This is a genomic window from Massilia sp. LC238 (assembly GCF_000735635.1).
Classification (GTDB): Bacteria; Pseudomonadota; Gammaproteobacteria; order Burkholderiales; family Burkholderiaceae_D; genus Telluria; species Telluria varians.
Window position 1 is genome coordinate 1 of the sequence record NZ_JNNN01000066.1, and the last position, 115,343, is coordinate 115,343.

Annotated in this window: 94 protein-coding genes, 1 other RNA gene and 3 pseudogenes (1 of these 98 running past the window's edge); 49 read left to right on the forward strand and 49 right to left on the reverse strand. The window is 65.8% G+C overall.

Annotation, left to right across the window (positions count from 1 at the left end):
• Positions 1-143: 143 nt before the first annotated feature.
• From FG94_RS28470 to FG94_RS28480, 3 genes and pseudogenes are all read left to right on the forward strand, one after another.
• A complete protein-coding gene (locus FG94_RS28470; RefSeq protein ID WP_267872340.1) occupies positions 144-272 on the forward strand; it encodes a hypothetical protein in 129 nt (42 codons plus the stop codon).
• Between the two features lie 64 nt (positions 273-336).
• Positions 337-957: pseudogene (locus tag FG94_RS28475) on the forward strand (efflux RND transporter permease subunit).
• Positions 954-1,274, forward strand: a complete 321-nt coding sequence (locus FG94_RS28480; RefSeq protein ID WP_267872341.1) for an efflux RND transporter permease subunit — start codon at positions 954-956, stop codon at positions 1,272-1,274. The pseudogene FG94_RS28475 and the gene FG94_RS28480 overlap by 4 nt, the downstream one beginning before the upstream one ends.
• Positions 1,275-2,028: 754 nt before the next feature.
• Here FG94_RS28480 and FG94_RS28310 read toward each other — a convergent pair.
• Positions 2,029-2,104 (reverse strand): annotated as a pseudogene (locus FG94_RS28310) (single-stranded DNA-binding protein); the annotation flags it as partial.
• Between the two features lie 122 nt (positions 2,105-2,226).
• Positions 2,227-2,853, reverse strand: a complete 627-nt coding sequence (locus tag FG94_RS17830; RefSeq protein ID WP_229445983.1) for a recombinase family protein — start codon at positions 2,851-2,853, stop codon at positions 2,227-2,229.
• 192 nt (positions 2,854-3,045) lie between these two features.
• On the opposite strand from FG94_RS17830, the gene FG94_RS26745 reads away from it, so the two are divergent.
• Positions 3,046-4,497 (forward strand): ATP-dependent endonuclease, encoded by a 1,452-nt coding sequence (locus FG94_RS26745; protein ID WP_081926065.1) that lies wholly within the window; start codon positions 3,046-3,048, stop codon positions 4,495-4,497.
• A gap of 721 nt (positions 4,498-5,218) precedes the next feature.
• Here FG94_RS26745 and FG94_RS17840 read toward each other — a convergent pair.
• From FG94_RS17840 to FG94_RS27385, 7 genes are all read right to left on the reverse strand, one after another.
• The gene (locus tag FG94_RS17840; protein ID WP_036214394.1) at positions 5,219-5,608 is read right to left on the reverse strand and encodes a hypothetical protein; all 390 of its coding nucleotides are present in this window, start codon (positions 5,606-5,608) and stop codon (positions 5,219-5,221) included.
• Between the two features lie 200 nt (positions 5,609-5,808).
• A complete protein-coding gene (locus FG94_RS17845; protein ID WP_036214396.1) occupies positions 5,809-8,574 on the reverse strand; it encodes a hypothetical protein in 2,766 nt (921 codons plus the stop codon).
• A 5-nt stretch (positions 8,575-8,579) separates the two neighbouring features.
• Positions 8,580-9,041 (reverse strand): hypothetical protein, encoded by a 462-nt coding sequence (locus FG94_RS17850; protein WP_036214398.1) that lies wholly within the window; start codon positions 9,039-9,041, stop codon positions 8,580-8,582.
• Complete coding sequence (locus FG94_RS17855; RefSeq protein WP_229445984.1) at positions 9,038-9,307, reverse strand: helix-turn-helix domain-containing protein; 270 nt, start codon at positions 9,305-9,307, stop codon at positions 9,038-9,040. The genes FG94_RS17850 and FG94_RS17855 overlap by 4 nt, the downstream gene beginning before the upstream one ends.
• A gap of 218 nt (positions 9,308-9,525) precedes the next feature.
• Positions 9,526-10,443: a hypothetical protein gene (locus tag FG94_RS26150; protein ID WP_152571029.1), complete on the reverse strand. Its 918-nt coding sequence runs from the start codon at positions 10,441-10,443 to the stop codon at positions 9,526-9,528.
• A gap of 124 nt (positions 10,444-10,567) precedes the next feature.
• Positions 10,568-11,791, reverse strand: coding sequence for an integrase family protein (locus tag FG94_RS17865; protein ID WP_307188125.1), 1,224 nt, complete (start codon positions 11,789-11,791; stop codon positions 10,568-10,570).
• Between the two features lie 164 nt (positions 11,792-11,955).
• Positions 11,956-12,204, reverse strand: a complete 249-nt coding sequence (locus FG94_RS27385; RefSeq protein WP_152571030.1) for a hypothetical protein — start codon at positions 12,202-12,204, stop codon at positions 11,956-11,958.
• A 29-nt stretch (positions 12,205-12,233) separates the two neighbouring features.
• On the opposite strand from FG94_RS27385, the gene FG94_RS17870 reads away from it, so the two are divergent.
• Complete coding sequence (locus tag FG94_RS17870; protein WP_036214403.1) at positions 12,234-13,289, forward strand: acyltransferase; 1,056 nt, start codon at positions 12,234-12,236, stop codon at positions 13,287-13,289.
• 44 nt (positions 13,290-13,333) lie between these two features.
• On the opposite strand, the gene FG94_RS17875 is transcribed toward FG94_RS17870, so the two are convergent.
• Complete coding sequence (locus FG94_RS17875) at positions 13,334-14,398, reverse strand: acyltransferase (protein WP_036214405.1); 1,065 nt, start codon at positions 14,396-14,398, stop codon at positions 13,334-13,336.
• Positions 14,399-14,489: 91 nt separating this feature from the next.
• Positions 14,490-15,656, reverse strand: coding sequence for a DUF2325 domain-containing protein (locus tag FG94_RS17880; protein WP_036214407.1), 1,167 nt, complete (start codon positions 15,654-15,656; stop codon positions 14,490-14,492).
• 422 nt (positions 15,657-16,078) lie between these two features.
• Here FG94_RS17880 and FG94_RS17885 point away from each other — a divergent pair, with 422 nt between their 5' ends.
• Positions 16,079-16,924 carry a YqjD family protein gene (locus tag FG94_RS17885; protein WP_036214409.1) on the forward strand — a complete coding sequence of 282 codons (846 nt, stop codon included), beginning with the start codon at positions 16,079-16,081 and terminating at the stop codon, positions 16,922-16,924.
• A gap of 149 nt (positions 16,925-17,073) precedes the next feature.
• Here the strand turns inward: FG94_RS17885 and FG94_RS17890 are convergent, their stop codons facing one another.
• Positions 17,074-20,196, reverse strand: a complete 3,123-nt coding sequence (locus tag FG94_RS17890) for an efflux RND transporter permease subunit (protein WP_036214411.1) — start codon at positions 20,194-20,196, stop codon at positions 17,074-17,076.
• Positions 20,197-20,209: 13 nt separating this feature from the next.
• A complete protein-coding gene (locus tag FG94_RS17895) occupies positions 20,210-21,394 on the reverse strand; it encodes an efflux RND transporter periplasmic adaptor subunit (protein ID WP_036214715.1) in 1,185 nt (394 codons plus the stop codon).
• A 139-nt stretch (positions 21,395-21,533) separates the two neighbouring features.
• On the opposite strand from FG94_RS17895, the gene FG94_RS17900 reads away from it, so the two are divergent.
• The gene (locus FG94_RS17900; RefSeq protein WP_036214413.1) at positions 21,534-22,496 is read left to right on the forward strand and encodes a DUF1800 family protein; all 963 of its coding nucleotides are present in this window, start codon (positions 21,534-21,536) and stop codon (positions 22,494-22,496) included.
• 209 nt (positions 22,497-22,705) lie between these two features.
• Here FG94_RS17900 and FG94_RS17905 read toward each other — a convergent pair whose 3' ends face one another.
• From FG94_RS17905 to FG94_RS17935, 7 genes are all read right to left on the reverse strand, one after another.
• The gene (locus FG94_RS17905; protein ID WP_036214415.1) at positions 22,706-23,476 is read right to left on the reverse strand and encodes a 2OG-Fe dioxygenase family protein; all 771 of its coding nucleotides are present in this window, start codon (positions 23,474-23,476) and stop codon (positions 22,706-22,708) included.
• A gap of 47 nt (positions 23,477-23,523) precedes the next feature.
• Complete coding sequence (locus FG94_RS17910) at positions 23,524-25,590, reverse strand: TonB-dependent receptor (RefSeq protein ID WP_036214417.1); 2,067 nt, start codon at positions 25,588-25,590, stop codon at positions 23,524-23,526.
• Positions 25,590-26,108: a DUF6702 family protein gene (locus tag FG94_RS17915; RefSeq protein ID WP_229445985.1), complete on the reverse strand. Its 519-nt coding sequence runs from the start codon at positions 26,106-26,108 to the stop codon at positions 25,590-25,592. The genes FG94_RS17910 and FG94_RS17915 overlap by 1 nt, the downstream gene beginning before the upstream one ends.
• On the reverse strand, positions 26,108-28,483 hold the full coding sequence (locus tag FG94_RS17920; protein WP_081926066.1) for a M1 family metallopeptidase: 2,376 nt from the start codon (positions 28,481-28,483) through the stop codon (positions 26,108-26,110). The genes FG94_RS17915 and FG94_RS17920 overlap by 1 nt, the downstream gene beginning before the upstream one ends.
• Before the next feature lie 83 nt (positions 28,484-28,566).
• Positions 28,567-30,936, reverse strand: a complete 2,370-nt coding sequence (locus FG94_RS17925; RefSeq protein WP_036214419.1) for a M1 family metallopeptidase — start codon at positions 30,934-30,936, stop codon at positions 28,567-28,569.
• A 129-nt stretch (positions 30,937-31,065) separates the two neighbouring features.
• A complete protein-coding gene (locus tag FG94_RS17930; protein ID WP_036214420.1) occupies positions 31,066-31,914 on the reverse strand; it encodes a phytanoyl-CoA dioxygenase family protein in 849 nt (282 codons plus the stop codon).
• Positions 31,908-32,357, reverse strand: a complete 450-nt coding sequence (locus FG94_RS17935; protein ID WP_051996899.1) for a hypothetical protein — start codon at positions 32,355-32,357, stop codon at positions 31,908-31,910. The genes FG94_RS17930 and FG94_RS17935 overlap by 7 nt, the downstream gene beginning before the upstream one ends.
• An 83-nt stretch (positions 32,358-32,440) precedes the next feature.
• On the opposite strand from FG94_RS17935, the gene FG94_RS17940 reads away from it, so the two are divergent.
• Positions 32,441-32,830 (forward strand): MerR family transcriptional regulator, encoded by a 390-nt coding sequence (locus tag FG94_RS17940; protein WP_036214421.1) that lies wholly within the window; start codon positions 32,441-32,443, stop codon positions 32,828-32,830.
• Here FG94_RS17940 and FG94_RS17945 read toward each other — a convergent pair.
• From FG94_RS17945 to FG94_RS17955, 3 genes are all read right to left on the reverse strand, one after another.
• The gene (locus tag FG94_RS17945) at positions 32,814-34,244 is read right to left on the reverse strand and encodes a serine hydrolase (RefSeq protein WP_081926067.1); all 1,431 of its coding nucleotides are present in this window, start codon (positions 34,242-34,244) and stop codon (positions 32,814-32,816) included. The genes FG94_RS17940 and FG94_RS17945 overlap by 17 nt on opposite strands.
• A gap of 78 nt (positions 34,245-34,322) precedes the next feature.
• The gene (locus FG94_RS17950) at positions 34,323-35,507 is read right to left on the reverse strand and encodes an ATP-binding protein (RefSeq protein WP_036214422.1); all 1,185 of its coding nucleotides are present in this window, start codon (positions 35,505-35,507) and stop codon (positions 34,323-34,325) included.
• Between the two features lie 60 nt (positions 35,508-35,567).
• Positions 35,568-36,611: a hypothetical protein gene (locus FG94_RS17955; RefSeq protein ID WP_036214727.1), complete on the reverse strand. Its 1,044-nt coding sequence runs from the start codon at positions 36,609-36,611 to the stop codon at positions 35,568-35,570.
• A gap of 221 nt (positions 36,612-36,832) precedes the next feature.
• Between FG94_RS17955 and FG94_RS17960 the strand changes: the two genes are divergently transcribed.
• The 6 genes from FG94_RS17960 to FG94_RS17985 all read left to right on the forward strand — a co-directional run bounded on the left by FG94_RS17960 (position 36,833) and on the right by FG94_RS17985 (position 45,169).
• Positions 36,833-38,311, forward strand: a complete 1,479-nt coding sequence (locus FG94_RS17960) for a hypothetical protein (protein WP_036214423.1) — start codon at positions 36,833-36,835, stop codon at positions 38,309-38,311.
• Positions 38,308-39,798 (forward strand): hypothetical protein, encoded by a 1,491-nt coding sequence (locus FG94_RS17965; protein ID WP_036214424.1) that lies wholly within the window; start codon positions 38,308-38,310, stop codon positions 39,796-39,798. The genes FG94_RS17960 and FG94_RS17965 overlap by 4 nt, the downstream gene beginning before the upstream one ends.
• Before the next feature lie 36 nt (positions 39,799-39,834).
• A complete protein-coding gene (locus tag FG94_RS17970; protein WP_036214426.1) occupies positions 39,835-40,305 on the forward strand; it encodes a hypothetical protein in 471 nt (156 codons plus the stop codon).
• Positions 40,306-40,323: 18 nt separating this feature from the next.
• Complete coding sequence (locus FG94_RS17975) at positions 40,324-43,968, forward strand: tubulin-like doman-containing protein (protein ID WP_036214428.1); 3,645 nt, start codon at positions 40,324-40,326, stop codon at positions 43,966-43,968.
• 8 nt (positions 43,969-43,976) lie between these two features.
• A complete protein-coding gene (locus FG94_RS27695; protein WP_161783979.1) occupies positions 43,977-44,792 on the forward strand; it encodes a zinc ribbon domain-containing protein in 816 nt (271 codons plus the stop codon).
• Between the two features lie 80 nt (positions 44,793-44,872).
• On the forward strand, positions 44,873-45,169 hold the full coding sequence (locus tag FG94_RS17985; RefSeq protein ID WP_229445986.1) for a hypothetical protein: 297 nt from the start codon (positions 44,873-44,875) through the stop codon (positions 45,167-45,169).
• 20 nt (positions 45,170-45,189) lie between these two features.
• Here FG94_RS17985 and FG94_RS28640 read toward each other — a convergent pair whose 3' ends face one another.
• From FG94_RS28640 to FG94_RS17995, 3 genes and pseudogenes are all read right to left on the reverse strand, one after another.
• Positions 45,190-45,957 (reverse strand): ATP-binding protein, encoded by a 768-nt coding sequence (locus tag FG94_RS28640; protein WP_373965387.1) that lies wholly within the window; start codon positions 45,955-45,957, stop codon positions 45,190-45,192.
• A 168-nt stretch (positions 45,958-46,125) separates the two neighbouring features.
• A pseudogene (locus tag FG94_RS28645) lies at positions 46,126-46,758 on the reverse strand (histidine kinase dimerization/phospho-acceptor domain-containing protein); the annotation flags it as partial.
• A gap of 113 nt (positions 46,759-46,871) precedes the next feature.
• Positions 46,872-48,926, reverse strand: a complete 2,055-nt coding sequence (locus FG94_RS17995) for a tetratricopeptide repeat-containing diguanylate cyclase (protein WP_036214431.1) — start codon at positions 48,924-48,926, stop codon at positions 46,872-46,874.
• Between the two features lie 278 nt (positions 48,927-49,204).
• Here FG94_RS17995 and FG94_RS28650 point away from each other — a divergent pair, with 278 nt between their 5' ends.
• The 4 genes from FG94_RS28650 to FG94_RS18015 all read left to right on the forward strand — a co-directional run bounded on the left by FG94_RS28650 (position 49,205) and on the right by FG94_RS18015 (position 52,765).
• On the forward strand, positions 49,205-49,300 hold the full coding sequence (locus tag FG94_RS28650) for an ATP-binding cassette domain-containing protein (protein WP_373965337.1): 96 nt from the start codon (positions 49,205-49,207) through the stop codon (positions 49,298-49,300).
• Positions 49,301-49,342: 42 nt separating this feature from the next.
• Entirely contained in the window at positions 49,343-51,001 is a 1,659-nt protein-coding gene (locus FG94_RS28315) for a hypothetical protein (RefSeq protein WP_051996902.1), read from the forward strand.
• Positions 51,002-51,078: 77 nt separating this feature from the next.
• The gene (locus tag FG94_RS18010; protein ID WP_036214433.1) at positions 51,079-51,828 is read left to right on the forward strand and encodes a DUF2243 domain-containing protein; all 750 of its coding nucleotides are present in this window, start codon (positions 51,079-51,081) and stop codon (positions 51,826-51,828) included.
• A 52-nt stretch (positions 51,829-51,880) separates the two neighbouring features.
• Complete coding sequence (locus FG94_RS18015; protein WP_036214434.1) at positions 51,881-52,765, forward strand: hypothetical protein; 885 nt, start codon at positions 51,881-51,883, stop codon at positions 52,763-52,765.
• On the opposite strand, the gene FG94_RS18020 is transcribed toward FG94_RS18015, so the two are convergent.
• The 3 genes from FG94_RS18020 to FG94_RS18030 all read right to left on the reverse strand — a co-directional run bounded on the left by FG94_RS18020 (position 52,762) and on the right by FG94_RS18030 (position 57,126).
• A complete protein-coding gene (locus FG94_RS18020) occupies positions 52,762-54,546 on the reverse strand; it encodes an ABC transporter ATP-binding protein (RefSeq protein ID WP_036214436.1) in 1,785 nt (594 codons plus the stop codon). The genes FG94_RS18015 and FG94_RS18020 overlap by 4 nt on opposite strands.
• A complete protein-coding gene (locus FG94_RS18025; RefSeq protein WP_036214438.1) occupies positions 54,536-56,287 on the reverse strand; it encodes an ABC transporter ATP-binding protein in 1,752 nt (583 codons plus the stop codon). The genes FG94_RS18020 and FG94_RS18025 overlap by 11 nt, the downstream gene beginning before the upstream one ends.
• Before the next feature lie 119 nt (positions 56,288-56,406).
• The gene (locus FG94_RS18030) at positions 56,407-57,126 is read right to left on the reverse strand and encodes a phasin family protein (protein ID WP_051996903.1); all 720 of its coding nucleotides are present in this window, start codon (positions 57,124-57,126) and stop codon (positions 56,407-56,409) included.
• Positions 57,127-57,323: 197 nt separating this feature from the next.
• On the opposite strand from FG94_RS18030, the gene FG94_RS18035 reads away from it, so the two are divergent.
• The 4 genes from FG94_RS18035 (at position 57,324) to FG94_RS18050 (ending at position 60,827) form a co-directional block, all read left to right on the forward strand.
• A complete protein-coding gene (locus tag FG94_RS18035; RefSeq protein ID WP_036214440.1) occupies positions 57,324-58,610 on the forward strand; it encodes an amidohydrolase family protein in 1,287 nt (428 codons plus the stop codon).
• Positions 58,611-58,701: 91 nt separating this feature from the next.
• On the forward strand, positions 58,702-59,226 hold the full coding sequence (locus tag FG94_RS18040) for a GNAT family N-acetyltransferase (RefSeq protein WP_036214441.1): 525 nt from the start codon (positions 58,702-58,704) through the stop codon (positions 59,224-59,226).
• Complete coding sequence (locus tag FG94_RS18045; protein ID WP_229445987.1) at positions 59,223-59,753, forward strand: GNAT family N-acetyltransferase; 531 nt, start codon at positions 59,223-59,225, stop codon at positions 59,751-59,753. Before FG94_RS18040 ends, FG94_RS18045 begins: the two co-directional genes overlap by 4 nt.
• Positions 59,754-59,837: 84 nt before the next feature.
• On the forward strand, positions 59,838-60,827 hold the full coding sequence (locus FG94_RS18050) for a diacylglycerol kinase family protein (protein WP_036214443.1): 990 nt from the start codon (positions 59,838-59,840) through the stop codon (positions 60,825-60,827).
• On the opposite strand, the gene FG94_RS18055 is transcribed toward FG94_RS18050, so the two are convergent.
• Both FG94_RS18055 and FG94_RS18060 read right to left on the reverse strand, forming a co-directional pair.
• A complete protein-coding gene (locus FG94_RS18055) occupies positions 60,824-63,727 on the reverse strand; it encodes an esterase (protein WP_036214445.1) in 2,904 nt (967 codons plus the stop codon). The two genes, FG94_RS18050 and FG94_RS18055, sit on opposite strands and share 4 nt — an antisense overlap.
• Complete coding sequence (locus FG94_RS18060) at positions 63,724-65,586, reverse strand: glycoside hydrolase family 13 protein (protein WP_036214447.1); 1,863 nt, start codon at positions 65,584-65,586, stop codon at positions 63,724-63,726. Before FG94_RS18060 ends, FG94_RS18055 begins: the two co-directional genes overlap by 4 nt.
• Before the next feature lie 555 nt (positions 65,587-66,141).
• Between FG94_RS18060 and FG94_RS18065 the strand changes: the two genes are divergently transcribed.
• The 3 genes from FG94_RS18065 to FG94_RS18075 all read left to right on the forward strand — a co-directional run bounded on the left by FG94_RS18065 (position 66,142) and on the right by FG94_RS18075 (position 72,689).
• The gene (locus FG94_RS18065) at positions 66,142-69,045 is read left to right on the forward strand and encodes a TonB-dependent receptor (protein WP_036214449.1); all 2,904 of its coding nucleotides are present in this window, start codon (positions 66,142-66,144) and stop codon (positions 69,043-69,045) included.
• Between the two features lie 189 nt (positions 69,046-69,234).
• Complete coding sequence (locus tag FG94_RS18070) at positions 69,235-70,746, forward strand: tryptophan halogenase family protein (RefSeq protein ID WP_036214450.1); 1,512 nt, start codon at positions 69,235-69,237, stop codon at positions 70,744-70,746.
• Between the two features lie 155 nt (positions 70,747-70,901).
• Entirely contained in the window at positions 70,902-72,689 is a 1,788-nt protein-coding gene (locus FG94_RS18075) for a DEAD/DEAH box helicase (RefSeq protein ID WP_036214451.1), read from the forward strand.
• A gap of 42 nt (positions 72,690-72,731) precedes the next feature.
• On the opposite strand, the gene FG94_RS18080 is transcribed toward FG94_RS18075, so the two are convergent.
• A complete protein-coding gene (locus tag FG94_RS18080) occupies positions 72,732-73,598 on the reverse strand; it encodes an alpha/beta hydrolase (protein ID WP_081926068.1) in 867 nt (288 codons plus the stop codon).
• A 212-nt stretch (positions 73,599-73,810) separates the two neighbouring features.
• On the opposite strand from FG94_RS18080, the gene FG94_RS18085 reads away from it, so the two are divergent.
• The 6 genes from FG94_RS18085 to FG94_RS18110 all read left to right on the forward strand — a co-directional run bounded on the left by FG94_RS18085 (position 73,811) and on the right by FG94_RS18110 (position 83,041).
• Positions 73,811-75,148: an MFS transporter gene (locus FG94_RS18085; RefSeq protein WP_036214453.1), complete on the forward strand. Its 1,338-nt coding sequence runs from the start codon at positions 73,811-73,813 to the stop codon at positions 75,146-75,148.
• A 91-nt stretch (positions 75,149-75,239) separates the two neighbouring features.
• Positions 75,240-76,883: an alpha-D-glucose phosphate-specific phosphoglucomutase gene (locus FG94_RS18090; RefSeq protein ID WP_036214455.1), complete on the forward strand. Its 1,644-nt coding sequence runs from the start codon at positions 75,240-75,242 to the stop codon at positions 76,881-76,883.
• Positions 76,884-76,908: 25 nt separating this feature from the next.
• Positions 76,909-78,588, forward strand: a complete 1,680-nt coding sequence (locus tag FG94_RS18095) for an alpha-amylase family glycosyl hydrolase (RefSeq protein ID WP_036214456.1) — start codon at positions 76,909-76,911, stop codon at positions 78,586-78,588.
• A gap of 90 nt (positions 78,589-78,678) precedes the next feature.
• Positions 78,679-79,863, forward strand: a complete 1,185-nt coding sequence (locus FG94_RS18100; RefSeq protein WP_051996904.1) for a PAS domain-containing sensor histidine kinase — start codon at positions 78,679-78,681, stop codon at positions 79,861-79,863.
• A gap of 77 nt (positions 79,864-79,940) precedes the next feature.
• A complete protein-coding gene (locus FG94_RS18105; protein WP_152571034.1) occupies positions 79,941-80,957 on the forward strand; it encodes an alpha/beta fold hydrolase in 1,017 nt (338 codons plus the stop codon).
• 221 nt (positions 80,958-81,178) lie between these two features.
• A complete protein-coding gene (locus FG94_RS18110; protein ID WP_036214458.1) occupies positions 81,179-83,041 on the forward strand; it encodes a glucokinase in 1,863 nt (620 codons plus the stop codon).
• A 324-nt stretch (positions 83,042-83,365) separates the two neighbouring features.
• Here FG94_RS18110 and FG94_RS18115 read toward each other — a convergent pair whose 3' ends face one another.
• Positions 83,366-84,001 (reverse strand): NAD(P)H-dependent oxidoreductase, encoded by a 636-nt coding sequence (locus FG94_RS18115; RefSeq protein ID WP_036214459.1) that lies wholly within the window; start codon positions 83,999-84,001, stop codon positions 83,366-83,368.
• A gap of 120 nt (positions 84,002-84,121) precedes the next feature.
• Positions 84,122-85,222, reverse strand: a complete 1,101-nt coding sequence (locus tag FG94_RS18120) for an NADH:flavin oxidoreductase/NADH oxidase (protein ID WP_036214461.1) — start codon at positions 85,220-85,222, stop codon at positions 84,122-84,124.
• 190 nt (positions 85,223-85,412) lie between these two features.
• Between FG94_RS18120 and FG94_RS18125 the strand changes: the two genes are divergently transcribed.
• The 6 genes from FG94_RS18125 to FG94_RS18150 all read left to right on the forward strand — a co-directional run bounded on the left by FG94_RS18125 (position 85,413) and on the right by FG94_RS18150 (position 89,448).
• A complete protein-coding gene (locus FG94_RS18125; RefSeq protein ID WP_036214463.1) occupies positions 85,413-85,712 on the forward strand; it encodes a putative quinol monooxygenase in 300 nt (99 codons plus the stop codon).
• 214 nt (positions 85,713-85,926) lie between these two features.
• The gene (locus tag FG94_RS18130) at positions 85,927-86,964 is read left to right on the forward strand and encodes an ABC transporter substrate-binding protein (RefSeq protein ID WP_036214464.1); all 1,038 of its coding nucleotides are present in this window, start codon (positions 85,927-85,929) and stop codon (positions 86,962-86,964) included.
• A complete protein-coding gene (locus FG94_RS18135; RefSeq protein ID WP_051996905.1) occupies positions 86,961-87,536 on the forward strand; it encodes an SCO family protein in 576 nt (191 codons plus the stop codon). Before FG94_RS18130 ends, FG94_RS18135 begins: the two co-directional genes overlap by 4 nt.
• Entirely contained in the window at positions 87,537-87,959 is a 423-nt protein-coding gene (locus FG94_RS18140; RefSeq protein WP_036214466.1) for a hypothetical protein, read from the forward strand.
• Between the two features lie 3 nt (positions 87,960-87,962).
• Complete coding sequence (locus FG94_RS18145; protein WP_036214468.1) at positions 87,963-88,721, forward strand: ABC transporter permease; 759 nt, start codon at positions 87,963-87,965, stop codon at positions 88,719-88,721.
• Entirely contained in the window at positions 88,711-89,448 is a 738-nt protein-coding gene (locus FG94_RS18150) for an ABC transporter ATP-binding protein (RefSeq protein WP_036214470.1), read from the forward strand. The genes FG94_RS18145 and FG94_RS18150 overlap by 11 nt, the downstream gene beginning before the upstream one ends.
• A 225-nt stretch (positions 89,449-89,673) precedes the next feature.
• On the opposite strand, the gene FG94_RS18155 is transcribed toward FG94_RS18150, so the two are convergent.
• Positions 89,674-90,372: a hypothetical protein gene (locus FG94_RS18155; protein WP_152571035.1), complete on the reverse strand. Its 699-nt coding sequence runs from the start codon at positions 90,370-90,372 to the stop codon at positions 89,674-89,676.
• A gap of 173 nt (positions 90,373-90,545) precedes the next feature.
• On the opposite strand from FG94_RS18155, the gene FG94_RS18160 reads away from it, so the two are divergent.
• A complete protein-coding gene (locus FG94_RS18160; RefSeq protein WP_036214474.1) occupies positions 90,546-90,860 on the forward strand; it encodes a hypothetical protein in 315 nt (104 codons plus the stop codon).
• Between the two features lie 12 nt (positions 90,861-90,872).
• Here the strand turns inward: FG94_RS18160 and FG94_RS18165 are convergent, their stop codons facing one another.
• Together FG94_RS18165 and FG94_RS18170 are read right to left on the reverse strand one after the other, a co-directional pair.
• On the reverse strand, positions 90,873-93,584 hold the full coding sequence (locus FG94_RS18165) for an alpha-1,6-glucosidase domain-containing protein (RefSeq protein ID WP_036214476.1): 2,712 nt from the start codon (positions 93,582-93,584) through the stop codon (positions 90,873-90,875).
• A gap of 66 nt (positions 93,585-93,650) precedes the next feature.
• Positions 93,651-95,216: an oligopeptide:H+ symporter gene (locus FG94_RS18170; protein WP_036214478.1), complete on the reverse strand. Its 1,566-nt coding sequence runs from the start codon at positions 95,214-95,216 to the stop codon at positions 93,651-93,653.
• A gap of 261 nt (positions 95,217-95,477) precedes the next feature.
• On the opposite strand from FG94_RS18170, the gene FG94_RS18175 reads away from it, so the two are divergent.
• From FG94_RS18175 to FG94_RS18185, 3 genes are read left to right on the forward strand one after another with little or no spacing between them, the layout of a single operon-like run.
• A complete protein-coding gene (locus FG94_RS18175; protein WP_036214480.1) occupies positions 95,478-97,133 on the forward strand; it encodes an alpha-amylase family glycosyl hydrolase in 1,656 nt (551 codons plus the stop codon).
• A complete protein-coding gene (locus FG94_RS18180) occupies positions 97,133-98,995 on the forward strand; it encodes a glucokinase (protein ID WP_036214482.1) in 1,863 nt (620 codons plus the stop codon). The genes FG94_RS18175 and FG94_RS18180 overlap by 1 nt, the downstream gene beginning before the upstream one ends.
• Before the next feature lie 38 nt (positions 98,996-99,033).
• On the forward strand, positions 99,034-99,756 hold the full coding sequence (locus FG94_RS18185) for a 2'-5' RNA ligase family protein (protein ID WP_036214483.1): 723 nt from the start codon (positions 99,034-99,036) through the stop codon (positions 99,754-99,756).
• Here FG94_RS18185 and FG94_RS18190 read toward each other — a convergent pair.
• From FG94_RS18190 to FG94_RS18215, 6 genes are read right to left on the reverse strand one after another with little or no spacing between them, the layout of a single operon-like run.
• Entirely contained in the window at positions 99,740-100,207 is a 468-nt protein-coding gene (locus FG94_RS18190) for a hypothetical protein (RefSeq protein WP_036214485.1), read from the reverse strand. The genes FG94_RS18185 and FG94_RS18190 overlap by 17 nt on opposite strands.
• A 58-nt stretch (positions 100,208-100,265) precedes the next feature.
• A complete protein-coding gene (locus FG94_RS18195; protein WP_036214487.1) occupies positions 100,266-101,786 on the reverse strand; it encodes a S9 family peptidase in 1,521 nt (506 codons plus the stop codon).
• 38 nt (positions 101,787-101,824) lie between these two features.
• Positions 101,825-102,322 carry a hypothetical protein gene (locus FG94_RS27700; RefSeq protein ID WP_161783980.1) on the reverse strand — a complete coding sequence of 166 codons (498 nt, stop codon included), beginning with the start codon at positions 102,320-102,322 and terminating at the stop codon, positions 101,825-101,827.
• A gap of 12 nt (positions 102,323-102,334) precedes the next feature.
• Positions 102,335-104,173 carry a hypothetical protein gene (locus FG94_RS27705; protein ID WP_036214491.1) on the reverse strand — a complete coding sequence of 613 codons (1,839 nt, stop codon included), beginning with the start codon at positions 104,171-104,173 and terminating at the stop codon, positions 102,335-102,337.
• A gap of 10 nt (positions 104,174-104,183) precedes the next feature.
• Positions 104,184-105,101, reverse strand: a complete 918-nt coding sequence (locus FG94_RS18210; protein ID WP_036214493.1) for an ABC transporter ATP-binding protein — start codon at positions 105,099-105,101, stop codon at positions 104,184-104,186.
• Between the two features lie 13 nt (positions 105,102-105,114).
• Positions 105,115-105,525: a GntR family transcriptional regulator gene (locus tag FG94_RS18215; protein ID WP_081926069.1), complete on the reverse strand. Its 411-nt coding sequence runs from the start codon at positions 105,523-105,525 to the stop codon at positions 105,115-105,117.
• Between the two features lie 192 nt (positions 105,526-105,717).
• Here FG94_RS18215 and FG94_RS18220 point away from each other — a divergent pair, with 192 nt between their 5' ends.
• Positions 105,718-106,038: a DUF1330 domain-containing protein gene (locus tag FG94_RS18220; protein ID WP_036214497.1), complete on the forward strand. Its 321-nt coding sequence runs from the start codon at positions 105,718-105,720 to the stop codon at positions 106,036-106,038.
• A gap of 44 nt (positions 106,039-106,082) precedes the next feature.
• Here FG94_RS18220 and FG94_RS18225 read toward each other — a convergent pair whose 3' ends face one another.
• Entirely contained in the window at positions 106,083-106,982 is a 900-nt protein-coding gene (locus tag FG94_RS18225; protein WP_036214499.1) for a LysR family transcriptional regulator, read from the reverse strand.
• 73 nt (positions 106,983-107,055) lie between these two features.
• On the opposite strand from FG94_RS18225, the gene FG94_RS18230 reads away from it, so the two are divergent.
• Together FG94_RS18230 and FG94_RS18235 are read left to right on the forward strand one after the other, a co-directional pair.
• The gene (locus tag FG94_RS18230) at positions 107,056-107,331 is read left to right on the forward strand and encodes a hypothetical protein (RefSeq protein ID WP_036214501.1); all 276 of its coding nucleotides are present in this window, start codon (positions 107,056-107,058) and stop codon (positions 107,329-107,331) included.
• 139 nt (positions 107,332-107,470) lie between these two features.
• Positions 107,471-107,935 carry a hypothetical protein gene (locus tag FG94_RS18235; protein ID WP_036214503.1) on the forward strand — a complete coding sequence of 155 codons (465 nt, stop codon included), beginning with the start codon at positions 107,471-107,473 and terminating at the stop codon, positions 107,933-107,935.
• 26 nt (positions 107,936-107,961) lie between these two features.
• Here FG94_RS18235 and FG94_RS18240 read toward each other — a convergent pair whose 3' ends face one another.
• The 3 genes from FG94_RS18240 to groES all read right to left on the reverse strand — a co-directional run bounded on the left by FG94_RS18240 (position 107,962) and on the right by groES (position 110,496).
• A complete protein-coding gene (locus tag FG94_RS18240) occupies positions 107,962-108,375 on the reverse strand; it encodes a hypothetical protein (RefSeq protein ID WP_036214505.1) in 414 nt (137 codons plus the stop codon).
• Positions 108,376-108,498: 123 nt separating this feature from the next.
• Complete coding sequence (gene groL / locus FG94_RS18245; RefSeq protein WP_036214506.1) at positions 108,499-110,145, reverse strand: chaperonin GroEL; 1,647 nt, start codon at positions 110,143-110,145, stop codon at positions 108,499-108,501.
• A 60-nt stretch (positions 110,146-110,205) separates the two neighbouring features.
• On the reverse strand, positions 110,206-110,496 hold the full coding sequence (gene groES / locus FG94_RS18250) for a co-chaperone GroES (protein WP_027865155.1): 291 nt from the start codon (positions 110,494-110,496) through the stop codon (positions 110,206-110,208).
• A 374-nt stretch (positions 110,497-110,870) separates the two neighbouring features.
• Here groES and FG94_RS18255 point away from each other — a divergent pair, with 374 nt between their 5' ends.
• The 5 genes from FG94_RS18255 to FG94_RS18270 all read left to right on the forward strand — a co-directional run bounded on the left by FG94_RS18255 (position 110,871) and on the right by FG94_RS18270 (position 113,044).
• Entirely contained in the window at positions 110,871-111,131 is a 261-nt protein-coding gene (locus tag FG94_RS18255; RefSeq protein ID WP_036214507.1) for a hypothetical protein, read from the forward strand.
• On the forward strand, positions 111,128-111,439 hold the full coding sequence (locus tag FG94_RS18260) for a cell division protein ZapA (RefSeq protein ID WP_027865157.1): 312 nt from the start codon (positions 111,128-111,130) through the stop codon (positions 111,437-111,439). The genes FG94_RS18255 and FG94_RS18260 overlap by 4 nt, the downstream gene beginning before the upstream one ends.
• A gap of 45 nt (positions 111,440-111,484) precedes the next feature.
• A non-coding RNA gene (gene ssrS / locus FG94_RS26755) (6S RNA) lies at positions 111,485-111,665 on the forward strand.
• Between the two features lie 102 nt (positions 111,666-111,767).
• The gene (locus FG94_RS18265; protein WP_036214508.1) at positions 111,768-112,238 is read left to right on the forward strand and encodes an EVE domain-containing protein; all 471 of its coding nucleotides are present in this window, start codon (positions 111,768-111,770) and stop codon (positions 112,236-112,238) included.
• Entirely contained in the window at positions 112,238-113,044 is an 807-nt protein-coding gene (locus FG94_RS18270) for a sulfite exporter TauE/SafE family protein (protein ID WP_036214509.1), read from the forward strand. The genes FG94_RS18265 and FG94_RS18270 overlap by 1 nt, the downstream gene beginning before the upstream one ends.
• Here FG94_RS18270 and FG94_RS18275 read toward each other — a convergent pair.
• Positions 113,034-115,235: a molybdopterin cofactor-binding domain-containing protein gene (locus tag FG94_RS18275; RefSeq protein WP_036214510.1), complete on the reverse strand. Its 2,202-nt coding sequence runs from the start codon at positions 115,233-115,235 to the stop codon at positions 113,034-113,036. The two genes, FG94_RS18270 and FG94_RS18275, sit on opposite strands and share 11 nt — an antisense overlap.
• A protein-coding gene (locus tag FG94_RS18280) for a (2Fe-2S)-binding protein (protein WP_036214511.1) crosses the window boundary here: on the reverse strand, positions 115,235-115,343 show its 3' portion. 380 nt of this gene lie beyond the right edge of the window; the window shows 109 of its 489 coding nt (coding positions 381-489); its start codon lies off the right edge, out of view; its stop codon occupies positions 115,235-115,237. Before FG94_RS18280 ends, FG94_RS18275 begins: the two co-directional genes overlap by 1 nt.

The window sequence follows — 115,343 nt, forward strand, 5'->3', positions numbered from 1 at the left end:
CATCGTAATGCTCCCGGATTTGCTCACACTGGACTCCAAACGATTCGGAGTCGACAGCATGAGTCATCTAGCAAAAAGCGGACATTTCAACTTTGCTAGATCCGGACATTACAACTTTGCCCTAACAGACCCAACCGATACAAATGTGCTTCAACGAACTGCTGGCCGGAGTCCACGGCGATATCGCGGTCAAGATTTTCAGAGACGACTATCCGACAATGCTGCGCACGGCAGAGCAGGTTGCCCCGCAATTACGAATGGTCGAGGGCTGAAGACGTACAGGTAGAGCAGGTCGAAGGCCGGCCCTTGCTCAGGGTCTAGCCAGATCGCGACGCGATGGAGCGCGTTGGCCTGACCGCGCAGGAAGTCTTCGATACCCTGGCCGCCGCCGTTGCAGGGCGCGAGGCAGGCACGGTGTACGAAGGCGATGGCCGCTTCGATGTCGTGGTCAAGCTGAGTAGCCCTCGGCGAAACGACATCTAGATGCTGCGGCAGATTCCCGTTATAACGCCGAGCGGTAGTTTTGTACCACTGGGCACCGTGGCCTCACTCGAAACGGGTATAGGGCCAAACCAGATCAGCCGCGAGGACGGCAAACGCCGTGTCGTGGTACAGGCAAACGTACAGGGGCGCGACATCGCGGGTGTCGTGGAGGACGCCCAAGCGGCGATTAACGCCAAGGTACAGCGGCCACCAGGCGTTTGACTGGTATGGGGTGGCCAGTTCGAGAACCTTGAGCGCGCACGTCTTCGCTTAGGCATTGTCGTTCCAGCCTGCTTCGCCGACATCATTGGGTTGCTGTACTCTGCAGTCGGGTCTTGGCGCGCGGCTGCGGTCGTCTTTACAGGGGGGGCGCTGGCATTCATCGGCGGTATTGTGGCACTCTGGATGCGAGGTCTACCGTTCTCGATCTCGGCTGCCGTAGGGTTTATCGCTCTTTCGAGGGGGCAGTTTTGAACGGCCTGGTGATGATCGGCGCAATCGATGACTTGGCAAAGACACTTCCAATACGCGAGGCGGTCAGGGCAGGGGCGCTCCGCCGCCTCAGGCCCGTCCTGATGACTGCGCTGGTGGCATCCCTTGGCTTCGTCCCGATGGCACTTGCAAGCGGCGCACGGGCTGAAGTACAACGCCCCCTTGCAACGGTGGTTATCGGTGGCTTGATTTCCACCACGTTGCTCACGTTGTTCGTGCTGCCCTCACTCTACTTACGTGTCTGTAAGCCGAAGCATGTTTTGGATGCTAAAAAAAATTATGCGTCTGCGACTGAATAAAAATTTTTCTATACGCCGTCCAAAAAATTTTTGACGATCGGACCGATACAGATACCCAAGGTGGGGGGTGGGCTTTTCCCCTCCCCCCGGGGAGGGGGGAGCCATATGTGCCGAGCCTTTTCTAGCACCATAAGAACGTTGCTGGATCAAGCTATAGAGCAGCGGACGATCCGGGTGCGCTAGACGCTGCAGTACTCAAAGCCGAAGCAGGAGGCGGTGCCGGTCTTCGGCCGGAGCATGACGTGGTTGATCGTCTATCATTTCGGTTTGACTAAGCAACGAGCCAGTGCCCAACCTTCACCTCCAGCAAGTCCAAGAGAAACATATGCTAGACCGTCGCGCTCAAGGAGGACAAAGCCGAAGGCCGCAACGAGGGTAAGTATCAAGATCAGGACGAGCGCGAGCAACCCATGAGCATGCATGGCTACAGCAGGGTCTAATTTAGGCTTGGGTTTCCGCCGTGTGGCACGCGCAAGGTTGCGCGATGGTGATGCGGAGAGTGGGGGCGTGAGAAGGGCAGTGTGGAAGGGCTTAAGTGGACGTCGGGGGCCATCGCTATCGCCATCACCATCACCGTCGTCGTCTGATCCGCCGCTGGCATCTGCGCCTAGTGCTACCGCCCCTTCGCCGACGCTGGCGACAGCAGATGCTTCTGCTTTTTTCTTTGACGATAACCCCGCATGCGCTGGCTTCTTCTGCCCGTCGCGCGCTACTGCTCGACTCACACAATAATCGGAGTAAATTGACGAGACCGTATCGCGATGAGGCATGTACCGGACTTCGGGATCCCGGCCTAAATTGCCCACAAGAATCACTTTATTGACTGACATAACTTTCCTTTCGGTCGGATTTGTCAGTCAATTTTACTGGTCAAAGGTCGCGATATCCTTCAGCTTCGCAAAAATCATTCATTGCACGACGCCGAACAAAGTGCAGAGAGTGTCATATGGTGCTAACTCGCGGATTCAACTGGTCTCACAATGGTCAAGACGGTCGCCCGAGAAACGCCATAGAGCTTCGCCAACGCGCTCACGCTCTGTTTGTTCGCATAGCCCTGTGCCATGGCCTGTCGCTGCTCAGGTGTCGTTTTGGACGGTCTGCCAAGGGTCTTACCATCAGCCTTTGCCCGTGCGAGTCCGGCCTGGGTTCGCTCAACGATCAGGTCGCGTTCCATCTCTGCGACAGCAGCTAACATCGCCAGCATGAGCTTGCCCGCTGGCGACGTCAGATCCAGCTTGCCGAGCTGGAGCACAACAACCTCAACACCGAGATCGGCCAGCGTTTTTATCGTTGCAAGCACGTCCGGCGCATCTCTACCAAGCCGATCCAATTTGGCCACCACGAGGGTGTCTTTTTTTCTTAATTTGGACAGCATCTCGCTAAACTGCTTGCGCTGGGTTGCATGGGCCTTGCCACTCACTACGTCAGCGAACCAGTACTCAACCGCATATCCTGCGCGCTCGATCTCAAGCCGCTGGTTGTCGGCTGTTTGCTCCGCCGTGGAGACCCGTCCATACCCGAATATCGCCATATACCGCTCCGTTAGATGTTGGAAAACGGTATCAGTATAAATCAACATGTTGATATATTGAATGGCTATTTTTCCAACATTGCAATATCGTTGTGTTGATTGGTGTTGATAAACGATCGGTTTTCAACAGAGTGAACTTAAACCTTTACCCTACTCCTAGCGCATTAAATCTGGCCGAACATTGACAATTTGCAACGGAACTGGTCTATTACTCCGCATTAACCTAAATGGAGTTTGCAAATGGATGGGGCAGAAATCAATCGTATTCGTGACCAATTTCAAGGTGGTCTCTGGCCCCAATTTTTGGAGAGGGTTGACATAGCGGGGCTACGGGGATGGAAGGGCCAATCAGTTCAGTTCAAGTTTCCAGTTGTAGCCCTGGTTGGTGAAAACGGTGCAGGAAAGAGCACTTTACTGAAGGCAGCGGCTGCCGCATACGATAAAACAGGAGATATGGGATATTTCCCTTCCGACTTCTTCTTAGACACGCACTGGGACACGCTGGCCGGAATCACACTGGGATATGTGGTGAAGACCGGCGAGAAAACCACTGAATTCAGTATTCGCAAGCGAACAAAACGATGGAGCTTTCCGGAGAAAAGAATCAGCCGTGGAATTTACTGGTTCGACGTCGCACGCACACTTCCACTAGACGCCACCGCAGGATACGCAAAGGTTGCTCGGTTAGCCGCCGGAGAGATCTCAACAAAAGCCTTGTCTGATGAGTTCAGAGGGCACCTATCTCATGTTCTAAACAGAGACTATACGAATGCGCGCTTCGCTGCACCAGACGTCAGTGAGAAAAGACCTGTTGGACTTTTGCAGCGGGAGTTTGGTGAAATTTCTCAGTTTCACCAAGGAGCTGGGGAAGATACTACCCTCGACCTCATGCGTGCGCTTCAAGAGGTACCGAAAAATGCCTTGGTCATTATTGATGAAGTCGAGGCTTCCCTGCACCCTCGTGCACAACGGCGCTTGATCAACTTCTTGTTGAAGTTGAGCCGGGAGCGCCGTGTGCAAATAATTGTATCGACTCATAGTCCTTACGTTCTTGAAGAATTACCACCCGAGGCAAGGGTGCTCTTACTGCCTACCTCAGAAGGCCCAAGTGTTCTGTATGGTGCAAGTCCGGAATTTGCCCTTACTAAACTGGATGAGATTGTTCATCCAGAAGCATTTTTATATGTTGAAGATCGGTCAGCGGAGGTATGGCTGAGGGAGATCATTGCACGGCATGGGGATGGCGCCGCTATCCTGTCGCGCATCAAGATTTCTTCCGTGGGCCCTGCGAATGTCGTGAAGATGATGGGCGACCTGGCAGCCGGTGGAAAACTGTCACACGCTGGCATTGGGGTGCTGGACGGCGATCAGCCTGAATCGCCAGGGTGCGTTCGGATGCCAGGGACTGACGCACCTGAACGCGTAGTTTTCACAGATCTAAAGCAAAAGAACTGGGGTAGTTTGCACGAACGATTTGGAATCGGTGCTGGCGATCTTCATACCTATTTAGACGACGCTGTAAAGACGCCTGACTTCCATCGTTGGCCCGCCTACGTCGGCGACAGGGTTGTAAAGAGTTCCGCAAGTGTATGGGAAACGATGGCAACTGAATGGTGTCGACTTTGCCTCACTGCCGAGGACCGTGACAGGATTATTGCGGCAATTGCTACTGTGTTACCGGGAGGTGTATGAAAAAGACCGACCCTCGTTATTGAAGTTCAACACTTTGCGGGCCGGCTTCGTGGATTGATTGGCTCGTCTCTTACGCAATACCGGTTGCACTCAGTGGAGAGGATGACCTACTCAAGATGATCTCGCTGTAGCCATGCTCGTATAGCTTGATAATGAACTGTCGTTAGCTGCTCCAAGCGAATTGATAGCCGTGCATGTTTGCTACGCCACTTATACGGCTGGCGCTCGACAGATTCGCTTGGCGCGGCGCCCATCAAAGACAACAATTTTGAGCGTGCAAACCGCGCCCTCTGAACGGCATTAGCTGCGACGTTTGTCTGGTATCGCAATGCATGACAGTGCCTACAAGCCAATTCACCGCTGCGGTAGTATAAGGATTGAAATTTTCCCTCGTGCGCGCGAGGGCACTTCAGGAGGTGCCTCAACCGGCCTTTTAAGCACTGGACTGTTACGACGTCGACTACCCAAGACCGGCCGCCCACAAAGATTGCTAGGCGCGTCTCGGTGAGCATCGCCACTGCCCGCTCAGCTCCATCGTTGAGAACGACGCGCGCATCGCCTGTGGCTTTCGCTGCCCGCATCAGTTTCGGCAGGTTCACCTCAAACGCATTTTCGAGGATCGGTACTCGAGGTGCCTTTGCTTTTTTCACTCCGTCTACCTAAAACAAAAGCGAACCAGGCACATGCATGCCGGGTTCGCGTGTGAAATGTTGGATCGCTGTTATCGTGCAGCTGCTTGCGGCTGGATCACGAAGGGCCAACCGCGCAGGCGCACAGCGATGTAGCCGTTGAGTGGGCCCAGATGTTGTTCCAGCTGGGCTTTGATCCCCTGCGCGTCGTCGTCATCATCGCAGCGCACGTTGACGGTATCGATAATTACCTCCAGCGCTTGGTGCAAGTCCAGTGCGTCGAAGCCCGCTGGGCTGATCCACGAGAGCTGCCGGAAATTTCCGCGTTCCAGCAAGTGGCCCGTGCCATACACAGCAATGAACTTCTCGATCAGCTGCACGATCATTTCGCGAGGAACGTCCAGGTAATCCGCTTTGAGCGGCCAGCGGCGGTGGAACTCCAAGAGAGCGGTGTTGTGGACCGCAGGCTTCTTAATTTTCATTGTCGTCAACCTTTTATGTAGATTGCTTTCATTGTCGAGGTAGGAGATTTATTCGAGCGGCTTTTTGCAAGAGTGCGCAGGGGTGCAGGGATTGCAGGGGTAAAACTCCACGTCTTTCTGCTAACAGCTTGTTCTGAAACTCAAACTGACTTAGAGTAAAAACATCCCTGCAGATCCCTGCATCCCTGCGCGATCGCTTACTAGGCCTCGCTAATACCCCACAGCACCGTCTTGGTGCGGTTGAGGCCTGCGCGCTTGATGCTCAATCGGTTGCTGATCCGCCCTTCACGCTTCAGCAACCACTGACCGAGACGGCGCGCATCGACACCCCGTTGGTCGCCAGCGATATCTCTCAGCAGATCGGCCCAGCCCTCGGTTCCTGCCGAGCGTTTGATCAGCTCGGCGACAGTGAACTTTCCATTGCGGCCGAACGTGGCCTTCGCCATTTCGAGCACGCCTGCCAAAGCCGCAGCTTCCGGGTCGTTCGCGCTGTCGCGCAGCAAGGCAACTTTAGGATCAACAAAGCCTTTCGTGACACCCTGTTGGGCCAGCCACACGATGGTGGAGCGGACCAGCTTGTTCCAATCGTCCATCGACGCCAGCCCGTCGCAAACAGCTGGGAATCCTGCATTGACGTACCCCTGGATCAGCGTCAGTGCCGCGGTGATCATCGCCAGCCGATTCTGGAGGCAGTAGCCGAGTGGTTCCAAATCGAACTGGCGGCCAGCCACCTTGGAGGAATCGACCTGTGCATCCAGCCGGCAAGTGAAGAATCGGCGATTCAAGTCACCGACCAGTTGCAGGCCGTTCCCAGTCGCGAGGACCAGTAGGCGGTGTTCAGCCTCAGCTTCGCGCGACTCGCCGAGGACGCGGCCTTTGATAGCCGGCGCCGTGGTGACAGCGCACAGGCTGGCCGATTCGATTGCATGCTCGGCATTGTCGAACAGCAGAGTTCCGGCGCCCGCCAGGGCGGAGCTGAACAGGCTTTTCTGCCATTCCTCTTCGTGCGTGATCGGTGCGCTCACCGCCGGCGCAGTGCCGTCATACAAGGCACCGATGCATTGCGCCAGCAACGTCTTTCCGGTGCCCGGCGCCGTAGCGCTGAAACCGAAGCCAGGCGCGGTTCGCAGGCAGCAACGAACCGCTGCAGTCAGCACCGCTGCCAGAACGACAGATTTGTCTGCAGCCGACACGTACGGGAACTGCTGGAATGGCTTCCACAGGGTTTGCAGCGCAGTCCCCAAATCGCTGACCGAAGGTGCCTTACGGATAGCCGGCCACTTGGAGAACTGTTCGCTGATGAGCAGGAGACCCGACTGCTCATCGTAGCCAGGCGCTGCAATGACGCGACCGCTTGCGTCCATGGTCGGGACATCGCGGACAGCAGTCAGGCGTGGCATGCGAGTTTGCGCGGCATTAGCCAGGAGGCCGTTGATGACACCTTGCGGGCATTCGGCGACAACCATCTCCTTCTTTCGTTCATTGAATTGCTCGAATCGGCAGTGGCGATGCACGAAGACCTTCATCCACGTCGCAATGGCTTGGACGATTTTCCCTTCCTCATTGACGCGAACCATGACACCTGCCCGCTCGTACATCTGGCCCGTTTTCTTCAGCAACAAGGCCATGGAGTCCACCATGCGCGGCAATTCGCCTGCGGTTACTTCAATCAATGCCGGTGCGCGCTCCAGACGGTATTTGGTCCCGTGGTGAAGGTGCGAGTACAGGTATGGTTTTCCGCCGCTGCGCAGGTTAACCCATGCAACACGTCCATCAACCTCCGGTTCCAGCGGGTCCGCGAATCGCGTACCGTGCCATTTGTCCGGGTTGTCCAATACGGCACCCACAGTGACCCATTTACGCTCGGCGGTGAGCAATGGAAAGTTGCCCATCAAGGTGCGCTGCGCGGTAGCACGGTCAAGCATCACGCTGATTGCCGCCGAATCGGCATCGACATTCAGGCGCTTCAGCTGCTCGGCCATCATTGGAGCAACCTTCTTGATGTACTCCTCTTTTGCCGTCTGAACGTGGGGAGTCATAGCCGCGCGAGCTGCCGATTTGATCGCCTTCAACTCGACGATCTCGGCCGCCGTCAGCTCCTGCACCTGAGCCGCATCCAACAGGTCGTCCCCAGTAATCTCGCTCTCGTAGGAAGCGCGCGTAATGCCGTTGTTCAGCACCGGCTTGGCGGCGAAGTCGAGGCCTTCCGGTTTCCACACCGACGGATCAATCGGCGCGCGCTCCAGCAACTGACCGGACTTGCTGAGTGCGTAGTAGCCGAAACCGGCCAGCCACAGGCGATCGAAGATTACCTTGCCAATGCGCGGGATCTCGCTTGCCTTGCTGACGATGAGGTAGATGCGCTGGCCAGTAATGCCCCGGCCGTTGACACCGGAAGACGCGCTCGCCCGCCACAGCATGGCAACCTTATTGAGCACCCCATAGCAGCCACGGACAGTCTGCAGCAGTTCCGATGGGGAGAATGCAACCTGATCTTTGGGCGGGTCATAGTCCAGCATCAGGACGCCGGCATCCTCACCGAACTGGAAATTCTCTCGGGTGCGCGTGATAGCACCGGCAGAGGGGCCTTTCACGCTTTGAGCCACCACCACGCCTTCGGCGGTCACGGGGCGGCCGTACGTCACAGCTTGGGTGGGCACCAGGGAGTCGAGGATGGTGTTCAGCGCATCGAGGTCGGGAGCGTGGCGCACTTGGTAGCGGCCGTAGACCAACTTTGCTGCAGCTTGCTTTTGTACGGTGCCACCCTCATCCAGGAAGAAGGTTTTCGTCAGGTTGCCGTTGTCATTGGTCAGGATCGTTACTGCTGCTGCACGCTGTTCGACGCCCGTGGAAGTGGGCGCCACATCAGACGTCACTTCCACTACCGCGGTCGCCATCGAGGCACCGTCGATGACTTCGGGGGGCGTACTCTCAACCACGGCGCTGGGGGATTCAGTGGTCCACATCGTGATTACGCCTCCGGCTCAGCCAGCGACTCGCACGTCGGTGCCGTCCACTTGCCGCCGCCTTCGATGCTGATGGCAGCAACGTTCGACAGGAAGACGCCGTCGAGCTTGTAGCGATTGATAACGTTCAGCACCACGTGCTGGCCGATCCAGTCTGCCGCGTCACTGGTCGTGGACACGCTCTGGCCTTGGAACTTGATCGCGTGGACGGGCAACTCGAACACGCCCTTGAAATAGCCGTGCTGGTGGAAGGCAACCTCGATGGCGACGATGCTGCCTTCCATCGCGACGCTGCTGACGTAGCCAGCGACCACACCCTTGGTTGGCTGGTGGCCGTAGACAGTGCGGAGGAAGGCGACTTGGGCTGCATAGCGTGCCGCAGCGTGCTTCGTTTTTGTGCGCGGGTTTGCTTTGCACACAATGACGGGTGCGCAGTTATCGTCTTGGAACAGGAGGGACGTGATCATGCGTCCCCCTTGTTCAGCAGTTGCTTGATCTGTGCCACCGGCCACGCGAGGCGGCCATTGATGCGGACCGGGCGGATCGGGCCGTCCTCGAAGCATGCCCACTTGCGCAGGGTTTGCGGCTTACGGCCGAGATGGAAGGCAGCTTCTGCCGTGGACACAGCGATGCGCACCTGAGCGTCGAGTGCGGGATACTTTTTGTTCGTGACGTCCGGGCGCTCGCTGAGTGCCATGGGATCGGGGTGGACTACCGTATGTGACGTGTGCATCTGAAGCTCCTTTATGTTGATGCGTGTTTAGGAGCGCTCAGATTCAATTGCCACTGTTTTCAAGCTCGGGGGAATGGCATTTCCCTGATGGTTTTATGCGGGTTACAAGCCAAGTGTGTGGCAGGTGTGTGGCAGGTTGCTATGGCAGGTGCAGCGAGTCAGGGCTGCCTACCTGCCGTATTCAGGTAAGCGTTACCCTAAGCCGAAGAGTCAGCTTTTTAGGGCAGATCCTCCGCCACCTCGTTCCACTTTTCCCGCCACGGCGCCAAAAACTGATGTTCCATGAACATCCTGTTCAGTTTTGATCTCGGGGCGCGATATTTTTCATAAAATCCGGCAGCGAGAATGACGGGGTCCCAAAGTGCAGCGTGGCGACTCCCGGGAGTGCCGCTCACCACCTTTGCCTGGTCCTTGCTGTACAGCCCCTTACCGTTAGCAAGCGCTTTTGCAAGGTCGATGCTGGCGAGACCGGAAAACGCTGTCAGAACCTGAGTTTTCGTAATGCCCAAAGGGGTAGCTTTATTCACTCGGCTACGATTCGCGCTGTTCCCTGCCGACGCCGGCGCCTGGGCCAGCGGAGCTGGCTGGGCACGTTCGCTGCTGGAGGCCTCTCCCAACTGAGCATGGCGCAGGACATCATCCTTTGCCAGTTCTGCAACAGTATGACGTGGCACGACAAACGTAGACTGCGCGGTGACTTGCACTGGCTTGGAGAAGAAATACTCGTTCGACTCTCCCATCCATTCCCCTTGCTCGGTTTCCCAATAGGCGAGCACACGATGGTTGCCTTGGCGAAACGCGGCGATGCTATCCCAAGAGTAGTACGGTTTGTCTCCGCAGCGCCAGGCCGGTCGATCCGTGACAACCTGGGGCCCGGGGCTATAGGCGAGCTCCTCGATCTCGGCTTGCAACAGCGTGACGTATTGAGCACTCACCGAAGGCTCGTCCGTAACGACCAGGCGATCGTCAACATATCGCTTGGACACGATCGACGCATCATATGGCGCAGCCGCGTAGACCGGGAGACGAAGACGAATTACTGCATGGATGACTTCGTCCACGGTCCAAACGCGCTTGGTCAAAGCGCTCAGGATCTGGACGGCCTCGATAATCGAACAAACTTCGCTAATATGCATCTCCACCTCGCGCAACGGGATCAGCACCCTAGCAGTAGCCGAGCAGAGCGTCAACGTTACAACGAGGGGCATAGCGAAAGGTTGTGGCAGTAGGGGGCAACGAGTTATCGGTTGCTGCCTGTGCCTATGCGGCAGATGCTTCCTCATCCTTCCGGAACTCGACGTCGGTCTGCTCCAGCATCCATACCTCAATCTTCGTGTGCCACATACGCAGCAAATCGATTGGCCGGCGGATGTAGTGCTTTTCTGCGATGGCGCTGGGCTTGTGGCCCATGATTTGCGCCACCACACCTGCGGGGCACTCCACCCACTCGCTCAGCGTGCCAAACGAGCGGCGCAAGCCGTGGATCGACACATGCGGCAGCTCAGCCGCATCCAATGCATTGTTATGCGCCTTACGTGGCTCCTGGATGCGTCCGCTGGCAGCGGTTCGGCTGCTGAAAACCCACTCATTCGTGCGGGGCAGGGCATTCAGCAGCGCGGACACATGGGGGGTCAACGGAATCGTCCGGTTGGCCTCTACCTTGTCTTGCAAGATCATCGTGCCCCACTTGAAGTCCACATCTGTCCAGCGCAGCCCAGCCATTTCCTCGCGACGGGCGCCTGTCAGCAGGAGGGCTTGCAGGTAGGCGCTGGCGACAGGGTTCTGGATTTTTCGGACTTGTTCAAACCATGGGGCCAATTGTTCGCGCTGGAGGCAATCCGACTTGGCCGCAGGCTTGGGAAGTTCATCCTTGGCCACGCATGAAGCGCATGCGTTGGGGCTGATTTCGGTCTTATACTCGGCTCGCATGGCGCACCAGTTCAGGAACCCACGTAAGCGAACGAAAGCGTTCATCGCTACGGTAGACCTGTGCGTTTCACCATTTAGCCATTGCCGCACATGTTCGGCATCGATGTCACGCAGAGGACGAGCGAGCACCGAGACCAGCACGCCGGGCAAGGTGGTTTCTCCTTCCCCCTTTTTACGCCCACGGGTCTTTTGACGACCACCCGGATCGACCAGCCTTTGGTGGTCCAGCAGGGTACGGGCGCTCCACCGAGTCTTCCGGGCCGTCATATAGAGGTCCCATGCTTCGCGTGCGGGCGTCTCGGCGCGGCGGCTGGCGTCGCGCTTTGCTGCCTGCTCAGCGACAAGCTCGGCTTTCTGCACTCTCGGGTCGTGCCCGCTGTCGACAAGCACTTTGAGGCGACGCGCCTCCGCTTGGGCGCTGGCGATATCCCATGTCGACGGCGAGCCGATCGTCATGCGAATGGTTTGATTGTTGAGCTTGGCCTGGAAAACGTAGGCCTTGGCTCCACTGGAGACTACGCGTAGACCAAGGCATGGCGCGGTAGCGTCCCACATGAACGCTTGCTTGCTGCTGGGCGGACAAGTGAATCCCTCAACGCGCGCTGCAGTGAATTTAATTTTTGCCATATAGCTGAGTGCCGTGTAACCGCTGTGTAACCCAGCTATGAGTATAGTTGTGTAACGCAATCAACACAAGGTTGATGGGGAAATCATATAAGTTACTGAATTTTATAGTATTTCCATATTTCCGATATGCTGATCAACACATCGATATACACTGAACTTCTCATTCGTAATGCGAAGGTCACCAGTTCGATTCCGGTCAGCGGCACCAGCAAGAGAGAAAAGGCCACATGTGCAAGCATGTGGCCTTTTTCTTTTTGCGCTCGAAATACCTGCTCAGCATCATCTATACTTGCTTGAGTTTGCCAGGGCGTCAATACAATACTACCCGGAGCGCGGGGCATGCTGGTGGCATAGAACGGAGAGTGCGGCCATGAACAAGTTTGAACTTTCGAGAAAAGTAGCGGGCAATAATCTGCGTTCGATGGAGGGCATGCGCGGCTTCGCGGTGTTCCTCGTCTTCCTGGTGCATTACGCGACCCTGGCCGATCCCGCCGGCGAGGTGTGGCTGTCGGGACTGCTGCACAGCATGGGAAACGCCGGCGTGGACCTGTTCTTCGTCCTGAGCGGTTTCCTCATCTACGGCAGCCTGATGGCGCGCAAGCAGGCTTTCCTCCCTTATATGGGGCGGCGCATCCAGCGCATCTATCCCGCCTTCCTCGCCGTCTTCGCCGCCTACTGCGTGCTGTCCTTCGTGTTCCCTGACCAGAGCAAGATCCCGCAGGAGGGCGCGTTCTGGTACCTGCTCCAGAACTTGCTGCTCCTTCCGGGAATGTTGCCGATCGAACCGATGATCACGGTGGCCTGGTCCCTGAGCTACGAGATGTTCTACTACCTGGTGATGCCGGTCGCGGTGCTGTTCCTGCGCCCGCTGGAGGCGAACCGGCGCGTTGCCGTCATCCTGGCGATGGCGATCCTGACCGTCATCTATTGCGTCGCGTTCGGCGGCCACCTGCGCCTGATCATGTTCATGTCGGGGATGCTGCTGCACGAAGCGGTCAAGCGGGGCAGCGCTCCCGGTGGCGTGGTCGGCGCGCTGGCCCTGGTCCTGGGCCTGGCGGTGACCATGCTGCCGGTAGGGGGCAGCATCGAGATCCTCGTCCTGTTCGTCGGCTTCTACCTGTTCTGCCTGCATTGTTTCGTGCAATCGGAGGGCTGGCTGGCCCGGATCTTCACCTGGACGCCGATGCGGCGCCTGGGCAATATGAGCTATTCCTATTATTTGATCCATGGACTGGCGCTCAAGGCCGCGTTCATGGTGCTGCCATCCGGGCGGATGTTCCTTGTCCTCCTGCCTGTGCTGTTCGCATGGACGCTGCTCCCCTCGATGGCCTTGTTCCTGCTAGTGGAACGGCCCCTGTCGCTGGCGCCGGTGAAAGCCGCCCCCATGCCGCCGGTCGTGCCCGGCAAAGCCGGCAGCCCCGGCTAGGCTCGACACGCTCAAGCTGTCCACGAAGTGTCCAGGCTTCCGGATCAGGGTGCTACACGTGCGGGAGCGCCCAGGGAAGGAGCCGTGCTGTGCGGACCCGGCGTCTGGGCCCCGATCAACGGTGCGAACAGGCGCGGGCAAATGCGCATGAACGTGCGGTAGGCCAGGCTCAGGATGGCGATGATCAGCACGGGTGTCGCAATCCAGTAGAGTGGGTAAGGTATGTCGTGACCGAGCTTCTGGTACGCCACCGACGACACCAGCAGCAAAGGCGCATGGGCCAGGAAGATGAAAAAGCTGGCTTTGCTTTGGGACTGCAGCCAGCGGCCCGGCCGGGTATTGTGCAGCAGCGCAGTCGCGGACCAGATGAGGAAAGGGGCGACGAAGCGGAAATAGGTGGTGTTACCGACCTGGAAGTGAACCACGCACGCGCACAGGACAACGAGCAGTCCCAGGCAGGGAAGGGCGTAGCGGTCCAGGGCCAGCAGGTTCCAGTTGCGTGTCGCCGCCATGCCGCCGAGGTAGAACATGATCGGCATGACCTCGCGCAGGATCAGCGTTCCGTCCAGATTATTGAAAGAGATGAGAAATACCGCCGCGAATCCGGGCCAGGCCCAGTTGCGCAGGATGAACCCCAGCAGAGGCGCGCATACCATCAGGACGATCAGGTCGCGCAGGAAATTAAGCGGGTAGTTGATCGGCGACGCAGACATTCCGAAGGCAGCATCGAGCCAGGTTTGCGTATCGAAAGGAATGAGCTGATAGCTCATGCGAAGACCAAGCAGATGCTGGGCTGCAAAGGCTCCAGCCAGCACGAGCAGGTTGAATACGAAAAAAGGCAGGGCGATCGTGCGTGCCTTCTTGTTGAACAATCGCCTCCAGTCCTGGTCCAGTCCGGAGCGGAACAGGAGATAGCCGGAAATGAGCGTCAGGACTGGTACCGTGGCCCGAAAGGCGGCGTTCTGGAAAAATGCCTTGATGAAGTCGAAGATTCCCGGACCGATCTCGGTGATGGGCACGTAAGGTGGGGTATGCAGGATAACTACGCCGACGATCATGAGATACCTGAGCATGGCAATGCGATCAGATACGATTTTTTGTGCCGTCATCAGACCTTCATCTAATTTGTAAAATGTAAATATTGTAAGTTTACCAGTTTACTTTTAGGAAAGTCGCGCGATTGAACGGCCGCGTCACGGATCAGAGGGCTGCCTCCTGCAGCCCGCGCACCAGGCTCGACACGCTCGGGTTGTCGACAAAAATGCAGCGCTTGCCCGTGCGCTTGCAATGGTCCTTCACCCGCCAGTAGGCATGGTGGCTGATGCAGCCGGTCTGGCAGATCACCAGGTCGGCCGCCGCCAGGCTGGCATCGAGCTGGCCGGCGCTGTCTTCCAGGCCGCCGTCGTGGTGCGCGAACTGGGCGCCGACGCGCTCGATCACGTTGCGGTAAACCGGCACGCTGCCGCTGCGCCCGCCCACGCACAGCACGCTGCGGTTCACCAGCCGCACCGGGACTTCGGTCGGCACGGCCGGCATGTCCGCCGGCGAATCGCCCGCCGGCGCCGGTGCATCCGGGGGCGCATGGCGTGCCGCTTTCAATGCGGCCACCTGGGCCCGCAGCGCCGCTTCCCGTTCCTCCATCTGCGCCACGCGATTCGCAAGCCGCTGGCGCGTCTCCAGTTCCGGCACTTCCGCCTGCAGCCGGGCCAGTTCGGAGCGCAACTGGTGGATGTCGGTGTCCTTCGCGATCAGCGCGGCGCGCGCGGCCATCAGCTGCTGCTCGTAGCGTTCGGCCTGCGCGCTCTTCTCCTGTAACAGCGCCTGGCAGCGGCCCTGCGTCCGGGCCAGTTCGCGCACCAGGCGGGCATGCTCGGCCGCCAGGGCCTGGACCTTGTCGATGTCGGCACGGGCGCAGGCGCCGGCCTGGTGCTGCACCATGTGGATGTCGCGGCACATCTGCTGTTCCAGTGCGGGCGTGCAGCGCGCATGGCTCAGGGCGGCCCAGAACGCGCCCGGCACCTTGCCGGCGTCGACCGCCTGCACCCACAGTGCGCCCACTTCCTCCGTGCTCCTGGCCGAGCGGAAGCGCGCGACGTCGGCGGCGTAGCGCCGCTCCAGCTCCTTCTGCAGCGCTTCCGACAACGGATTGCGCAGGGCGCACTCGCTGACCGCGCCGACGTGGATGTCGTAGTCGTCGTGCAGCAGCCGGCCGCCCGTGACCCGTTCCACCAGCTTGCGCAGGGCAGGCAACGGCAGGGCGACGCCGACCAGCGGGCAATGGCTGGCCTGGCTGAGTTCCCAGACGCGGCGGCGGCGCGATCCCCCTTGCGATGCGTCGGCGGCCTGCGGAGCGTGTTTGTCGCACATACTTTCTCCTGTAAATGAGAATGATTATCATTCATATGATAGCGCAGATGAGGTGAAAGGCAAGCGGATTCGCCTCCTCCCCGTGGATGGCACGGCTCTGTTAGGCAACGCACGGTCCCGGGAGCACGGCTGTTGTATTTTTTGTATCGCGACGCAGTGTCCGATACTGCGCGCGTTTTCGGACCGCCACAGGCGACCGCTCACGCAGCGACGAGGACGTCTGCGCTAATAGCGGAACTTTTGCGCTGGCTTCGGGTCTCGATTCATGAGAATGGACCTGGAGCAAGAAACAAAGTTCTGTCTTGAGATAGCGCAGTCAATCGTCGTCCCTCGCGCCGTTTGAGGCGGAATCGAGGAAGAATGTGGTGATAGTCGGGTATCGGTCTAATCGCGTTGGTCTACATTTTTACGAGGGATACATCATGGATAATCAGAAATCTACCGAGGGAAAAGGCAGCGACGCAAGCCGCGAGGGTGCAGGTTCGAGCATTGGTAAAAGCCAGACTTCCGGCCTGAACCAGGGTAGCAGCGCTTCGGGCAGCAGCCAGAGCGGTTCGTCGGGCAGCCTCGGCAGCGCCAACGCCTCGCCAAGCAGCGCCAAGCCGGCTATCGGCAGCAGCAACGGCGCCGTCGGCGGCACCAGCAACGCGGGCAGCATGCAAAGCGGCTCGCAGAGCTCGGGCAACCTGGGCAGCTCCAGCTCCAGCAGCCAGCAGAGCGGCTCGTCGGGTTCCAGCGCAGCCGGCAGCAGCGGCAGCCTGGGCAGCTCGACCGGCGGCAACAGCGCCCTGGGCTCGAGCGGCAGCACCTCGGGCAGCACCACCGGCAGCAGCGCCGGCACCACCGCCAGCAGCAGCGGCAGCATGGGCGGCGCCAGCGCACAATCGTCGGGTTCGACCTCGGGCGGCGACCAGTCGCAGGGCGGCATCAAGGCTGCCATGTCGAACATCACCCCGGACAAGGCGCACGAGAAAATCGACCAGCTCGCACAAGGCGCGCAGCCGCTGGTCGATCGCCTGGTCAGTACCGCACACGCCGGCGTCGATCGCCTGAGCGGCATGCTGAGCGGCGCCTCGGAAAGCCTGGGCCAGCGCAAGGGCCAGCTGGGCGAGACCTACCAGAACTACTCGACCAAGAGCACCGAGTACGTCAAGACCAACCCGGGCACCGCCCTGCTGGTCGCGGCTGGCGTCGGCTTCCTGCTGGCCAAGCTGCTGAGCAGCAGCGACACCACCGAGCGTCGCGAATACCGCTACTATCGCGACTGATCGGCGCAAGCCATCAAATAAAAACCCCGGCGGGCTTCGGCCCTGCCGGGGTTTTTTCGTTCAAACTGAGCTTGCTCCGTTCGACCGTATTTTTATTCAGGCACTAGCTGGACGCGCGGTCGGCAGAGCCGACCACCCTACGCATGGCCTCACTTCACTGGATCCGACACCGGCTCCTTCACCGGCGCCGCCACCTGCTTGCGGCGCATCCGTCCCATCTGGCGCTTCATGAAGTGCTCGAAGTCATCCACGTAAGTGAACACCGCCGGCACCACCAGCAGGCTCAGCAAGGTCGAGGTGATCAGGCCGCCGATCACGGCCACCGCCATCGGCGAGCGGAAGCTGGGGTCGCCCGAGAGGCCCAGCGCCAGCGGCATCATGCCGGCGCCCATGGCGATGGTCGTCATCACGATCGGGCGCGAACGCTTGTGGCAGGCGTCGACCAGGGCGTCGAAGCGGTTCATGCCCGCTTCGCGCGCCAGGATCGCATAGTCGACCAGCAGGATCGAGTTCTTGGTCACGATCCCCATCAGCATGATCAGGCCGATCATGGTCGGCATCGACAGCGCGTTCTGCGTGAGCAGCAGGGCCACGAAGGCGCCGCCGATCGACAGCGGCAGCGCGGCCAGGATGGTCACCGGTTGCATGAAGTCGTTAAACAGCAGCACCAGCACGCCGTAGATACACAGCACGCCGATCAGCATCGCCACGCCGAAGCTGGCGAACAGCGCCTGCATTTCCTGGGCGTCGCCCAGTTCTGCGATCTGCACGCCCGGCGGCAGCTTCTGGAATACCGGCAGGGCGCGCGCCTCGGCATTGACCTCGCCCAGCGAGCGGCCCTGCAGCTCGACGTCGAGGGTCACGTTGCGGGTGCGGTTCAGGCGGTTGATCTCGGCCGGACCGCTTTCCACCGTGATGGTGGCGACGTTGGCCAGCAGCACCGGTCCGCGCGCTCCGGGCACGGTCAGGCGGCCCAGCGCATCGAGGTCGGCGCGCACCGCGTCCGGCAGCTTGACGCGGATCGGCACCTGGCGCTCGTCCAAGTTCATCTTGGACAGCGAGATGTCGTAGTCGCCGGCAGTGGCCACGCGCACCGTCTCGCCGATGGCGGCGGCCGTCACGCCGAGGTCGGCGGCGCGCGCGAAGTCCGGGCGCACGATGATCTCGGGCCGCACCAGCGAGGCGCTGGAACTGACGTTGCCGATGCCCTGCAGGGTGCGCAGTTCACGCTCGGCCTGGCGCGCTGTCGTGGTCAGGAGTTCCGGGTTTTCGCTGCGCAGCACCAGCTGCAGCTTGGTGCCGGTGTCGGGGGCGCCGACGTTGAAACGCGCGCCCGGGATCTGCGACATCTTGACGCGCAGTGCGCGCTCGATCTCGGACAGTCCCACGTCGCGGTCGTGGCGGTCGACGGTGGTCACGGTCAGCACGGCGCGGCGCGCTTCCGCCGCCGCACCCGGGGCAAAAGCGTCGCCGCTGGAACCGCCGCCGATCGAGCTGAAGATGCCCTTGACGCCCTCGACCTGCATGGCCGCCAGGCGCGCCTGCTCGGCGACGGCGTGGGTCTCGGCCAGGGTCGAACCGGGCGGCAGTTCCACCGTCACCATGGTCTGCGAGCGGTCGGCCGGCGGCACGAAGCCGGTCGGCAGCAGCGGCACCAGCGCGATCGAGCCGAAGAAGAAGACGGCGGCGCCGATCGCGGTCGCCATGCGGTGGCGCAGGCACCACTGCATGGCCGTCATGTAGCGCCGCATCAGCGGGCCGTCATTCTCTTCGCCGTGGTGCTTGGACGGCTTGAGGATGTAGGCCGCCATCATCGGCGTGAGCAGGCGCGCCACGACCAGCGAGGCCAGGATCGCGATCACCGCGGTCCAGCCGAACTGCTTGAAGAACTTGCCCGGAATGCCGCCCATGAAGGCGGTCGGCAGGAACACCGCGACCAGGGCGAAGGTGGTGGCGATCACCGCCATGCCGATCTCGTCGGCCGCTTCCAGCGCCGCCTGCATCGGGGTTTTCCCCATGCGCAGGTGGCGCGAGATGTTCTCGATCTCGACGATCGCATCGTCCACCAGCACGCCGATGACGAGCGCCAGCGACAGCAGGGTCACCATGTTGAGCGTGTAGCCAAACAGGTACTGGCCGAGGAAGGCGGGGATGACCGACAGCGGCAGCGCGGCCGCGGCCACCAGGGTGGCGCGCCAGTCGCGCAGGAACCACCACACCACCAGCACCGCCAGCACCGCGCCTTCGTACAGCATCTCCATCGAGGCGTCGAAGTTTTCCTGCACCGGTCCCGAGTTGTCGATCACCTCGCGCAGCACCACGCTCGGGTTTTCCTTCTGCAGCTGGGCCACCGCGGCGCGCGCGCCTTCGGCCACGTCCACCTCGCCTGCGCCGCGGGTGCGGAACACCTCGAAGCCGACCACCTTGCGGCCGTCCTGCTCGGCGATCGAGCGCGGCTCGGCCACGGTATCAAGGACCGTGGCGACCTGCCCGAGCTTCACGTGGCGGCCGTCCGGCAGCGGGATATCCATCTGCGCCAGTTCCTGCGCCGACTGCACGGTGGCGATGGTGCGCACCGACTGCTCGGCGCCGCTGACGTCGCCGCGTCCGCCCGGCGCTTCACGCTGCACGTTGCGCAGCTGGCGCGAGATGTCCAGCGCCGACACCCGCAGCGCCGCCATGCGCTGGTCGTCGAGTTCGACCCGGACTTCGCGGGTCACGCCGCCCACCCGCTTGACCGCGCCCAGGCCGGGCACGCTCAGCAGGCGCTTGGCCACGTCGTTGTCGACGAACCAGCTCAGTTCCTGGTCGTCCATCGCGCTGCCGGCCGTCTTGCTCGCTTCGGCCGTGAAGGTGGCGACCACGCGGCCGGCGGTGGCCGCCTTGGTCACGCTCGGCTCGCGCATCTCGGGCGGCAGGTCGGCACGCACCCGCGCCACCGCGTCGCGTACGTCGTTGACCGCGTCGGACAGGTCCTTCTCCAGGATGAATTCGATGGTGACGGTGGCCACGCCGTCCAGCACCTTGGTATAGATGTTCTTGACGCCCTGCAGGGTGGCGACCGAATCCTCGATCTTGCGCGCCACCTCGGTCTCGAGCTGGGCCGGCGCCGCGCCTTCCAGCGTGGCGGCGACGGTCACGATCGGCAGTTCGATATCCGGGAAGTCCTGGATCTTGCTGGCCTTGAAGGCCAGCAGCCCCGCCACCGTGAGCAGGACGAACAGCATGATCGCCGGGATCGGGTTGCGGATCGATAAAGCAGAAAAGTTCATGGGGGTGCTCCGCTCAGCGTGCCGCGGTCTGGCGCGGCGCCGGAGCCGGCGCCGCCTTCGCCGGTGCGGCCGGCGGCGGCACATTGCGCACCAGATCGCCGTCGTTCAGGAAACCGGCGCCGCTGATGACGATCGGGGTGCCTGCGGCCAGCCCGCCCACGATCTCGACCCGATCGCCCAGGCGACGGCCGGTGCTGACCTTCAGCTGGCTCACCCGGTTGTCCCCGTTCAGGCGGAACACGTAGCTGAAGCCGTCGCGCACCGCCAGCGCCTGCTGCGGCACGGTGAGGGCGCTGGTGGCGCCCAGTTCGAAGCGGCCGCTGGCGAACATGCCGGCCTTGAGCGGCGCATTGCTTGACAGCGAAGGCGGCAGGTCGACGTAGACCAGCGCCAGGCGGGTCTGCGGGTCGACGGTCGGGGCCACGGTGCGTACCTTGCCGACGATCTCGCTGCCGCTGGCGGCGCGCACCGCCGCGCGCATGCCCGGCTTGATGCGGCCCAGGTCATTCGAGGTGACTTCGGCGCGCCATTCGAGGCGGCCCTGGCGGATCATGCGGAACAGTTCGGTGCCCGGGCCGGTGACGGCGCCGACCGTGGCGCTGCGGCTCGAGATGATGCCGCTGTCTGGGGCGACCACGGTGGCCTGGCGCAGGCGCAGTTCCTGCTGGGACAGCGTCGCCCGGGTGGCGCTCACGCGCGCGGCGGCAGTCCGTTCTGCGGTCAGGAGCTGGGTGACCTGCTGTTCGCTCAGCGCGCCGGAGCTGCGCAGGGCGCGCGCCCGGTCGGCGTCTGCCTTGGCGGCGCTGGCGTTGGCCTGGGCTTCCTGCAGCGCCGCGCGCGCCTGCTCGACGTCGGCGCGCACGGTCTCGCTGGCGAACACGGCCAGGGTCTCGCCCTTCTTGACCACGTCTCCCACGTTCACCCGCACTTCGCTCAGGCGCAGGCCGTTCGATTCGCTGCCGATGACGGCTTCCTGCCAGGCGGCGACGCTGCCGTTGGCGGTCAAGCCCACCGGCAGGGTGGTGGTGGACGGCTGGCCGGTGGTCACGGTGAGCGCGGGCGTCGGCGCGGCCGGCTTCTCGTCCTTGGCGGTGGCGCGCTTCGGCACGGCCAGCGCGAGGGCAAAACAGAGCGTTGCGCCGGCGATGGCCAGCAGCGGAACGGGGATATTCTGGGGCAGACGGCGGAGGGTTGGCATCTTCTTCAATCGGCTTTGGTTCAAGCTGTTAAGTGTAGCAAAATTGCAATGCGGTGCGGGCTGATTCGTATGTTTACGTTCTTACAAAGACTTACCAAACAGCGCAGCAAGGGAGCCTGTGTGGGTATATAAAGTCGGAATGCGAGTCCTCATCCTGTTGTTTTGCCTGCTCCTCGGCGGCGTCGTCCATGCGCAGCCTTCCGCCGCGCTCGACGACGGGCTGGCGCAGCACCTGCTGAACCGCCTGGGCTACGGCCCGGCGCCGGGCGAGGTGGCGCGGGTGCGTGCACTCGGTGTGCCGGCCTGGGTGGACGGCCAGCTGGCGCCGCCGCCGATGCCGCCGCGCCTGGAGGCGCGCCTGGGCGCGCTGCCCGTGCCCGAAGCGGTGCTGCTGCGCGCCATCGCCAGCCCGCGCCAGCTGGAAGCAGTGCTGGTGCGCTTCTGGCTCGACTACTTCAAGAAAGAAGAGGGTGCAGACGCGGCACTGCGTCCGCACGTGCTGGGCCGCCATGCCGACCTGCGCGCGGCGCTCGGGGAGCATGCGCGCGGGAAGAACAGCGAACGGGCTGCGATGGAAGCGCTGCTGCGGCATTTCGTCTCCGCGCCTTCCGCCAGCCTGCAAGGGTCGACCTGGCGGGTGTGGCAGGCCACCGGCGGAGACCAGCGCGCGGTGCTGCGCCAGCTGTTGACCAGTCCGGAATTCCTGGCGCCGTCGCAGTGGAACAGCAAGGAGAAGGACGGGTTCCGCTTCGTGGCCTCGGCAGTCCGGGCATCCGGCCTGGCGGTGGGCAATGTGGCGCCCCTGATGGCCTTCGTGCGCGCGCCGCTGCCGGATGCAGACCGTGCCGAATTCGTGGAGCGTCTGGCAGCTGGGAGGCTGGCGCTGGCGCCGGTGCAGCCGCACGAGTACGCGTCGTCGGCGCCGCCGCTGCGTGCCGGCGTCGCCGGCGAGGTGTCACAGGGAACGATAGCCCAGCCAGGGCCGGTGCTGATGGCGGCGCCGACGCCCTCGGCCGCTGCGATGGCGGCGGCTCGCAGCCAGCCGGCGCAGCCCGAGCGCTTGCGAGCGCTCCTGCTCGACCAGAAATTTCTACGTTATTGATACTGGGAAGCGAGCATTGCGCAGCGCAACAAAATAGAGGAAAACGTCTATTTCTGGAAACGCTTCCCGTCGAATTTTGATTACGTAATTCTACGGTATTGCACTGCACAATAAATCGCGTTATATTGGAACCGTCTCCTCCAGTTTTCTCCGAAAATTGGATTATCGCCCGCCAGCCGCAAGGTTCGCGGGCGCTTTTTTTTGCGCCTTCAGTCGGTCTGCGCCACGTCCGCGCCCTGGAAGGACCCGGCGCGCCAGGTCAGCACCAGCGTATCGCGGTGCCCATGCTCGTCCAGCGGCTGGATCGGCGTCGATTCGTGGATCACGGCGGCGTCGTCGAGCAGCAGCAGGGTCCACGGTTCGAGCATGGTAAAACGCTTGCCTGCCGGACCGTCGGCCTCGAAGACCCGGGTTTCCCCGCCCTTGATGCCGGTACGGCTGATCAGGATGACGGCGACGAAATCGACGCCGTCCCGGTGCGCGCCTTCCGGTGTCGGACGGCCGATGCCGTCGGCGGTATCGATGCGGAACTGGTGCGCTTCCACGTACCAGGTCTGGCGCCCGCGCACGCTGGAGCAGACGTCGCCCAGGGCACGCAGCAGGCGGCCCCAGGCCGGGTTCGCGATGGTCGCCGTCTCGACCGGTTCGAACAGGCGGTGCATGCCGCCGTGCAGGGCGTTGTACTCGACCGGCTGCCAGTGCGGACGGTGCGGCACCTGCACCAGCGCGTGGCCGGCGTCGTCGCGGCTTTCTTCCTCATGTATGAAGCAGGAGTGGCGGCGGCGCCGGTAGCGGCCGCCGTCCTTCAGGTAGTTGTCGAGTTCGAGCCGGTCCCAGCTCGGCGCCAGCGACTGCAGCTCGTCGAGCGAGCAGCCGGCCAGGCCTGCGACATCTTGCGGACGCAGCAGGGCATAGCCCTCGCTGCGGATGGCTTCCGTCAGCTGCGACGGAGCGGTATAGGGTAGTTCACGTGTAGTCATCCAGTTAGCGTAGCAGGTTTCAATGCGACTAGCATGACCACGAGCAATTACCAGTTCTTCGTGAAGCTCAGTCGGAAGGAGCGCGGCTCGATCGGGTGGAAGTGGATGTCGTCGACTGCTTCCGCCTCGTTCGGCAGGCGCGAAGCGTAGTAGTAGTCGATCGCCGAATCGCGCCGGTTGGTCAGGTTGAAGCCTTCCAGCTCGATGCGCATGTCCTTGCCGAGACGGTAGCCTACGCGGCCGTTGAGCGTCAGGCTGGGGCGCGAGCGGACGCTGTCGTCCTCGATCAGCGGACGCGGGCCGAAGTAGCGCAGGCGCAGGGCGCCCGACCACGGACCCGCGCGGTCGACGGTCAGGCCGGCCTGGGCCACGCCTTCGACGGCGCCAGGGATGCGGCGGCCGGCGTCCCGGTCGCCGTCCGGGTTGCCGCCGCGCGAGCGCGCCCGTGCGTAGGCCGCGTCGAAGTTCAGCGTCAGCCACTTGTTGGCGCGCACGCTGTTCGACAGCTCGACGCCATAGCGGCGGCTCGGATCGCCCGCCTCGGTATTGCCGGCGTCGCCGATGTAGGTCAGCTCGGAATCGAAGTCCAGGCGGTACACCGACACCGTGGTCTCGGTCTTCGGGATCGCCACCGTGCGCAGGCCCAGCTCCACGCCGCGCGAGCGCACCAGGCCCGGGGTGCGGTCCACCGGATCCAGCGTCTTCGGATCGACGGTCGCCACGGTGCCGCGCGCGTCGTTGCTGTGGAAGCCGTGACCATAGTTGAAATACAGCTCGGTGTGCGACCACGGCCCGTAGGCCACGCTCAGCGTGGGCGTGACCAGCTTGTCGCGGGCGCGGCCGGCATTCTCAGGCCGGTCGCCGTCGACGCTGAAGCGGTAGGCATTGGCGCGCAGGCCCACCACGGTGCGCAGCGCCTTGCTCCACATCGTGGCGTTTTCGAGGTAGACGGCAGCGCTGCCCTCGACAATGTGGTCTTCGCGCGTGGTCGCGATGCGCCGGCGCGCGCGGGTGTCGTACAAGCCGTTGAAGATGTTGTCGTTCTGGAGCTGGAAGCCGGCGGTCATGTCCGAGGCGATGTCCCCCTGCTTGTAGGCGTGCCAGGTGTGGCTGCCGTCCAGGCCCGTGGTCACGCGGCGGTCCGGCTGGGCGAACTGGTCGCCGTTCACCGGGTCGTTCAGAAAATAGGTGAAGTTCGAATACAGCTCGCCCTTGTTGCGGATCGCGTAGGCGCTCAGGCTGCTGGCCGTGTCCTGGGTGGTGCGGCGCCAGCTGCCCGACAGGCTGCTGCGCTCGGCCTCGCCGCCATCGCTCAGGTCGATCGTGTCGAAACGTCCCAGCTGGCCGCCGGCGACCGCACGCAGCGGGATCTGGTCGGTGGCGTTCCAGTGGCCGCGGTAGTGCATGGCGGTGACGGTCCAGCCGTTGTTGGCATAGCCGCGGCTGTAGCGCAGCACCGCATTGATCTTGCGGTAGCCGTCCGGCCGCGTCCACGGGCCGTCGTTCTTCATCAGTTCCAGCGCGTACAGCAGGTTGCCGCCGGCCAGCTCGGGCGAGGCGGCCAGCACCGTGCGTGCGTACGCGTCCTGGCCGACGGTCACGGCGGCCAGCGGCGACACCAGGCGGTTGGCGTAGGCGATCGAGGCCTTGCCGGCCGAGGCGAAGTCGCCGTCCGTGGCCGAGTAGGGACCCTTGCGGTAGTCGAGGCGGGTGACGATTTCCGGGATCAGGAAGTTCAGGTCGGTCCAGCCCTGGCCGTGCGCATGGCTGCGCTGGTTGACCGGCATGCCGTCCACCCAGGTGGCCAGGTCGGTGCCATGGTCCAGGTTGAAGCCGCGCAGGTAAAACTGGTTGGCCTTGCCTTCGCCGCTGTGCTGGCTGGCGATCAGGCCGGGCGTCGCTTCCAGCAGCTCGCCGGGGCGGTACACGGTGCGGTTGGCCAGGTCCTTGGCGCCGACGGTGCCGGAGCTGGCCGAATCGGTCATGCCGATCTGGCTGGTGCGCGAGCCTTCGACGAGGACGCGCTGCAGGACGAAGTCGTCGGCCAGGGCCGGGACATGGAGGAACAGCGCGGCGATGGCGCCGGCAAGCACAGTACGGTTGGAACGAAGCATCAGGGTTGTTTCTCTTGCGTTGGCTGCTCGACGGCGGCCTGGGTGAAAGTCAGCGAGCGGATCGCGCCCGCGTTATTGAGGTTGACGGTATTGACCTGGTCGGGCAGGAAGTCCATCAGCACGCCTTGGTGGATCGCGGCGGTCTTCGACAGCGGCGCGTTCTCCAGTTCCTGGTAGATGACCACGCTCTGCGAGTCGGCGGTCATGCCGATCCAGCGCACCGGCAGGCGCGCCTTGTCCTCGCCCTTGAGGAAGAAGCGCTCTTCGACATACTTGCGCAGCACCACCTGGTCTTCCGGATCGCCCAGGTCGAACTGGCGTCCGTACAGGTTCATCAGGAGCGCCTCGACGTCGTGCGCCATGTAGGTATGGACGATCTCCGTGCTGCCGGTGCGCGGATTGAACGCGACCTCGGTGATCCCCATGTGGAAGCGGTGCGCGCCCGCCGCCGTGCTGAGAAACAGCAGGGCGGCGGCGAACAGCGCCATGAAGGCGGGCTTCAGGCGGAACATCATCATTACTCGGCTTTCTTTGCGGCGTCAGGCGTTTTGACCGGCGCCAGCCTGGTTTTCGCATCGCGCATCAGGTTGCCCGTTGCCGGATCGCGCTCGGTCTTGAACAGTTCCAGGCGCGACGGCACTGCCTTGGCCGGCCACGCGTTGTTGCTCACGTCGATGTCGGCGGTCTCCCAGTACGGGTCCTGCACCAGGCTCACGATCGGCTCGTCGGTGACGAACAGCTTGGTGATCTTCTTCGGCGAGTAGCGCCACACTTCGGCCGGGATACGCTCGATGTACTTCTTGCCGCTCTGAGTCGTGATCTCCACGATCAGCGGCATCACCAGGCCACCCTTGTTCGAGAAGTCCACCAGGTACAGGTGCTTGCCTTCCTTGAGCAGGGCCTTTTCCCAGTCCTCGAGGCCGGCCATGGTCTCGTTGAACTTGTTGCGGTCCTTGTTGGTGACGGTGAAGTCGTCGTTCTCGTTATAGAAATCCTTCAGCTCCGGGAAGCGGTCGACGCGGCGTTCCATGCCCTTGTTGCGCTGGTCGGTGATCGAGATCGGTTCTTCCTGCTTGCGTGCACGCGCCCAGGCCTTTTCGATTTCCGGATCCTTGCTGCTGACGGTGTACTCGGTGACGCCGTCGACGCTGATGTCGACCGCGTCGGTGGTGTAGAACCAGCCGCGCCAGAACCAGTCCAAATCGGTGCCGGAGGCATCTTCCATCGTGCGGAAAAAGTCGGCCGGGGTCGGACGCTTGAACTTCCAGCGCTCGGAGAACTCCTTGAAGGCGAAGTCGAACAATTCGCGGCCGAGGATGGTCTCGCGCAGGATGTTCAGTGCGGCGGCCGGCTTGGCGTAGGCGTTGTTACCGCGCTGGATTGTCGATTCGGCATTGGTCATGATCGGCACCTGGTTGGTGCTGCGCATGTAGTCGACGATGTTGCGCGCTTCGCCGCGGCGCGACGGGTAGTTGTCTTCCCAGGCTTCCTCGGCCAGGAACTGCAGGAAGCTGTTCATGCCCTCGTCCATCCAGGTCCACTGGCGCTCGTCCGAGTTGACGATCATCGGGAAGTAGTTGTGGCCCACTTCGTGGATGATCACGCTGATCAGGCCGTACTTGGTGCTCTTCGCATAGGTGAGTTCGCCGGTCTTCTTGTCCTTCACCGGGCGGCCGGCGTTGAACGAGATCATCGGGTATTCCATGCCGCCGATCGAGCCGTTCACCGAGATCGCGGTCGGGTAGGGATAGTCGAAGGAATACTTGTTGTACTGCTCGATGGTGTGGATCACGGCGGCCGTCGAGTAGCGCTCCCACAGCGGGTTGCCTTCCTTCGGATAGTAGGACATCGCCAGCACGTCCTTGTTGCCGCTCTTGATCGCCTGGGCGTCCCAGATAAACTTGCGGCTCGAGGCGAAGGCGAAGTCGCGCACGTCCTTGGCCTTGAAGTGCCAGGTCTTGGTCGCCTTCGAGCGGCCCTTCTCGGCGGCTTCCGCTTCCGCCTGGGTGATGATGACGACCGGTTTCCTGGCGCTGCGAGCCTGCTCCAGGCGCTGGCGCTGGACGGCGCTCAGGACCGCGTTCGCGTTCTGCAGCTCGCCGGTGGAGGCGACCACGTGGTCGGCCGGGACGGTCAGCTGCACGTCGTAGTCGCCGAACTCCAGCGTGAATTCGCCGTCGCCCATGTACTGCTTGTTCTGCCAGCCCTTGACGTCGTAGTAGGCCGCCATGCGCGGGAACCACTGGGCAGTCAGGTAGATGTCGTTGCCATCGTCGAATTTTTCGAAGCCGGTGCGGCGGCCGACGACGTTCGCTTCGGGAATGTTGAAGGTCCAGGCCATGTTGAAGGACACGCGTGCGCCCGGCTTGAGCGGCTGCGGCAGGTCGATGCGCATCATGGTCTTGTTGACCGTGTGGCGCAAGGCGCGGCCGTCGCTCCCGGTCAGGCTGGTGACCTGGATGCCGCCCTCGAAGCCTCGCTGTGCGAGGGTGGCCCGCAAGGTGTCGAACTTGACGCCGTCGTTGCCGCGCGCCTGCCAGGCTTCGCGCGAGGGCAGGGTGGAGATGCGGCGGTTGTCCGAATCGGCGCGGAACATGTTCTGGTCCAGCTGCACCCACAGGTAGGACAGCGTGTCTGGCGAATTATTGTAATAAGTGACCGTGCCGGAACCGGTGACGGCGCGTTTGTCCTCGTCGAGCGTCGCGCGCAGGCGGTAGTCGGCGCGCTGCTGCCAGTAGCGGTGGCCCGGGGCGCCGGAGGCGGTGCGGGTGTCGGTGGCGGTCGGCAGCAGTTCGTCGAGCTGGCGGAACTTGTCATCGAAGGCCGGCGCGGCGTGGGCGGCGCTGGCCAGGAACAGGGTGGCGATCACCGCCTGCAGTTGTTTCATTTTCATGCGTGATTGAATATTAATGCGCTTGCTCTATAAAGAAACGGCAGGGCGCGCAGCCCTGCCGGTGATGACGGGTCGACAGCGTGTTACTCGGCCTTCGGCGCCTCTTGGCCTGCCGCTTTCGGCGGGGCCAGCTTGGTGTTGAAGTCACGCATCAGGTTGTTCGCCGGCTCACGCTCCGACTTGAACAGCTCCAGCCGCGACGGCACTGCCTTGGCCGGCCACGCGTTGTTGCTCACGTCGATGTCGGCGGTCTCCCAGTACGGGTCCTGCACCAGGCTCACGATCGGCTCGTCGGTGACGAACAGCTTGGTGATCTTCTTCGGCGAGTAGCGCCACACCTCGGCCGGGATGCGCTCGATGTATTTTTTTCCGCTCTGGGTCGTGATCTCCACGATCAGCGGCATCACCAGGCCACCCTTGTTCGAGAAGTCCACCAGGTACAGGCGCTTGCCTTCCTTGAGCAGGGCCTTTTCCCAGTCCTCGAGGCCGGCCATGGTCTCGTTGAACTTGTTGCGGTCCTTGTTGGTGACAGTGAAGTCGTCGTTCTCGTTATAGAAATCCTTCAGCTCCGGGAAGCGGTCGACGCGGCGCTCCATGCCCTTGTTGCGCTGGTCGGTGATCGAGATCGGTTCTTCCTGCTTGCGTGCACGCGCCCAGGCCTTCTCGACTTCCGGATCCTTGCTGCTCACGGTGTACTCGGTGATGCCGTCCACGCTGATGTCGACCGCGTCGGTGGTGTAGAACCAGCCGCGCCAGAACCAGTCGAGGTCCGTGCCCGAAGCGTCTTCCATGGTACGGAAGAAGTCGGCCGGGGTCGGGCGCTTGAACTTCCAGCGCTCGGCGTATTCCTTGAAGGCGAAGTCGAACAGTTCGCGGCCCAGGATGGTCTCGCGCAGCACGTTCAGCGCGGCGGCCGGCTTGGCGTAGGCGTTGTTGCCGAACTGGAGCAGCGACTCCGAGTTGGTCATGATCGGCACCTGGTTCTGGGAACGCATGTAGGGAACGATCGTGCGCGGATGGCCGCGCATCTCATCCCATTCTTCTTCCCAGGCTTCCTGGGCCAGCGACTGCACGAAGGAGTTGATGCCCTCGTCCATCCAGGTCCACTGGCGCTCGTCCGAGTTGACGATCATCGGGAAGTAGTTGTGGCCCACTTCGTGGATGATCACGCCGATCAGGCCGTACTTGGTGCGCTTCGAGTAGGTCAGCTCGCCGGTCTTTTTGTCCTTGACCGGACGCGGGCCGTTGAAGGTGATCATTGGGTATTCCATGCCGCCCACCGGGCCGTTTACGGAAATCGAGACCGGGTACGGATAGTCGAAGGAATACTTGTTGTACTGCTCGATGGTGTGGATGATCGCGTGGGTCGAGTAGCGCTCCCACAGCGGGTTGCCTTCCTTCGGATAGTAGGACATCGCCATCACGTCGGTGTTGCCCGACTTGATGCCCTGGGCATCCCAGATGAACTTGCGGCTCGACGCGAACGCGAAGTCGCGCACGTTCTTGGCCTTGAAGTGCCAGGTCTTGGTGTTGGTGGCGCGGCTCTTCTCGGCGGCTTCGGCTTCGGCCTGGGTCACGATGATGACCGGCTTCTTGGCGGTCTTGGCCTGCTGCAGGCGCTGGCGCTGGGTGGCGGTCAGGACCTCGTTCGGGTTCTGCAGTTCGCCGGTGGACGCCACGATGTGGTCGGCCGGGACGGTGATGCGCACGTCGTAGTCGCCGAATTCCAGCGTGAACTCACCCGAACCCAGGAACTGCTTGTGCTGCCAGCCGTAGACGTCGTAGTAGGCCGCCATGCGCGGGAACCACAGGGCGATCTCGTACAGGTCGTTGCCGTCGTCGAACTTCTCGTAGCCGGAACGGCCGCCGAGCACCTTCTGCTCGTTGATGTTGTAGTTCCAGTCGAGGCTGAACGACACGCGCGAACCCGGCTTGAGCGGCTGCGGCAGGTCGATGCGCATCATGGTGCCGTTGATGGTGTACTTCAGCGCACGGCCGCCGCTGTCGCGCACGTTGGCGACCTTGAAGCCGCCGTCGAAATCGCGCGCGGTGAACAGGGTGCGCAGGGCGTCGAACTTCACGCCATCGTTGCCGCGCGCCTGCCAGGCTTCGCGCGAGGGCAGGGTGGCGGTGCTGCGGGCAGCCGAATCCGGCTTGTAGATGTTCTCGTCCAGCTGCAGCCAGAGGTACTTCAGCGTGTCAGGGGAGTTGTTGTGGTACGTGATGGTGCCCGAGCCAGTGAGCGAACGCTTGTTCTCGTCGAGCGTGGCGCGCATCGTGTAGTCGGCGCGCTGCTGCCAGTAAGCGTGGCCCGGCGCGCCCGACGCGGTGCGCACGGCGCCCGGCGTCGGCAGCAATTCGTCGAGCTGGCGGAATTTGTCGTCGAAAGGCGGTGCTGCGAAAACCGTGGCGCTGAGGCACAGTGTGGCTAGTCCGATGGGCAGACGTATCATATTTCCCCTGGAATTTTAATTGGTATAGGAAAAACTATTCTAGCTTTACCAATTATCAATTGCTCAGTGGATTTGTAAAAAAGCTGATACATGATGCATATGCATCCCCACCCGGGCCGAAACTGTGTCTTATTCGTGCGGATCGAAGCCGCGCACGGGGAAATCGTCCCCGCGCTGGATCCAGTTGCGCGGGGAGTAAACAGACCGCGCATCGGTGGCATGCAGGGTGAATGCGTGGCGCGACACCGGCGAGCGGTTCGGGGCGCTGTAGTGCGGCAGCAGGCCGTGGAAGCAGACCAGGGTGCCGGCCTTGGCCTCCAGCGGGACCGCGGTGCTGTCATTTGGCCAGGGCGTGTTGTCCAGCTTTTCCATCGTGATCGTGTCGCCATCGCGCAGGAAGCGCTCGCGCAGCGGGCCGCGGTGGCCGCCCGGCTCGGCCCACAGGCAGCCGTTGTCCACGGTCGCATCTTCCAGGGCGAACCAGAAGGTGGTCACAGTGATCGGGTCGCTGTCGAAGAAGGTAGCGTCCTGGTGCCAGCGCACCTCGCCGCCGATGCCGGGCTGCTTGAAGATATACATCGACTGCCATACCTGCGCTTGCTCGAGACCGAGGTCGCGCGCCACCGCGGCCAGCTTCGGGTCGCGCGTGAAGGCGTCGAAGACCGGGTCGAGGTCGTGCATGGCGTGGCCGATCTTGTTGATCGACAGCGACTTGGCCTGGCGCAGCTGGCCGTCGGGGCCGAAGGCTTCCTCTTCGAAGAAGCAGCGCACCGTGTTGTCCGAGCCGAGGAACCAGGCATCGCTGGCGCGGGCCTGGTCCTTGGTCGTGAAGATGGCGCGCGATTCGCTTGGATCGAAGGCGTCGACGATTTGCTCGGCACGGCGGCGCAGGGTGGCGATTTCTTCGATGCTCTTGAAATCGGGGATGACGAGGAAGCCGTCGCGCTGGTATTGGTCGCGCTGTTCGGTGGTCAGCATGCTTGGGAAGTCCGGGACAAAACGCCATTGTAGCGCTGCCCGTCTTCCTGTCCACGGACCGGCCACCATTGCGCCACACCCCAGGCAAACTCCGGCACCACGAACAGCCACAGCACCGGCGCACCGGTCTCGGCCAGGCACCAGGCCATCCACAGCGAGAACAGGAAACGCGCGACGCCGTCGAAGCGTCCCAGACGCTGCGTCGGCTCGAGGACGCGCAGCAGCGACCACACCAGCACCACGCTGCCCATCAGGCAGGCAAACAGCATATGGAAAGGCGTAAAGCCGGGCAGCGCCGCGCCGCCCAGCGTCAGGTTCAAGGACGAGATCTGGCCATGGGCGAGGGCGAAGGTCCACGGCGTGGCAAACGCGGCTGTGAGCAGCAGGTCGTAGGTGGCGCTGGCGCGCACGATGCGGCGGTTGGCGGCGAGGGAAAGCGGCATGGCAGGGCTCCTTGGGATAACGAAGTCCCCATCCTCAAGCCTGGAGTACACTCGAGGGTCAAGCGATTTTTCGGAAACGAGCCATGCAGATTGGAGAACTGGCGGCAGCCACGGGCCTGAGCCGCGACGCGCTGCGCTTCTACGAGGCGCGCGGCCTGTTGACGGCGCGCCGGCGCGAGAATGGCTACCGCGACTATCCGCCGGAGGCGGTCGAGTGGCTGTGCTACCTGCGCACCGCCCAGTCGCTCGGCTTCACGCTGGCCGAGATCGAGGCCGGCATGCCCCTGTTGAGCGACCCGGCCAGCTCCGGCGCCGAGCTGCGCGCAGCCCTGGCGCGCAAGCTGGCGGACATCGACGCGCGTATCGCGGGCCTGGCCGAACTGCGGGCAGGGCTGGCGCAACGCCTGGCCGAGCCGCTCGATGCCTGCCCGCTGCGCAATCCGGCCGTGGACAAGCTCAGCGAACCCGCTTGAATGCCACGTTGAACGAACCGCTGACCAGGCGGCCGCCCTGGTTTTCCATGTGCAGCTCGAGCTCGCGCGACAGCACGAACAGCTTGCGCGCCGATTCCGCATACAACGGTTCCCACTGGTTCTCGCGCAGCGCCACCATCAGCTTGCCCTCGCGCTCGGCGATCTCGAAGCCGCCCAGGTCCTTGATCTCGTAGCGCCCGGCCAGCTTGGCCCGGGTTGCCGCCGGCAGCGCGATCGCCTTGCGCATCACGGTCTGGTAGCTCGGCCAGCGGTACTCGGCCGCGATGGCGCGGATGACGGACTGCGCCAGCTGGGCTCCGCCATCGCCGTTGGTCATCACCACCGCGCCGTCGCCGCGCGCGACGTAGGCGTACAGCGTGTTCTGGTAGCCCATGTTGCTGCCGCCGTGGGAAAAAGCGTGCTGCGGCGCCTTGCCGTCGATGTGCAGGCCGAGCGCATAGTTGTTCATCACCGGACGCAGCATCGTGCGCGTCATGGTCGGGGACAGCACGCCGTCGGCGCCGCCCGCGCCGCGCTGCAGCGCAAGCGCGAACTTCGCAAGGTCGGTCGGCGTCGTCCACATGCCGGCGGCCGCCAGCTCGGGATAGGTGTGGGCGCCGCCCGCGGTGGGCTTGCCGTTTTCGGAGTGGGGCAGGGCGGCGCGGGCCAGCAAGGCGCCGGGCAGCGGCTGGGCGAAGCTGCTGTCGCTCATGCCGAGCGGCTTGAGGACCGTCTCTTCCATCAGCGCGTCGAAGGGCCGGCCGGAACGGTCGATCATGGCCTGCTGGACCACGGTGTAGCCGCCGCCCGAGTAATTCCAGGCGTCGCCGGGCATGCCTTCGATGCGTATCGGTCCACTGTTCGCCGGCGCTGCGCCATCCAGGACCTGCAGCAGCGTCGGCACCTGCGCGCCGGCCGCATAGCCGCGAAAGCCCGAGACCGTGGTGCCGGCCGTGTGCGACAGCAGCTGGCGCAGGGTGGCCGGCCGCTTGGCGGGGCCAGGGGGCAGCTTCCAGCTGGTGAGCACGGTGTTGATGTCGGCGTCGAACTCGAGCTGGCCCGCTTCGACCATCTTCAGGGCCGCCATGGCCGCCACTGGTTTGCTGATCGAGGCGGCTTGGAACAGGGTCTGCGGGGTGACCGGGGCGCCGTTCGCGTGCGTCACGCCATAGCCCTTGGCCCAGGCGATCTTGCCGCCGCGGATGACGGCGACGCTCACGCCCGGCACGTTCAGGCGCGCCATCTCGGCGGCCAGCGTACGGGTCTCGAGTTTCGCGCCCTGGATCGCCACGGCGGGACGCAGGCCGCGCTCGATGCGCGCGATGGACTCCGCGTCCTGTGCTTGTGCAGGCAAGCACGCCAGCATGCTCATACCCAGTGGCGCGAATCCGCGCACCATCCACCTTGCGTCCATGCCGTCTCCCTTGACTGTTGTCGAGTTACCTCATCAGCAACAGTATCGGTAAATACGGCAGGCGGCGCAAGCGCCTTCTCAAGCCCGGGCTTCCGCCGGCATCGTGAAGGTGAACGAGGTCGATCCGGCGCTCGAGCCGATGTCGATCGTCCCGCCATGGCCGCGCGCGATCTGGTCGACGATGTACAGGCCGAGTCCCAGGCCTTCGCTACCGGCGCGCGAAGCCGCGCGCCAGTAGGGTTTCAGGAGCTGGGCGATGACGGCAGGGCTCAGGTCCGGCCCGCCGTTGGTGACGCGCAGCGTGAACTGGCCCTCGCGCACGTGGGCAACCACGAACACGGGATGATGCGCGCTGCCGTGCACCAGGGCGTTCTTCAGCAGGTTGGACAGCAGCTGCGCCAGCCGCTCCGGGTCGCAGTGCAGCGACATGCCGGGCTGGATCGCGGTGTCGATGGTGCGCTCCGGGTAGACGCCGGACAGTTCGTCCACCACGTCGTGCAGGCGCAGGTCGGCGCCCTTCACCATGCGCAGGTCGAGCGCGATGCCGCCGCCCATGCGGCCGCGCGTGAAGTCGACCACATCCTCGACCAGGGCCGCCATGCGCCGGGTGCTGCGGCGGATGCGTTCGACCACCTGGCGGGTGGACGGATCCTGGTGCTTCAGCAGCAGGATCTCGGTGCCCGACAGCACGGAGCCGAGCGGGGTGCGCAAGTCGTGCCCGAGCACGGCGATGAACTGCTCGCGCAGCTCGGCCGTCTCGCGCTCATCCAGCAGGGCGGCGCGTGCTTCGCCCAGCGAGCGCTCTCCTTCCAGCTGCTTGGCGATCAGTTCGGCGAACAACTGCAGGGTCGAGACGGTGACGGCATCGGTAAGCCGGGCAGGTTCCGGATCGAGTCCGCACAGGGTGCCGAAATACTGGCCGTCGGGACGGAATACCGGAATCGAGAAGTAGCTCTGGAAGCCGTAGATGCGCGGGGTGTGGTGCTCGCAGTACTGCGCGCTTTCACGCACGTGGTCGATGATCACGGCGGCGCCGGTATCGCGCACTTCCTCGCACAGGGTGGTGGTGACGTCGAGCGGGTCGCCGGGCTTGAGGCCGAATTCGAGCTTGTCGAGCACCGCGCAGGCGGTCCAGGAATCCTGCGTGACGTGGGCGATGCACACGAAGCGCAGGCCGGTCATGGCGGCGACGGTTTCCAGGATCTTCGGCACCGCGCCGATTGCCTGGATTTCATCGACGCAGCTTGGTGCATTTGCTGCCATAGAACGCCCTACGAAACAATTGCAAACGAACCATGGTAGCACTTGTGGCGCGAAGAAAAACTAGTTGTTACAAATCCATCCTTCCTCCGCGTAAACACGCTCCTCGCCCAGGTAGACGGCGTCGGTCACCGCGAACACGTCGATGTGGTAGCGCGCGTCCTTGCGCTTGAAGCCCGGCTTCGGATACACCCCGTGCTTGGCGCCGAGCGACAGGTGGATGCCGCACATGCGCTCGTAGGTGCCGATGTCGTCCACGCGGCGCGCGCGCGTAAAGGCCCGGTTCAGGCCGAAGCCCAGCTCGCGCACCCAGACCTCGCCTTCATCAAGGGTGATCTTGTCCAGCACTTCCTGGAAAGCCGGCGTCGCGTTCTCGGTGCCGACCACGCGCCCGCGCTCGATGATCAGGGTCACCGGCAGGTCCGGGCGGTTCGAGCGGTAACTGGTATCGCCGAAGACGTGCACCTGCACCCGGCCGTGCACCGCCTCCAGGTCGAGCGCCTCGGTGAACACTTCGCCGATCGGGAACTGGCCGCCGACGTTGTTCATCTCGCTGTAGTCGCCCACGTTCAGCTTGGCCGGCTCGAAGGCCGAGCTGAAATGCAGGGTCTCGCCGCCGCCCTCGACCCGCCCATGCGGCGCCGCATCGATGCGGCGTTTGAGCGCACGCCCGGTGCCGCGGAAGTAGGCTGGATCGTAGGCCAGCGCTTCGATGTAGTGCTCCGACTGCGGGCCCGGCATGCGCGACAGGTGCACGTGCTCGATCACCTTCAGGCCCAGCTTGAACAGCTCGACCCGGATGCGGAAGCCGTCGAGGCGGAAGTTGGTCGACTGCACCAGCACCACCAGGTCCTTCGGCCCCATCGCGCGAAAGGCCGCCAGCACCGCCTGCGGCGTGGCGCTGTCGAAGTCGACGAAGCTTGCCTCCTCCAGGTTGAGGCGGTAAGCCTCGGTCAGGGCGCGCGACAGGGGTGTGCGTTCGTCATAGACGACCAGCGCCCGCTGTCCGGGGCCGTGTTCGAGCGCGAGCGCCAGGATGTCGCGCAGGTGCGCGGTGGCGGCGTCGACGGCGGGCGCGGGGAGGTCTGGTGAAACTGGCGTATGCATGTTGAGCGGAAATGGAGGCGAAATCGCCGCCATTATACGTACGTTGGCCAAAAGTTCCGCGCTTCAGCCCGTTTTTGGCTCGTCTATTGATCCTTCAGGTGTCAGGGCACGCTACCCCGTGTACGGCGCGCCGCGCGGCAGTGCCCGGCGCTATGATTTGAGCAACAACAACTGCCCCATCAGGCTAGATGTTGATCAATTATTTGGGCGAAAAGGCGAGAATGACATACCGATGGGAAACGCCTGCCAGTGTCTGGCAGGAAGACGAGCAGGGACAGTTTGCGTTGCTGGCCAGCGAAGGGCTGGGCCGCATCGACTGGCAGGCCCATGCGCCCGGCCGCCTGCCCGACGTTGCCCGCCTGCTCGGCGCCTCGCTGCCGACCAGCTGCGGCTGCGCGCCCATCTACCCCGAAGGTTTCGTTTTCTGCCCGAACTGCGGCAAGCCCTTGCAACGCCTTCCCGGCACGCCTTCGCGCCAGCCCGGCTGGTGGGGCCCGGGTGCCGATGCCATGCTGCCGCGCCATGTGCCGCATGGCTTGCCGGTCACGTCGCTGCCGCTCGGCGACAGCCTGGAGGAACGTCCGGCCGCGCCTCACCCCGGCCGCTGCGACCTGAGCATGCCGACGCCGCCCAACGCCTACTGCGTGTTCGCCGCCGCCCACTACGGCTTTCCGGAGCAGCGCCTGCTGGCGCTGGCGCATACCCGCGGCGTGCTGCAGTACTGGGACCCGGTGGCCGGCCTGTGGCACGTGATGGCGCCGGACGATGGGGCGGCCAGCCTGGCCTTCACCTCCTCCAGCTATGCATGGCTGCCGGTGCTGGAGCCGCGCCGCGGCGAAGTCGCCATCGTGCCGACCAACACGGGCCTGCAACGCCTGTGGATCAATCCCGTCAGCGAAACCTACCGCCTCGAACCCGTGCTGCAGGCGCCGGTCGTTGCGGCGCCCGGCGCCAGGCGCCGCCACATCGCCTGCCTGGTGGCGCCGGAAGGCATGGTGCGCCTGTGGAGCGCGCGCATCGATCTTGATGCGGTCGAGGAATTCGCCTGCCCCGACGTTCCCGCAAGCGGCTGGTCGCGTCCGATCGGCTACGACGGGCGCCTGTTCTGGCTGCACGAGCAGGGACAGCTGGCCTGGCGACCGGGCGAGCCGCCGCTGTTCACGCCCTGGCCCCCGGGCTGGCAACCTCGCCTGGCCTTCGGCGGGCCGACCCAGAGCCGCGACGGCCGCCTGTGGCACATCGGCCATGACGGCCAGGGCTACTCCTTCCTCGAACTCGGCAGCGAGCGGCCGGAGACGGCGCCGATCGACGGCGCGCGCCTGGGCTTCGCCAACTTCCTGTTCCGGCGCGGCCACCCGGTGCTCGACGAGCCCTGGTCGGGCGAACACGTGGAAGACCTGAACCAGGACGAAACCCTGGTGCTGCCGCTACTGCGCGCCTTCAACAACAACCGCAGCCAGCCGAGCGGCCTGGTGCTGCGCATGCACAAGGTCACCGGCCGCGCCGAGGATGCGCTGGAAGAGCGAACGATCGCCCGCACCACGGTCGAATGGATCGGTCGCCGCAACGTGATCCTCGACGAAGTGGTGCGCCTGTCGCGTCCACTGGAGTGCGTGCCTTTCGTCTACGACGGCTGCCTGTGGCTGCACCATCCGGACTGGAACGCGATGCGCGGCTGGCGCCTGGAAGAGCCGGCATGAGGGCGCGTTTCAAGCACTTGCTTGCCGCGCTGGCGGTGCTGTTCGCCATGGCGGGGGCGTGGGCGACGCCGCATGTCTTCCTGGTGCAGAACTCGGGCTGGATGGAACCCTTCTACAGCGACCCGAAGAGCCAGTTCAAGCCGCTCGTCGGCGCCCTGGCCGGCGCCGTGGTGCAGCCGGGCGACGCGCTGGTGCTGGCCGCCTTCAACCAGTCGCTGCCCGGCGCGCCCTCACCGAAGGCGCTGCTGTCGATGAAAGCGATTGATGAGACGGTGCGCAGCCGCGTGGGTGGCGCGCTGGCGAACCTGGACACCGCGCGCAAGCCGAACAGCAGCGCGCTGGCCGACACCGACCTCGGCGAAGCGGTACAGGCGGCCATCACGACGGCGCTCGGCGGCAAGCCGGGCATCGTCTGGCTGGTGACCAATAACCGCAACAGCCCGAACAACGACCAGGCCACGGCCGCGCGCAACCGCGAATTCTATGAGCTGATCCACAAGGGGCAGGCCATCGACAAGGTGGTGGCCTTCCCGCTGCGCATGCCGGTCCAGGGCAAGCACTACCAGGCCAACGGGTTGATGGTGTATGCCTTCGCGGTCGGCAAGGAGGGCAGCCGTGCGCTCGACGGCCTGCTGGCTTCGGGCCGCATCGCCCGCGTGATCACCGAGCAGCCGGCGCGCCTGAAACCGCTCGACCGCGACACCGTCCGCCTGGCGCCGGCCCAGGTGGAGGATGCGCCGGGCGTGTCCTTCTCGCAGGCGCCCGGAGGCGCGCTGCGCGCCGACGTCGACCCGGATGCGCGCACTCCCAGGGCCAGCGTTGCTTGGCGCCTTGAAAACGCGATGTACCCGTACACCATCGTCTCGGCCACACTCGGCGCGCGCTCGATGCTGGCGGGCGAGGATCGTCCCATCAAGCTGGCCAGCAGCCAGGTGGAGAACCTGGCGCCAGGCAAGCCGCTGCCGCTCGGCTCGACCATGCAGCTGCCGGTGGCGCAGTTGCCCGACAAATGGTCGATGGAGGCGCTCAAGTCGGCCGGCTCGGCCTACGTGCTGCCGGGCCGCATCGAGCTGCACCTGGCGAACCAGCGCCTCGCCTTGTCGCAGCATTTCCGCCAGCGCATGGCGGCCCTGTTCCCGGGCGACCCGCTGCCCGACATCTTCACGCCGCCCGCGACCGTGCAGGCCTCCACCGCGGTGCTGCCGCTCGAAGTGCGGGTCCACTACGGCATGGGGCCGCTGGCGGCCCTGGGCGGCCTGGCGGCGGCGCTGTTGGCCGCGGCTGGCGCCGCCGCCTGGGCCTACGGCCGGCCGCGCGTGGCCCAGGTCACGGTCGAGGATGAGCTGCGCACCATGCGCGCCCGTCCCGGCACGACGCAACCGATCTACGACAAGGCCGGCGCCCAGGTGGCGATGCTCAAGACCACCCTGTTCGGCCATCAGTTGACAGACCTGCGCGAAGGCGCACAGGTGCGCTTGGGACGGTAATACCCAAGCCGCTAACAATAACAAGGAAGGAAACCCATGCAAGGCACCCAGACACCATCCGCCCCGTCGCCCGCCGATCCCGGCTTCAAGCTGCCCGATGAATCGGCCTCGCCCCAGGACTCGCTGCCCCAGACCCAGCCGCAGGCCGAGAGCGAGCGCGCCGACCGCCCGGTCGAGGTGGTGCCCGGGACCACCACGGCGCCGGTGCCGGCCACCGACACCTCGACGCGCGACCTGGCGATCGGCGCGGTGGTGTTCGTGATCCTGCTGGTGGTGTACTTCTTCGTCCGCAACGCCTACGTGCATCACCTGGTGGTGCGGCGCGTCGCCCCTTCGTCGGCGGGCAGCGCCGGCTGGCTGCTGTTCGTCGGCCTGGGCTTCCTCTCGGCCGCCGCGGTCCTGGCCATCATCAACGCCAGCAAATTCCTGACCTTCGCCGTCACCGGCCCCCTGGTGGCGGTGGGCCTGGTGGCGCTGGTCGCGGCCCTGTTCATCGGCCGCCGGTAATCCTTCAAAGAGAACGACATGGCAGATTTTCCCAACCCAGCAGCCCTGAACGCGAAAGCGGAGCTCAAGGTCGACCTGCGCCCGACGCTGTTCATCGGCGCCGGCGGCACCGGCATGGAAGTCATGATGCGCATCCGCCGCCGCATCCTGTCGGCGGTCTGGAACCGGCACAACCCGACCCGGGTCGAGTCGATCGCCGACTTCCCGGTGGCGCGCTTCCTGCACTTCGACCTGGACAACAATGCCGTCATCGACGAGGGCAAGTCGCAGCGCACCGATCCCTGGTACGAACTGGTCAAGCTGACCGACGAGGAACGCCTGGTCGAACCGCTCGACCTGCCCCAGTACCACGAGTCCGACGACAGCCTGGCGCGCTTCCCGCTGATCGAAAGCTGGATGCCGCTGCGCCCGAAGAAGCTGCGTTCGCTCGGCATCGACCCCTCGAAAGGGGCGGGCCAGATCCGTGCGCTGGCGCGGCTTTATTTGTTCGACAAGTACCCCAAGCTGAGGGGACGCATCAAGGGCGCCCTGAATTCCCTGGGCAGCAACGCCGGCATCGAGCGCAAGGAGAATTACCAGCGCCTCGGCCTGCAGGTCGATACCTCGAAGTTCCGCATCGTCGTCATCGCCTCCTGCGCGGGCGGCACCGGCGCCGGCAGCGTGCTGGACCTGGGCTGGCTGTCGAAAGCCATCGCGCGCCAGGAAGTGTCGGATAGCCAGGTCGACCTGGTGCTCCTGATGCCGGGCGGCTTCGCCAAGGCCAACAAGGAACGCACCGAGGCCAATGCCTACGCCACCCTGATGGAGCTGGAGACGGCCATGCGCGACATGAACGCGCAGGTCCACTGGATGGACCCGGACAGCATCACAGGGCGCGGCGCGCCCTACGACGACGTGTATTTCGTCGATACCGCCAACCTCGCCAACAAGGCCACGCTGGATGTGAAGGACGTGTACCAGATGGTGGCCGACACCCTGTTCGAAGATTTCGCGTCGGCCGATTTCGCCAACCGCAAGCGTTCGGTGGCGGTCAACCAGCAGCAGCACAAGCTCGGTCCCTACAACCCGCGCGTGCCCGAGCAGCGCTTCGGCGACATGCGCCTGTCCTATTCGAAGGTGTATTCGGCCTTCGGCCAGTCCGTGCTGGATACCCAGCAAAGCCTGCGCGACGACATCCGCGCCTACGAGCTGGCCGGGCTGATGGTCAAGGCCTTCTTCGGCCTGGCCGGCAGCGACGGCAATGCGCGGCGCGCCGGCGACGCGGAACGCGACAGCTTCATGCGCGAGCAGATGGACATGGCCGAGCGGCCCTTCGACATCTTCCCCGACTTCCGCAAGGGCACCGTGGACGTCACGCCCTTCCCGGAATATGCGCTCACCGGCACCCTGCTGCTCGACAAGGACGGGCGCCTGCTGCTCGAACGCGTCGAGAGCAAGGTGCAGCTGGAAGTCGACCGCATCATGGCCTCCTACGACATCCGCCAGTGGCGCGAGAAGGTGGCCGAACTCTTGCCTCAGCTGGAACGCGACGCCATCCGCGAGGCCGGCGCCACCGCCGAGACCAGCGAAGACCGCATCAAGCGCCACACGAGCGAGGTCACGGCGCGCCAGAAGACCCGCGTGCGCGAGCGCCTGTACGCCTTGCTGGACGACCGCAAGCAGGGTGGCCTGGAATTCGTGCTCTCGCTGCTGGAACAGGTCAAGGCGCGCCTGTCGCAGCGCGACATCGCCAATGCCGAGCGCAACGGCCGCCGCTACCGCGACATCCGCGACGCGCTGCGCACGCGCCAGGTGGAAGAATCGCTGAACAACCTGTCGCAGGCCGCCGGCCGCATGTTCGGCAAGGAGCCGCAGGCGCGCGAAGTCATGAACCACCTCAAGCGCGACATCGCCGACTACCTGCGCTTCCACCTGCTGGCGGTCGCCGCCAACCAGTCGATCGAAGTGATGCGCAATATGTCGGCCTGGCTGGGCGAACCGCAGGCGCCCGACGAGCACGGCAATGCCCAGTGGACCGGCGTCGCCGGCGAATTCCAGGAAGGCCGGCGGATGGTGGCGGCCATGCTGGTGGCCGCCGACCAGCGCATCAGCCAGCTGCGCGCCGATGCGCGCCAGGAGCACGCCACCTACATCAAGCTGGCCAGCGACACGCTGCCGCCGCCGGTGCGCTTGAGCAGCGACGTGAGCAGCTGGAGCGAGGAAGTGTTGCTGGAATTCGGCGGTTCGGCACGCCTGTTCCCGCAGCTGGGCGACGAGCGCCTGCGCGCCGACCTGCTGCTCAAGCTGTTCCGCCGCGCCCAGCTGCAGCTGTCGACCCAGGAGCTGGAGCAGCCGGCACCTTGCGACCCGCTGCTGGAGCGCCTGAACAGCATGACGCCCCAGGAACGCCGGCGCGTGTTCGCCGAGTGGATCCGCAGCGCCATGCCCTGGGTGAACGCGCGCTTCTCGGCCGAGTTCACGCCGAATGCCGACCAGTTCAAGTGCTTCATCGGCGTTGGGGACGTGAGCGCCTGGCGCAAGATGGAGGGCGAGCTGCGCGCCGCCGTGCCCACCGGCTACTTCCACGGAGACCTGCTGTCGGTCGTCAACACCGGGATTTCCGGCAAGGCGGTGTGCTACATCGAGCTGTCGGGCTACCCGATGACCGTACTGCGCGGCCTGCCGACCTGGCGCGCCTCGTACCAGATCGAGAACCCGAAGATCCCGACCCACCTGCATTTCGACGCCACGCGCTTCCGCCATCCGCTGTCGCCCTCGATGGATGAACTGAACCGCCTGGCCGACGACTACGAATGGTTCCTGCAGGCGATCGCCCTCGGCGTCATCCGCCGCAAGGCCGACCTGGGCGACCGCGAGGCCAGCTTCCAGCCGCGCGGCCAGTACCTGTTCGAGGTCGAGCCGGGTTCGGGCGAGTGGCTCCAGATCGGCAACGAATTTGCGATCCGCTCCAACGGCCTGCCGCCGTACTACCGCGATGGGGTGATCGGCGCCGTGCGCCACCGCCTGGCCAACATGGGGCCGCACCAGCTGGTGCTGCTGGCGGCCCTGATGCGCTACTACCAGCTGCGCGTCTACGAGCCGCGCCTGGAGGTGGACGAGACCGGCGCCCAGCTGCCGTCGCCCTCGCTGCCGAACATCACCGCGCGGCGCCTGTACGACGGGTGGATCCGGCGCGCCGCCGCGCTTGACCCGACGCTGTCGCCGAGCCAGATCGAGACCGCGCTCGGCAGCATCCAGGGGTGGACCGAGGCGGTGCCGGATTCCGCCAGCGACGCCTACAGCTGGGAGGTCGAGCGGCCGGTGGACAAGCGTGTAATCCTGCCGCAGTACCTGCACAGCGACGCGCATGCGGCCGCGGTGCTGCAGGGACGCGCCGCGGCGGCGGTGGAGTTGGCCAAGGCCGCGCCGGTGGTAAACGCCGTGGGGCAGGCGGACGGGCCGCGCTACAAGCTGTTCGTGCAGGGCGCGCAGCGCGGCCCCTTCACGATCGACGAGATCGCGCGCCAGGCGGCGCGCGGGGAGATCGACGGCGCGACGCGCGCCTGGAACATGGCCTGGAACCCGAAGCTGGACAAGTGGAGCACGGTCGGTGCGCTGCCTGAACTGGCGGCGGTGCTGGGCGACGCGATTCCCGATCCGGACGATGTCCCGGACCCCGAATGAAGGACGGCATGGTGCAAGACGACGCGGTCTACCGCTGCATCGGCCCGCACTGCGGGCGCCTGATGCCGAGGCGGGTGAATTTCTGTCCATGGTGCGGCACGGCGCAGCAGGCCGTGCAGCCGGTGACGCCGGTGCTGGCGAAACCGCCGGCGCCGGCGCCCACTGCCGCAGCGCCGCCCGCGCCGACGGTCGCCCCGACGCCGGCGCCGACCGCGCCGCCGCCTCCGGTTCCGGCCGCAGGCCCGGCGCCGCAGCAGTCCCAGGCCCAAGGGCTGGCCCGGCCGCCATCGCAGCCGCAGTCCGGACGCGGCATTCCGCCGCCACCCGGCGTCGGCCGCGCTGCGCCAGCGGGTCCGACGCCGGCCCAGCCACCGCGGCGCGCGCCGATCCGGCTGCGCTGGTGGATCGCCGCGCTGGCGGCGCTGTGGCTGATCTGGGTCATGGTGCGCCCGGAGGGCAGCCGCATCGAGCGGCGCATGGAACGTGCGGTCGCGCTGGCCGTCGAGTGCAAGGCCAGGGACGCGCAGGACGAACTGATCGCCCTGCGCAGCACCCGCGCCACGCCCGAGCAGCTGCGCCAGGTGCAGCAGTCGCTCAACAAGGCGGCCGCCGACTGCACGCGCGCCGAGCAGCGCGCCAAGGCCTGGCTTGACGCCTCCGGCGCGATCAAGAAACTGCGGCGGGCGCGCGCCTACGACAAGGCGCTGGCCAGGCTGGCCGTGTTCACCAAGCGCTGGGGCGAGGACGACCAGACCCGCGCCCTGCGGCTGGAGATCGTCGACGAGCGCGAGCACCCGCTGGCCGATCCCTCCCGCAACGAGTGAGCGGCTATCCGAGCCAAGCGTCAGCCACGTTTTTCGGCACCGGTGTATGCTGGCCGGCAAGCAGACAGCTGGAGTCAAGCATGAAAACGAGCATGTTGAGCACGCTGTTGCTGCTTGCCGCGCTGGCAGGCTGCAGCCGTGACGAGGAAGCGATGGGGCCGGCCCAGCGCGCCGGCAAGGCGCTGGACGAGGCCGGTGCGAAGGTCTCGCGCCAAGTGGACCAGGAACTGGCCAAGGTCGACCGCGCGACCGAAGAGGCACGCGAGAAGGTCGTGGATGCCACCCGCGACGCCAAGGGCGGCCTGAAGCGGGCTACCGAGGAAGTCGGCAAGAAGGTCGAGAACGCGGGAGAAAAGATCCAGGACGTGGTCGACTGAACCGACGGGCCGCGTCGTTCTCAGGCAAACGCCGCCTTGTCGACATGTGCGTGGTGGCCCGGCAGGAGCGACAGCACATCGTCGAACGCGACGGGTTTGTTCAGGTGATGTTCGATCCCGGCCGCCGCCGACCTGGCGCGCGCAAGCTCGTCGCTCCAACCCGTCAGCGCCACCAGCCGCGTACGTTCATCGAGCAGTCCCGACTCGCGGGCGCGGATGGCGACCTCGTATCCCGAAATATCGGGCAAGCCAATGTCGAGAAACATGACGTCTGGCCGCCAGCCTCCGAGCGTGGCGAGGGCGCTCGCACCGTCATGGGCTAGCGCGACGGTATGCCCCTCGGATTCGAGTAGCGCTTGCAACATCTGTGCCGAATCAACATTGTCGTCGACGATCAGGATCCGGCTTCCGGCAGGGCCGCAATGGATGGCATCGGTGGACGGTGCGGCGGCCGGGATGGCTTCGGCGAGCGGAAGAACCAGCTCGAAACGCGCTCCCTGTCCGGCCCCATCGCTGGCGGCGGTCAAGCTCCCGCCGTGGGCCGCAACCAGGTGATGCGATAGCGCCAGCCCAAGCCCGAGCCCGCTGTTGCCATGCATGCCGCTGGCATGTTCCTGGCTGAACAATTCGAACAGACGCGGCAGCATGGCGGCCGAGATACCGCGGCCGTTGTCGCTGACGACCAGTACGGCCTCGGCGCCGCGCAACTCGACGGCCAGCGCGATGCGTCCGCCCGGCGGGGTAAACTTGAAGGCATTGTGCAGCAGGTTCGACACGCACTGCGCGATCCGGACCGCGTCGACCCGGACCGGTAACGCGAACGCGGGGATGGTGGCGCTGAACGCATGCTGGCCGGTGTCGATCATGGGCTGGCAGGTCTCGATCGCACTGTCCAGTACCTGGCGTAAATCGATATGCGACGGGCGCAGGTGCAGCTTGCTGGTGTGGATGCGCGAAACGTCCAGCAAGTCGTCGACCAGACGCGTCAGCTGTCTGCTCTGGCGGTCGATGACGGCGGCGGCGCGCCCGATCCCGGCGTCGCGCGACGAGGCGCTGATCAATTGGGCGGCCGTGCGGATCGGCGCCAGCGGATTGCGCAGCTCGTGTGCCAGCGTGGCAAGGAATACGTCCTTCTGGCGGTCCGCTTCGCGCAGTTCCGCTTCGCGCGCCATCAGTTCGCTCTGGCTGGCGCGCAGCTCTTCCCCCTTCGCACGCAGCTGGCGCATCGCCTTGGTCATGAGGTGGATGACGATGCAGTCGATGACCAGGATCCCGGCGAAGAATACCAGGGCGATCAGGTCGCTCTTCGGCATCAGGTGCAGGGCTACGGGAGGTCCCATGAAGAATGCCCATGCAGCGACCGTGCTCAAGGCGGCGACCAGCAGGCCGGGTCCCAGTCCGGTCAGCCAGGCCGCCAGCAGGACAGCGGGGAAAAAGGAAAGGAAGGGAAATCCGCGCGCGGGCAGCACGCCGATCAACAGGAAGCGTACCCATAGCGCCAGGGCGAACAGGGCGAGGGCGATACCATAGCGCAGGGATTTGCGGGTCGTGTCGATGCTTTGGAAAGGCGAAAGGAGCGAGGCGAGCATGGGAGGAGGGCAAGGCGCGCCCGCTGGTAAATATGCCAGTGTAGAGGGTCGACGCGCTTTTTGGAACAAGCTTATCTATCGTCCGCAGCGTCGCAGCGGGACGTTTCAGGTATTCAGGCGCTGGCGCGCAAGTCAGCCTGGCTCCCCAGCACTACCGACATCCTGACCTGCCCCTTGCGCCAGGCCTGTTCGAGGTTCTGCTCGATCTCTTCCACGCATACCTGCGACGCATCGCCGAAGCCCTGCAGGCCATAGGCGCGGTTGCGTCCGTGCGCCTTGGCTAGGTAGAGCGCCATATCCGCCAGGTTGACCGCGCGTTCCCATGGCAGCAGCACCCCGCCGCAGCTCAGCGGGAAGGGCACGAAGCCGATCGACACGTTCACGCTCAGGGTCTGGCCGCCGTGCGCGATCCTCACCGCCGACACGCCGTCCAGGATGCGCTGCGCCACTTCGTCCAGGCCCGCACGCGGGATCGACGGCAGGAAGGCCAGGAATTCCTCGCCGCCCCAGCGCACGATCATGTCGGTCTCGCGCAGGATCTCGCGCAGGCTGGCGGAAATCGCCGTCAGCACCGCGTCGCCCGCCGCGTGGCCCCAGGTGTCGTTGATGTGCTTGAAGTGGTCGGCATCCAGCAGGAACAATGCACCGCATTGTTCGGGCGCCGCGGTCTCCACCGGCGTCTCCGGCTGCGGCATGCGGAGCATGGTGTCCAGGAAGTGGCGGCGGTTGTACAGCCCGGTCAGCGGGTCGCGCACGCTCTGCTGCTTGAGTTCCTTGTTTTTCTCGTGGAGCTTGGCGTTGGCCTGGCGCACCTTGCGGTACAGCAGGCCGACCACGACCGATGCCAGGGCGAACACCGCCGCCAGCAGCCACCAGACGCGCTGCTGCAGGTGGTTGACCTGGTTCTCGCTGCGCAGCAGCTCGATCTCGCGCTGCTTCTTCTCGGTCTCGTATTTCTCCTGCAGGTCGAGCACGGCGCGCTGGCGGCGCTTCTCGAACAGCTCGTTCGAAATCCTGCGTTCGCGATGGTAGGCACGCAGCGCGCCGGCCAGGTCGCCGGCGCGCTCGAGCGCCTGGCCGTATTCCACCAGCACGGCCTGCAGCTGCGGCTGGTCGCCCAGGTTCTCGTAGGCGCTCATGCCGGCTTCGATATGGCGCTTACCTTCCTCCAGGCGGCCGGTGGCCAGGTAGGCCTGGCCCAGGTTCAGGCGTGCGGTCGCTTCCAGCCCGGCGTTATTCAGCGCGCGCGCCGCCGTGATGGCCTGCTCCGCGAAGCGCGCGGCATCGCGGTAGTCGCGCAGTTTCAGGTAGCAGTCCGATAGGTTGACCAGGGTACGCGCCACCATTGCATCGGCGCCGAGCGAGCGCTCGATCGCCAGGCTATCTAGCAGCGCCTTCAGGCCGCGCGCATACTGACCGGTGTCCACGGCCAGGCCATACTCCGCGTGCTTGAGGGTTGCCATGCGCCCCGGCGAATCGGTTTTGCGCGCAGCTTCGATGGCTTCGGACAGCGCTTCGAAACCCTTGTCATACGCGCGCATCTGCGTGTACAGGCGAATCAGCGCGTTGAGCGACATGACGATCTGGGTCGGATCGCCATGCTTGCGCGCCAGTGCCACTGCGGCCTGCAGGCGTTCGAGCGCTTTTGGGAAGTTTCCTTCCTCCGCATACGATTCACCCCCAGAAATCGTGGCGCGGACTTGCAGCTCGATATTATTCGTCCGATAAGCGAGCCGTTCGGCCTCCCAGTGATAACGATGCGATTGCGCCAGCTCGGAACGACGATAAGCCATGTATCCCTTGATTAGCAGCCCTTTGGCAATCGCTTCATCGGCGCCGTAACGGCGCCCAAGGGCCACCAGCTCGTTGGACACGGTCTCGGCGGCCTCGTGTTTACCGAGACCGTAGTAGCCGTGCGATAGCTGATTGAGGAATTCGATGCGCTGGGCGAGAGGCGCCGCCCGTCCCTCCGGCTCGGCCGCCAGCAGCAGCGGCAGAGCGCGCTCTGGCACGTACTTGTTGAGCTCACGGATTTCCGACAGCCGCTGCGCCAGCGGCACAGAGGTGTCCGCCTCTGCGCCGGTTGCAAGGGATGACACCATGCACAGCGCCGCGGCGAGCACGAAACTACGCGAGCGCGCCAGTGATCGGGAGAGGGATGAGGGCATGGAAAGGTCTCGGGACAGCGGAAAATCCGTCTTTTTGATTCAAACCATTATATTCCTGTTGCAAACCGGAAATTCAGTTTCTCTTCAAATTTCACCAAAATGACACATATGCATAGGGAATAAAATCGATTCTCATTTGGCATTAGCCCCCTGTTTTCGACCACTTGTCGCAAACGGCTGGAGCCGGCACTCGGCCTTTCGTATAGTCGACCTAAGGACAATGCAAAGGGGGAGAGACGCTGGAACTGCGCGGGGTAAGCAAACAATTCGGCAAGGACGTGAAGGCGGTGGACGGCGTCTCGCTGTCCCTGGGGCAGGGCGTGGTCGGCCTGATCGGCCACAACGGCGCCGGCAAGTCGACCCTGATGGGCTGATCGCCACCCTCATGCGCCCCAGCAGCGGCCAGATCCTGTTCGATGGCAGCGACATCGTGGAAAAAGCCGGATGCGATCAGGCACCGCCTCGGCTACCTGCCGCAGGATTTCGGCGTTTACCCAAACCTGAGCGCGCTCGAATTCATGCAGTACTTCGCGGCCCTCAAGGGCGTGCGCGACGGTACACGCATCCGCCGGCTGCTCGAACTGGTCAACCTGCACGACCAGGCGCACCGGCCCGCGGCCTCGTTCTCGGGCGGCATGAAGCGGCGCCTGGGCGGCAGCAGCCTGCTGGTGGTGGACGGTGCGCGCGTGCTGTACACCAGCTCGGCGCTGGCGCTGGGCAGCGCCGTCATGGGCGCCCTGCTGTTCAGCCTTGCCGGCTTCTACCTGGCGCGCGGGCGCACCGGCGAAGACCTGAGGAGCGGCATCGGCGGCGTCATCGGCGCGACCCCGGCTGGCGATGCGCTGCTGGTGGCCAGCCGCTGGCTGGGCGCGGTCGGCTCGCTGGTGCTGCTGCTTGGCGCCTTCATGCTCACCACCCTGGCCTGCCACCTGCTGCGCGGCGAAGGCCCGATACAACCCCTGGTCTACCTGCAGACCTATGGCTTGCTGCTGCCCATGGCATTCTTCTGCGCCAGCTGCGCCGTCCTGTGCGACAGCTGGAGCCCGCTCATGGGCAAGGCCGGCGACCTGCTGTATTTCGTGGTGTGGATGTCGATGCTGTCGCTCGGCGCCGCGGTGGAAGAGGGCAGCGCGGTGTCCACGCTGGCCTGGCTCGATTTCACCGGCCTGGCGCACGCCATGGCCGGCCTGCGCAGCCAGGTCGACACGCAGTTCCTGGGCATCGGCATGATGAATTTCGATGCGGCGCTGCCGCCGCACACCCTGCCGCAATGGATGTGGACCACGGCCATGGTGCGCGACCGCTTCCTGTCGGCTGCGCTGGCGCTGCTGCCGCTGCTGCCGGCGGTCCTGCTGTTCCACCGCTTCTCGCCGGACCGCGTCAAGGCCGGCAGGGCGCGCCGGCGCCGTTCGCCCCTGGCCCTGCTCGACGGCTGGCTGCGTCCGCTGGCGCGGCTGGTGACGCCCTTGATGCGCCTGGCCGCGCGCACCCCTGGCCCGGGCGGGCAGGTGCTGGCCGATGCCGCCCTGGTGCTGGTGTCGGCGCCCAGCGCGATCCTGGCGCTCGCCGTCTGCTTCATCGGCGGCCTGGTGCTCCCAAGCGTGGTCCTGCCCGGCCTGCTGGCCGGCGCCCTGGTGTTCTGGGGCATCCTGTGCAGCGAGAGCACTACGCGCGACACCAGTGCCGGCTGCGACAGCCTGAGCGCCGCCGTGCCGGGCGGGATCCGCCGCCGCTTCCTGCGCCAGTGGGCGGCCGCGCTGCTGCTCGGCCTCCTGTTCATGGGACCGATCGCCCTGCGCTGGAGCCCCGTGGAGCCGGTGCGCGCCTTCGCCCTGCTGGGTGGCCTGGTGGCGCTGTCCGGCTGCGCCGCCCTGTTCGGGCAGCTGAGCCGCACGCCGCGCCTGTTCCTCGGCCTGTTCCTGTTCGGCTTCTACGTGATGATCCAGACCAAGGGCATGGCCATGATGGATGCCGTGGGCTTTCACGGCGACGCCAGCCTGCAGTCGGCCGGCGGCTTCCTCGCGGCCGGGCTGGCGGCGGTGGCGGCCGGCATCACCTGGAGCCGGCGCGGCTAGACCTTGCGAAGGGTGCAGGCGCCTGAAAACGGACGGGCTATACTTGGCCGTCCCGTTCCGACGCGAGGTGATGCGATGTGGAAAACACCGTGGTTCCGCTGGGCGCCGTGCTCGGCTTTGCGTTCGGCGGCTTCTTCGACGGCATCCTGCTGCACCAGATCCTGCAGTGGCACCATTTGCTCAGCCTGGTGCCGGGCATCGACGACCTGCGCATGCAGGTGCTGTGGGACGGCTGGTTCCATGCGCTGATGTACGTGATCGCGCTCGCCGGCCTGGCCGGCCTGTGGCGCCTGCACCGCCGCGGCACAGGGCAGTGGGGCTGGCCGCTGGTGGGAGCGGTGCTGGTCGGCTTCGGCCTCTGGCACGTGGTCGACACCTTGCTGTCGCACTGGCTGCTGCAGATCCACCGCATCCGCGTCGACAGCGACGATCCGCTTCTATGGGACCTGTTGTGGCTGGCGCTGTTCGGCCTGCTGCCGCTCGCGCTCGGCCTGCGCCTGCGGCGCCACGGTGGCGGCCCCGGCCTGCAGGGCACGGCCGCGATGCTGGCGCTGCTGGCCCTGACCTCGGGCGCAGGCGCCTGGGCCCTGGTGCCGCCGGCGCAGACCGGGTTCGCCACCGTGGTGTTCCATCCCGGCGCCGGGCCGCGCGAAGTGTTCGCGGCGCTCGACGCGCTCGATGCGCGCCTGGTGTGGAGCGACCGGGCGATGGGCGTGGTGGTGGTTGCGGTGCCCGAGGAGCGGCGCTGGGGTTTCTACCGGCACGGCGCGCTGCTGGTGAGCGGGGCGGGCGTGCCGGCGGGCTGCTTCAACTGGAGCCGTATCTAGCCGGCCTGCGTGCTGCTACCATGCGGGCAATGAAGAATGCCTTGCCAGCGATATGCGCATCCGTGAACTAGCCGTCGGCGCCGGCCTGGCCGGCCTGCTGGCCGGCGTGGTGATGCTGACCCTTCCCGCACCGGAACCGGTCAAGGTCGCTGTTCCCGCGCCGCGCGCCCTGCCGGCGCCTGCGCTCCAGCCGGCGCCGCCTGCCGCGCGGGCCCCTGCTGCGCCGGTTCCGGCAGCCGGGCAGGCGCCGGCCTCGTGGCGCGAGCTGCACGCCAGGTTCGTGCAGGCGCCCAACCTGCGCGTGTTCTTCTACGAAGCCATGCGCAAACCCGGCAGCGGCGCCTATTTCTACGCGTCGAACGTGCTGGAAACCTGCCGCCGCGCCCTGGAACAGACCCTGCCCGCGTTGCCGGCGGCGCGCCGCGCCGCCGCCGAGGAACTGTTGCGGCGCTGCGACTTCACCCCGGAGGGCCTGGAAGACGCCGAGCGCGAGTTGGGCGCCGCCCGCAACCTCCGCCTGAGTACCGATCCGCTGCTGGGCAGCATGTTCGACTACCTGGCCGCGGACGGTCCCGAGGGACGGTCGCGCATGCTGCTGGCGGCCTTCGAGCAGGGCAACCCGGACGTCATCGCCTCGCTGGTGTCCCCGGTCTTCCATGAACGGGTGCCGGTGCGGGACGAACAGGATTCGACCGCGCGCGGCGTCCCTTTCGGGGGTGCGCTGGTCGCCTGCCGCCTGGGCGCCGACTGCGGGCCGGGAGCGCCGCGCACCCTGGAACTGTGCATGATGCTCGGCTGGTGCGCCGACAGCGTCCCGGCGGCCCTGCAGCAAGGGCTGGGCGCGCAGTTCGCCGCGCTCGACCGGCTGGCGAGCCAGGTCGTGGACGAGATCCGGCGCCGTGACGCCCGGCGCCTGGTGCCGGCGCCGAGGGATTAAATCGCGATCTGTTGCAGCAGATACAGGCGCTGATACAGGCCACCTTCGATCCGCATCAGGTCCTCGTGCGAACCGGCTTCGGTGATGCGGCCGTGGTTCAGCACGATGATGCGGTCGGCCGCGCGGATGGTCGATAGCCGGTGCGCGATCGCGATGATGGTCACCTTGCCGCGCAGTTCTTCCAGGGCTTCCTGCACGATCTGCTCGGTGGCGCTGTCGATGCGCGAGGTCGCCTCGTCCAGCAGCAGGATGCGCGGCTCGCCCGCCAGCGCGCGCGCGATCGCCAGCAGCTGCTTCTGGCCCGAGGACAGGCGCGAGCCACCTTCGCCCAGCTGGGTCTCGTAGCCCTGTTCTAGCGCCGCGATGAAGCCGTGCGCGTGGGCGGCGCGCGCCGCTTGCTCGATGCGCGCGAGCGGCAGGCCGCGTCCCATGTCGATGTTCTCGCGTGCGGTGGCGGCCAGGATGAAGGGATCCTGCGGCACCAGGCCCACCTCGTTGCGGAAGCGCTCGTTGCCGATCGAGGCCAGCGGCAGGCCGCCGATCTCGATGGTCCCTTCGTCCGCGGTGTAGTAGCGCAGCAGCAGCGAGAGCAGGGTCGACTTGCCGCTGCCGGTGTGGCCGACGATGCCGAAGAAGGCGCCCTGCGGGATGTCGAGCGACAGTTCGTGCAGCACGCGCTGGCCTTCCACGTACGCGAAGTTGACGTCGCGTACCCGCACCGCCGGCGCCTTCGCGTCGAACGCCGCCTCGTTGCCGACGCGACCCTGCGCATGTTCGGCCGCCCCGGCCTCGTCGAGCAGGGTGGAGACGCGCGCGGTGGCGACCACCGCCTGCTGCAGGCCGCTGAACTGCATGGTGATCTGGATCAGCGGCTCGACCACCCGCGCGATGTAGCTGATGAAGGCATACAGCACGCCCACTTCCACCGCGTTCATCTGGCGCTGGCCGAAGCCGTAGATCACGATGGTCAGCAGCACCACGTTGAGCAGGTCGAGGGCCGGGCGCAGCAGGAAGGCGTTGGCCTTCAGTTCGGCCAGGCGCGCCTTGCGGTGCGAGCGGTTGGTGTGCAGGAAGCGCTCGCCGAAGCGGCCCTGGGCATTGCTGGCCTGCAGGACGCTCATGCCGCCGATCGATTCCGCCATCTGGCCGTTGATGTCGCTGCGCAGGGCGCGGGCGCGCGTGACGGCCGGCGCCGACAGGCGCTGGTAGAGCCAGACGATGCCGACCACCGCCGGCACCAGGGCCAGCACCACCAGCATCAGGCGCCAGTCGAGCCAGGCCATCGCGATCATGGTGCCCACCAGCACGATGCTCGAATCGAGCATCACGAACAGCACCTGGATGTACAGGGTCTTGACCGCCTCGGTGTCGTTGGTCACGCGGCTCACCAGCTGGCCGGTGATGGCGCGATCAAAAAAGGCCATCGGCAGGCGCAGCACGTGGCCGTAGACCCATTCGCGCAGGCGCCGGACCGAGCGCATCGCCAGGCCCGACAGGCGGATCAGCTGCAGGTAGCGGATCCAGGACGAGGCCCAGCCGGTGAGCACCAGGCCGCCGAGCAGCAGCGACATGCGGGTCCAGTCCAGGTTGCGGGTCAGGAGGTGGTCGTCGATCAGCGCCTTGCCGAGCAGCGGGCCGAGCACTTCGAGGGCGGCGGCGATCACCAGCCAGAACGTGGCCCAGTACAGGTGGCGGCGGTCCGGGTCGGCGGCGCGGCGCAGCAGGCCGGCGGCCTGCGCGGTCTGGGCGCGCATCGGGACCTGGTTGGTATCACTCTGCATCGATGCTGGCCTCCAGTTGTTGATAGCGCCACTGGCTGGCATACCAGCCGTTCAGGAGCAGCAGTTCGTCGTGGGTGCCCGATTCCGTGACGCGGCCTTCGCGCAGCACCACAATGTGGTCGGCCCCGGCCACCGCCGATAGCCGGTGGCTGGCGATGATCGCGGCGCGTTCCGGACGGGCCGCGCGCAGCTCGTCCAGGTGTTCCAGGATGCGGGTCTCGGTGCCGGTGTCCACCGCCGACAGGGCGTCGTCGAGCAGTAGCAGCGCACTGTCGGCCAGCAGGGCGCGCGCGATGGCGACGCGCTGGCGCTGGCCGCCGGACAGGGTGATGCCTTTCTCGCCCACCGGCGTGTCGTAGCCGTAGGGGAAGCGCAGGATGTCGTCGTGGATCGAGGCCATCTTGGCCGCTTCCTCGATCTCGGCGCGCGAGGCGCCGGGGCGGGCCAGCGCGATGTTCTCGGCAATCGTGGCCGAGAACAAGAAGGATTCCTGCGGCACCCAGCTCATGGCCGCACGCAGGGCGTCCAACCGGTAGTCCTCCAGCGCGTGGCCGGCCCAGGTGACGCTGCCGCGCTGCGGCGTGGCCTGGCGCAGCAGCACCCGCAGCAGGGTCGACTTGCCGGCGCCGGTCGGTCCCACCAGGCCCAGGGTCTGGCCCGGCTCCACCCGCACCGATACGTCGTCGAGGGCAGGGCGCCCGGCGTCGCCGTAGGCGAAGCCGACACCCTCGAGTACCAAGGCGCCGCGGCCCACCTGTTCGAAGGTGCCGCTGTCTTCGACCGTGAGCGGGGCGTCCAGCAGCGGCTGCAGGCGCGCCAGGCCGGCGCGTCCGCGCTCGATCAGCGACAGCACCCAGCCGGCCGCGAACATCGGCCAGATCAACTGGCCCAGGTACATCGAGAAGCTGGTGAGCGCGCCCACGGTCAGCTCGCCGTTCCAGACCAGGTAGCCGCCCAGGCCCAGGGTCAGGCCGGTGGCCGCGGTCAGGGTCAGGCCGACCGCCGGTTCGTAGGCCGCTTCCCAGCGCTGGGCATTCAGGCTGGCGTCGGCCGCCTTGCCCGCCAGGTCGCTGAACTGGGTGGCGCTGCGCGCTTCAAGGCCGAGGGCGCGCAGGGTGCGCACCCCCGACAGCGATTCCTGCACGTGGTCGTTGAGCGCCGAGAAGCGCTTGAGCGCATCGGCTTCCGCCGTGTGCACCTGGCGCGAGATGCGCCAGAACGCGAAGGCCATCAGCGGGAAGGGCAGCAGGGCGACGGCGGCCAGGCGCGCATCGACGCCGAGCGTCATGATGCCCAGCACCATGACCAGGGTCAGGGTGCCGTCGAAGCCGGCCAGCATCGCCTCGCCGGCCGCCATCTCGATGGCGTCGATGTCGTTGGTGGCGAGCGCCATCAGGTCGCCGGTGCGCTGGCGCTGGTAGAAGCCGGGGCCCTGCGCCGCCAGGCGCGCGTACAGGCGCGTGCGCAGCTCGACGCCGAGGTTGTAGGCGGCCGAATACAGGCGGATGCGCCAGCCGACCCGCAGCACATAGATGGCCACGCCCAGGCCGAGCAGCTGGGCCAGCCCGAGCAGCAGCGCGTCCTGGTCAAGGCTTTGCGCCGCCAGGCCGTCGACCAGGGCGCCGACCTTACGCGGAATCAAAACCGTGCAGATGGCGACGCCGGCCAGCATGAAGGCCGACGAGACATAGGCATGCCAATGACGGCGGACGAAACCGCCGATCAGCCTTGCGAGACTCATGTTGTTCCTTGAGATTGGTGCAGCCCGCGCTATCCAGGCACGTAAAAACGACTAGCGGGCCGAAGCCCGCTAGTGTAGTCGCTTTGCCAATCGGGCGCAGCCGCGTCCGTGCTGCAAGTTTATTTCTTGCGCTTGGACACCGCCGGCGCGGGGACGAGCTTCGGTGCTTCGGCGCCTTCGTCGGTCGCCAGTTCGGCCACCGGTGCAGCGGCAGGGTGGGGGACGGCGGCCGCGCGCGCGGCGCCCTTGCCGACTGCCTTGGCGATGGCTTTCGGTTCGGCGACCGGGACCGGCTCGGCGGCCAGCGTTTCAGCTACTGCCTCGGGTGCGGCAGCCGGCTCGGCCACGACGACCGGTTCGCTCACGGGAGCGAAGGCCGCCACCGGATGCGCGGCTTCCACGGCAGGGGCAGCTTCTACGGCAGCCTCGACGACGGACTCGACGGCGGCAACCGATGCGGGCTGGACCTCGGCGACGCCGCTCTCGACCACTTCCACGGTCTCGATGGCCTGTGGCGCCGACAAGCCCTGCGGACGCACGGCATACGGGCGCACGCCGGCAGCGATGCCGAACAGCTCGCGGCCATAGGAGAACAGGCTGCGGAAACCTTCCTCGGCCTGGCCGCCAAGGCTGAGCACGTCGCGCGGGTCGCGCGAGTTCAGCAGTGCGAAGGAAGCGCCGAGCGAACGCTGGACGGCGTCACGCGAGACCGCCATGTTAAGGGCGGCCACGCGGCTGGCGCTCTCGAGCGTCTGGCTGGCGATGGCATTGAAAAAATCGAACTGCGCGTCGAACTGGGCCTTGCGTACTGCGGAAAACTGGTCGCTGATTGAAGTCATGAGATTTCCTTGTCAGTCATTTATGGCGCACTGCAATATAACTAGTGTAGCCATGAATGGCCGGTGTTGCAAACCACTTATTTTATTCTTTAGTTACAGAAATCTTGCGCTGCAGCATTATCAGGTCTTGTGGATTTTGCTTGACCGTCCAGTCTTCCAGGAAATCGTTACAATCGGAGGGACAAAAGGAGGAGTGCATGGATCTCGTGATTCGCAACGCCACCCTGCCGGACGGCAGCCACGGCATCGACATCGGCATCAACGGCGAGCGCATCGTGGCCGTGGAAAAGCGGCTGGGAGCGCAGGGCGCGCGCGAGATCGACGCCGGCGGCGACCTGGTCAGCCCGCCCTTCGTGGATGCGCACTTCCACATGGATTCGACCCTCAGTTACGGCATGCCGCGGGTGAACCGCAGCGGCACCCTGCTGGAAGGGATCCGCCTGTGGGGAGAGCTGAAACCCCAGCTGGCGCAGGACGCGATCGTCGAGCGTGCCTTGCGCTATTGCGACTGGGCGGTGGCGCGCGGCCTGCTGGCGATCCGCACCCACGTCGACGTCTGCGACGACCGCCTGCTGGCGGTCGAAGCGCTGCTGGAGGTGAAAAAACAGGTGGCGCCCTACCTCGACCTGCAGCTGGTCGCCTTCCCCCAGGACGGCCTGCTGCGCAGCCCTGGCGCCTTCGACAACCTGAAACGTGCGATCGCGATGGGCGTCGACGTGGTCGGCGGCATCCCGCACTTCGAGCGCACCATGGCCGACGGGGCCGAATCGATCCGCCTGCTGTGCGAGTTCGCGGCCGGGCAGGACCGGCGCGTGGACATGCACTGCGACGAGACCGACGACCCGATGTCGCGCCACATCGAGACCCTGGCGGCCGAAACCCGGCGCCTCGGCATGCAGGGCCTGGTGGCCGGATCGCACCTGACCTCGATGCATTCGATGGACAACTATTATGTGAGCAAGCTGCTGCCCCTGATCGCGGAAAGCGGCGTCGCGGCGATCGCCAACCCGCTCATCAACATCACCCTGCAGGGGCGCCACGATACCTATCCGAAGCGGCGCGGCATGACCCGGGTGCCGGAACTGCTGGCGGCCGGCGTCGACGTCGCCTTCGGCCACGACTGCGTGCTCGATCCCTGGTACGGCATGGGTTCCGGCGACATGCTGGAAGTCGCGCACATGGGGCTGCACGTGGCGCAGATGACCGGGGTGGAGGCGATGCACCAGTGCTTCCTGGCGGTGACCGAGACCCCGGCGCGCATCCTCGGCCTGGAGGGCTACGGGCTGGCGCCGGGCTGCTGGGCCGACCTGGTGCTGCTGGACGCCGGCTCCACGATCGAAGCGATCCGCCTGCGCGCGGCGCGCAAGCTGGTGCTGCGGCGCGGCGCCGTGGTGGCCGAGGCGCCCTCCGCCCAGGTGAGCCTGCACCTGCCCGGGCGGCCCGCCGCCACCGATTTCCGGATGCCGCAGCAGGCCCCGAAATAAGCTCAAAAAGCTGCGCACGATTCATGTAATCGATGACAATTTGCGGCTAGAATAGAACGCTTTCGAGTTCGGTAACCTGTTCCCGACAGCCGTGAAAGACATCCAGATCCGCCCCGCCGGCGAGCACGATTTCGATGCGATGTGGAGCATCTTCTGCGCCCATGTCGCGGCCGGCGAAACCTATCCCTTCACCACCGCCACCCCGCGCGAGGCTGGCCACGCCTACTGGCTCGGCCCCGAGGTGACGGCTTTTGTTGCGACCAGCGGCGCGCGCGTGCTCGGCATGTACCGCCTGGTGCCGAACCAGGCCGGGCGCGGCCACCACGTAGCCAATGCGTCCTACATGGTCAGTCCCTCGGCGCAGGGGGCCGGCGTCGGTCGCCTGCTCGGCGAGCATAGCCTGCTTGAAGCGCGCCGCCTGGGCTATCTCGCCATGCAGTTCAACTACGTCGTGAGCACCAATACCGCCGCCATCCGGCTGTGGAAGAAGCTCGGTTTCTCGATCGTCGGCACCCTGCCCAAGGCCTACCGTCACAAGCGCCTCGGCTACGTGGACGCCTACGTCATGTACCAGCTGCTGCAGGACCCGGACCACTGGCCGACGGTGGACGCGTGACCCGCCATCCCCTGGAGGTCCTGCGCACCGAACGCCTGCGCCTGCGCCTGGTGGAGCCGGGCGATGCCGCCGTGTTCCTGGAACTGTTCAACGACCCCGCCTTCATCGAGCATATCGGCGACCGCGGCGTGCGCACCCTCGAGGCCGCGGCGAAGTCGATCGAGGACGGGCCGGTGGCGATGCAGCGCACGCGCGGCCATTCCATGTACATGGTCGAGCTGCTCGCGCAGGGCGCGGCCGTGCCGGTCGGCCTGTCCGGCCTGATCAAGCGCGACGCGCTGGAAGACGTCGACCTCGGCTATGCCTTCCTGCCGCGCCACCGCGGCCAGGGCTATGCCTTCGAAGCCGCCCGGGCCGTGGTCGCGCACGCACGCACGCTCGGCATCCCGCGGCTGGTGGCCATCACCACACCCGGCAACGCGGCCTCGATCGCGCTGCTGCTCAGGCTGGGAATGTGCTTCCAGGGAACGCGGGTCGTGGTGGCGGGCGAGCCTGAACTGAACCTGTACGGCATGGATCTTCCGTAGGCGCGCTAGCGCACCTTGTGCGGCAGGGCGGTGGTGGTAGGATTGCCTGCACATCCGTCCACCAACCGATCAAGCGAAGCACCGATGCCGATCACCGAGCCACGTCCCGATGCGCCGTTTTTCATCGTCCTCAACGCCGGATCCGGTCATTCCGAGACCGAGCTGCGGCGCTCGACCATCGAAAGCGTGCTGGCTTCCGCCGGGCGCAGCTGCACCCTGGAACTGGTCGACGATCCGGCCGAACTGACGGCCAAGGCGCACAGCATGGCGGCGCGCGCCACGGCCGAAGGCGGCATCCTGGTGGCGGCGGGCGGCGACGGCACCATCAACACGGTGGCGCATCAGGCCGTGCTGGCGGGCTGCCCCTTCGGCGTCTTGCCTCAAGGAACGTTCAACTATTTCGGCCGCACCCACGGCATTCCGGAAGACCTGGCCGAAGCCGTGTACGCGCTGCTGCGCGCGAAGCTGCAGCCGGTGCAGGTGGGCCTGCTCAACAACAAGATTTTCCTCGTCAACGCCAGCGTCGGCCTGTACCCGAAACTGCTCGAGGAGCGCGAGCACGACAAGCGCCAGTACGGGCGCAGCCGCGTCGTTGCCTTCTTCTCGGCCATCAAGATCGCGCTGCGTCCGCACCGCCACCTGCGCATCACGCTCGAGCTCGACGGCAAGGAACGGCGCCTGCGTACCACGACCTTGTTCGTAGGGAACAATCGCCTGCAGCTGGAGCAGGTCGGGATGCGCGACGGCCTGATCGAGGCGGTGGAGGACGGGCAACTGGTCGGCATCGCCCCCAGGCCCATGGGCAAGCTGGGCCTGCTGCGCCTGCTGGTGCGCGGCATGCTGGGACGCCTGGGCGACGACGACGAAGTCGAAGCCTTCGCTTTCAAGCGCCTGCTGGTGCGCACGCCCTCGGTCTACGGCCGCAAGCGCATGAAGGTCGCGGCCGACGGCGAGGTGGAGACGATGGCGATGCCGCTCGAGTTCCGCGTGCTGGAAGGGCGGCTGCTCCTGATGACGCAGGGACCGTCGCGCAAGGAAGCGCGGCCGGCCCCCGGCGAGGCCGAAGCCGCCTAGTTCACGCGTAACAGGCGGACCCCATAGATGTCGAAGCGGTTCGACGGTCCCGTGAGGCCACCCGCCGCGCTGAAGCTGCTGTTGCTGTCGAGATAGCTCATATTGTAGAAGTCGCTCATCTCGACGCGGTAGCTGCCGCGTCCCAAGCGGGCCGCCAGCGGCGTCGAATACACCGTCGGCGTATCCGCCTTCGCCAGCGGCGCATGCGGCAGCTGCACCACGCCCTGGGCCACGATCCGGCCGCGTCCGTCCTTCACGGCCAGCCACTTCACGCCGCCGCTGATCCCCAGGTTCACCTGGTTGGCGGCGTTGTGGTAACGCACTTGTACCTGGTAGTTGCCGGCGGCCGGAATGGCGATGCGTTCGACGGCGAAGCGGTCCCCGGGCTGGCCCCAGGCTTCCAGGCGGGAAGCCGGGAAGCGCGTGTTCGGCGCGGCAAGCTTGACGTTGGAGACGGTGCGCGGGTCGGTGACGCCGACCTCGATGCCCGCATCTACGCAGCGCGGGGCGCTGTGGTGGCTGCGGTTGCCGCTGGCGGTGGCGCGTGCCTCCACCGCATAGCAGCCAAAGGCGCCCGCGGATCGATCCAGCCAGCTGCCCGCGGGCAGGCCCTCGGCCACGCGCTTGCCGTCGCGGTACACGCTGTAGCTCACGTCCTGTTCCCCCGGAGCGCCCGCGATCTGCAGCGTCACGCCCTTGGCGTCGCGCTTCAATGCCGTGATCGCCGGCTCGCGCGGGCCGAAGGTGGCGCCGCCGTCCGCATACGGATCGTCCTTCACGCGGCGGATGTCCTGCTGTCCGGGCGCCAGCCGGCCGAGCACGATTTCGACCTGGTTCCGCTCCTGGAGCCGCGCAAGGGGAATGCGGTCGCCGCTTGCCTGGCCATTCAGCAGGACCTGTTCGACCAGGTAGTAGCCGTCTTCCCGGCTCGCCGCCGGCAGCCGCAGGCGTACGTCGACGCGCTTGCCGTGCAGGCGCAGATCGTGCAGGGCGATCTCGTTCGATGCCGCGAACGTCTCGCGGCGCAGTTTGGCGGTGACGAAGGGGCGCAAGGCCAGGGCATCGTCCTGGAGCGATACCCCGAACACTTCGCCCACCACCATGCCCAGATAGGCTCCCACGGACCACAGCTGGCGCCGCGAGTTGATTACCGGCCCGATCAGGTTCGGCTTGCGTTCGTCGAGCAGCAGCGGCTGGCCGGACAGCCATTCGAGGTTCTCCATGTTCGACATGTTGAGCGCCGCGCCGCGCATCAGCGAGTCGTAGGCCGCATCGGCCACGGCCACGTTCTTCGCGTGGCTGGCCGCCCGCAGCCCGTAGCCCGTGACGAAGGGCCACAGCGCGCGGTTGTGGTAGACCGGCATGTCCGGCTGCTGCGGGTAGAGTACCGGCGCGCCCATCGGTCCGTGCGGGTAGCGCGCCAGGATCGAGCGCGCGCGCTCCTCGCTGGCGACGCCGCTGATGATGGCGAGCGACTGGCCGAGCCAGTCGAACTTGTGCAGCGGCGCACCGTCGAGGTGGCCGGCCGTCAGGCTGCTGTACATGCCGGCATCGTCCAGCCAGAGCCGGGTGTTGATGGCGCGGGTCAGCGCGGCGGCCCACTTGGCGTAGCGCTCCGCCCGGGCCTGGTCGCCTTGCTCGCGCGCCAGGGTCGATGCCAGCTTCAGGGCCTGATAATGGCCGACGTTGGTCGACAGCGACTTCGAGGTCGACATGAAGGCCAGCTCGTTCGGGATCCACGCGGCGTAGCTCTGGTCGCGCCAGTCGAGGAAGGACTGTTCGCCCATGTACAGGCCGGTCTTTGCGTCGAAAGCGGCGATGCGGTCGTTCTCGATCGTGTTGGAGAGCGCCTGCAGCGCGCGCCGCGCGAACGGGGCGCGCTCGGCGGCGGGCAGGGCGCGCAGGGTTTCCTCGGCCGCGAAGGCCCAGGTGACGCGGTCGGTGCTGACCGGCCAGCTGCCGCCGCTGCCGGTGTCCTGCACGATCTGCAGACCGTCCTCAGTTGCGTAACCCTTGCCCGCGACCTGGGGCGCGATTGGCAAGCCCTTGCGCCAGCCGGACAACTTGAATTCAAGCGAGTTGCGCACCCGCTGCGGGTCGAGCAGGGCCAGGCCCAGGTCGGCCGCATACGACAGGTCGCGCGTCCACACGTAATGCCACTTCTCGCCGGTCGCGAAGCACTCGCAGGCAATGGCGGTGCCGCCGTTGTAGTTGCCGTCGCGGATCTGGCTGACCGCGTCGAGGCGCATCTCGGAACCGGCCAGCGCGAACAGGGCATCGAAGGCCAGGTTGCCGCTGCGGATGCGCGGCAGGCCGGGCTGCTCGGCATACTCGCTGTGCTGCGGTCCCGGGTCGCGCAGGCTGAGGGTGGTGGAGTGGGCATAGCGCCGCAGCTCGGCGCCGGGATCGGGCGAGGAGAAGCGCGCAGTTTCCTGCTTGCCGTCCCAGGTCGGGAAGTCGAGCGTCGCGACGGCCTCGCGACCTGCGTGCGGATCGGGTGCGCTGGCCGCCTGCGGCGTCTCCAGGCGCAGCACGCGCAAGCTCGGCGCGGCCGGGTTGGAGGCGTCGACCGTGAAGCGGTAGGTGCCGGTCTGGCGCACGAACAGATAGTCTTCCGGGCCGGCCTGGGTCTCCAGCCGGTAGGGCGTGCCCGGCGCCACCGTTACGCTCTTGTTGGCATCAAGCACCCACTCGTCGCTCCAGTCGCGGCTGCCCACCTTGAAGGCATGGTTGCCGGGACTGACCAGGATGTCGGCCTCGTAGACGCCCTGGCCCTTGTGGGCGAGGGCGTTGTCGGTACCCCAGCCGTTGAAGGCGCCGCGGATATACAGTTCCTTGTCCTGAGCGCTCGCGCCCAGGCAGGCCAGGAAGGCGGCGGTGGCCAGCAGGCTGCGCTTCATCGTGCCGCCTCCAGTTCGAGGATCAGGCTTGCCTTCGCCGGCAGGCGCAGCTCCTTGCCCAGTTCGAAACGCTTGCCGCTCAGGACATCGACGCCGCCCGCCACGCCGGCCAGCATCTCGCGGAAGCGGTGGGTGTCGAGCACCATCTCCTTCGGGTTGTTGTTGAAGGCGACCAGCACTTTCTTGTCCCCGTCGTAGCGGAAGTAGACCCAGGTATTGTCGCGCGGGCCGTAGTGCATCAGCTTGCCGTGGTGGATGACGGACTGGCCCTTGCGCCAGTTGGCCAGCTTGCGCACCAGCTCTTGGGCCGCGCGCTGCTGCGCCGTGAGGCCCTTGCCGGTGAAGGCATCGATCCGGTCGCCGGCCCAGCCGCCGGGGAAGTCGCGCCGGTAGCTGGCATCGTCGCGTTCCCTGGTGGCGCTGGTCATCAGGATCTCGTCGCCCGTGTAGAGCTGCGGGATGCGCGGCATCGTCATCAGGAACACCATCATCATCCGGTAGCGGTCGAAGTCTTCGCCCACCACGCTCCAGATACGCGAGACGTCGTGGTTGGCCTCGAACAGCACCAGGTTGCCCGGTTCCGGGTACAGGTAGTCGAGCGAAAGCGTTTCATACACGTCGGTGAAGACGTTGCCGCCCTTGTTGTCGCTGAGTGCCGTGCGCATGGCTTCGGCCAGCGGGAAGTCCATCAGGCTCGGGGTGGAGGCCGAATAGCCGTCGAAGTTGTCCTTGCCGCGCTGCCAGCGCGCCACCACCGGCACCAGCTTGCTCCATTCTTCGCCGACCATGTTCAGCTTCGGGTATTCGGCCATCAGGCGCCGCGTGTATTCGCTCAGGAAGGCGCCGTCCGAATAGCCGAAGGTGTCGATCCGCAGTCCCGCCAGTCCGGCGTACTCGATCCACCAGATGTTGTTCTGGATGAGGTAGTTCGCCACCAGCGGGTTCGACTGGTTCAGGTCCGGCATGCTCTCGACGAACCAGCCGCGCGTGAAGTTGTCGGCGTCTTCCTTCGAGGCATACGGGTCCTGCACGGCGACGCGGTGGTGCTGGGTCGGGACGAACTTGCCGCCGTAGTTGACCCAGTCCGGGGTCGGCAGGTCTTTCATCCACCAGTGCTCTGCTCCGATGTGCGACAGCACCACGTCCTGGATCAGGCCGATGCCGCGCTTCTTCGCCTCGTTCGACAGGCGGCGGAAGTCCTCGTTGCTGCCATAGCGCGGATCGATGCGGTAATGATCGGTGGCGGCGTAGCCATGGTAGGAGTAGGCCGGCATGTTGTTCTCGACCAGCGGCGTCGGCCACAGCTGGGTGAAGCCCATGCCCTGGATATAGTCGAGGCGGTCGATGATGCCCTGGATGTCGCCGCCATGGCGCCCCGAGCCGTTCGCGCGGTTCGCCTTCTCCAGCGTGTCCGGGGTACTGTCGTTGCCCGGGTTGCCGTTGGCGAAGCGGTCCGGCATCACTTGGTAGATCGTGTCGCGGCTGGTGAAACCCTGGCGCTGCGCCGAGCCGGGCTCGCGCGCCAGCAGCTGGTAGGCATAGGAGGCCTGGCGGCCCGCGCCCTTGAACACGATGTCGAACTTGCCCGGCCGCGCGTCCTGGCCGATCTCGAGATCGATGAACAGGTAGTTCCTGCTCGGTACCCGGGTCACCGAGGCGATGCGCACGCCCGGATAGGCGAGGGAAGGTTCCAGGTCGGCGATACGCTCGCCATGCACCATCAGCTGCAATCCCTTGTGCTGCATGCCGACCCACCAGAACGGCGGCTCCATGTGGGCGATCGCGGGAGACTGGGCCTGGGCGGCGAAGGGGCTCAGGGCGGCGCTGCCGACCAGCAAAGTGGCGAAGAAAAGTTTCATGGGTCTCTTGGGCTTCTCTACGCCCCCTGTATGCAGCTTGAATACGCTTGCGTAGTCAGACTACAGTTTTCAGCCGAATCAAGAGGAAAGAGTGTCGCCGCGCTTGGTTGTGTTGCGGCGAGAATACTATGAAGCGACTACATGGTACAAATACATTGCCTGTTCGGAATCTAGTCAAAGTACAGATTCGCTTATCCGAAAATTTTTTCCTTGAGGAATTTTCTTGGTCCTCGATCACCCTGTAGCTTTCAGGTGTGCACCGACATGGTGCATCTTTCACGCCGGATGCTGCCTCAAAGTGCATTTGTAGTCCGACTACAGCGGCTTATATGCACTCTTGTAGCCCAAATACAACGGAAAAGACGTGCTGTGCTGCCGATTTTCTGAAAAACATGCCATTATCGTAGTAACAAGCAACTCCCGTTGACAGTGCATCTAGTTTTAATACAGAATCCTCGGCTGAACGTCCAAAAACGTTTGCTTGAGGCTGGCGTGCAGCTGCCTGTCGCGCTGTAGTTTCGGGAAAAAATTATTGTGTCTTTATTGAGGGGACAAATGAATATCTTCGCAACCAAGCGCGCCGGTGAGCCGGCCCGCCTTGCATTCCAGCTGAGCCCGGTTGCCGCCGGCTGCGCAGTCTTCCTGTCCGTCTTCGCGGGCAGCGCCTACGCGCAATCGACCGCGCAGGACAACACCACCACGACCACCAGCGCCACGTCGAGCGTTGCCACCCAGCCGAATTCGGCCGAGCAGGCAGCTACCGCCGCCGAGCCGGCCCCTGCGGGCGCCACCGCGAACGTCCAGCCGGGCGTCGCCACCGTGCAGGTGACCGGTATCCGCCGCGGTATCGAAGCGGCGATTTCGATCAAGAAGAATTCCACCTCGATCGTCGAGGCCGTTTCGGCCGAAGACATCGGCAAGCTGCCGGACCAGAGCGTCGCCGAATCGATCGCGCGCCTGCCGGGCGTGTCGGCCCAGCGCGGCCGCAGCTCGGGCAAGGCATCGGACATCTCGGTGCGCGGCCTGTCGCCGAGCTTCAACGGCACCCTGCTGAACGGCCGCGAAATGGCCTCGACCGGCAATGCCCGTTCGCCTGAGTTCGACCTGTTCCCGGCCGAACTGATGGGTTCCATCGTCATCTACAAGACCCCGGACGCCAGCGTCGTCGGCCAGGGCCTGGCTTCGACCATCGACCTGCGCACCGTGCAGCCGCTGGACTTCGGCAAGCGCACCGTCGCCGTCAGCTACAAGAAGAGCCGCCTCGGCGTGAAACAGCGCGACGGCCTGCCGGAAGGCGACGGCAAGCGCGCCACCCTGTCGTACATCGACCAGTTCGCGAACCGCACCATCGGCGTGGCAGTGGGCTTCACCCGCTACGAGGAAATGGGCGGCGGCCAGTCGAAGTTCAATTCCTGGGGCACCGCCGACATGACCTACAACGGCGCCACCGTCAAGGTCCCGAACGGCTTCGGCTACGACACCGAGCAGAACATGCACAACCGCGACGGCGCCTTCGCCTCGCTGCAGTACCGTCCGAACAAGAACTTCAAGTCGACCGTCGACGTGTTCTACTCGGCAGGCGAGACCGGCCTGAAGAAGACCGGTTTCGAAGCCGGCGTGGCCGGCAATGCCGGCGGCGCCTACGAGCTGCCGCACGTGCTGAGCCAGGCGACCGTGGCCAATGGCGTCGCCACCAGCGGCACCATCACCAACTGGAAGGGCGTGGTGCGTAACCACTACGAAGGCGCGGAAGACGACCTGAAGACCATCGGCTGGAACAACGAGCTGAAACTGGGCGAGTGGACCACGATGGCCGACCTGACCTGGTCGAAGGCCACCAAGCTGGGCTCGCGCTACGAAACCACCGCCGGCACCCTGCCGGGCCAGCAGGATTCGCTGCGCTACACCGGCTTCAACGGCGCCAACGTCACCGAAGTGAAGTACACCCCGGGCCTGAACTACGCCGACCGTGGCGCCGTCAAGCTGACCGACACCATGGGCTGGTCGGGCGGCGCGGCATCGCCGCAGGCCGGCTACCTCGGCCAGCCGTACGTCGAGGACGAAGTCAAGGCGCTGCGCCTGTCCGCCAAGAAGGCGGTCGAGTGGGGTCCTGTGGTCGGCACCACCTACGGCTTCAACCTCACCATGCGCGACAAGGAGCGTACCGGCCAGGACGGCCGCCTGATGATCATCGGCGGCAGCCCAACCGGCGCCGCGGACGTGCCGGGCAGCGCAGTGGCGCAAGCCGGCGCCTCGGGCTTCAACGTGGTGTCGTGGGATCCGCGCGGTTCGCTGGGCACGGTCTACGAACTGGCGCCGAAGGTCGACGCCGACATCCTGAACAAGTGGTGGGACGTCAAGGAACGCATCTGGACCGGCTACGCCATGGGCGACCTGGAAGGTGAGCTGTTCGGCCTGCCGTACCGCGGTAACGCCGGCATCCAGGCGATCTACTCGGACCAGACCGGTGGCGGCTACCAGGTCGACAGCGGCCGTTGCAAGGGCAATACCCCGACGTCCTGCCCGGGCATGCGCGTCACCGACAGCTCCACGTACTGGGATTTCCTGCCTAGCCTGAACCTGTCCTTCGACCTCAAGAACGAACAGAAGGTACGCGTCGGCCTGGCCAAGGTCGTCTCGCGCGCCAACCTGGACGACCTGCGCGCCGGCCAGAACGTCACGCTCAGCAACCAGCAGGGCGTGTCGGTCCTGACCAGCAGCGGCGGCAACCCGCAGCTCAAGCCGTTCCGCGCCAAGGCCTTCGACCTGTCGTACGAAAAGTACTTCGGCAACAAGGGTTATGTCAGCGCTGCCGTCTTCTACAAGAAGCTCGACACCTACATCTTCCGCATGGCGCGCGACTACGACTTCGCGCAGACCATTTCGCCGGAAACCACCCTGCCGCCGGGCGGCGGGACCATCGGCCGCTTCACCCAGCCGATGAACGGCGATGGCGGCAACCTGTACGGTTACGAGCTGGCGATCAACCTGCCGTTCTCGATGGCGAGCCAGTACCTGGACGGCTTCGGCGTGATGCTGAACCACTCGGATACCAAGAGCAGCATCGACCTGCCGCGCGAAGGCTTCGCCAACGTGACCGGCAGCGCGATCAGCATCCCGCTGCCGGGCCTGTCGCGCAAGGTCAGCAACCTGCGCCTGTACTACGAGAAGAACGGCTTCCAGATCGCCGCCGCGGCGCGCAAGCGTTCGAGCTTCCTGGGCCAGGTGTCGGACTACCAGGACAATGCGCAGCTGACCTTCATCAAGGGCGAGACCGTGGTCGACCTGCAGGCGTCGTATGAAATCCAGAGCGGCTGGCTGAAGGGCGTGAGCCTGTTCGCCCAGGCGCAGAACTGGAACAACGCACCGTTCCTGGAGTTCACCGACGACGAGAACAACCCGACCAACCGCGTCGACTATGGCCGTACCTACCACTTCGGCGCCAGCTACAAGTTCTAAGCTGAGCTGAACTGAGGTAAAGTAATGACCCCTGCCAGACTTTGGTCTGCCAGGGGTTGTTTTTCGTAGGGTGGGCGGGTTCCCCGCCCACGCGTTCAACGGTCGCCTGCACCCTCGCGAAATATCACCATGTAGCTATCACCGCGTGGGCGGCACAGCCGCCCACCCTACAAAACCCTGGTATCTCACATGCACACTGAACCAATCAAGGACATCGTCATCGTTGGCGGCGGCACCGCCGGCTGGATGACCGCGGCCGCGCTGTCCACCGTCCTCAACGGCCGCTACAACATCCGCCTCGTCGAATCGGACGAGATCGGCATCGTCGGCGTGGGGGAGGCGACCATCCCGATGATCCAGCGCTTCAACCGCGTGCTCGGCATCGACGAGAACGAATTCATGCGCGAGACCCAGGGCAGCTTCAAGCTGGGGATCGAGTTCGTCAACTGGGGCAAGCTCGGCGACCGCTACATGCACGGCTTCGGGCGCCTCGGCCAGGACCTGGCCACGCTGCCCTTCGACCAGTACTGGAACAAGATGCGCCGCGCGGGCAAGGCCGCGCCGCTCGAGGAATACTCGATCACGCGCATGGCGTCGAAAGCCAACAAGTTCATGCCGCCGCGCTTCGACGTGCCGAATTCGCCGCTGCGCGACATCGGCTACGCCTACCACTTCGACGCCAGCCTGTACGCGAAATTCCTGCGCAAGCTGTCGGAGTCGCGCGGCGTGGTGCGCATCGAAGGCAAGATCACGCGCGCGACGCTGCGCGAGCCGGACGGCCACGTCGACGCGGTCGAGCTGGAAAACGGCACCCGCGTGGAAGGGGAGCTGTTCATCGACTGCTCGGGCTTCCGCGGCCTGCTGATCGAACAGACCCTGCAGACCGGCTACGAGGACTGGACCCACTGGCTGCCGGCCGACCGCGCGCTGGCCGTGCCCTGCGAATCGGCGCCCGTCATCACGCCGTATACCCGTTCGACCGCCCACAAGTCGGGCTGGCAGTGGCGCATTCCGCTGCAGCACCGCACCGGCAACGGCCACGTGTACTGCAGCCGCTTCATCAGCGACGACGAGGCCGCGGCTACCTTGCTGGCCAACCTGGACGGCCGCGCGCTGGCCGAGCCGCGCCTGATCCGCTTCCAGACCGGCATGCGCAAGCTGGCGTGGAACCGCAACGTGGTGGCCCTGGGCCTGGCCAGCGGCTTCCTCGAGCCCCTGGAGTCGACCAGCATCCACCTGATCCAGTCCGGCATCCAGCGCCTGCTCGACTTCTTCCCGGACCGCGGCTGGAGCGCGATCGACCGCGACGAATACAACCGCCAGTCGCGCTTCGACTACGAGCGCATCCGCGACTTCATCATCCTGCACTACCACCTGAACCAGCGCACCGATTCGGCATACTGGAAGGAGTGCGCGAACATGGCGATTCCCGACACGCTGCGCCACAAGATGGCCATGTACCGCTCGCACGGCCGCGTGGTCCGGGTCGACAACGAGCTGTTCTCGGAAGTCGGCTGGATCCAGGTCTTCGAAGGGCAGAACATGCCGATCGACGGCTACCACCCGCTGGCCGACGCGCAGTCGGACCAGGACATTGCCGAGTACCTGGAGAGCGTGCGCGAAGTGATCGCCAAGTGCGTCGACGTCATGCCGTCGCATAACGACTACATTGCCAGGATGTGCGCGGCCAGGAAAATGTAGCGCTTACCCTGTATCATTCGCGGCCCCATGCGTGAAGGCGCATGGGGCCGCCGTTTTTTCCACTTGGTAAAAAACAGCCCCGTTCCAAATAGTGCCCGCCCTCGCTGCGCGAGAGAGTAAACTGCGGCTTCAGTATCAACTTTGAAAGTTTTGCCATGTCTGACACCCCCCTCCCGAACTTTGCCGACCTCGACCTCTCCGCGCCCGTATTGAAGGCGCTGAAGGACGTCGGCTACGAAACGCCATCGCCGATCCAGGCCGCGACCATTCCGCTGCTGCTGGCCAACCGTGACGTGCTCGGGCAGGCCCAGACCGGCACCGGCAAGACCGCCGCTTTCGCGCTGCCGATCCTGTCGCGCATCGACATCAAGCAGGCCACGCCCCAGGCGCTGGTGCTGGCGCCGACGCGCGAGCTGGCGATCCAGGTGGCCGAAGCCTTCCAGAGCTACGCCGCCCACATCAAGGGCTTCCACGTGCTGCCGATCTACGGCGGCCAGAGCTACGGCCCGCAGCTGTCGGCCCTGCGCCGCGGCGTGCACGTGGTCGTGGCCACCCCGGGCCGCGTGATCGACCACATCGAAAAGGGTTCGCTCGACCTGTCCCAGCTGAAAACGCTGGTGCTGGACGAAGCGGACGAGATGCTGCGCATGGGCTTCATCGACGACGTCGAGCACATCCTGCAGCAGACCCCGCCGGAGCGCCAGACCACGCTGTTCTCGGCCACCATGCCGCCGGCGATCAAGCGCATCGCCAAGACCTACCTGCGCGATCCGCAGGAAATCACGGTCGCCGCCAAGACCGGCACCGCCGCCAACATCACCCAGCGCTACTGGCTGGTGGCGGGCATGCAGAAGCTCGATGCGCTGACCCGCATCCTGGAAGCGGAACCCTTCGATGGCATGATCGTGTTCGCGCGCACCAAGCTCGGCACCGAAGAGCTGGCGACCAAGCTGCAGGCGCGCGGCTTCGCCGCCGTCGCCATCAACGGCGACATGGCCCAGCAGGCGCGCGAACGCACCATTGAGCAGCTCAAGAACGGCAAGATCGACATCCTGGTGGCGACCGACGTCGCCGCCCGCGGCCTCGACGTCGAGCGCATCAGCCACGTGGTCAACTACGACGTGCCCTCGGACCCGGAGAGCTACACCCACCGCATCGGCCGTACCGGCCGCGCCGGCCGCAGCGGCGAGGCGATCCTGTTCATCACGCCGCGCGAGCGCGGCCTGCTGAAGGCGATCGAGCGCGCCACGCGCCAGCCGGTGGCGCCGCTGCAGCTGCCGACCGTGAAGGCGGTCAACGACGTGCGCATCGCGAAATTCAAGGAGCAGATCGCCAGCACGCTGGCCGAAGGCGGGCTGGAAGTGTTCCGTTCGCTGATCGAAGAGTACGAGCGCGAACAGAACGTGCCGGCGGTGGACATCGCCGCCGCCCTGGCCAAGCTGGCGCGCGGCGACCAGCCGCTGCTGCTGGAAAAGCCGGACCGCGAGGCGCGTCCGGAGCGCGCCGACTTCGTGCCGCGCGAGCAAGTTGCGTGGGAAGACCGTCCTGGACAGGCACGTCCGGCGCGTCCTGTGCGTGAACCGCGCGAACCGGCATTCAAGAAGGAGCGCGTGGTGCGCGAAGCGGAACCGGGCATGGCGACCTTCCGCATCGAGGTCGGCCACCAGCACGGCGTCAAGCCGGGCAATATCGTCGGCGCCATCGCCAACGAGGCCGACATGCCGGCCAAGTACATGGGCCGCATCGAGATCTACGACGACTACAGCACCATCGACCTGCCGGACGACATGACGCAGGAACTGATCGACCACCTCAAGACCGTGTGGGTGGCCGGCCAGCAGCTGAACATGACGCGCGACGGGCTGGAAGCGCCGATCACCGCGGCGCCGAAGAAGAAGTTCTTCAAGAAGGACGCGGGCAAGAAGCCGCATCGCAAGGGCTGAGATTGATCGTACCGTGGGCGGCATCGCCGTTCACGGTATGTATCACGTCTTATCCGGCGCAAACATCCACAGCAGCGCCTCGCGCAACTCTCCCGCCCAGAACGCCTCGTTGTGCTCCGCCCCCGGCACGATCTTCAAGACCGTGTTGGCCGCCGGATGCCCGGTCTTCTTCACCACCTCCGCCATGCGCTTGACGTCCGCATTCATCTGTGGTCCTTCCTTCTCGCCCATCAGCAGGAACACGCGCGCATCCTTGGGCACCGGTTTGGCGGCCACGAAATCGAAGGAGGGCTGCGCGGTCCAGTAGGCCGGCGAGAACACGCCCGCCTTGCTGAATACCTGCGGGTACTGCACCAGCGCGTAGTGCGAGGCCAGGCCGCCCATCGAGCTGCCCATGATCGCGGTGTGCTCGCGACCGGGCAGGGTGCGGTACTGCTTGTCGATCATCGGCTTGACGGTCTTGACGATGAAGTCGGTGTATGCGCGGCCTTCGCCCTTGCCGATCCGCTCGTTGTCCCAGGCGTTCAGCTCCGTCATGCGCTTGTCCTGGCCGTTGTCGATCCCGACCACGATCATTTCCAGCTTGCCTTCCCGGGCCAGCGCGTCCAGGGTTTCGTCCACCTTCCATTCGCCGGCGTAGGCGGTGGCCTCGTCGAACAGGTTCTGGCCGTCGTGCATGTACAGCACCGGATAGCGCTTGTTCGAGGTCGCATAGCCCGGCGGCAGGTAGAGGCGCAGCTGGCGCTTGCGTTCCAGTCCCGGCATCGCGAGCGGCTCGCCCAGCAGGCTCACGCCGGCAGAAGCGGTCGAGGCTTTCGCACTGTCGGCAGGCTTGTCGGCGGCGAACGCCGGAGCGCCGACGGCGGCGGCCAGCAGGAGGGAAAGGAGGGTAGGGCGAAACAAGGGCATGGCGTAGTCTCCTTGGTCAATTATTCTGTTGTTTGACTACAGAGTGCACGCTCTGGCGCCCTCTGTTGTGTCGATTCTACTATGACAGCTCTTCGATTGACACTCAGAAATCGCCATGTTATTTTGCTACAGCTACCTGTAGGTCGGCCTGCTGTGGGCTGCCTGCATCACACGAGAGCCCGCTCAGGTCCGGGCCGTCATTGGGGACACACATGGATATGCAAACCGCGGCCATCAAGCCGCGCCTGTCGTTCTGGCAGCTCTGGAACATGAGCTTCGGCTTCTTCGGCATCCAGTTCGGCTTCGCACTGCAGAACGCCAACACCAGCCGCATCTTTTCGACGCTGGGCGCCGACCCCGATAACCTGGCCCTGTACTGGCTGGCCGCGCCGGTGACGGGCCTGCTGGTGCAGCCGATCATCGGCTACCTGAGCGACAACACCTGGCACCCGAAATGGGGCCGCCGCCGCCCCTTCTTCTTCATCGGCGCCGTGCTGGCCGCCATCGCGTTGTTCCTGATGCCGAACTCCGCCGCGCTGTGGATGGCCGTGGCCGTGCTGTGGATGATGGACGCCGCCATCAACGTCTCAATGGAGCCGTTCCGCGCCTTCGTCGGCGACAAGCTGGACGCCTCGCAACAGACCGCGGGCTATGCGATGCAGACCTTCTTCATCGGCTGCGGCGCGGTGATCGCATCCCTGCTGCCGGTGTTCTTCGAATCGATGGGCGTGTCCAACGAAGCGGTGGGCGGGATGATTCCCGAGACTGTGCGCTATTCCTTCTATGCCGGCGGCGCCATCTTCTTCCTGGCCGTGCTGTGGACCGTGGTGAGCGCCGACGAACTGCCGCCGCCCGACATGGACGCCTTCAACGCCGAGCGCAAGCATTCCCGCAGCGTTGGCGTGGCCGTCAAGGAGATCCTCGGCGGCTTCGCCAAGATGCCGAAGACCATGGTGCAGCTGGCCTTCGTGCAGTTCTTCACCTGGATCGCGCTGTTCGCGATGTGGATCTACACCGGCTCGGCGATCGCCGACAACGTCTGGGGCACCACCGATGCGCAATCCTCGAACTTCCAGGCTGCCGGCAGTTTTGTGGGCGTGATGTTCGCGGTGTACAGCGGGGTGTCGGCGCTGGCCGCCTTCCTGCTGCCGGTGTTCGCGCGGGCTACCAGCCGCAAGACCGTGCACGCCACCTGCCTGGCGGTCGGCGGCCTGAGCCTGGCCAGCCTGGTCCTGATCACCGACAAGAACATGCTGATGCTGCCGATGATCGGCGTCGGCCTGGCCTGGGCCTCGATCCTGACCATGCCCTACGCGATCCTGGCGGGCTCGCTGCCGGCCAAGCGCATGGGTTACTTCATGGGCCTGTTCAACTTCTTCGTCGTGATCCCGCAGATCGTCAGCGGCCTGCTGCTGGGCGGCGTGACCAAGCACTTCTTCGGCGGCCACACCGTCATGACGGTGGCGCTGGGCGGCGCCAGCATGCTGCTCGCGGCCGTGCTGACCCTGTTCGTGACCGACCGCGCAGCCCCGGTCAAGGCCGCAATCTAATTCTTGCGCCAGTGATTCCGCGCCTGTCGTATCGTAACGTTTTATCAACATCAGTGAATGTTGCAATTCGTTATAACGACAGGAGCGAAGCATGACCATCCAGACCGTCCCGACCATGCCGTTCGCCGGACAGCGGCCCGGCACCTCGGGCCTGCGCAAGAAGGTGACCGAGTTCCAGCAAGCCGGCTACCTCGAGAATTTTGTTGAAGCAATCTTCCTGACCCTGGGCGAGGGCCCGGAGCGCACCCTGGTCGTCGGCGGCGACGGCCGCTATTTCAACCGCGAAGCGATCCAGACCATCCTGCGCATGGCGGCCGCCCACGGCATCGCCCGCTGCCTGGTGGGGCGCGGCGGCATCCTGTCCACCCCGGCGGTGAGCTGCGTGATCCGCAAGCACGGCGCCTTCGGCGGCATCGTGCTCTCGGCCAGCCACAATCCCGGCGGCCCGGACGGCGACTTCGGCATCAAGTACAACATCGAGAACGGCGGCCCGGCGCCCGAGAAGATCACCGAGGCGATCTTCGCCCACACCCAGGCGGTGAGGTCCTACCGCATCAGCGACGCCGCCGCGGTCGACCTCGACCAGCCGGGCCGCACCCGGTTGGAAAACATGGTGGTCGAGGTCATCGACCCGGTGGCCGACTACAGCGAGCTGATGGCGCGCCTGTTCGACTTCGAGGCGATCCGCGCGCTGTTCGGCCAAAGTTTCCGGATGCGCTTCGACGCCATGCACGCGGTCTCCGGTCCCTACGCGAAAGCCATCATCGAAGGCATGCTGGGCGCCCCAAGCGGCACGGTGGTGAACTGCGACCCGCTGGAGGACTTCGGCGGCGGCCATCCGGACCCGAACCCGGTGAATGCCGCCGACCTGATCGCCCATATGGACGGCCCTGACGCGCCGGACTTCGGCGCCGCGTCGGATGGCGACGGCGACCGCAACATGATCGTCGGCCGCGGCCTGGCGGTGACGCCTTCGGACAGCCTGGCCATCATCGCCGCCAACGCCACCGTGGCGCCGGGCTACGCCAAGGGCATCACCGGCATCGCGCGCTCGATGCCCACCTCGCAGGCGGCCGACCGTGTCGCGGATGCGCTGGGCATCTCCTGCTTCGAGACCCCGACCGGCTGGAAGTACTTCGGCAACCTGATGGACGCCAACCTGGTCACGCTGTGCGGCGAAGAAAGCTACGGCACCGGTTCGCACCACATCCGCGAGAAGGACGGCCTGTGGGCCGTGCTGTTCTGGCTGAACCTGCTGGCCGCGCGCAAGGATTCGGCAAATGCGTCCGTGAACGAGATCGTGCGCGAACACTGGGCCCGCTTCGGCCGCAACTACTATTCGCGCCACGACTACGAAGCGGTCGACGCCGCCGCCGCGGACAGCCTGATGGCGGCCCTGCGCGCGAAGCTGCCGGACCTGGCCGGCCAGACGCTGGGGAGCTTCCGCGTCGCCGAGGCCGACGACTTCGTCTACCACGACCCGGTCGACGGTTCGGTGGCGACACGCCAGGGCATCCGCATCATCATGGCGGACGGCTCGCGCATCGTGTTCCTCCTGTCCGGCACCGGCACCGAAGGCGCGACCATCCGCCTCTACCTCGAACGCTACGAGGCCGACCCCGCCCGCCACGAACTCGATACCCAAGACGCTCTCTCCGAACTGATCGCCATCGCCGACAGCGTGGCGGAACTGCGCCAGCGCACCGGCCGGGAGCGCCCGACCGTGATTACCTGACCCACCACCAACCACAGGAACCCGCATGAAACTTCCCGTCCTTGCCGCCTCCATGCTGCTCGCCTTTGGCGTCGCTACCCAGGCAGCCGCACAGACCACCGCCAGCCAGCCGGCCGGCAAGCCCTTCGTCTGGGAGAACGCCACCGTCTACTTCCTGCTGACGGACCGCTTCAACAACGGCGACAAGGCGAACGACCTGGCGTACGGCCGCAAGGCCGACGCCGCCAAGCTGCGCGGTTTCATGGGTGGCGACCTGGCCGGCATCACGGCCAAGATCAAGGACGGCTACTTCAAGGAGCTCGGCGTGAACGCGATCTGGCTCACGCCTCCGGTCGAGCAGATCCACGGGCCGACCGACGAGGGCACGGGCCTGTCCTATGGCTTCCACGGCTACTGGGCCAAGGACTTCACCGCCGTGGATGCCAACCTGGGCACCGAGAAGGACTTCCGCAGCTTTGTCGAGACCGCGCACGCCAACGGCATCCGCGTGATCCTCGACGTGGTGATGAACCATACCGGCCCGGTCACCGCGCAGGACCCGGTCTGGCCCAAGGACTGGGTGCGCACGGGGCCGAAGTGCACCTACAAGGATGCGCCGACCACGGTCGATTGCACGCTGGTGGACAACCTGCCGGACTTCCTCACCAATAGCAATGCCAACGTGGCGCTGCCGCCGCACCTGGTGGCAAAGTGGAAGAAGGAAGGGCGCTACGAGCGCGAGGTGAAGGAGCTGGACGACTTCTTCAAGCGCACCGGCTATCCACGCGCACCGCGCTACTATCTCATCAAGTGGCATGCCGACTGGGTGCGCAAGTACGGCGTGGACGGCTTCCGCGCCGACACCGTCAAGCACACCGAGCCGGGCGTGTGGAAGGAACTCAAGCGAGAAGCCAGCCTGGCTTATGAAGAATGGAAGCGCGCAAACCCGTCCAAGCGCCTCGGCAACCTGCCTTTCTTCATGACCTCGGAGGTCTACAACTATTCGATCCACCACGGCCGCAGCTTCGACATGGGCGGCAATGTCAAGGTCGACTGGCTTGCCAACGGCTTCGACAACATGATCAACTTCAGCATGAAGTCCGACGCGGCCAAGGGCTACGAACAGCTGTTCTCGGATTATTCGAAGGCGCTGCATGGTCCGATGAAGGGCTATGGGGTGCTGAACTACCTCAGCTCGCACGACGACGGCAGCCCCTTCGACCCGGCGCGCCAGCGCCCGATCGAGTCGGCCAACAAGCTGCTGCTAGCGCCGGGCGCCGCCCAGATCTACTACGGCGACGAGACCGCGCGCCTGCTCGACATCGAAGGCGCCGAAGGCGACGCCAAGCTGCGCTCCTTCATGAACTGGGACGAACTGGCAGCGAATGCACAGCGCGGCGCCCACCGGGTGGCCGAGGTACGCGAGCACTGGGCCAAGCTGGGCCGCTTCCGCGCCGCCCACCCAGCCGTCGGCGCCGGCGTGCACCAGATGCTGGCCTCCAGCCCCTACACCTTCAAGCGCACCTGGCAGAAGGATGGCGTGACCGACCGCGTGGTGGTCGCGCTCGACCTGCCGAAGGACAAGGCGGTGCCGATTTCGGTCGCGGGCGTGTTCAACGACGGCCAGACGGTGCGCGACTGGTACTCGGGCAAAACCGCGGTAGTGACTGGCGGCAAGGTGCAGTTCCCGGCGGCAGCGCCGGTCGCCCTGATCGCGCAGGACTGAGCCGCCGTGCCACAAGCCGCCACGGCCATGCCGTGCGCGGCTTGCGGCCCGATACAATGGTGTCCGAGACAATAAAACGATGACGTCGACATGACCGACACCGGATCCCTGTATTGGAAGCGCGAAGACGCCGGCGCGCTGCACACCCTGCTGCTGGAAAAGACCCGCCAGTACGGCATCATGTTCTACGATGCCGAGCTGCGCATCACGGGCTGGAACTCGGGCGCCGAGTTCATCACCGGCTGGACGGCGCCCGAGGTGCTGGGCCAGCCCACCGCCATGCTGTTCGTTCCCGAAGACCGCGCGCAAAGGCTCGACGAGCACGAAGCCAATACGGCCGCCCTGGTCGGGGTCGGCGAGGACGAGCGCTGGCACTTGCGGCGCGACGGCTCCTGGTTCTGGTCGAGCGGCGTCAGCCTGCCGCTGCACCGCGAAGCAGGGCGGGTGACGGGCTTCGTCAAGATCTTCCGCGACGCCACCCACCTGCGCGTGCGCACCCGCTATCTCGAGAACGAACTGAAGGCTTCCAGCGAACGTGAATCCAGGCGCGACGTCTTCCTGGGGACCATCGCGCACGAGATGCGCAATCCGCTGTCGCCGCTCAAGACGGCGGTCCAGCTGATGCGCATGCAGGCGGGCGACGCCGCCGCCATGGAGCGGCCCCTGCAGGTGATGGAGCGCCAGCTCGGCCTGCTCGAGCGCCTGGTCGAAGACCTGGTCGACGTCGCCCGGGTCAGTACAGGAAAGATGAGCATCAACTACGAGCCGGTCGAATACCAGGCCCTGCTGAACGACGCGGTGGACGGCTGCGCCACCGCCGCGCAGTTCAAGGGGATCGCGATCCACCGCAGCTTTCCGCCCCTGCCGATCGAGGTCGAGGTGGACGCGCGCCGGATGCAGCAGGTCTTCGTCAACCTGCTCAACAACGCGGTCAAGTTCACCCCGCAGGGAGGTGACGTGTGGCTGACGGCCACCGTCGACCAGACCCACTTCATCTGCTACCTGAAGGACAGCGGCAAGGGCATCGAGCCGGAGATGCTGCCCAGGATCTTCGACGTCTTCACCCAGGCCGAGAGCGGGCGCGCCGACCGCGGCGCCGGGTTGGGCATCGGCCTGGCGCTGGTGAAAGAGATCGTCGCGCTGCACCAGGGCACGGTCGAGGTGCGCAGCGAAGGGGCGGGCAAGGGCAGCGAATTCACGGTGCGCATTCCATTGCGCCGGCCGGACGCGGAACAGGGCCGGCGCGAGCAGCCGGAACTGCCCGGCAAGCCCTGAGACCTTAAGGCGGATGTCAGGTTCGCGTCTTGTGTTTCCGCTACTCTTGCCCTTCCGTTAACCGAGCCTATTCCATCATGCCTGTACTGACACGCTTGTCCGGCGCGCTGCTGTGCGCCGCATTCACCCTTGCGCTGCCCGTCGCCGCCCAGCCTGCCGCCGAGCCGGCCTATGGCCCCGAGCTGGAAGGCTTCGACTATCCTTATCCGGTCCAGCGCTACCAATTCACCTCGCAGGGCGTGAAGCTACAGATGGCCTACATGGACGTCAAGCCAGCCAAGCCGAACGGCCGCACGGTGGTGCTCATGCACGGCAAGAACTTCTGCGGCGCGACCTGGGAAGGCACGATCAAGGAGCTGAGCGGGGCCGGCTACCGCGTGGTGGCGCCCGACCAGGTGGGCTTCTGCAAGTCCACCAAGCCCGCCCACTACCAGTACAGCTTCCAGCAGCTGGCGCAGAACACGCATGCGCTGCTCGCATCGATCGGCGTGAAGAACGCCATCGTCATGGGTCACTCGACGGGCGGCATGCTGGCGGTGCGCTACGGCCTGATGTACCCGCAGCAGTCCGAGCAACTGGTGCTGGTCAACCCGATCGGCCTGGAAGACTGGAAGGCCGTGGGCGTGCCTTCGCTGGGCGTGGACAAGTGGTACGAGCGCGAGCTGCAGACCACGGCCGAGCGCATCCGCAACTACGAGAAATCGACCTATTACGTGAACACCTGGAAGCCGGAATACGAGCCCTGGGTGCAGATGCTGGCCGGGATGTACCGCGGGCCGGGCAAGCAGATCGTCGCCTGGAACTCGGCGCTGCTGTACGACATGATCTACACGCAGCCGGTGGTGTATGAGTTCCCGCATTTGAGCATGCCGGTGCTGCTGCTGATCGGGCTGAAGGACAGCACCGCGATCGGCAAGGATGTCGCGCCGGCGGAGATCCGCCCGAAGCTCGGCAATTATCCGGAACTGGCGAAGCAGACCGCGAAGAGCATTCCGAAGGCGACCTTGGTCAGTTTCCCGGACATGGGGCATGCGCCGCAGATGCAGGATCCGGCGCGCTTCCACCGTGAGCTGCTGAAGGGCCTGGTGCGCTGAAACGGACGCTGTTTAGCGTAGGGTGGGCGGCTTTGCCGCCCACGCGGTGATAGTTTGCAGCAAGATCATCGCGCCCGGCATCGGAGCCGATAACAATCACCGCGTGGGCGGGAGACCCGCCCACCCTACGGTACATCGTAGCAGCAGACGTATTCTTGCTTTTCGTTCAATGGTATCCTAAGGCGATCCGGGGCCGAGGTCCCGCCAAGCCCTGAATCGCGATGACTGTTGAACCCGATACCGAACTGAAACCCTCCCGCGCCGCTTTCGCCGACGGTCCGCGCCTGCTCGCGGACATCGGCGCCACCCATGCGCGCTTCGGGCTCGAGACCGCGCCCGGCGTGCTGCGCCAGGTGTCGGTGCTGCTCTGCGACGACTACAGCGGCATCGTGCCGCTGCTGCACGCCTACCTGGCCCAGACCGGCGGGGTGCGCATCAACCACGCCGCGTTTGCCCTGGCCAACCCGATCAGCGGCGACTACATCCGCATGACCAACCGCGACTGGGAGTTCTCGACCGACGAGGTGCGCCGCACGCTCGGCCTGTCGACGCTCCTGATCGTGAACGACTTCACGGCGCTGGCGATGGCCTTGCCGGGCTTCGAGCCGAAAGACCTGATGCAGGTCGGCGGCGGCGCCCCGCAAAGCCACGCGGTGGCCGGCGTGCTCGGGCCGGGCACCGGCCTGGGCGTGTCGGGCGTGATCCCGACCATCGACGGTTTCGTCACCCTGGGCAGCGAGGGCGGCCACGTCAACTTCGCCCCGGCCGACGAACGCGAGTTCGCGATCCTGCAGCACGCCTGGCAGGAATGGCCGCACGTGTCGAACGAGCGCCTGATCTCGGGCCCCGGCATCGAGCTGATGTATCGGGCGCTGGCCAAGCGCAACAAGGTCGAGGCGCCGGCGCGCAGCACCGCCGACATCGTCAGCGGCGCGCTCGACGACAAGGACGCCCTGTGCCTGGAAGTGCTGGAAACCTTCGCCGGCATGCTGGGCGGCGCAGCGGCGAACCTGGCGGTGACGCTCGGCGCTTTCGGGGGCATCTTCATCGGCGGCGGCATCGTGCCGCGCATCGCCGAATGGTTCGCCACGTCGCCGTTCCGCGCCCGCTTTGAAGCCAAGGGCCGCTTCACCAACTACATCGCCCAGATCCCGACCTATGTGATCATGACGCCCAACCCGGCTCTGCACGGGGTATCGGCGATCCTGTCCGAGCATCTGCGCGGCCGCAGCGGCGCCAACACCCTGATGGACCGGGTGCAGCAGCTGCGCCACGAACTCTCGCCGGCCGAGCAGCGCGTGGCCGCCCTGGTGCTGGAACATCCGCGCAAGGTGCTGTCCGAGCCGATCGCCGAGATCGCGCGCCTGGCGGATGTGAGCCAGCCGACCGTGATCCGCTTCTGCCGCTCGCTCGGCTTCCAGGGCCTGGCCGAATTCAAGCTCAAGTTCGCCGGCAGCCTGACCGGCACCATCCCGGTGCGCCACAGCCAGGTGCGCATGAGCGACAGCACCCACGACCTGTCGGCGAAAGTCATCGACAACACCGTGTCGGCGATCCTGAAGTTCCGCGACCAGCTCGACGTGCACGCGATCGACCGCGCCATCGAACTGCTGCGCCGCGCGCGCCGCGTCGAGTTCTACGCGATGGGCAATGCGCGCGCGGTGGCGCTGGATGGCCAGCACAAGTTCTTCCGCTTCCGCATCCCGGCCGCGCTGTACGGCGACTCGCACCTGTTCACCCTGGCCGCCGGCCTGCTGGGACCGGGCGACGTGGTGATCGCGATCTCCACCGGCGGCCAGCTGCCGGAGCTGCTCGAGGCCGTGGACACGGCCCGTGCCGTAGGAGCGGACGTCATCGCCATCACCAGCAGCAAGTCGCAGCTGGCGAAGAAGTCGACCGTCTGCCTGGCGGTGGACCACAGCGAGGACAGCACGACCTTCCTGTCGATGATTTCGCGCATCCTGCAGCTGCTCCTGATCGACATCATGTCGGTCGGGATCTCGCTCGGCAACCACAACGGCCATGGCGAAGCGGGCGAGGGCGACGCGGAGCGCCGGCTCCTGATTTCGCACCTCGATATGTAGAACGCCTGGCAAAACCTGTTGCTTATCCTGGCAGCAACATGCTCGTGCACTGAGTCATACCGACCGTCCGCTATCGGCGGCCGGTTGCAGACGTTCAGGTAGGTCCGAAACTGGCCAGAGGCGTAATGCCGGTCACTTAAGAGTTGCTGAGTCGATTGTAGGGTGGGCGGGTCTCCCGCCCACGCGGTCAAATCACGGTGCTGCTGCCCGTGCGGTTCCTCAAATCTTAACTATCACCGCGTGGGCGGGGAACCCGCCCACCCTACGGTCTTCGCTAACTGACCGGCATTAGCCAGAGGCGGACCGTTGGTGGCAGAACCAGAATCAGTCGATCTCGCTCACGAACTGCCCCAGCGGGCGGCGCACCTTCGGCAGGTCGACCAGCCAATCCTGCTCGGCCTTGCGGTAACCCAGCGGCAGCATGACCGCGCTGCGCAGGCCGCGCTCGCCCAGGTTCAGGATGCGGTCGACGGCGGCCGGATCGAAGCCTTCCATCGGCGTGCAATCGACTTCCTCGAAGGCGGCCGCGATGATCGCCGCACCGAAGCCGATGTAGGCCTGGCGCGCAGCATGTTCGAAGTTCACCTGCGCGCCGCGGCCCGGGTAGGTCGACAGCAGTTGCTGGCGGTAGGCTTCCCAGCCTTCGTTACGGAAACCGCGCACCTCATTGGTGAGGTCGAACATGTGGTTGATGCGCTCGGGCGTATAGTCGTCCCAAGCGGCAAACACCAGCAAGTGCGAAGCGTCGACCACCTGCGCCTGGTTCCAGGCGACTTCGCGGATCTGGGCGCGCAGCGCCGGATTGTTCACGATCAGGATTTCATAAGGCTGCAGGCCGGACGACGTCGGCGCCAGGCGGGCGGCTTCGATAATGCGGTCGAGCTTATCCTTCGGCACCTTGCGAGTCGGGTCCATTGCCTTGGTTGCATAGCGCCATTTCAGTTTGTTGAGCAATTCCATGTGGATGTCCATTTCAAATAAAAGCTGCGTGATTGTATTTTTTAGACGGGTAAACTTTGCCGAATCGAGCATGCTCCGACGCCTGTCGTCAACGAATGCCGGCCCGGTGTTGGTTCTGTCTTACTTCTGCATGCTGTAACGCTCGAGCCAGTGCGCATACGGCGCCGGCAGCACCCAGGTTGGACGCTCCACGCCCAGCTCCTTGGCCGCCTGCAGCGGGTAGTGCGGATTGGCCAGGTGGGCGCGGCCGACCATTACCAGGTCCAGCTGCTCGTCGGCCACGGCGCGTTCCGCCAGGTGCGGGCCGTCGAAGCCCCAGGCCGAAGCGACCGGGATGCCGGCCTGTTCACGCACGCGCTTCGCCACCGGGCCCAGGAAGGCCGGGCCCCAGGGAATATTCACGTCCGGAATGGTGAAATTGATGCTGACGCTCAGCATGTCCAGACCGCGCTGGCGCATCATGCGGATCAGTTCGATCGACTCGTTCAGGGTGTCTTCGTCCTTACCGTCGTATTCGATGACGCCGAGGCGCGCGGTCAGCGGCAGGTTCGCCGGCCAGACTTCGCGCACGGCTTCCAGGGTCTCGAGCAGGAAGCGGCTGCGGCCGGTGAAATCGCCCCCATACTGGTCGGTGCGCTGGTTCGAGTGCGGCGAGAAGAAGCTCTGGCCCAGGTAACCGTGCGCAAAGTGCAGTTCCAGCCATTCGAAGCCGGCATCGCGCGCGCGGCAGGCAGCGTCGATAAAACTGGCCTTGACGCGGGCGATGTCGTCGAGGGTCATTTCCTTCGGCACTTTCGGCAGGTGGTTACCGAAGGCAATCGCCGACGGAGCGATGGTATCCCAGCCATAGGCATCTTCCGACGGAATGTGATCGTCGCCTTCCCACGGACGGTTGGCGCTGGCCTTGCGGCCGGCGTGGCCGATCTGGATGCCGGCGACCGCACCGGCGGCCTTGATACGGGTGGCGATATGGGCCATGCCCTCGACCTGTGCATCATTCCAAAGGCCGGCGCAGCCTGGCGTGATACGGCCTTCCGGCGAGACCGCGGTCGCTTCCACGATCACCAGGCCGGCACCGCCGCGGGCGATGCCAGCGTAGTGGGTCTGGTGCCATTCGTTGACGAAGCCATCGTTGGCGCGGTACTGGCACATGGGCGGCACTGCAATGCGGTTGCGCGGAGTAACGTCTTTCAGGGTAAACGGGGTAAATAAGGCTGACATGGTTCTTTCGTATTCAAAACGTGGGTCAAGCCGCGGTCTACGCCGCGGCGGGCGGCCAGTATAGAAGGAACGTCCGGAACCTGCTGGTGAGCCCAACATTCTGGGCGCTGCGGCATTCGTCCCGCGTCGGTGACCGGCCTGCCTTGAACACTGTGATAATCTTGTTGATTGCTCACTTACAGGGACCATCATGACCTTGCCTGTCGTCGCTATTTTTGTTGCCAAACCCGGCTTTGAAGAAAAGCTGGAAACCCTTTTCCGCAGCGTTGTCGAACCGACGCTGCGTGAGGAAGGGTGCATCAGTTATCAGGTGAACCGCGACATGGGGAATCCACGTCGTTTCGTCTTTACCGAGGAATGGCGCAGTCAGGCCGATCTCGACCGGCATCTCGCAACGCCGCATCTGAAGAGGCTGTCCGAGCAAGTGCCGGAGTGCATCGAATCGAGCGATGTGCTTCTGTTGGCGAAGCTTGCTGGCGGTGCGGTATAAGCTTGCCCAACAAGGTGTGAATTTCTACGATCCAGGACATCGCCAGCAATCTGTTCGGGAGGTCTGCTGCCGGCTGCGCATTCAATCGGTGCGCGCTACCGCGTGGAGTCACGCCAAAGGCTCGGTCAATGGCGGTATTCAGGAGCGGAAGAAGGTTGTTCCAGGTTAATACAGTGCTAGAATTGGCCACCCACTCGATTTTGGAAGCGTTTCCATGCATGAGCATTCCCCGCGCCGGCGCCAGCTGCTAGGCGGCGCCTTGTCCCTGCCGCTGGTAGGCATGGGCTGTGGCGCGAGCGCGGCGCCGGCCGCGTCAAGCGCCGCCCGGCCGCTGCAGGTCGGCGGCCTGCCGGTCACCTGCAACCTGACGCTGCCGATCGCCTGCAAGGCGCGCGCCGTCAACGACGGCAAGCCGGATGCGCACTTCACCGCTTTCGAATACAACAAGTTCTCGGGCTGGCCGGAGATCAAGGAATCCCTGATGACGGGCCGCATCCAGGCGGCCTACATGCTGGCGCCCCTGGTCATGGACCTGACCGACTGGCGCATCCCGCTGAAGATCGTCTCGCTCGGACACCGCTCGGGCGCCGTGATCATGGTGCGCACCGATTCGCCCTACCGCAAGTTCTCCGACCTGCGCGGCAAGAGCATCGCGATCCCGAGCCGCTTCGCCGTCGACTACCTGTTCCTGCGCAGGATGCTGGCGCGCGAGGGCATGTCGGCCAAGGACGTGCAGATCATCGAGATGGCCCCACCCGACATGCCGGCCGCGCTGTATGCCGGCGCCGTGGACGGCTACTGCACCGGCGAGCCTTTCGGCGCCGCGGCCCAGCGCGCCGGCTATGCGCGCCCGCTGTCGATGACGCGCAACGAGTGGCGCAACTACATCTGCTGCGTGCTGACGGTGCGCGAGGAACTCATCCGGACCGACCGTCCGCTGGTGCAGGACCTGGTGAACTACGTGCAGGCCGCCGGCAACTGGCTCGACGCCGGGCCCGCCAACCGCGACAAGGCCGCCTTGATCGCGTCGAACCGCAAGTTCTTCAACCAGGACCCCAACATCATCCGCTTCGTCATGCAGAACCCGAGCGACCGCGTGACCTACGGCGACCTGCGCATGCTGCGCGCCGAATTCGACGAGCTGATGCAGCTCTCGGTGCAGGCCGGCACGCTCAAGCGCCCGGTACGCTACGAGCAGTACGTGGACGAGAGTTTTGTCAGGAACATCCGGCCGGTGAAGGTGGCCTTGTGAAGCACGTCTTTTTCGCAGCCTTGCTGCTGTGCGCCGCAGCCGTCCAGGCGGCGCCGGCCCTCAAGTCCGGTACCTTCTCGCCTGCGCGTGTGGCTCCGGAAATCGCCCAGAAGGCTGCCGACGGCAGCGACTTCCGCCTGTCCGCGCTGCGTGGCAAGGTGGTGGTGCTGGAGTTCGGCTTCACCCATTGCCCGGCCGTGTGCCCGGCCTCGCTGGCCATGCTGGCCCAGGCGCGCCAGAAACTGGGGCCGCATGCCGACCGGCTGCAGGTGGTGTTCATCTCGGTCGACCCGGAACGCGACACGCCGGCGCGCCTCAAATCCTACCTGGCCCAGTTCGACAAGAGTTTCATCGGCCTGACCGGCACGCCCGAACAGATGGCGGCGATCCGCAAGGACTACGGCATCACGGCCACGAAGTTCGCCGCTCCCGCCGGCCAGAGCGGCTACCAGATGGGACACTCGTCCTACCTCTATTTCATCGACAAGAAAGGCATGCTGCGCGCGCTGATGCCCTTCGGCCGTCCGGCCGACGAGATGGTGCACGACGTGAACGTGCTGGCGGCCGAGTAGATGAAGGCGCGTATCGGTATCGCCCTGATCGTGGCCCTCCTGGCGGGGACCTTGGCCTGGGCCGCGTTCGCCCCCTTGCAGGCGTCCTCGCGCGACCAGCTGTTCGAGATCCCGAAGGGCACCTGGGAGCGCCGCATGAAGGGCGACAAGACCAGCGTCCTGCCGGAGCGCATCACGCTCACCCTGGGCGTGCGCGACGTGCTCCTGCTGCGCAACAACGACACGGTGCCGCAGGTCTTCGGTCCGGTCCTGATCATGCCGGGCCAGGACTTTCGCCTGCCGTTCGCGCAGCTTGGGGAACACCCTTTCGACTGCACCGCGCACGCCAGCGGCACGATGACGGTCGTGGTCGACCCGGCGCCCGGCGCCGGCCTGGCGCGCCTGAAGTGGCGCCTGGACTCCCTCCTGAACCGCAATGGGTAAGCAATGGATAGACTGAACAGGATATGGCCTCCGCTGCTCGTGATCGCCGCCATCGTGGCGATCTGGTGGATCGTGGTCGAGCAAAGCGGCAGCCTGATCTTCCCGACCCCGGGACAGGTGGCGGCCGGCACCATGGAACTGGCGCGCAACGGCACGCTGTGGGAGCACATCGGCGCCTCGCTGCTGCGGGTGGCCACCGGCTTCCTGATCGCGGTGCTGGTCGCGCTGCCGCTCGGCCTGTGGGTGGGGCGCGTCGATGCGGCCTACCGCACACTCAACCCGGTATTCCAGATCCTGCGCCCGATCTCGCCGATCGCCTGGATCCCGATCGCGATCCTGTGGTTCGGCGTGGGCGACATGGCGCCGGTCTTCCTGATCTTCCTGGCCTCGGTGTTCCCGATGATCCTGCAGACCGCCGCCGGCGTGCACGCCATCGACGGGCGCTACCTGCGCGCGGCCGAGAACTTCGGCGTGCCGCGCGCCAAGCTGTACCGCCAGGTGATCGTGCCGGCCGTGCTGCCCGAGATCCTCACCGGCATGCGCATCGGCCTCGGGGTCGCCTGGCTGGTGGTGGTGGCCGCCGAGATGATCGTGCGCAGCTCGGGACTGGGCTACCTGATCATGGATTCGCGCAATGCCGGCAACCGCTACGACCTGGTGGTGGCGGCAATGATCATCATCGGCCTGATCGGCCTGGGCCTGGACGTCCTGATGCGCCGGCTCGAAGGACTCAGGGGAGTGAGGTGGCGTTATGGACGCTAGGACGGCAAAGATCGAGATTCGCGGCCTGAAGCGCAGCTTCAAGGCCCTGCAAGTCGTGGGCGGCATCGACCTGGCGGTGGCGCCGGGAGAGTTCGTGGCCATCGTCGGCCCGTCCGGCTGCGGCAAGTCCACCCTCATGAAGCTGCTGGCCGGCTTCGAGCATCCGGACAGCGGCGCCGTCAGCATCGACGGCGTGCCGGTCACCCGGCCCTCGCCGAACGCCATCGTCATCTCGCAGCACGGTTCGGTGTTCCCCTGGCTAACGGTGCGCGAGAACCTGATGTTCGGCCTGTCCGGCAAGGACAATGCGGCCAAGGTGGCCACCGCCGACCACTACGCGGAGATGGTGGGCTTGAAGGGCTTCGAGAAGTCCTACCCGCACGAGCTGTCGGGCGGCATGTTGAAGCGCGTGGAGATCGCGCGGGCGCTGGCGGTGAAACCCGACATCCTGCTGATGGACGAGCCTTTCTCGGCGCTCGACGCGCTGACGGCGCTGAAGATGCGCAACGAACTGCTGCGCGTGCTGCGCGAAGAACGCCACACGGTCATCCTGATCACGCACGACGTCGAAGAGGCGATCTACCTGGCCGACCGGGTGGTGGTGCTGTCGCCGCGCCCGACCACGATCCAGTCGGTGTTCCCGATCGCGCAGCCGCATCCGCGCAAGGTGTCGCAACCCGAACTGCAGCAGACCAAGGACGCGATCCTGACCCAGCTCGGCTTGTAGTCTGCCGGCAGCATCAGGGTCGGCGTCAGCGCGTCAGGGTCACGCGTCATGCGTCAGGGTCATGCGTCAGGGTCAGGTCTGACATTCGGACACGAACCCTGCTGTTACTGCTATTACTGCTGTTACTTTAATGGGCCAACTTGGGCCAGTGGCCGGCAATACTTATTTATTGTCGAGGCCGTGTCTGAATGTCAGACCTGACCCCGGGGGGAAAAGTTATTTGTCTCAGTCTCTTGCCGTACGCCACTCCTGCCGCTTGGCGGGCTCCTCGGGCCCCGGGCAATTGGTCAGCCTGATCTTGCCGTGCATCTCGATCATCTCGACGTTGGTGGCCGCTGAGCGCTCGGTGATGCAATAGGTGCGGCGGCCGGTAATCACGCGCGTGCGGCGTGCGCCATCGCCGGTGTTGTTCACCAGTTCCTCCACCTTCGGCGCTTCCCACAGGCGCGGCGGCGCCAGTGCGTGGGCCTGCTCCATGCCCCTGCGCATGCGCAGCTCCGGGCTGTCCGGCGGGGCGGCGATGAGCGGCTTGTTCTCCTTGCGCAGTGCGCGGTCGATGCTGCCGACGCTGCGCCGTGCGTTCTCCAGGATGCTGGCGGCGTTCGGCCTGGCGGGCGTTTCTGGCGCATCCTCGACAATGGCGGCGGGTGCTTCTGCCGGTGCGGAAGGCGCCGGCAGGGCTACGGCGGGCGCGGAACGGGCAGGGCGGCCGGCCGCTTGACGCTGCGCCTGGGGCGCCGCGTCAGGCGGGGTCTTTGGTGTCGGCTCCGGCGCCAGGAGCGGCAATTCGATCCACTGCATCGACGGGCTTTCCGCTTCGGCCTCCGGCGGCGGCAGCGTGCGCGCCACCTGCCAGCCCAGGACCAGGGCCGCGTGGACCAGCACGGTGGCCAGGATGCCGGCCAGGCGGCGATCGCTCGTCATCGGCATGCGGGGCGGGAATGCAGGGGAAAGCAGGAAGCTGGCCATGGCTGGGCAGTATAGCGAAGCTGACCTGACGGAAAGTCACCAATTTTTTCCGCCAGCGCCGAGATGTGCGTCGCCCGCACAATGCTTCTGCTAAGGTTTGACTGGACAATACTGCAGAGGAGCCGGCAATGGAACGATACCTGATCGTTTACCGCGGATCGACCGTCGACGAGTCGGAAGGCCCGCAGCACGACCCGCAGCGCTGGGCCAACTGGTTCGACGCGCTCGGCGCCGCGCTGGTGGACCGCGGCGCACTGTCGCACAGCAGCGTCGAGGTGCCGAGCCGCCTGCGCGGCCCGAAACTCAATAGCGCCTCGCTGTCGGGCTATTCGGTCATCGCGGCCGCGGACTTCAACGCAGCGGTCGAGTTGGCCGAGCAATGCCCGATCTTCGACGAGAAGGGCTCGGTGGAGATCGCCCGCCTGGTCGGTCCGGCGGGCTGATTCCCCGGCGCCTTACTCAGCGACGAACACCACCGCCGTACGCGGAGGCACCGTGAAGCTGCCGCTCGCGCTGTCGAAGCTTGCCTGGGCGGCACGCTTGTCGGCGGCGCCGGCAGCCGTATGCACCGGGTGCAGCTTGAGGTGCTTGCCGCGCAAGGCTTCGTCGCTCACCGTGTGCGCCACCTTGTCCACGTTCACCAGGTAGCTCAGGCCGGCGAACTTCGCGCCCGGATAGCCCTTGCCGTCGATCCAGGCCGCCAGCACGGTCGCCTCCTGCTGCGGTCCGGTATTGAAGAAGCGCAGGCGCTGGACGATATCCTCGGTCGAGCGCAGGCGGAACAAGGTCGAGCTGGCGCGGATCGCCAGCAGGTCGCGGAAGGCGTCGCGGGCAAAGGCGATGTCGGCAGGCTGGGGCTTGATCGCCGCGGCCTTGGCCAGGAAGGGCTTGAGCAGCGGCCAGTCCTTGCCGTTGTCGTCGCTTTGCGGCAGGCCGGTGCCGAAGTAGTTGTCCTGGTAGGTCCAGTCGATGCGGTTGAACCAGTCGCCGGAATTGAAGCTGTTCTTGTCCAGCGACTTCGAGCGCAGCGTGTCGATGCCGGCGTGGTAGTAGGCCACGCCCTGGCTGAAGGCGTTGATCGCCATGCCCAGCACCTGCACTCTAGCGCGCTCGGCGGGGCTGGTCTCCACCGGCAGTTTCAGCACGTTGATGTCGAACAGCGTCTGGTTGTCGTGGTTCTCGACGTAGTTGACCACTTCGCCCGGCTGGCTTGCATAGCCGGCCGGCTGGTTGCCGTAGGCGATGTCTTCCAGCTTGCGCAGCTTGCCTTCGAAGGTCTGGAAGGCGAACGGGCGCACCGAGCCGGCCAGGCCGACGCGGATCATGTCGGCCGCGCGCAGCAGGTCGACCTGTTTATGCTCGCCGCCTAGTGCATTCTGGTCATAGACCAGGCCATTGATGTAGCCCTGGCGGCGCACCATCGCCTCGCCCGAGTCGCCGGCCGAGCCGCCGCGCACGGCGTCGCGCGCGCGGTCGCTGAAGGTGCCGATGCCGGAGCCGTTCAGCGACAGCTGCGAGGCCTGCACGAAGCGGGCGCCGTCGGCGACCTCGCCGAAGTTCCAGCCTTCGCCGATCAGTTCCACGTGCCGCCCCGCGGCCTTGTTCACGCGCTTTTGCAGGCGCTCCATCGCTGCGCGCGGCTGGTGGCCCATCAGGTCGAAGCGGAAGGAATCGATCTTGTAGTGGCGGGTCCACAGCTCGGCCGAGTCGATCATCAGCCTGGCCATCATCATGTTTTCGGTGGCCGTGTTGTCGCAGCAGGTCGAACGCTCGATGGCGCCGACGGCATTCAGGCGGTGGTAGTAGCCCGGCACCACGCGGTCCAGCACCGATTTCTCGTTCTGGCCGGCGATGAAGGTGTGGTTGTAGACCACGTCGGTACCGACGCGCAGGCCGGCCCGGTGCAGGTCCATCACCATCTGGCGGAACTCGAGGATCCGGCTCGCGCCGTCCGACGGGTCGCTGGCGTAGCTGCCTTCCAGGGCGTTGTAGTGGTAGGGGTCGTAGCCCCAGTTGAAGCAGTCGGTATCGGCGGTCTTGCGGGTCAGGGCCTGCTGGCTCTCGCCGTCCGGGGCGCCGTTTGGGGCGGGCACGGCGCAGTCCTTTTCCGGCACCGTGCCGAGGTCATACACCGGCAACAGGTGGATGTCGGTCAGGCCGGCCCTGGCCAGCGCCTTCAGGTGGCGCATGCCGTTCGAATTCGCTTCGCCGAAAGCGGTGTACTTGCCGCGCTTTTCCACCGGGACGCTCGGGTCGTTGATCGAGAAATCGCGCACGTGCAGCTCGTAGATGACCATGTCGGTCTGGGCCTTGACCGTGTTCGGCGCGCGGGTGGCGTCCCAGCCTTTCGGCTTGAGGTTTGCCGCGCCCAGGTCGGCGATGTAGCTGCGCTTCGAGTCGGTGGTGAGGCTGACGGAATAGGGATCGGTGACGAGGTTGCGCACCAGGCCCATGCCGTCGACGGCCACGTCCACCGCATAGCGGTAATAGCTGCCCGAGAGGTCGCGCGCGACGTACGCATTCCAGGCGCCGGTGCGCGCATCGAAGGCCATCTCGTGCACGGCGGTCGCCTTGCCGCTGCCGCTGTCATAGGTGCAGACGGCGGCGCCCTGCGCGGTCGGCGCCCACAGGCGGAAAGCCGTGCGTCCCTTCTTCGGCGTGGCGCCCAGCTCGGGCAGCTCGCCCGCCGCCGCGTACAGGTCGTCGAGCGCGCCGGCGGCCTGGATGCGCGTGGCCGCGCGTACCGTGCCGTCCGCGGCTTCCTGCACCAGCACCAGCTGGCCGCGGTGCAGGTCCTTCAGGCGCGCCAGGTCTTGCGCGCGCACCGACAGCACCGGGCCGGCGCCGACCCACTTGAAGCGGACCGGCAGCCTGGCCGTGGAGGCCTCGAGCGCCAGCGCGCCGTCTGCGCCTGCCACTTTGGCGCCGGGTGTGGCGACGATCGCGGCCTTGCCCGAATGGTAGAGGCGGAAGGTCGATCCGGCATCGGCGCCGGGCCAGGTCAGGAGGCGCCGGTCGAGCCAGACGGCGCGGGCGTCGAGCGTGGCGCTCGACGCGTGCAGGACCTGCTGGAACGACGGATCGTCGCAGGTGGCGAAGGGAACCGCGGCGTGGGCGGACGAGGCGAGGGCTGCCGCGGCGAGCGCGGCGTAATGGAGTCGGGTCATCGTGGCGAAGAAGTAGGTGGAACAGGGCGGACGCAGGTAAACCGCGTCCGCCCGCGGGGCATCGCGTCAGGCGCGATAGTGGTCGACCATCTTGTAGCGCTTGGCGTACAGGCCGAAGGCCAGCGCCGCCAGCATGGCGAAGCCGGCGAAGAAGAACATCTGGAAGGCCATCAGGCCCACGCCCGAGCTTTCGATGCTGGCGACGACGCCGGGGTCCTTGACGCCGGCGTTCACGATCAGCACCCACAGGTTGCCGACCGTGACGGCCAGCGACCACAGGGCCATGATGATGCCTTTCATCGCCGCCGGCGCCTGGCTGTAGGCGAACTCGAGACCGGTGGCCGAGACCAGCACTTCGCCCAGGGTCAGGAGCGCGTAGGGCAGGATCTGCCAGGCGATCGACACGGCGTCGCCGGCGTCGAGCTGCAGCTGCAGCCAGCCGACCGCGATCCAGGCCAGCGCCGAGAAGGCGATGCCGGCGGTCATGCGGCGCAGGGCAGTGGGCTCAACGCCCAGCTTGCGGATCAGCGGGAACAGCACGATGTTATTGAAGGGAATGAGCAGCATCACCAGCAAGGGGTTGAGCGCCTGCATCTGGGCCGGCAGCACGCTGAAGCTGAAGCCGAGCAGGCTGACCTCGGTCGTCATGTCGTTGGCCTGCACGATCCAGGTCGAGGCTTTCTGGTCGAACAGCGACCAGAAGGGCGTGACCAGCGCGAACACGATCAGGATGCGCAGCACGGCGCGCACGCCGTCCACCGCGATGTCCGGATGGACGCCGCGGGCGCGCTCGATCTGCATGGCGGTGCCGATCCCGCCGAAGGCGAGCAGCAGCACCAGTGCGGTACAGGCGCCGATCACGATGCCCCAGCTCGGCATCATGGCGAACGAGCCGATCGCGCCGAGCACGCCGATGAGGGCCACGATGAGGCCCGGACGGCCGGCGCCGGCTTTCTGTGCGAGCAGGGCGGTGCGCGCCACGCGCATGAAGGAATGCGGGTCGCGCGGGCTTGGAGGCACGTTGACGTACTTCTTGCGCCCGAGCCAGAACACCAGCGTGGCGATCGCCATCAGGATGCCCGGGATGCCGAAGGCCACTGCCGGACCGTAGTCGCGCAGAAACAGCGGCATCAGCAGCGAGGCGAAGAAGGAGCCGAAGTTGATGATCCAGTAGAAGGCGTCGAACACGACCTTTGCCTTGTCCTTGTTGGTCTGGTCGAACTGGTCGCCCATGAACGAGGACACCAGCGGCTTGATGCCGCCCGAACCGAGCGCGATCAGGAACAGGCCGAAGTAGAAGCCCTTGACGTTGTCTTCGAAGATGGCCAGGCAGGCGTGGCCGGCGACATAGACGAGGCTGAGCCAGAGGATGGTGTTGTACTTGCCGAAGAAGCGGTCGGCCAGCCAGCCGCCCAGCAGCGGGAAGAAGTAGACGCCGATCACGAAGGTGTGGAACACGTCCTTGGCTTCGCCGGTGCGCATGTTCTCCGGCAGGAAGATCAGCAACGTCGAGATCAGGAAGGGCGTCAGGATGTTGCGCATCCCGTAGAAGCTGAAGCGCTCGCAGCCCTCGTTGGCGATGATGTAGGGGATCTGCCGCGGCATGCGCCCGGTGCTCTTTACTTCGCTCATGACGTCCTCGAAAAATCGAAACAACCGCGATCCTATGCCGAGGCTGACTTACTTTGCAATAAAAATATGCTTGTGAAACATTGCAGATACAAATGACGCGTAGTTTAGCTACTTCATGATCGATGAGCGGAAACGAAGTTTTATCATAAGTCATTGAATTAAAAGGATTGTGATCGTTTATTTGCTCGCATTGGCCAATTGTAAAGTTCTGTTTGATCCTGTATATTGCCTAGAATTCCGATCATCCCTGACGAGCCAGCCATGACCCAGATCTCGACGACCGCCAACCCGAACTGGTGGAAAGAAGCCATCATCTACCAGGTCTATCCGCGCAGCTACCTCGACACCAATGGCGACGGCGTGGGCGACCTGGCCGGCATCACCGACAAGCTCGACTACATCGCGAGCCTGGGCGTGGACATCGTCTGGCTGTCGCCCTTCTTCACCTCCCCGATGAAGGACTTCGGCTACGACATCGCGAACTACTGCGACGTCGATCCGCTGTTCGGCACCCTGGCCGACTTCGACAAGCTGATCGCCAAGGCGCACAGCCTGGGCCTGAAGATCATGATCGACCAGGTGATGTCGCACACCGCCGACACCCACCCCTGGTTCGTCGAGAGCCGCAAGAGCCGCGACAACCCGAAATCGGACTGGTACGTGTGGGCCGACCCGCTCCCGGACGGCTGCCCGCCGAACAACTGGCTGTCGGTGTTCGGCGGCTCGGCCTGGCAATGGGATACCCGCCGCAAGCAGTACTACATGCACAACTTCCTGGTCAGCCAGCCGCAACTGAACTTCCACAACCCGGACGTGCAGCAGGCCCACCTGGACGCGCAGCGCTTCTGGCTCGAGCGCGGCGTGGACGGCGTGCGCATGGACGCCTGCGTGTTCCACTTCCATGACCGCGAGCTGCGCAGCAACCCGCCGGCCCTGGTGCGCGACACGTCCACCGTGACGGACGTGAACCCCTACGGCATGCAGGCCCACGTCTACGACAAGACCCAGCCGGAGAACATCGCTTTCCTGCAGCGCGTGCGCGCGCAGCTGAACGAGTTCGGCGCAGTGTCGATCGGCGAGGTCAGCTCGGACGACGCGCTGGCCCAGATGGCCGAGTACACCGAAGGCGGCGACAAGCTGCACATGGCCTACAGCTTCAACCTGCTCACGCCGGAATTCAGCGCAGCCCACATCCGCAAGCAGGTCGAGGACTTCAAGGAACGCGTCAAGGACGGCTGGGCCTCCTGGTCGGTCGGCAACCACGACGCCATCCGCGTCGTCACCCGCTGGGGCGGCGCGCCGGGCCAGAATGCCGGTCCGGCGCTGGCCAAGCTGGTGCTGGCGATGCAGCTCTCGCTCAAGGGCACCCCTTGCCTGTACCAGGGCGACGAGCTGGCCCTGAGCGAAGCCGATGTGCCCTTCGAACTGCTGCAGGACCCGTACGGCATCACCTTCTGGCCAGAGTTCAAGGGCCGCGACGGTTGCCGCACCCCGATGCCCTGGACGAGCGAGGCCCCGAACGCCGGCTTCACGGCCGGCAAGCCCTGGCTGCCGGTGGCCGAGCCGCACCTGGCAAACAGCGTCGAACGGCAGGACCAGGACCCGGACTCGATGCTGAACTTCCAGCGCCGCTTCATCGCCTGGCGCAAGACGATGCCGCAGCTGACCCGCGGCGACATCGTGTTCTTCGATGCGCCCGAGCCGGTGCTGGCCCTGCGCCGCGACGTGGAAGGGATGGACAGCGTACTGGCCGCCTTCAACCTGTCCGATCGTGAAGTGAGCTTCGACTGGCCGGCCAGCAGCGCCGCGCAGCCGCTCGCTACGCACGGCCTGCCGGGCCAGGCGGCCGGCGGCAAGGTCAGCCTGCCGCCCTACGGCGCCTGGTTCGGCAGCATCGCAGCGGGCGCGGGCAAATAATGGGCAGCCAGCAGGAAGCTGGAACCTTCGCGGAAAGATCGGCGCGCACGGCCTTCGCCGACGGACCGCGCCTGCTGGCCGACATCGGCGCGACCCACGCCCGCTTCGCGCTGCAGACCGCGCCCGGCGTGTTCATCGCCGTGCGGGTGCTGCTGTGCGAGGACTTCGACGGCATCGTGTCGCTGCTGCGCTATTACCTGAAGGACCACGCCGACATGCGTTTGCATCATGCGGCGCTGGCGGTGGCCAACCCGATCAGCGGCGATTTCGTCCGCATGACCAACCGCGACTGGCAGTTCTCGACCGACGCGGTGCGGCGCGAGCTGGGCTTGACGACGCTCCTGATCGTCAACGACTTCACCGCGCTGGCGATGGCGATTCCCGGCCTGACCCGCGGCGACCTGATGCAGGTGGGGCAGGGCGCGCCGGCGCCGAACGCCGTGATCGGCGTGCTGGGTCCGGGCACCGGCCTGGGCGTGTCCGGCGTGATCCCGACCGCCGACGGCTTCGTCACCCTCGGCAGCGAGGGCGGCCACGTCAACTTCGCGCCCGGCGACGAACGCGAGTTCGCCATCCTGCAGACCGCCTGGAAGGAATGGCCGCACGTCTCGAACGAGCGCCTGATCTCCGGGCCGGGCATGGAAATCATCCACCGCGCGCTGGCAGCGCGCAACGGCGTCGCGGCCCCGGCGCGCAAGGCGGCCGAGATCGTCAACAGCGCGCTGGACGAGCAGGACCCGCTGTGCCTGGAGGTGCTGGAATGCTTCTGCGGCATGCTGGGCGCGGCCGCGGCCAACCTGGCGGTGACGCTGGGCGCCTTCGGGGGCATCTTCATCGGCGGCGGCATCGTGCCGCGCATGGGCGAATGGTTCGCCGGCTCGCCCTTCCGCGCGCGCTTCGAAGCCAAGGGACGCTTTTCCAGCTACCTGGCCGACATCCCGACCTACGTCATCACCACGCCGCATCCGGCCCTGCATGGCGTGGCGACCATCCTGGCCGAGCACCTGCGCGGGCGCAGCGGCGCCAACACCCTGATGGAGCGCGTCCAGCAGCTGCGCCACAGCCTGAGCCCGGCCGAGCAGCGGGTCGCCAGCCTGGTGCTGGAGCAGCCGCGCCTGGTGCTGAACGAGCCGATCGCCGAGATCGCACGCCTGGCCGACGTGAGCCAGCCGACCGTGATCCGCTTCTGCCGCTCGCTCGGCTTCCAGGGCCTGGCCGACTTCAAGCTCAAGTTCGCGAGCAGCCTGACCGGCTCGATCCCGGTGCGCCACAGCCAGGTGCGCATCAGCGACAGCACCCACGACCTGTCGGCCAAGGTGATCGACAACACGGTGTCGGCGATCCTGCGCTTCCGCGACCAGCTGGACGTGCGCGCACTCGACCGCGCCATCGAACTGGTGAGCCGGGCGCGCCGCGTCGAGTTCTTCGCGATGGGGAATTCGCGCGCGGTGGCGCTGGACGGGCAGCACAAGTTCTTCCGCTTTCGCATCCCGACCTCGCTGTACGGCGACTCGCACCTGTTCCAGCTCGCGGCCGAGCTGCTGCAGCCGGGCGACGTCGTCATCGCGGTATCGAATTCGGGCAGCATCGCCGAGCTCCTGGGCGCGGTGGACACCGCCCGCGCCGCCGGCGCCGACGTGATTGCCATCAGCAACAGCCAGTCGCCGCTGGCGCGCAAGGCGACGGTGTGCCTGGCGGTGGACCATGCCGAGGACAGCACCAGCTTCCTGTCGATGATCTCGCGCATCCTGCAGCTGCTGCTGATCGACATCCTGGCGGTGGGCATTTCGGTGGACGGCCAGCACGGCGAAGCGCAGGGCGACGATCCGCGCAGGCTCCTGATCTCGCACCTGGACAGCTGAACCGGCCGCGTTCTTCGGGTTTGAGCGAGAATAGGGGAATGAAAGACGATTCCCGGTCGCCCGATCTGCACGCCTACTACGACGCCATGTGGACGCGCGCCCATGGCGCGATCGCCGCCGGCGACATCGAACGCGACGAACGGGTGCTGGCCGGGCCCGATCCACGCCGCGGCCTGACCCTGGTCGCGCGTCCCGGCGCGGCGCTTCAAGCGCGCTTCGATGCCTTGCTCGAGCGCCTGGCGCAGGCCGAGCCGGGGCAGTACCGCCATCCGCCGGCCGACATGCACCTCACCGTCCTGTCCCTGTTCACCGTCACCGAGGAACCGGGCGCCCAGCTGGCGCGGCTGGACGCCTATCGCGCCGCGGTGCACGCGGCGCTGAAAGGCATGGAGGCATTCGAGATCGAATTCGCCGGCATCACGCTGTCGCGCGGCGCCGTCATGGCCTGCGGTTATCCGCGCGGCGCGGCGCTGGAGACCCTGCGCGAGCGCCTGCGCATCGGGCTGCGGGCGCGCGGCCTGGATGCTTCACTCGACCAGCGCTACCGGCTGGTGACCGCGCATGCGACGCTGCTGCGTTTTGCCGCGCCCTTGCTGCAGCCGGCGCGCTTCGCGGCGCTGCTCGAGGAGCTGCGCCACGCGCCGTTCGGCAGCATGCAGGTGGATGCGCTGGAGCTGGTGGTCAACGACTGGTACATGTCGAGCGGTTCGCTGCAGCGGGTGGAGCTGCTGGACCTGCCGGCCTTCAGTCCGCGCTCTTGAGTTCGACGCGCTCGATATGGCGGCGCCATTCCTGCAGGCTGAGGACGGTATCGGTCTCGGCATCCTCCACCAGGATCTCGTCGCCCTGCTGGGACACGAGGAAGCTCTCGCGGCGGCGCACGTCGTTGGCGCGGTTCTCCACGAAGCTGAGCTGGTAGTACTTCCTGCCGTTGATCTCGCGCGGCGCCGGGTCGTCCTCGATCACCGCGCCATGCGCCTTGCCCTTCGAACGCTGTTCGATCTGCGCGGACCAGGCCTTCAGTTCCGGCACCGCGAGCAGGGCTTCCATGGCCTGTTCCCGGGTGCGTGCCGGCGCTTCCTTGGCGACCGCGGGCGCCGGGGGCGGCTTCACTTCCTCGCGCTCGGCACGCTTGCAGCCGGCAGCGGCCAGCGCGATGGCAAGGGCGGCCAGCAAGGGCAAGGAAGGATGGATTGCAGCGCGTCTCGACATGGGTGCCTCACAGGATGGAGCGGGAAGTCTACACCCTGTGTATTTTGTCAGCAACAAATCACTCCCCCAGGGCGCCGTTGGCGCGCAGCGTGCGGGCGAGGTAGCTGGCGACCGCGGGAGACGGCCTGGGGGCCGGCGGGCCGCCGAGGTAGCGGTGCAGCATCCGCAGCAGCAGGTGCATCTGCGCCTCGCGCGCCACCGGGTTGTGCGCGTTGTGTCCCTCGCTTGGGTCGACCAGCAGGCTGACCGGCTTGCCCAGTTCCTGCAGGCGCGCCGCGTAGTCGGCAACCGCTTCCACCTCGACCTTGTCGTCCTGCGCGCCGGCCACCAGCAGCAGCGGTGCACGCACGCGGCTTGCCAGCCGGTGCGGGGCCGCGGCGGCGATCGGGTCGATGTGCGCCGGGTTGGCCGGATCGATCCCCACCGCGGCCAGTACCTGGCGCAGCGGCGGCTGGCCCGGCCGCGCCGGCTCGTCCGCTCCCTGGCGCAGCACACGTGCGAAGTCGGTGGGCGGCTGGGTCGCCATCCCGAAGCGGAACATGGCGGGCGTATGGGTCAGCGCCAGCAGGGTGGCGTAGCCGCCGAACGAGCCGCCCGCGATGCCGAGCCGCTGCGGGTCGCCCACGCCCTGCGCCAGCAGCCAGCGCACGCCGTCGATGATGTCGGCCTGCACGCGGCCGTTGCCGTAGCCGGCGCCCGGCGCCAGCGTGTAGCGCTCGCCGTAGCCGGTCGAGCCGCGGAAGTTCGGCTCGAACACCGCAAAGCCCCGGTTGGCCAGCAGCTGCGCGCTCGGGCTGTAGCCGCCCGTGACATGGCTCCAGGGGCCGCCATGCACGAAGGTGACCAGCGGCAGCGAGCGCGCCGGCAGGCCGGGCGGCAGGGTCAGGTAGCCGTGCACCCTGGCGCCGTCCGAGGCCGGGTAGCGCAGCGCGATCCGCTGCGCCAGCTGGGTGTCGGGCGGCATGCCGCCTTTCGCGCGCACCTCGTCGAGCACGGGACGGAAGGCCTGGCGCTGCAGGTCCAGGATCCAGTAGCGTGCGTGCGCCATCCGTGCGTTGCGTTCGGCCAGCAGGCAGGCGTTCGCGGCGCAGGATTCGATCACGACGCCGCCCGCCGGGAAGCGCCGCGCGATCCCGGCGGCGATGCGCTTGCCCTCGGCATCCAGTCCGACCAGGCGCAGCTCCGGCAACTGGTAGGTGGCCAGCATCGGTTGCCCGTCGCGTGGCGACAGGGTCACGTCGACCAGGTCCGCCAGGCCCGCCGGATCGGTGTGGACCAGGCGCCGCGCGCCGCTCGCCAGCTGCACCTCGACCAGCGCTTCGCGGTCGCCGGCATGCAGGGTGCGCAGGAACAGCCGGCTGCCGTCGGGCGACAGCGCCAGCGGAACACAGGTGCGCAGCGGCGCGCAACGGGTGGCTTCGATCCACTCTTTCCCGCGGCGCTGCAGGATCAGCTGCGTGAAGTCCGCTTCCTGGCGGCGCAGGATGGCGGGCAGGCCGTTAGGCGCAGAAAGCTGGGCATTGACGGTGCCGCGGCCGTCGTACAGGATGCTGCGCGCGCCGTCGGCGCCGATGCGCACCAGGCGCGTCGTGCGCCTGAGGACGTTGTTCTCTTCGATCAGGGCATGGCGCGGTCGACGCCTGCAAAGCGTGCGTTGCCGTCCTTGCCGTCTTTGCCGAAGCTCGCGATCAGGCCCCCCGCGCCGTCGCGCACGCCGATCGCCGCCACGCCGCCTTCCTGCGCCAGGAACAGCACCGTGCCGTCGCGCGACCAGTGGACCCGGGCTGGCGCGCCCCGGTCGTTCGACTCGAGCGCGACCAGCGAACGGGCTGCGCCGCCGGCCAGCGGTTTTACGTACAGTACGGGCTTGCCGTCGCTGTCCTCGACCCAGGCCAGGTGGGCGCCGTCGGGCGCAAGGCGCACCTCGCGCAGGCGCTCGGGGCGGTCGAACAGGCCGGGGTCGAGCAGCGGCGCGCGCGGCAGCGCGGCATTGCGCGCCAGCTCGCTTGATAAGGGCGCGGCCTGAGCGCACGAGAGTGTGCACATGAGGGCCAGCAGCGCAGCGCACAGACGCGCGCCGGCCCGCGCCGGCATGGCGCAGACAGGATGTCGCATGATCGAGTCCTTTCAGGCGGCGGCGGGAACGGGCGCGCCTTGTGCTTCGACGGCAGCAGTGCTTGCAGGGATGGCGCGCGGCGCCAGCACCCACAGGGCGGCGGCGCAGGGCGGTCCCAGCACCAGGGCGGCCACGGTCCAGGCCAGCCGGTAGCGCATGGGCTGTTCCCGCAGGCGCCATGCCGCCAGTGCGGCGGACAGCAGGGCCGCGACCAGTGCCGCCGCGACCACGGCCGTCGGGCGCGCCTGGACCGGCGTTCCCCGCGCGTCCTCGATCAGGCCCCTGTCGAGCAGGCGTTCGGGCAGCGTCAGCACTGCGTTGGCCACCGGCGACAGCCACCAGTCCTTGTGCTCGAACAGCAGCGGGAAGTCGTGCTCGACGAGGCGGGAGGAGACCGGCGTCGCGCGCCCTTGGGCATCGACGAACGCTACCATCTGGCGCGAGCCGGTCTCGCCGTCTACCATGCGGACGCCGAAATTAAAGGAGAGCAGGGTGCCGTCGAGCAGGCGCGCGACGTCGATCCGGTTGAGGTCCCCGAAGGGGCCGGGCAGGGGCACGCTGTAGGCTTCCTCCAGCGGCGCCGCTGGGGTAGCCTGGCGGCGGAAGGCGATCAGGCGCAGGTTGGTCAGCACGAAGGGCTGGCGGCCGACTTCCTGCACGCCGCCGGCCAGCGTCTCGGGGCCGCTCACCGTCAACAGCGTGGGGGCGCGGCCGGATTCGGAGTCGATCCAGAACAGCCGCTGCCGCGTCATGAAGGATTTGGTCACGATGAGCGGCGGCGAGTCGAAGGGGCGCAGGTCGCCCCTCCCGCCACCCCCGAACCAGCCGCGCGGCGCATCGGTATGCATATCGCGTCCTTCGTACAGCATGCGGTCGTGGTTGAAGGTCCACGCGATGTTGCGCTTCCCGTCGTGCCATTGCGTCGCATCGAGGTTGGCGATCGCGCCGCGCACCGGGTGTTCGCGCCCTTGGGGTTGGACCTTGCCCACTTCGAGCAGCGCCAGCTGACGGCGCCAGTGCGCGGCGCGCGGGTCACTGGAAACCGCCAAGGCGCGCTGCAGGTTGTCGCCGCCGGGGGAGCGCACCAGTTCCCTGTAGCCGCCGGCGCGCGCCACCTTGCTGTTGAGCGGATTCACGCCCAGCAGCATCTGGCCGACCTGGAACACGGTCGAGCCGCCCCACAGCATGAGCAGGTAGAAGCCGAGCACCAGCGGGACCGCGCTTGCCAGGTGGGCGCCCGCGCCGGCCGGCGGCCCGGTGCGGTCCGGCCGGAAGGCGGTGTAGGCCAGCGCCGCCGTCAAGGCCAGGCCGATCGCGGCCGGCACCAGCAGTGCGGCGCCGGAGGCCAGGTGCAGGACCAGCACGCTTGGTACGAACAGCACCACGAAGGCGGTGCGGCGTCCGCACAGCACCAGGTAGCAGCCGGCCAGCCAGGCGGTATAGCTTGCCAGCAGCAGGTGCAGCGGGATCAGGTAGTGGCGGGCGTCGACGGTGTCGCCGGTGAAATAGTCGGCACCGGCCACCACCAGCAGGCTTGGGAGCGCCACGGCGACGCTCAAGAGGACCAGCGAGGCCAGGGCCAGCGCGCCGAAGATGCGGCCACGCGCCAGCGGACGGTGCATCAGCCACAGCCAGCGGCTGGGCTGACGGTAGCTGCTAAATTGGACCACGGCAAAGGCAAGCCCCATGGCGGCGATGGCAAACATCATCATCATCATCTGTACTTGCCAGCGCTGCTGCAGCGGGTCGGCCATGCGGATGGCCAGCTGCAGCAACACCAGCAGCACGACGGCCGCGATCAGCGCCAGGTTGCGGAAGCGCCGGCACTCGCTCAGGAAGAGTTCTTTCATATGGGGACTTTCAGGCTGCTGCGGACAGGAGGTTGGCGCCGGCATGGCCGCGCGTGAGGAAGCCGTTGACGGCGCGGTCGAGGCTCACCGGCATCTGCTGCGCGGTGCGCGCGCCCATCAGGCGCAGGCGGTGGCCGAAATCGATGCCGCCATCGAACACCACCAGGTGGGTCAGGCCATCGATGACGCGCATCTCGAGCACGCCGGGGAGGTGCGCGGCTTCGGGTTGGCGGAACGGGAAGTCGGCGATCCAGAGGCTGACTCGCTCGCAGAAGTCGCCGGGCGCCGACATATGGCGCAGCACGCCGCGCTCGAGGATGACGAGGTTATCCGCGACGCGCTCGATCTCTTCCATCTGGTGCGAGCAGTAGACCACCGTGGCGCCATCGTCCAGGCTGGTCTGCAGCAGGGCGTCGAGGAAGGCGCGCTTGGCCACCACGTCCAGGCCGAGCGTGGGCTCGTCGAGGATCAGCAGTTCCGGTCCCTGCGCCAGGGCGAGGGCCAGGCTCACGCCGGCGCGCTCGCCGCGCGACAGCTCGCTGATCCGCTGGCGGTCGGCCACGTTGAAGTTGGCCAGGACCTGGCGATAGCGCTCCTGGTTCCACAGCGGGTACAGGCGCCGCTGCATGTGCGCCAGTTCCTGCACCCGCATCCAGGCGGGCAGGGTGTGTTCTTCGTTGACGAAGCCGATGCGCGCGCGCAGGGCCGGGGTGAGGGCGCGGCTGTCGCAGCCCAGCACGGCGGCCGAGCCGCTGTCGGCGCAGGCGAAGCCGAGCAGCACGCGGAACAGGGTCGACTTGCCGGCGCCGTTGGCGCCGACGATGGCGTGCACGCCGCCGCGCGGCAGGTGCAGGCTCAGCTTGTCGAGGGCCTGCTTGCCCTTGTAGGACAGGCACAGCTTGTCGGTGCGGATGACGAGGTCGTTCATTTTATGTTCTCTTTCAGGCGACTTTGCGTGGCAGGCAGGCTGCCAGTTCACCGGCGACGCGGTCGAGGATGTCGGTATCGCTGTAGCCGAGGCCGATGACGTCGCCGGTGAAGCGGTCCACCGCCTCGCCCAGGCGGCGTTCGCGCTCGGCGTCCGACAGCAGCTGGCGCGGCTGGAGCACGAACAGGCCGAGGCCCGCGCGCGACTCTACCCAGCCTTCCAGGGTCAGTTCGCCGTAGGCCTTGGCCACGGTGTTGGGGTTGATCGACAACTGCTGGGCCAGGCCGCGCACGCTGGGAAGTAGAGCGCCGACCTCCAGCTCGCCGCTGGCGATCAGGCGGCGCACGCCGTCGACGATCTGGCGGTTGATCGGCCGGGTGTCGCCGGTGGCGATGTTCAGCATCAAGGGTGTTCGGCGGCTCATGGTGGCTCCTAACTGTACTATTACACGCAGTACAGTGGACCCGGGGCGCCGCCTTGTCAATATTTGCATGCGCAGGACTGCGCAGTCTATGCGCCAGCGATAAAAGGGGATACTCGATTACCTGGCAGGTAATCGCCAGGCGCCGCGGCGGAGCGGATAGTTCAATCCACGCAAGCCTTACAGGAGAAGAACATGAATGCGTATGCCGTCGGTCTGCTGAAGGACGTGGTGTTTGGACCGGACATCGTCCGTTACCTCGAACGGATCGACGAGACGATGAAGCCGTATCGGGGCCGCTTCCTGCTGCACGGCCAAGCGCCCGAGGTGCTGGAAGGCAGCCTGCCCGCGGACGTGGTGGTGATCGAGTTTCCCGACATCGAACATGCCCGCCGGTGGTATGCCTCGCCTGCCTACCAGGAGATCCTGCCGCTGCGGACGAGGAACGCGGCGAGCGTGGTGTTCCTGGTCGACGCTCTGCCGGAGGGGCATCTGGCGACCGATATCCTGCGATAGGGACGTCGGCCGCGTCGATGGGAAGTCACTGCGCGTGCCCGGCTTCAGGATGCGGGCAATGCGATGGCCGTGCGCAGGAAGTCGAACATGGCCTTCATCCGTCCCAGGTAGCGGGTATCGGGATGGGCCAGCAGCCACAGGCCGATGTCCAGTTCCGGCAGCGGCCCTTCCAGCATGGTGACCTCTGGACGATCGCGCATCACCGCCAGCGGCACCACGCCGACGCCCAGTCCGTTCACGACGGCGCCGGCAACCGCCAGCAGGTTGCCGACCTTGTGGCGCGGCAGGGTCTGGGGATGGCGCGCGCGGCGCCAGTGCTGGGACGGGTGGTCGGGCAGGCTGTCGTCCAGCGCGATCCAGTCCATCTCGCTGTAGTGCCTGCCTTGCGGCTGCCCCGCCAGGTAGCCGGCGCCGCCATACACGGCCGAACGCATCGTGCCCAGCCGGATGCCGACCAGGTGCTCGGGCGGCGCATTGGTGGCGCGGATGGCGATGTCGGCTTCGCGCTGGCTCAGGTTGACGAGCACGTTGGTGCTGGCCAGTTCGAGCCGGATGTCCGGGTAGCGCTCGGCAAAGCGCGCCAGCACCGGCAGCAGCACGGTATGCAGCAGCGTGTCGGTCAGGGTAATGCGCAGCACGCCGGAGGGCGCCGTGGCCTGGTGGAAGGCCGCTTCGCGCGCCTCCTCGAGCTGGGTCTCGATCCGCTCCGCATGGCTGGCCAGCACGCGCCCGAGTTCCGTCGCCGTATAACCTTGCCGGCCGCGGTCGAACAGCAGCTCGCCGACATCGGCCTCGATGCGCTTGATGGCGCGGAACACGGTGGACGCATCCACCTTTAGCCGCTCGGCGGCGCCGGCGAGGGTGCGGCCGCGGTGCAGGGCCAGGATGATTTCCAGGTCCTGGAGGCCAAGCTTCGATTGCAATTTTGCATACGATGGTTTCATGAACGCCTATTTTATAGGCATTCTTGCAGCGATAGAGTAGGAACTCCTCAACCCACCTTGCAAGGAAGCCATCATGGACCACACACTCCGCTCCCTCGTCCTGCTGTTGCGCCTGTCGTTCGGTGCGCTCGCGCTCACGCTCGCCATGCTGACCGCGGCCGCGCTCGGCGTGCCCGCATTCGCGGCGGATCTCGCCGCGCAAGGCATGCCGATGCCCTTGAGCTGGCCAGCCGTGCTGCTTGAGTGCGTGCTCGCGCTGGCCGCACTCTTCCTGCACCGTCCTCCCCTGGGGTCAGGTCTGACATTCGGACACGGCCTCGACAATACATCAGCGCGCAATACTGTTTGATATCGCTTGTCTGCACGTCCGTTACGCTGATGACCCGCTTGCGGCGCCGTTCGTGGACGATGCGTGCAGTACCGTACCGAGCCGGCGCGCCGACCTGTCATCCTGCCTGCATGATCAACTCATACGTGGAGAAATTCTCATGCAACGATATTCAGCAGCGATGACAGGCGGTCTGATAGCGGGCGTGCTGACGACTGCCTTCATGGTCGTCGGGCGCAAGACCGGCCTGCTGGGGAAAACGCTCGACCGGGATGCGGTCGACTGGATCGACGATGTCACCGGCTCGCGCAAGGTGATCGGCGACACCGGCACCAGCGTCGTCGAGTTCGTCAATCATCTCGGCGCATCGGCCGCCTTCGCGCTGGCGGTTCCCAAGCTGCGCGATGCCGCGCCGTCCTTGTCACCGGTGACCATCGGTGCGCTGTACGGCACCGCGCTATATGCGGTGAACATCGGCTGCATCGCGCCTATGCTCGGCATCACCGAGGGCGAGGCAAAGGCGGGGCCACGCAAGGCCGGCGAGCGCTGGAGCGTCCATCTGCTGCAGTCGATCGCGACCGCGGTGCTGGCGGAACGGCTGACTTCCAGGCCGGCACACCGCTAGGGTTGCGAGCCGACGACCAGGCCTGCTTATTCCGCTAGATTCAGTCCGTGCTGTTCGCACCATGCACGCATCGCGTCCAGCGTGCGCTGCTCGCGGAATGCATGCCACCGGTCGCGCAGGCTGCGCTTGTCCACCAATGCCGAAAAGCGGGCATAGGCGCCCGCGCGCCTGAATATCCGCCGGACCTCGTCTTCGTCCGAGGGCATGTGGCGCTGGACAAAATCGATGACCACGGCCCGGCCCAGCTCCAGCGTGTGCTGGCCCGGCACCGGGATGTAATGGCCTTCTTGGCCGATGTTCTCAGGAAGCGGTTCCATCTCGCCGACCAGGTCCGAGCGAATATGGACATGACCCGTTTCCAGGCTCACCCATGCCTCGCTGCCCTGATCATCCGCCAGCATCATCGCGTTGTCGAGATCAAAAGCGTTCACGGTTGCCATACCTGCCTCCGGTAAGAAAGATAACAGCAGAGCTCGTGTCCGAATGTCAGACCTGACCCTGCCAAAGTAAAAAAGCCTGCAAGGCGCGAACCCTGCAGGCTTTCTGGCTGGTAGGCCGGACGATTACATCATGCCGTCCATGCCGCCCATGCCACCCATACCGCCCATGCCGCCCATGCCGCCGGCCGGCTTGTCTTCAACGACTTCCGAGACCATGCAGTCGGTGGTCAGCATCAGGCCGGCGATCGACGCTGCGTTCTGCAGTGCCGAGCGGGTGACCTTGGCCGGATCCAGCACGCCCATTTCGACCATGTCGCCGTAGGTGCCGTTGGCGGCGTTGTAGCCGTAGTTGCCGGTGCCGGCGATGACTGCGGCGACCACGACCGACGGCTCGTCGCCGGCGTTCTGGACGATCATGCGCAGCGGCTCTTCCATGGCGCGCAGGACGATCTTGATGCCTGCGTCCTGGTCAGGGTTGTCGCCCTTGATGTCGATGTTCGAACGTGCGCGCAGCAGGGCCACGCCGCCGCCCGGGACGATGCCTTCTTCCACGGCAGCGCGGGTTGCGTGCAGCGCGTCTTCCACGCGTGCCTTCTTCTCTTTCATCTCGACTTCGGTGGCTGCACCGACGCGGATCACGGCAACGCCGCCGGCCAGCTTGGCCACGCGTTCCTGCAGTTTTTCGCGGTCGTAGTCCGAGGTCGCTTCTTCGATCTGGACGCGGACCATCTTGACGCGTGCTTCGATCGCTTCAGCGGCGCCGGCGCCGTCGATGATGATGGTGTTTTCCTTGCCCACTTCGACGCGCTTGGCCTGGCCCAGTTCCTGCAGCGTGACCTTTTCCAGGGTCAGGCCGACTTCTTCGGCGATCACCTGGCCGCCGGTCAGGATGGCGATGTCTTCCAGCATGGCCTTGCGGCGGTCGCCGAAGCCAGGCGCCTTGACGGCGACGGTCTTCAGGATGCCACGGATGTTGTTGACCACCAGGGTCGCCAGCGCTTCGCCTTCGATGTCTTCGGCGACGATCACCAGCGGACGGCCGGCCTTGGCGACTTGCTCCAGCACCGGCAGCAGGTCACGGATGTTCGAGATCTTCTTGTCGCACAGCAGGATGAACGGGTTCTCGTGAACCGCGACCTGCTTGTCCGGGTTGTTGATGAAGTACGGCGACAGGTAGCCGCGGTCGAACTGCATGCCTTCCACGATGTCCAGCTCGTCGTTCAGCGACTTGCCGTCTTCGACGGTGATGACGCCTTCCTTGCCGACTTTTTCCATCGCCTCGGCGATGCGCTCGCCGATCGAGGTTTCCGAGTTGGCCGAGATGGCGCCGACCTGGGCGATCTCTTTCGAGGTGGTGGTCGGCTTGGCGATCTTCTTCAGTTCTTCGACGGTGGCGGCGACGGCCTTGTCGATGCCGCGCTTCAGGTCCATCGGGTTCATGCCGGCGGCAACGAACTTCATGCCTTCGCGGACGATCGCCTGTGCCAGCACGGTCGCGGTGGTGGTGCCGTCACCGGCGTTGTCGCTGGTCTTCGACGCGACTTCCTTGACCATCTGCGCGCCCATGTTCTGCAGCTTGTCCTTCAGTTCGATCTCTTTCGCGACCGAGACGCCGTCCTTGGTGACGGTCGGGGCGCCGAACGAGCGCTCCAGCACCACGTTGCGGCCTTTCGGGCCCAGGGTGACCTTGACTGCGTTGGCGAGGATGTTGACGCCTTCAACCATCTTGGCGCGCGCTGCGTCGCCGAAAATTACTTCTTTAGCTGCCATTTCTTGTTCTCCGAATGAATTCGTGAATGTGTATTACAGGAGGAATGCGGGTTTGACCAATTACTGGGCCACGACGGCCATGATGTCTTCTTCGCGCATGACCAGCAGTTCCTGGCCATCGACCTTGACGGCCTGGCCCGAGTACTTGCCGAACAGGACGCGGTCACCGACCTTCACTTCCAGCGGACGAACCTGGCCATTTTCCTGCACCTTGCCGTTGCCGACGGCCAGGATCTCGCCCTGGTCCGGCTTCTCGGCGGCCGCATCAGGGATGATCAGGCCGGATGCAGTCTTGGTCTCCTGGTCGAGACGCTTCACGATTACGCGATCGTGCAGAGGACGAAGGTTCATGCAAAACTCCTTATTTTTCAGTGGTTTGACTAGCTGTTCAAAGCCGCCATACGGTGGTGGCGGCTGGGAAAATTTGTGCTTCGGTTTGTTAGCACTCTAGGCTGCCGAGTGCTAACACGAAGGTGATTATAGGGACGATAACACCCCATTTCAAGCGGGAATGTGTGGGATCGAACCGACTTTTTTGCGAAAACACAATCCAATAGATGGGTTGTACACTGTCGGCGGTGGCATTCGAGCAATGGCCGGGCAGGGTACACCGGATAGCGCCGGGACGCCGCACGGATGCTGTATGCTATGGCCCCGAGCGCTTCCCTCCTGAATGGAGGCGCGATTCGGTTGACGGAAAAACCATCTCAGTCCTATAGTGTCGAATGATTTCCGAATTTCAAGACGTCTCCGACAAGATCGACCGGCTCGCCCAGCTGACCCAGTCGCTGCGCGCCGAGAACTACCTGCTGCGCCAGGCCAACCACCTGCTGAGCGCCGAGAACATCGCGTTCAAGGAGCGGCTGATCGAGGCGCAGCGCCGCGTCGAGGCGCTGCTCGAGCAGTTGCCCGCGCCGGAAGGCGAAGCGGACGATGCAGCCGATGCCGGTCCTGAGGCCGGCGAGCCGAACGAGGCAAGCCAATGATCCATCTCGATTGCACCATCATGGGCCAGTCCTACCGCCTGGCCTGCCGCGAAGGCGAAGAGCGCACCCTGCGCGAAGCGGTCAGCTACCTGGACGGCAAGATGTGCGCGCTGCGCGACTCGGGCAAGGTCAGGGGCACCGACCGCATCGCCGTCATGGCGGCGCTCAGCGTGGCGGCCGAATTCCTGTCGGTTAAGTCGCCCCAGGGGCCGCTGTCCGACATGTCGATCCTGGAAGTCAAGCAGAAGCTCGAGGCGATGCACACGGTGCTGGACCAGGCCCTGGCGCCGCAGGAAAATCTGTCCTGAGGTTCAGATTCGATTGACATGCTCGGCCAACGGAGTAAACTGCGCTCTACCCTGCGGTGTTCGAGATTTGTCATATATTCCTTGAACCATTCTTTCGCATAGGTTGTGGGACATGCTTGGTGGGCGCGAGCGTCACTAGTCTGACGAACCCGAAATTGAGCTGACTGCGACCACCTTGAGCCTTTTGGTTCGGGATGCCGGCAATAACGACACAGGCGGGGCTACACACACGAGCGGTTGCGCACTTCGGTACGCAGCCGCTTTTTTTTTCGATAGGGTTTTTCGCAGAAAGGTCGGCAGAGCCGACCTTTCTGCGTGTGGAGACGGAATGCGTTATTGGTTGATGAAATCGGAGCCGGACGACGTCAGTTTCGACGACGTGCTGGCCGCGCCGGAGCAAACCGTGTCCTGGTACGGCGTACGAAACTACCAGGCGCGCAATTTTCTGCGCGACGCCATGTCGGTCGGCGACGGCGTCCTGTTCTACCACTCCAGCTGCGCAGTGCCCGGCGTGGCCGGCATCGCCGAGGTGGCGAGCGGTCCGTATCCGGATGCGACCCAGTTCGACCCGTCCTCTCCCTACCACGACCCCAAGGCCACCCAGGAAAATCCGCGCTGGATCTCGGTCGACGTGCGTGCGGTGGAAGCGGGGCGCTACCTTCCGTTGACGGAGATGCGCAGCATCCCGGCGTTGGAAGACATGGTGCTGCTGCAGAAGGGCAGCCGGCTGTCGGTGTCGCCGGTGACGGCGGCCGAGTGGAACACCATCGTCGCCCTGGTGCGCGAAGGGAAGCGCTGATGGACCTCACCCTGATCCTGGCGCTGCTGGCGATGGGCACCTTCGGCGGCTTCGCGGCCGGGCTGCTCGGCATCGGCGGCGGCATGGTGCTGGTCCCCTTCATCACGATGATCTTCACCGCGCGCGGCTTCGCGCCCGAGCTGACCATCCACATGGCGATCGCCACCTCGCTTGCGACCATCCTGTTCACCTCCCTGTCCTCGGTGCGCGCCCACCACCAGCACGGCGCGGTCCTGTGGCCGGTGGTGAAGCTGCTGGCGCCGGGCATCCTGATCGGCTCCTGGATCGGGCCCTGGATCGGCAAGCAGATGGATTCCACGGTGCTGGCAGCCTTCTTCGGCGTGTTCGTCGCTTTCTCGGCGACCCAGATGCTGATCGGTAAAAAGCCCGCCGCGTCGCGCGCGCTGCCGGGCGCGCCGGGCATGTTCGCCACCGGTGGCCTGATCGGCACCCTGTCGGGCATCGTCGGCGCCGGCGGCGGCTTCGTGTCGGTGCCCTTCATGACCTGGTGCGGCGTGCGCATCCACAATGCGGTGGCCACCAGCGCGGCGCTGGGCTTTCCGATCGCGCTCTCCGGAACCCTCTCGAACATCTGGTTCGGCTGGGGCGAGCCGGGCTTGCCGGACTGGTCGCTCGGTTTCATCTACCTGCCGGCCCTGGCCATCATCGTGCTGGCCAGCGTCACCATGGCGCCGATCGGCGCGCGCACCGCGCACAAGATGCCGGTGCGTCAGCTGCAGAAGGTGTTCGCGGTGATCCTGTATGCGCTGGCGGCCTACATGTTCTGGAAGGCCGTCAACCCGTAGCCAACTTGCGCATGCGCTCGCGATTGAGCGGCAAATCGCGCACGCGCCTGCCGCAGGCGTCGGCTACCGCATTGGCCAGCGCCGCCGCGGCCGGCCCCTGGGCCGCTTCGCCGGTGCCGAGGAAAGGCTGGCCCGGACGGTCCAGCAGGTGCACCTCGACCTTGTCCGGCACCCCGTTGAAGCGCAGGATCGGATAGCCGGCCCAGTCCTGGCTGATCACCTGGCTGGCGTCGAAGCGCATCTGCTCCAGCAGGGTCCAGCTGCTTGATTGGACGATGCCGCCCTCGATCTGGTTGCGCACCCCGTCGGGACTCACCACTTCGCCGCAGTCGACGGCGGCATCGGCGCGCACGATGCGGACAAAACCGGTGTCCAGCGCCACCTCGACTTCCAGCGCGACGGCGCAGTAGGCCGCCAGGTTCTTGTAGCGGGCAAATGCGAAGCCGCGCCCGCGCCGGGGGCTTCTCTTGTAGCCGTCCCAGCCGAACTTGCTTGCGGCCAGCTTGACCACCTCGATGGCGCGCGGGTCCGCCAGGTGGCGCAGGCGGAAGGCCACCGGGTCCAGGCCGGCCGCCCGCGCCAGCTCGTCCATGAAGCTCTCGATCGCGAACACGTTGCAGTAGGCGCCCAGCGAGCGTACCGCCGAGGTGCGGAACGGTCCGGCCGGCTGGAAGCGATGGGTCACGCGCGCGTTCGGCAGCACGTAGTACGGAATGGCATTGCGGTCGCCGCTGCCCTGGGGCTGCGGAATCGGCTTGGGCGTGGGCGGTACGAAGGGCTTGGCCAGCAGGGTGGCGGCCAGCAGGTTGCCGGCCTTGCCGGGCCGGGTGTTGTGCGACTGGCTCCAGACCTCGTACTGCCAGTCGACGATCCTGCCGCTCGCGTCGAGCGTGGCCGCGACGTCCGCCACCATCGCCGGGCCGAAAGGTTCCCACGCATGTTCGTCCTCGCGCATCCATTGCACCCGGACCGGGATGCCGGGGAAGGCGCGCGCCATCAGCGCCGCGTCGGCGGCGACGTCGTCGGCGCCGTTGTGGCCGTAGCAGCCGGAGCCCTCGCCATGGATGCAGCGCACCGCTTCCTCGGGCGCGCCGAGCAGCTCGGCCAGCGCGCGGCGCAGCGGGAACACGCCCTGCGAATGGGTCCACACCGTGTAGCGGCCTTCGTCCAGCAGCGCGATCGCGCACGAGGGGCCGATCGAGGCGTGCAGCTGGAACGGGCGGGTATAGGTGGCGCGCAGGGTCTTGCCGGGCGCCCCGGGCTTGCCCTGCGCCAGCACCTGCTCGGGTGTCGACGGCAGGCTGCGCACCAGCGCGGCCACATCGCGGCCGGCCGGAAGAACGGAAGGTACGTCCCAGCGGGCCGCGCGCGCCAGCGCCTTCGCTGCCTTCACCGCGCGGTATTCCTCGTCCGCGATCACGGCCAGGAAGCGCCCGTCCTGCACGATTTCGAGCACGCCCGCCAGGTGCGCCACCGCCGCCTTGTCCACCGAGAGCAGGCGCGCGCTCGGTGAGGGCGGGCGCACCACGCGGCCATGCATCATGGCGGGCAGGCGCAGGTCCTGCACGTAGGCGACATGGCCCTTGAGCTTGCCAGGGATGTCGACCCGCGGCAGCGTCACCCCGATGAGGCGCCGCGCGTTCGGCGTGCGCGGCGGCAGGGCGCTTGTCGCGCGCACGTGCTGCTCGCTGCCCGCCACCAGTTCGCTGAAGCTCACGCGCCGTCCGTCGGGCGTGCGGAACACGCTGTTGTCCTGCATCAGCGTGGCGGCCGGCACCTTCAAGTGGGCCGCGGCCTTTTCCGCTAGCTGCGCGCGCACCTGGGCCGCCGCGTGGCGGATGGCGGTGGCGCTGTCCTGCATCGAGTGGCTGCCCGCCGTATAGCCTTCGTCGGGCGAGCGCTCGGTGTCGGCGGTTTCCAGCACCAGGCGTCCGGGATCGATCTGCAGCTCGTGCGCGGCCACCTGCAGCAGGGCGGTCTTGATGCCCTGGCCCAGCTCCACCTTGCCCGTGAAGATGCTCACGCGGTTGTCGCTGCCCACGCGGATCCAGGCGTCGAGCCAGGGTTCGCGTTCGAGGCTGCCGGGCAGGGCGCCGGGCGCGGCGCGCAGCGGCAGCGCGAAGGAAAGCGTCAGGGCGCCGCCGCTTGCGAGGAAGCGGCGCCGGCCGGGGCGCTTGGGGGAATCGTTCATCAGTAGTTCCGGATCGGCTGGGTCTTGAGCACGTCGGCGGCGCGGCGCACCGCGCGCAGGATGCGCAGGTGGGTGCCGCAGCGGCACAGGTTTGGCTGCATCCAGGCC

Coding starts and splice junctions, on each gene's coding strand:
- FG94_RS18210 (WP_036214493.1), bottom strand. CDS start 105,101: ATGAACGACCTCGTCATCCGCACCGACAAGCTGTGCCTGTCCTACAAG.
- FG94_RS18095 (WP_036214456.1), top strand. CDS start 76,909: ATGAAACTTCCCGTCCTTGCCGCCTCCATGCTGCTCGCCTTTGGCGTC.
- FG94_RS17995 (WP_036214431.1), bottom strand. CDS start 48,926: ATGCCCTCATCCCTCTCCCGATCACTGGCGCGCTCGCGTAGTTTCGTG.
- FG94_RS17940 (WP_036214421.1), top strand. CDS start 32,441: ATGCAGATTGGAGAACTGGCGGCAGCCACGGGCCTGAGCCGCGACGCG.
- FG94_RS17890 (WP_036214411.1), bottom strand. CDS start 20,196: ATGAACTTTTCTGCTTTATCGATCCGCAACCCGATCCCGGCGATCATG.
- FG94_RS17850 (WP_036214398.1), bottom strand. CDS start 9,041: ATGATCACGTCCCTCCTGTTCCAAGACGATAACTGCGCACCCGTCATT.
- FG94_RS18185 (WP_036214483.1), top strand. CDS start 99,034: ATGAAAGACGATTCCCGGTCGCCCGATCTGCACGCCTACTACGACGCC.
- FG94_RS18110 (WP_036214458.1), top strand. CDS start 81,179: ATGACTGTTGAACCCGATACCGAACTGAAACCCTCCCGCGCCGCTTTC.
- FG94_RS17840 (WP_036214394.1), bottom strand. CDS start 5,608: ATGAAAATTAAGAAGCCTGCGGTCCACAACACCGCTCTCTTGGAGTTC.
- FG94_RS18235 (WP_036214503.1), top strand. CDS start 107,471: ATGCAACGATATTCAGCAGCGATGACAGGCGGTCTGATAGCGGGCGTG.
- FG94_RS17950 (WP_036214422.1), bottom strand. CDS start 35,507: ATGGCAGCAAATGCACCAAGCTGCGTCGATGAAATCCAGGCAATCGGC.
- FG94_RS18055 (WP_036214445.1), bottom strand. CDS start 63,727: ATGAAGCGCAGCCTGCTGGCCACCGCCGCCTTCCTGGCCTGCCTGGGC.
- FG94_RS17955 (WP_036214727.1), bottom strand. CDS start 36,611: ATGCATACGCCAGTTTCACCAGACCTCCCCGCGCCCGCCGTCGACGCC.
- FG94_RS18120 (WP_036214461.1), bottom strand. CDS start 85,222: ATGTCAGCCTTATTTACCCCGTTTACCCTGAAAGACGTTACTCCGCGC.
- FG94_RS18085 (WP_036214453.1), top strand. CDS start 73,811: ATGGATATGCAAACCGCGGCCATCAAGCCGCGCCTGTCGTTCTGGCAG.
- FG94_RS17845 (WP_036214396.1), bottom strand. CDS start 8,574: ATGTGGACCACTGAATCCCCCAGCGCCGTGGTTGAGAGTACGCCCCCC.
- FG94_RS18080 (WP_081926068.1), bottom strand. CDS start 73,598: ATGCCCTTGTTTCGCCCTACCCTCCTTTCCCTCCTGCTGGCCGCCGCC.
- FG94_RS17870 (WP_036214403.1), top strand. CDS start 12,234: ATGAACAAGTTTGAACTTTCGAGAAAAGTAGCGGGCAATAATCTGCGT.
- FG94_RS17915 (WP_229445985.1), bottom strand. CDS start 26,108: ATGATGATGTTCCGCCTGAAGCCCGCCTTCATGGCGCTGTTCGCCGCC.
- FG94_RS18170 (WP_036214478.1), bottom strand. CDS start 95,216: ATGAGCGAAGTAAAGAGCACCGGGCGCATGCCGCGGCAGATCCCCTAC.
- FG94_RS18255 (WP_036214507.1), top strand. CDS start 110,871: ATGATTTCCGAATTTCAAGACGTCTCCGACAAGATCGACCGGCTCGCC.
- FG94_RS18050 (WP_036214443.1), top strand. CDS start 59,838: ATGCCGATCACCGAGCCACGTCCCGATGCGCCGTTTTTCATCGTCCTC.
- FG94_RS17970 (WP_036214426.1), top strand. CDS start 39,835: ATGCAAGGCACCCAGACACCATCCGCCCCGTCGCCCGCCGATCCCGGC.
- FG94_RS18150 (WP_036214470.1), top strand. CDS start 88,711: ATGGACGCTAGGACGGCAAAGATCGAGATTCGCGGCCTGAAGCGCAGC.
- FG94_RS18015 (WP_036214434.1), top strand. CDS start 51,881: ATGCGCATCCGTGAACTAGCCGTCGGCGCCGGCCTGGCCGGCCTGCTG.
- FG94_RS18260 (WP_027865157.1), top strand. CDS start 111,128: ATGATCCATCTCGATTGCACCATCATGGGCCAGTCCTACCGCCTGGCC.
- FG94_RS18145 (WP_036214468.1), top strand. CDS start 87,963: ATGGATAGACTGAACAGGATATGGCCTCCGCTGCTCGTGATCGCCGCC.
- FG94_RS18155 (WP_152571035.1), bottom strand. CDS start 90,372: ATGACGAGCGATCGCCGCCTGGCCGGCATCCTGGCCACCGTGCTGGTC.
- FG94_RS18140 (WP_036214466.1), top strand. CDS start 87,537: ATGAAGGCGCGTATCGGTATCGCCCTGATCGTGGCCCTCCTGGCGGGG.
- FG94_RS18060 (WP_036214447.1), bottom strand. CDS start 65,586: ATGAAACTTTTCTTCGCCACTTTGCTGGTCGGCAGCGCCGCCCTGAGC.
- FG94_RS17895 (WP_036214715.1), bottom strand. CDS start 21,394: ATGCCAACCCTCCGCCGTCTGCCCCAGAATATCCCCGTTCCGCTGCTG.
- FG94_RS27705 (WP_036214491.1), bottom strand. CDS start 104,173: ATGAAAGAACTCTTCCTGAGCGAGTGCCGGCGCTTCCGCAACCTGGCG.
- groES (WP_027865155.1), bottom strand. CDS start 110,496: ATGAACCTTCGTCCTCTGCACGATCGCGTAATCGTGAAGCGTCTCGAC.
- FG94_RS17975 (WP_036214428.1), top strand. CDS start 40,324: ATGGCAGATTTTCCCAACCCAGCAGCCCTGAACGCGAAAGCGGAGCTC.
- FG94_RS17965 (WP_036214424.1), top strand. CDS start 38,308: ATGAGGGCGCGTTTCAAGCACTTGCTTGCCGCGCTGGCGGTGCTGTTC.
- FG94_RS18165 (WP_036214476.1), bottom strand. CDS start 93,584: ATGACCCGACTCCATTACGCCGCGCTCGCCGCGGCAGCCCTCGCCTCG.
- groL (WP_036214506.1), bottom strand. CDS start 110,145: ATGGCAGCTAAAGAAGTAATTTTCGGCGACGCAGCGCGCGCCAAGATG.
- FG94_RS28315 (WP_051996902.1), top strand. CDS start 49,343: ATGGCAGCGACATCGTGGAAAAAGCCGGATGCGATCAGGCACCGCCTC.
- FG94_RS18100 (WP_051996904.1), top strand. CDS start 78,679: ATGACCGACACCGGATCCCTGTATTGGAAGCGCGAAGACGCCGGCGCG.
- FG94_RS17885 (WP_036214409.1), top strand. CDS start 16,079: ATGGATAATCAGAAATCTACCGAGGGAAAAGGCAGCGACGCAAGCCGC.
- FG94_RS18215 (WP_081926069.1), bottom strand. CDS start 105,525: ATGAGCCGCCGAACACCCTTGATGCTGAACATCGCCACCGGCGACACC.
- FG94_RS18175 (WP_036214480.1), top strand. CDS start 95,478: ATGACCCAGATCTCGACGACCGCCAACCCGAACTGGTGGAAAGAAGCC.
- FG94_RS17865 (WP_307188125.1), bottom strand. CDS start 11,791: ATGTGGGACGCTACCGCGCCATGCCTTGGTCTACGCGTAGTCTCCAGT.
- FG94_RS18125 (WP_036214463.1), top strand. CDS start 85,413: ATGACCTTGCCTGTCGTCGCTATTTTTGTTGCCAAACCCGGCTTTGAA.
- FG94_RS18240 (WP_036214505.1), bottom strand. CDS start 108,375: ATGGCAACCGTGAACGCTTTTGATCTCGACAACGCGATGATGCTGGCG.
- FG94_RS27700 (WP_161783980.1), bottom strand. CDS start 102,322: ATGCGACATCCTGTCTGCGCCATGCCGGCGCGGGCCGGCGCGCGTCTG.
- FG94_RS27695 (WP_161783979.1), top strand. CDS start 43,977: ATGGTGCAAGACGACGCGGTCTACCGCTGCATCGGCCCGCACTGCGGG.
- FG94_RS17910 (WP_036214417.1), bottom strand. CDS start 25,590: ATGCTTCGTTCCAACCGTACTGTGCTTGCCGGCGCCATCGCCGCGCTG.
- FG94_RS17920 (WP_081926066.1), bottom strand. CDS start 28,483: ATGAAAATGAAACAACTGCAGGCGGTGATCGCCACCCTGTTCCTGGCC.
- FG94_RS28470 (WP_267872340.1), top strand. CDS start 144: ATGTGCTTCAACGAACTGCTGGCCGGAGTCCACGGCGATATCGCGGTC.
- FG94_RS18105 (WP_152571034.1), top strand. CDS start 79,941: ATGCCTGTACTGACACGCTTGTCCGGCGCGCTGCTGTGCGCCGCATTC.
- FG94_RS17985 (WP_229445986.1), top strand. CDS start 44,873: ATGAAAACGAGCATGTTGAGCACGCTGTTGCTGCTTGCCGCGCTGGCA.
- FG94_RS17945 (WP_081926067.1), bottom strand. CDS start 34,244: ATGGACGCAAGGTGGATGGTGCGCGGATTCGCGCCACTGGGTATGAGC.
- FG94_RS17880 (WP_036214407.1), bottom strand. CDS start 15,656: ATGTGCGACAAACACGCTCCGCAGGCCGCCGACGCATCGCAAGGGGGA.
- FG94_RS18020 (WP_036214436.1), bottom strand. CDS start 54,546: ATGCAGAGTGATACCAACCAGGTCCCGATGCGCGCCCAGACCGCGCAG.
- FG94_RS26150 (WP_152571029.1), bottom strand. CDS start 10,443: ATGCATATTAGCGAAGTTTGTTCGATTATCGAGGCCGTCCAGATCCTG.
- FG94_RS27385 (WP_152571030.1), bottom strand. CDS start 12,204: ATGCCCCGCGCTCCGGGTAGTATTGTATTGACGCCCTGGCAAACTCAA.
- FG94_RS18270 (WP_036214509.1), top strand. CDS start 112,238: ATGGACCTCACCCTGATCCTGGCGCTGCTGGCGATGGGCACCTTCGGC.
- FG94_RS18190 (WP_036214485.1), bottom strand. CDS start 100,207: ATGTCGAGACGCGCTGCAATCCATCCTTCCTTGCCCTTGCTGGCCGCC.
- FG94_RS17875 (WP_036214405.1), bottom strand. CDS start 14,398: ATGACGGCACAAAAAATCGTATCTGATCGCATTGCCATGCTCAGGTAT.
- FG94_RS18130 (WP_036214464.1), top strand. CDS start 85,927: ATGCATGAGCATTCCCCGCGCCGGCGCCAGCTGCTAGGCGGCGCCTTG.
- FG94_RS17925 (WP_036214419.1), bottom strand. CDS start 30,936: ATGATACGTCTGCCCATCGGACTAGCCACACTGTGCCTCAGCGCCACG.
- FG94_RS17830 (WP_229445983.1), bottom strand. CDS start 2,853: ATGTTGATTTATACTGATACCGTTTTCCAACATCTAACGGAGCGGTAT.
- FG94_RS18065 (WP_036214449.1), top strand. CDS start 66,142: ATGAATATCTTCGCAACCAAGCGCGCCGGTGAGCCGGCCCGCCTTGCA.
- FG94_RS18030 (WP_051996903.1), bottom strand. CDS start 57,126: ATGACTTCAATCAGCGACCAGTTTTCCGCAGTACGCAAGGCCCAGTTC.
- FG94_RS17960 (WP_036214423.1), top strand. CDS start 36,833: ATGACATACCGATGGGAAACGCCTGCCAGTGTCTGGCAGGAAGACGAG.
- FG94_RS18115 (WP_036214459.1), bottom strand. CDS start 84,001: ATGGAATTGCTCAACAAACTGAAATGGCGCTATGCAACCAAGGCAATG.
- FG94_RS18090 (WP_036214455.1), top strand. CDS start 75,240: ATGACCATCCAGACCGTCCCGACCATGCCGTTCGCCGGACAGCGGCCC.
- FG94_RS18220 (WP_036214497.1), top strand. CDS start 105,718: ATGAATGCGTATGCCGTCGGTCTGCTGAAGGACGTGGTGTTTGGACCG.
- FG94_RS18070 (WP_036214450.1), top strand. CDS start 69,235: ATGCACACTGAACCAATCAAGGACATCGTCATCGTTGGCGGCGGCACC.
- FG94_RS17935 (WP_051996899.1), bottom strand. CDS start 32,357: ATGCCGCTTTCCCTCGCCGCCAACCGCCGCATCGTGCGCGCCAGCGCC.
- FG94_RS18265 (WP_036214508.1), top strand. CDS start 111,768: ATGCGTTATTGGTTGATGAAATCGGAGCCGGACGACGTCAGTTTCGAC.
- FG94_RS18025 (WP_036214438.1), bottom strand. CDS start 56,287: ATGAGTCTCGCAAGGCTGATCGGCGGTTTCGTCCGCCGTCATTGGCAT.
- FG94_RS18160 (WP_036214474.1), top strand. CDS start 90,546: ATGGAACGATACCTGATCGTTTACCGCGGATCGACCGTCGACGAGTCG.
- FG94_RS17930 (WP_036214420.1), bottom strand. CDS start 31,914: ATGCTGACCACCGAACAGCGCGACCAATACCAGCGCGACGGCTTCCTC.
- FG94_RS18225 (WP_036214499.1), bottom strand. CDS start 106,982: ATGAAACCATCGTATGCAAAATTGCAATCGAAGCTTGGCCTCCAGGAC.
- FG94_RS18180 (WP_036214482.1), top strand. CDS start 97,133: ATGGGCAGCCAGCAGGAAGCTGGAACCTTCGCGGAAAGATCGGCGCGC.
- FG94_RS18230 (WP_036214501.1), top strand. CDS start 107,056: ATGGACCACACACTCCGCTCCCTCGTCCTGCTGTTGCGCCTGTCGTTC.
- FG94_RS18275 (WP_036214510.1), bottom strand. CDS start 115,235: ATGAACGATTCCCCCAAGCGCCCCGGCCGGCGCCGCTTCCTCGCAAGC.
- FG94_RS17905 (WP_036214415.1), bottom strand. CDS start 23,476: ATGACTACACGTGAACTACCCTATACCGCTCCGTCGCAGCTGACGGAA.
- FG94_RS17855 (WP_229445984.1), bottom strand. CDS start 9,307: ATGCACACGTCACATACGGTAGTCCACCCCGATCCCATGGCACTCAGC.
- FG94_RS26745 (WP_081926065.1), top strand. CDS start 3,046: ATGGATGGGGCAGAAATCAATCGTATTCGTGACCAATTTCAAGGTGGT.
- FG94_RS18035 (WP_036214440.1), top strand. CDS start 57,324: ATGGATCTCGTGATTCGCAACGCCACCCTGCCGGACGGCAGCCACGGC.
- FG94_RS18075 (WP_036214451.1), top strand. CDS start 70,902: ATGTCTGACACCCCCCTCCCGAACTTTGCCGACCTCGACCTCTCCGCG.
- FG94_RS17900 (WP_036214413.1), top strand. CDS start 21,534: ATGCGAGTCCTCATCCTGTTGTTTTGCCTGCTCCTCGGCGGCGTCGTC.